The sequence below is a fragment of the Alcanivorax sp. IL3 genome (assembly GCF_047495465.1).
GTDB lineage: Bacteria > Pseudomonadota > Gammaproteobacteria > Pseudomonadales > Alcanivoracaceae > Alcanivorax > Alcanivorax jadensis.
Genome location: NZ_CP179931.1, coordinates 3,374,418 through 3,486,927 on the forward strand (window position 1 = coordinate 3,374,418; position 112,510 = coordinate 3,486,927).

The window sequence follows — 112,510 nt, forward strand, 5'->3', positions numbered from 1 at the left end:
GGTTCGGGTTACTGAAGAAAAAGGGCGGAGAATCCGGGAAATAAAGATCGTTGAAGGTGGGTGCCTTGAAGGCCGTGCCATAGCTCACCCGTACCCGGTGAACCGTATCCAGCTTGTAGCCCAGGGTTGCAGCACCGGTCACCTTGCTGCCGTAGGCATCGTTATCGTCATGGCGCAGGCTGCCTTGGAGATCCAGCGCGCCAAAGTGCAACAAAGCCTGACTGAAAGCGGCCTTGTTGTCCCGGTCGGTCACATCGTACTCGTTGCTGCTAGTGATCTCGTCACGCAGGTATTCGCCACCCAGCACAAACTGATGGGCCCCGGCCGCGAACACATTCTGCCAATTGACGGTACGGGTGCGGGTATCGAAGACGCCGTTACTGACATGGTTGGCAAAGTCTTCGCTTTCGTCCTTGGCCTGACTGATCAGCACCTTGGTCTGCCAGCCATCGGTGAGCATTACCTCACCTTTCAACCCTGCCACCTCCAGCGCGTAGTCGATATTTCGGTCGTCTGCCGGCGTGCTGCCTTCAAATTCCGTATTGCCCTGGGTATGAAAACCGAACACACCGATTTCACCACGGTCGCCAAAGCGGTGGCTGATTTTGGCGATGCCGGCGGTGTTGTCGTAGCCGCGCTCTTCACTGTTTTCGCGCAGCTCGATGCCATTGGTGCGGAAGCGATTGATACCCAGGCTATAACGGGTGCCTCCCTGTTCACCGGAAACGCCGGCACCGGCATTCATGGTGCCGAAACTGCCTGCACCAAAATCCAGCCAGCTGCCATCATCACGAGTAAAGAGCTGCACCACACCGCCCACCGCATCAGCACCGTACAGGGAACCGCGAGGGCCACGAACCACTTCTACCCGCTCCAGCATGGCCGGTGGCAGATATTGCCAGGCCGGACTCCCGGCGGTGGCGGACCGCAACCTCACCCCGTCCACCAGCAGCAGGGTCGCATCACTGGATGCCCCCCGCACGAAGACGCTGGCAATCTTGCCGAAAGAACCATTACTGGCGGTATCCACACCGGGCTGGCCACGCAGAATATCGGCTATGTCCACCGGCTGCTGATCGCGAAGTTGTTGCTCGTCTACCACCGTGACAGACGACAGCGACGCCTCAGTGGTTCGGCTCACCAGGGCTGGGGTTACCACCACCGGATCCAGCATGGCGACCTGTTGTGATGAGGATGTATCGGCCTGAACCACCGACGGCAAGACAGACAAGGACAGAGCGGCAGGTGCCACCAAAAAACGCAAAGACATGAAGGAGATCCCCTGTTGCCGTGCCCACCCGCACGGCCTGGATTCAGCCGCGGAGACACAACAGGGATAACCGGCACCGGACGGCACCGTTACACCCCGCCATCGCCCACCGCGACGCCAAGTTTCACCTTCTGGCCGGTCTCCGGGCTGATGAGCGAGGTGGAATACCTCAGCGCGTTCGCCTTCCCATGCACCCTTTCGGGCTTTGGCACAGTGGCACTACGAAACGCGATTGACTCAATCACCGTTGCGGGGGCAGCGTCGGACTGACTTTGCGGAGATGGCAAAGCACACCGACTTCCCGTTTAACCCGTCTGTGTGTGAACAGGCGGGCACCGGAAGGTGGCGCGAAATTACCAACGGCGGCGGCAATAAGCAAACGGATACGTGTTGCTTGAGGAAAATTCAGGAGAAGTTGAGCACCACTAATAAATGCCATGCAGGCATGACTCCAACGGAGGCGATCAGCTCCGGAGGCTGCCAAGAGGTTTACTTGACAGCTTCGGACCAGGGGCAGAGGATTTGCCGCTTTCCGGCCCCTGTCCTTTTCGGGAGTGTTCCGTGCCCCAGCCTTTCCCTTGGCAAACAGCGATTCCTTCGCCCAGTCAGACGCAACGTGAAACTGCCCTGTCCCGACAAGGCCAGCTCACCAAACCCGCCGGCTCGCTGGGTCGTCTGGAAGCACTGGCGGTGGATCTGGCTGCACTGCAGCACACCGATACACCGGCTGCCGACCGCATCAGCATTGCGGTGTTTGCCGCCGATCACGGCGTCTGCGCGGAAGACATCTCCGCCTTCCCCCAGGCGGTTACCGGGCAGATGATTGCCAACTTCGTGGCCGGCGGGGCGGCCATCAGTGTCATGGCCCGGCATCTTCAGGCCCGGCTGGACGTGATCAACCTGGGTACCGCCAGCCCGGCGCCTGTCACCGACGGCGTGATTGATGACAGCATCGCCGCCGGCACCGCCAATCTCGCCCGCGAGTCGGCCATGTCGTCGGCACAACTGGAACAGGCCCTGGCCGCCGGTGATCGTGCCGCCCAACGCGCCGCAGACCAGAATGCCCAGCTTTTTATCGGTGGCGAAATGGGCATCGGCAACACCACCAGCGCCAGCGCCGTGGCCTGTGCCCTGCTGGCCGAGCCGGCATTGGCACTGGCCGGGCCCGGCACCGGCCTGGATGCGGATGGCGTCAGTCATAAAGCCACCGTGATCGAGCGGGCCCTGGCCCGCCACGGAGACAACCGGGAACCGCTGGCCGTCCTCGCTTCCCTGGGCGGTTTTGAAATTGCGGCGCTCACCGGTGCCATGATCGGCTGCGCCGCCCGAGGCATTCCCGTGCTGGTGGATGGCTTTATTGTCACCGTCGCCGCCCTGGCTGCCGTACGGTTACGGCCAGAGCTACGTGACTGGCTGTTGTTCGGCCATCACTCCCGGGAACCCGGCCACACCCGGCTGCTCGACGCCCTGAACGCAGAGCCGGTTCTCAACCTGTCCATGCGTTTGGGGGAAGGTAGCGGCGCGGCGGTGGCCGTGCCGGTAATTCGCAGCGCCTGCGCCCTGCATAACGGCATGGCGACTTTTGCCGATGCCGGCGTCAACAACGCGGAGTAGACCATGACCACCACCCTGTTTGATCTGATCCGCCACGGCGAACCCGCCGGCGGGCACATGTACCGCGGTCACAAGGACGATCCACTCAGCGACCTGGGCTGGCAGCAAATGCGCGATGCCATCCAGGCGGGGGATCAGTGGGATCACATCCTCACCTCGCCCTTGTTGCGCTGCCGGGAATTCGCCGCCGAATTGTCAGAGCAGCAGCATATTCCCTTCACCGTGGCCCACGACTTCAAGGAAATCAGCTTCGGCGACTGGGAAGGAAAAACCCGGGAACAGGTGGCGCAAGAGTACGGTGATCACCAGGCCAACTTCTGGCGCGATGCGGAAAACCACCCGCCGGTGAATGGCGAAACCATTCAGGATTTTCACCAGCGTATCGGCGACGCCTGGGCACTGTGGCAACAGGCGCTACAAGGTCAGAGGGTCTTGCTGGTCTGCCATGGCGGCGTTATCCGCATGGTGCTGAGTCATGTACTGGGGCTGAGCCCGGGCAAGGCCATGGCGGGATTTCAGGTCCCCTTCGCCTGCCGCTCCCAGGTGCGCATTGATGACACCGAGCATGGCACCTTGAGTTGTCTGGTGAGGCACGGGGACTAACCCGCCGTCATGCCGCTGTAGGAGCGCCGCTTGAGGCGCGAACCGAGCGTAGCGAGGCGACAAAATTTCACAGCAAGCCAGAACTATCCGAAGAAACCCGTCCAGTTCGACAAGCCATCATCGCCCAAGGGCGATTCCTGACCGGGTGAGATGCACGCCTCAAGCGGCGCCCCTACAAAAGAGCGTCCCCCTTCAACGTCTGCGCGATCCCCGCCACCGACATCACCACCCGATCACACTTTTTCGCCAGGGCCTGATTCAACCAGCCCAGCTCATCGGCAAAGCGTCGGGTGAGTGGGTCCATGCCGATCGTCCCCAGCCCCACTTCATTACTGACGATCACCACCGACCCGGGGTAGCCCGCCAACGCTGTCAGGAAACTGTCCTTTTCGCGCACAAACAGGGCATCGCCCGCATGCAGCAGATTACTCACCCACAGGCTCATGCAATCAATCAGCACGCAGGGCGATGGTGACAGGGTGGCCTGGCGACTCAAGAGGCTGCCCAGCTCCACCGGTTCTTCCACCAGCCCCCAGCTGGCAGGACGGCGTCGCTGATGACGACGAATACGCTCACTCATTTCACCATCCCCGGCGGTGGCCGTAGCCACGTACACCACCGGATCTGGGTGCTCCGACACCAACCGTTCCGCCAGCGAACTCTTACCGGAACGGATACCGCCGAGAATCAGGGAATGTGACATCAATTCTTTTTCACAAACTGGGTGAGGATGACAATCCGCTGGCCTTCCACCCGGCCTTCAATCTGCTCCGGGTTATCCTGCACCAGCGAGATATTGCGCACCGGTGTGCCACGCTTGGCGGTGAAGTTGGCGCCCTTCACATTGAGATCCTTGATCAGCGTGACGCTATCTCCGGCCTCCAGCACAGCACCGTTGCTGTCACGGTGCTCGATTTTATCTTCGTCGCTCTGCCCTTCGCCGGTGGCCTGGGCCCATGCCAGGGTCTCGTCATCCAGATAGAGCATATCCAGCAGATCCTGGGGCCAGCCTTCCGCCCGCAACCGGGTCAGCATACGCCAGGCCAATACCTGCACCGCCGGCTCCTGACTCCACATGCTGTCGTTCAGGCAACGCCAGTGGTTGATATCTTCATTGCCGGGATTGTCGATCTGAAAACTGCAGGTTTCACACAACAAGGCGCTCTGCGCCGCTGTGCCATCCCCTTCCGGCGGCACCGCATACACCGCCAAGGCCTCACCGGCACCGCACAATTCACAGGCCGAGTCGGCTCGCGCCAGCAGGGTGGATTCCAGGGTCATTCGTTTACTCCGTCAATGTACCAACCGTAGGGTGGATTAGCCGCAGGCGTAATCCACCGCTTGCCGTTTTTTGGTGGATTACGCTTGAAGCTAATCCACCCTACTTCTTACAAAAGCGCCGGGAACGGCCAGTATGCCAGCATGCTTCCCGGCGATACGGTTTCTCCCACCGGCACCACCGCCAGCCCGTCCGCCCACACCGCAGAGCTCAACATGCCAGAGCTCTGATTGGGGTGTTTTTCCAGCATCATATTGCCGTCCTTTGGCACGCAGCGAACGCGTAAATATTCCTGCCGCTTGCCGGCTTTTTTGACAGAAAAATCCGCCGGCAACCGGAACGGTGCCGGCAAGACATTTTCGGCACCACAGCCCCGGCGCAAGGTGGGCAACACCAGCATCAGGTAACAGACCAGCACGGCAGAGGGATTACCGGGCAGGCCGAAAAACGGAATGCCATCCACGCTGCCATAGGTGAACGGCTTACCCGGCTTGATGGCCAGGCGCCAGAAATCCAGCTGGCCCTGCTGTTCCAGCACCGCCCGTAGATGATCCTCTTCGCCCACGGACACGCCGCCGGTGGAAATAATCACGTCCGGGCGCTGCTGCGGGTCGATGAGAGCCCGGCTCAGGGTGGCGCGAATAATAGCCGGATCGTCGGGCAGATGCTCCCGTTGCACATCGGTAAAACCACTCTGAATCAGCAGCTGCTCCAGTTGCGGGCCATTGCTGTCGTAGATCCTGCCGGGCAACGGCGCTTCATCCGGGGCCTGCAGTTCATCCCCGCTGGTCAGCACCAGCACCCTGGGGGCATACACCCGCACCCGGGAGACGCCCACCGACGCAATCAGCCCCGCGGCCTGGGGAGTCAGGCGCTGGCCGGCGCGTATCACCACCTCATCCAACCGGGCATCCTGCCCCGCCGGGCGAATATTCTGCCCATCGGTGACCGACGCCTGTGCCGGCAGCCTTACCCGGCCGTCAGCAATTTCGCAGTCTTCCTGCATCAATACGGTATCCGCCCCGGCAGGCACTGGCGCGCCGGTGAAGATGCGCGCCACCTGCCCCGGCATCAGGGTACCCGGCGGATCGCCTGCAGCAACGCGCAGCGGCATGGGCAGGGTCAGGCCCGGCTCGTCCAGGTCTGCATAGCGCAGGGCCACGCCATCCACGGCGGCATTATCGAAGGCGGGCACATCCACACGGGACACCACCTCCTGGGCCAGGTACTGGCCACGGGCGTCACCAAGAGCGATCTCCTGCACACGGGCAAACGGCGCGGCGCTGTCCAGCAACCGGGCCAGGGCGTCCTCTACCGGCATCAAACTCATCGGAGCATCCTTTCATCCTTCATCATTGTCATCGTTCTCAACGCCGAATCTGCGCGACAAAGTTGCAGGGGCGATGACGGGCATCCAGCTGGTCGCGGATGATGCGATCCCACCCGGTAGCGCAGGCATTATTGGAACCGGGCAGGCAGAAGATCACCGTGCGATTGGCCAGCCCGGCCAGGCAACGGGACTGAATCGTGGACGAGCCGATGTCCTCCACACTGACCTGGCGAAACAGTTCGCCGAAGCCTTCGATGTGCTTGTCGAACAAAACCCCCAGGGCTTCCGGGGTGGAGTCGCGCCCGGAAAAGCCGGTGCCGCCAGTGGTAACAATGCCCTGAATACGCTCGTCGGCGATCCACTCGGACACCACCTTGCGCAGCTGGTAGATGTCATCCTTGACGATCTGGCGGGCCTGCAAGTGGTGGCCGGCTTCCTCCAGACGCTGGACCAGCAGGTCCCCGGACGTGTCGTTATCCGGGGTACGGGTATCGCTGACGGTCAATACCGCCAGGGCCAGGGGCTCGAAGGCTGCCGCGGGCTTGGACATAGATTTCTCCTTGATGATGGCGCCAATGCTAGCACGAGCCATGCCATGGTGGCTGGACAGCACATCCCGCATTGACCGCTGCCAACAGCCCCCTGTTCGCCACAGTATGCTCACAGTACATTGACGCTATACAACGTGTTTATCGGGAGAGCTGACAATGAGCAGCAGCATGGAAACCGCCCAGCAGGATGCCGCCCGTCTGCCGCGCCTGCCACAACGCAAGCTGGACAATATTCCGGGGGATTATGGTACGCCGTTACTGGGTGACACCATCGAGTTCCTCAAGGACTACCACAAGCTGGTCACCCGGCGGGCCGCAAAATACGGTCTGGTCTCCAAGGGATCGGTGCTGTTTCAACGCGGCGTCACTCTGCTTGGGCCAGAGGCAAACGAGTTTGTCCTCAAGGACCCGGATCACGTATTTTCCAGCCGCGCCGCCTGGAACCCGTTCCTGGAAAAGCTGTTCACCGACGGGCTCATGCTGCGCGACTTTGCCGACCATAAATTTCATCGCCGCATCATGCAGCAGGCATTCAAGAAGCCGGCACTGGCCAGCTACCTGGACCGCATGAACGCCCATATCAGCAGCCAGATACAGCCCTGGCAAACCGGCGAAACGCTCAGCTTCTTCGACCATATCAAGGCGCTGTTGCTGGATGTGGGCGCGCAGATTTTCTTCGGCCTGGACATGGGCCCGGAATCCGACAAGGTAAATAAATCCTTTATCGACTCCGCCGATGCCTCCCTGGCGGTATTACGCCTGCCGATTCCCGGCACCCTCTGGCACCGGGGCATGACAGGACGCCGCTACCTGGAAAAATTCGTCACCGACCTGATTCCGCAGAAACGGGCCAGCGAGACCCCGGATTTCTTCAGCGAGCTGTGCAAGGCCGCCGAAGAAGAAGGCGGCCTGAGCGATCAGGACGTGATGAACCACATGATCTTCCTGCTGTTCGCCGCCCACGACACCACCACCAGCACCCTCTGTTCCATCATCTACCTGCTGGCGCAGCACCCCCACTGGCAGGACCAGCTGGCCGACGAAATGGCCAGCTTGGACAAGGACAGCCTGGACTACGACGACCTGGCCAAACTGGAAAAGACCGGCTGGGTGTTCCGCGAAACCCTGCGCATGCGACCACCGCTGACCGCCTTCCCGCGCCGCACCGTGAAGGAAGTGACCTTCCAGGGCCACACCCTGCCGCGCAACACCCTGGTCAACCTCTCTCCCCTGTTCACCCATTACATGGAGGAATACTGGAGCAACCCGCACACCTTCGACCCGGAACGTTTCAACAACGAACGCGCCGAGCACAAAAAACACTTTTACCAGTGGATTCCCTTCGGCGGTGGCCACCACAAGTGCCTGGGCCTGAACTTTGCCGAGCTGCAAACCAAGACCTTCCTGTTCCACTTTCTGCAGCGCTACAAGGTCAGCCTGAAACCGGGCTACGAAATGCCGGTGCAGCAAGTGCCGCTGATCATGCCCAAGGATGGTTTGCCGGTGGTGCTGGAGAAACGGTAAAGCAGCACGGCTTCGCCTCCAGCGACGAGCTGCTAGGCGCTAGCTACAACGCCGCTGCGGGAGCGCCGCTGGCGGCGCAATCCGAGCCTTGGCGAGTGAGCCTTTCTGTAGGAGCTATGCTTGCATGGCGAACCGCGCTTGCCCGGAAATCGCCCGTAGGGCGATCAGGTATTTCAACACTCGACAGGTCTATCCAGACAGAACGGCGGATAGACCTTTACCTTTGCCGCCCATCTATGCTCGGTTCGCATGTCGCAGATCCCCCTTGGGGGGCAAGCATAGCTCCTACAAGCGGCTTCGTAGATATCCAAGAGTTTGAGGGAATTTTTAGCCTTCCCTATCCAACGAGCGTAGCTCGTAGCTCAGCTCTGCTGATACAGATGCACATCCCGCTGCGGATAAGGGATGGTAATGCCAGCCTTATCGAAGGCCAGTTTGACCTGCTCGAACAGGCCGAAATACACCGGCCAGTAATCCTCGGAATTTACCCAGACCCGGGTCAGCATATTGATACTGCTATCGGCGTGGGCGGAGACAAAAATATTGGGGTTGAACTTGTCGCCACTGAGGATACGGTCGTCGTTATCAATCACGGACTGTATCGCTACCCGGGCATCGGCGATGCTGTCGTCATAGCTGATGCCGAATTCGATATCCACCCGCCGCTGCGGTTCGCAAAAGACATTCTTGATGCAACCGTTAGACATGGGACCGTTGGGAATCACCACCCGCTGATTGTCATAGGTAATCAGAATAGTGTTAAAAATCTGAATGTCGTGGACCCTGCCCATATGCCCCTGGGCGTCGATGATATCCCCCAGCCGATACGGTTTGAAAAAGAGGATCAACACACCGCCGGCAAAGTTGCCCAGGCTACCCTGCAGGGCAAGGCCCACCGCCAGACCGATAGCACCCAGCATGGCGATAAAGGAAGTAGTCTGCACGCCAACCATGCCGGCCACTGCCACCAGCAACAGTAGCTTCAGCAATACCTCCACAAAACTGGTCATGAACTTCTGCAGGGTATCGTCCACCGCCTTGTGCCCCAGCACCCGGTTCAGCCCCTTGGTGATCCGCCCGATGATCCAGAACCCCACTATCAGGGTAATGATGGCCAGCACCACCTTGGGCAGGTAGCCCATGCCAAGCTCGATAGCCTTATCCAGATAAGGCTGCACCTGTTCCATTTCCATGGTTCCCTTTCCTTTGCGAGATAGATAAAGGCGCTAAAATAGCACCGCCTCCGTCCCCCGCCGCGGCAGCACGTCGGAATTTTCCATTATTTACGCTTTGCAGGGAATGAACCGGATTCCGGTTTGCGGCTATACTGCGGGCACATTTTTTACCCGATAGACAGCCATGAAGTACGCCATCCTGCCGGTCACGCCCTTCCAGCAAAACTGCTCCTTCCTGAAATGCGACACCACCGAGAAGGTGGCCATCGTCGATCCTGGCGGTGATCTGGACAAGATTCTGGAAGCCCTGAAGCAGGTCGGCGGCACGCCGGAAAAGATTCTCGTCACCCACGCCCACCTGGACCACATCGGCGCCGTGGCCGAGCTGGCAGAAAAACTGGACCTGCCCATCGAAGGGCCACACACCGACGACCAGTTCTGGATCGACATGCTGCCCCAGCAGGCGCAGATGATGGGCTTTCCCGCTTCGCGCCCGTTCACCCCGACCCGCTGGCTCGAGGAAGGCGACACCGTCACCGTGGGCGAAACCCGTCTCCAGGTGCGTCACTGCCCGGGCCACACCCCGGGGCATGTGGTGTTCTACCAGCCGGAAAGCAAACTGGTGGTGGTCGGCGATGTGCTGTTCAACGGTTCCATCGGTCGCACGGATTTCCCCAAGGGCGATTTCGACACCCTGGTCCAGGCCATCAAGGACAAGTTGCTGACCCTGGATGACGATGTATCCTTCATTCCCGGCCACGGCCCCATGTCCACTATCGGTCACGAGCGGGCCAACAATCCCTTCGTTTCCGGCAAGCACGGTTGAGGCAGAGATGGAATCCAGCGCAATGAAATGGAGCCTGACGGTTGCCGTTATCCTGGTGGCCTGGCTATTGTCCGTATTACTGCGAGGTGCCACCCGGCGCCTGGGCCGCCGTCGTGATTTCAGCCGGGCACGTATCTTCCAGACGGCAGTCGTGATCAACAGCGCCTGCGTGGTCCTGGCGCTGTTGTCCATCGGCATCCTCTGGGGCCTGAACGGCAGTGGGCTGATGGTCTTCGCCACGTCGATGATGGCCCTGCTGGGTGTGGCCCTGTTTGCCAGCTGGTCCATGCTCAGCAACACCACCGCCGCCATTATCCTGTTCTTCAGCGCCCCCTACCGGGTAGGCGATCGCATCCGCCTGCTCGATGGTGACAACACGGTCACCGGGCAGATCCGTTACATGGGCCTGATCTTCATCACCGTGCAGGACGAGCTGGGCCACCGCTACACCCTGCCCAACAACCTGCTGCTACAGAAAACCGTGATTCGCCTGCGCGGCGACACCCTGCCCAAAGACCAGAAACACTGCCGGGCTGACTAGCACACCCCCGACAGAGTAAAGTGACACCTTATTGAAAGGCCTTGCCGGTTTGGCAGGGCCGTTGCTGATCGACACAAGGACGACACCATGCGACTGTTATTTCCCCTGATCTTCATCACCCTGCTGGCCGGCTGTCAGAACGGTACCGAGGCTGGCAATACGCTGCCGGACGCCTGTTACCAGCCGCCGGAAACCGGCATGTGCAAGGCCGCTTTCCAGCGCTATTACTACGATCAGGAAAGCGACAGCTGCAAGAGCTTTACCTGGGGTGGCTGCAAGGGCAGCGTGCCCTTCGAAACACAGGACGCCTGCGTGCAGACCTGTAATGCCAGCAACAGCGAACCTGCCAGCCCGGCGAGAACCTATCGCAGCAAGGGAGACCCGCAATGAGCCAGACATCGTCCCTGGGCATGGCCCGGGCGGTTTATGTACTACACCTGGTGGGCCTGATCACCGGCGGGCTGACCGCCGTTGCCGGGGTTATCATTGCCCACCTGCACGCCGGGGATGCGCCGCCACCCCTGCGTGAGCACTTCCGCTTCCAGTACCGTACCTTCTGGATCGGCCTGCTCTACAGCGTCATTGCCGGCATCACCACCCTGGCCTTTATCGGCTGGCTGCTGATGGTAGTGATTACTATCTGGTGGATCGTGCGCTGTGCCCGCGGCCTGAGCACCCTGAATCGCAACGTGGCGCCTGCCCGGGTCGACACCTGGGGCTTCTGAGTTGTCACAATATTGTCACCACGGCCCGCCAGACTGGTGGGCCAATCAAGGAGATACCATGCTGTCCCTGCGCCTTATACCCCTCGTTCTCTGCGCCCTGTTTCTGTCCGCCTGCGCCCGCAGCCCGGTGGTCCAGCTCTATGATGGCCCCGCCAAATCCGACAGCCAGGTGCTGACCGTGCGCGTGCCCAGTGAAATCGAAGTGTTCACCATCAACGGCAAAGAAGTGGATGGCGTAAACACCTTCTTCGCCACCGACTTCAAGGAACTCAAGCTGACCCCAGGCCGCTACGAGATCCTCGCCTACTACAAGGAGCTGTGGCAGCTGGATGCGGACAATCACGATATCGTGAAAACCAACCCCGCCAACTTCATCGTCGATGGCAAGGCTGGCGAGAAATGGCAGCTGGATTACGACAAACCGGCCAACGTGGAAGAGGCCCGCGCCCTGGAAGACGCCTTTACCGGCCAGGCCATCAACACCACCACCGGTGAAAAAGTCGCGGCCACGGAATCCAACCTGATCCTCAAGCGTGGTTTCCTGGCCCCCATCACCGGCGAAGAAGTGAGCACCGCCGCCTCCGAAAGCGTTGCGCCACAGCAAGCCGCCGCCCCGGCGCCTGCGACCAGCGCCTCAGCTCCGGCTACTCAGGCAGCCCCCGCACCGGCCCCGACCGGCAGCTACCTGGATACCCTGAAAGCTCAGTGGAAACAGGCCACCCCGGAAGAACGCCGGGAGTTTCTGCAGTGGATCGCTGAATAGAGTTACAAGTCACGAGAAGCGAGTCGCGAAAGCCCCCTGAAATATGGGGTTCGCTTCTCGCAACTCGGTACTGACACACTTCTCCACGAAGCCGCTGTAAGAGCGCCCTTCCAGGGCGCGAACCTTGCGAAGCAAGGAATCGCCCAAAGGGCGATCAGGACTTGCCGGACGGCACTGGTCTTCCTAGATATGGCTGCCTATCGCTGAGATTTTTGTCGCCTCGCTGCGCTCGGTTCGCACCTCAAGAGGCGTTATTCGCTACGCTCACCCTTCGGGCCGACCTACGGTCGTTACTCCGCTACGCTACGTTCCTACAGCGGCCTTGTAGATGAATTAGTTGCAACGTCCGCCGCTCACTCCCCCTGAATCGTCACCACCACCCGTCTCGCACCACCATGATCCCGGTGCTCGCACAGATAAATCCCCTGCCAGGTCCCCAGCGCCAGTCGGCCATTGCTGATTGGCAGGCTCAGTGACGGACCGATCAATATGCTCTTGATATGGGCGGGCATGTCGTCCGGGCCTTCCAGGGTGTGTTCATAATAAGGCGCGTTTTCCGGCACCATCACATTAAGGTGCCGCTCCAGATCGCCACGCACATCCGGGTCGGCGTTTTCGTTGATGGTCAGCGACGCGGAGGTATGCTGGATAAACAGATGCAGCAAGCCCACCTTCACATCGGCCAGTCCTGGCAGACCATCGATTATATCTTGTGTTACCAGATGGCAGCCCCGCTTTCGAGCCGCCAGGCTGATAGTTGTCTGAAACCACATAATCAACTCACTGTCTGTATGTCGACAAACGCCCGCTGATGCAACTGTGCCAGATGGACACTATCGCAGTGGCGCCTGAAGTCTTGTACATAGAGATCCGTCTGGGAGCGAACCTTGGTAAAATGTTCACGCAAATAAGCCTCCAGAGAAAAGGGCAACGCTAATGGCGCCAGCCCCAAAATCATGCGATAAGGCCAGTAACCGAGAAGGCCCGCCGCACGCTTCATGGCTTTCTGTTCCTGTGGCGCTTCATTGGCCGCCAGCGCCTCGAGCAAGTCCTTTTGTGCGGCCACCAGTAACGCCAGCAACGTCCGGTCACTCCGGAGCTGTGCAAAACGCCAGTCGCTGGCATCAAGAGCACACAAAAACGTCATCAACACAGCATTGGGCAAGCGGGAACTGGCCAGTGCATTCGCAACGCTCTTGCTGTAAATACCGCTTCCGTTGAACAGCGACAAGACATCGTCGAGCCGTGCCTTGTCACCCGATAGCGGCATGGCAGTCGGAGGCAAAAACCAGGCTATCGACAGGGGCGTGGCGGATGCCACTGGCGTCTCCCCCGGCAAGGGATGGTAATAGCTGATCAGATTGATCATCCCCCTGACGACTTGTGATGCTGGCCAGAACCGCAACAGTAACCGGGAATCCTCCTCACTGGGTTGCAGCATGACCAGCGTTGCATCACAGATAGCCCGGTAAATGGAATCGAAAGGTAGCTGCCGCAGCGCATCCGAAGGAATCGCCAGCAACACCTGATCCCACTGCTGCTTTCCTACCGCCTGCCAGTCTGAAATCAGGGAAAAATCACTGAATTGGCTCACATTGTCACGCCATAAACGTCTCTTGCGGACAAGCGTCACCCCCTGATTCAATGTTGCCCGGTGCTTTTCCTTGATAAAAAACGTCACACTATGACCGGCCTGCTGAAAACAATGGCCGTACACTAATCCCACTGCCCCTGCCCCAACGATCAGGATATTCATACCGACACATCTCCAGCTTTATCGGTTAATAACGAGATAACATAGACCTGCATCCGCGATTCCACGGCAGCCCTGAAGCCTGAATATGGCGTATCAAGGCCTAGAGTAGAGCCTGTGAGATTGCATGCCACAGGCCGAACAGGACAATCCTCGCCCAGACGAGTAGAAAGGTTGAATCATGAAACTGAAAGGACAGACCATCGTACTGACCGGCGCCTCCAGTGGCATCGGTGCCGAGGCAGCGAAAATCATGGCGCGCCGGGGCGCCACCGTGTGTCTGGTAGCGAGGCGGGAAGAGCAGCTGCGGGAAGTCCAGGAACTCATCGAAGCGGATGGCGGCTGCGCCTTTATCTACCCCTGCGACTTGAGCGATAACGTGGCCATCGACGCCTGCGCCGCGCGCATTCTCGCCGAGCAGCCACGCATTGATGCGCTGGTAAACAACGCCGCCCATTCCATCCGCCGCCCCATTGAGCAGTCCCTGGATCGCCTGCACGATTATCAACGCACCGTACAGCTCAACTATATTGGTGCCGTGGCCATGACCCTGAAACTGTTGCCGCGTTTTCTCGAGCAGGGCCACGGCCATGTGGTGAATATTTCCAGCCTTTCCACCCAGGTGCCCATCCCCCTGTTTTCCGCCTACCTGGCCAGCAAGAGCGCACTGGAATCCTTCACCCGTTCCCTTGCAGGCGGAAATGGGCCACCAGGGCATCAGCACCACGGTGGTGTACTTCCCCATGGTGCGCACGCCCATGTCATCGCGCACCGCCATCTACAAATACATGCCGATGATGCACGTGAAAAAGGCCGCCGGCTGGATTGTGGAAGCCTGCGAAAAACGCCCGGCCCGCATCGCCCGCCCCATGGGCAAACTGGGCAGCGTACTGCTCGCCGCCCTCCCCGGCCCGGCCACAAAATTGCCGCAGCCATTGTTCAGAGGCATGGACAAACTGCTGGCCAGCCAGCTTAAAAAGAAAGGTTGAATCATTACCGTAGGAGCTATGCTTGCCCCTCAGGGGATCTGCGACATGCGAACCTGCTCGCGATTGCGGTTATTCGCCATGCAAGCATAGCTCCTACAACAACCTTCAATTCACCACGTTAATCGCACTGCCCGCCTGCCACTGACGAATGTTCTCCACCACCCCATCCAGCAGTCGTTGCCGACATTCCCTCGTACCCCAGGCGTTGTGCGGGGTAATGATCAGATTGGGGATATCCTCCGCCAGCAACGGGTGATCCGCCGGCGGCGGTTCGCTGCTGAGCACGTCCAGGCCGGCGCCGCCCAGGTGGCCAGAGCGCAGGGCATCGGCCAGGGCCGGTTCATCGATCAGGCCGCCCCGGGCGGTGTTGATCAGCAGGGCACCGGGTTTCATCTGGGCAAGAAACGACGCATTCACCAGCTTGTCGGTCTGGGGTGTCAGCGGGCAATGCAGGCTGAGCACATCCGCCTGCGGTAACAGTTCCGCCAATGACACACGCCCGGATTGGCCACCGTGACGCTGGAAGGATTCCGCCACCAGTACCTGCATGCCAAGCGCTTCGGCCAGTCGTGCCACTTCCCGGCCCAGATCCCCGTGGCCGATCAGCCCCAGGGTCTTGCCGGCCAGTTCCATGATCGGATGATTCAGCAGACAGAACTGCTCCGCCCGGCTCCAGGCCCCGGCCTTCACATCCCGATCGTAAAGCTGCCAGCGGGTGGCCAGTGACAACATCATAGTCAGGGTGTGCTGAGCCACCGATGCCCGCGCATAGCCGCTCACATTACACACCGTAATCCCCAGCTCCCGGGCCGCCTCCAGATCCACATTATTGGTACCGGTGGCACAAATGCAGATAAGCTTGAGAGACGGGCAGGCTTTCAGGGTGGCGGCATCCAGCACCACCTTGTTGGTGATGACCACCTGGGCACCGTCCAGACGCGCCAGCCGATCTTGCGGGCGGGTCAGCGGATGAAAGGTCCAGGGCATCAACGCCTCCAGGGCGGAGAAGTCCATCTCGTCGGGATTGAGGGTATCGGTGTCGAGAAAAACGCCCTGCATGTTCGGTCACCTTTATCGGGGAAGAAGGGAGGTGTTCCATGCTAACGGATTTGCTGGAAAAGATGGGCTTCACCCTGCCACAGCACGACTGGCAGAAACCGGTAGTGGGCGTCAGCGCCTGCCTGCTCGGCCAGAAGGTCCGCTACGACGGCGACCACAAACACAACGCCATCCTGGTGCATCAGCTCGGCCCCCTGCTACGTTTTCGCGACACCTGCCCGGAAGTGGCCATCGGCCTGCCGGTCCCGCGCCCACCGATTCAGGTCGTGCAGGTGGACGATGCCCTGCGCGTCAAAGGCGTGGAAAACCCGCAGCAGGATGTCACCGAAGCACTGGAGGACGTGGCCGCCGGCATGACTGAACCCCTCAGCGGCTTCGTACTCAAAGCCCGCTCACCCAGTTGCGGCCACCTGAGCACCCCGGTGCATAACGCCGGCGGCCAGCAGATCGGCATGGCCTCCGGCGCCTTCGCCCGCAAACTCCACGAACTGTTCCCGCGCATTCCCCTGGCCAACGACAGCGACCTGGAAAAGCCCGCCTTCCTGCAAAGTTTTCTGCTACAGGTGTACTGCTACCACCAGTGGCATCACAGCGACCATCAGGGCCAGTGGCTCAATGACATGCAGGCGCAAAGCGAACAGCTGGACGAACCGCTGCACAGTGGCCTGCGCCACTATCTGGATAAACTGGGGCAAGCGATGCATTGAAAGGCAATGAATAGTTAATAGCTGCCGCGATCCGTGCTTTTCATAATTTTTAACGCAAGAGGCCGCGCCCTGATTATGGGCGCGGCCTCTTTGCTTTATGGACCAAAGGTCTGTTTCTCGGCGTTATTAATTATTCATTATTAACTATTCATTCAGAAAATCAGCGTCAGCCCACCGGTGACAACGGCAAACAGGATGGACAACCCGATCAGGGTCTTCCAGGGGAAAGGCGGTGGCGGTGGTTCCACCTCAAGCTGCTCTTCCAGATAGTTCTTCAACAGTTTGGTATTGCGGGTATTGGCCTTATAGATGGCATCAAAAGCATCGCCCACCACCGGCAACAGGCCACCGAGAAAATCGATACCCATGTTACGCAGCATGCGCAGCTTCACACCCTTGCTGGCACCGGCCCGCTGCGCTTCGATCAGCACATAGCTGGACAGTACCAAACCGGCGGCATCACCCACCAGGGGCACCAGGCCGATAATGGCCTCGGCACCGATCTGGAACTTGGTAAAAGGAATGCCGATGCTGCTGTCGGTAAAACGGCTGAACTTTTCCAGCCGCTCAAGCGTTGCCCGTTGCTGGGCTTCTGTCCTTGCTGCCATTACATCTCCACAAACAGGTGGCCGTCCTCTTCCGTGACCGGCCAGGTCTCCAGGGCTTTCTCACCCCGCACCACATTCAACAACTGCACGCCGGGCGGAAAATTGGCCCACTCGCTCACTTCACCGGTACGGATATCAAACCGCGCACGGTGCAACGGACATTGCACACACTTGTCTTCAAGAATCTTGCCCTTACCCAGCGACGCAAACATATGCGTACAACGGGCCTGAGTGGCATAGAAACCATCACTCAGGTGATACACCACCAGCTTCTTCTCACCGGCTTCCAAAGCACGGCTTTTCCCCTGGGGAATATCCTGGCTGGCACAGAGTTCATAACGCATCTTGCTCTCCTTGCTGGCTTGGAAAAATCAGTTGTGAGCGACGAGCTGCTAACCGCTAGCTACAACGCCGCTGTAGGAGCCCATGCTTGCATGGCGAACCGAGCGTAGCGAGGCGACAGAGATTCAAGGGCCTGACAATTCCATGAATAAAATCTGTCGAGCGCTGAAAGATCTGATCGCCCTGCGGGCAATTCCGCGTAAACGCGGTTCGCCATGCAAGCATAGCTCCTACAGCGGCTTCGTATCTCGTAGCTACTCCAGATAGGTATACCCGGCTAATCCCTCGCGTACCAGCCCGATAAACGTTTCCTGCTCGCCGTCGCTCAAATGCGCCTGGCGACAATGCTGTTCCAGAGACGCCAGCAGCTTGTCGGTATCGTAGTTCACGTAGCGCAGCACAGTGCTCACCGTGTCGCCCTGGATGGCGTGGCTCAGCTTGATGGTGCCATCGGCTTCCACGTCCACATCCACGGAATCCGTGTCGCCGAACAGGTTGTGCATGTCGCCGAGGATTTCCTGGTAGGCGCCCACCATGAAAATCCCCAGGTGGCCGTTGAGCTGTTCCGGCAGCGGCAGGGTAGCTTCCACGCCTTCGCCATCCACGAACTGGTCGATGCGGCCATCGGAATCGCAGGTAATGTCCTGGATCACCGCCCGGCGGGTGGCGGGCTTGTCCAGGCCGGACAGCGGCAGCACCGGGAACACCTGGTTGATGCCCCACACATCCGGCACCGACTGGAACACGGAGAAATTCACGAACAGCTTGTCCGCCAGGGTTTCGTTGAGGCTGTCGAGCAACTCGCGCTGCTGCTTGCGCAACGGGTTCAGGCGACCGCGCAGAGCCAGCAGGCAGTTGATATACAGCTGCTCACCACGGGCGCGGGTGCTCAGGCCCAGGTCACCGGCGATATAACGCTGGTGAATGTCCTGCCAGGCACCGGTCACTTCCGAGAACCGCTCCAGCAGATTGCCCGGCTCGCCGGCCAGGGCCTGTTGCAGCTCCCACAGCTGATGCAGCTCGGCCACATCGTCCGCCGCCGGCGCGTCCACCGCCACCGACGCCATCTGCTCCTGGTCGGTGATATTCACCAGCAGCACCGCATGGTGGGCGGTCAGCGCCCGGCCGGATTCGGAAATGATGTTGGGCTCCGGCAAACCGTGCTGGGCGCACTGCTGCTGCAGGGTCTGCACGATATGGCGGGCATAATCGCCCACCCCGTAGTTCATGGAGCAGTAGGAACGGGAATGGGTGCCTTCATAGTCCACCCCCAGGCCACCGCCCACATCCACGGTTTCCACCGCCGCGCCCAGGGCGCGCATCTCGGTGTAGTAGCGGGCCGCTTCGCGCATGCCCGCCTTGATGTCCTGGATATTGGCCACCTGGGAGCCCAGGTGGAAATGCAGCAGCTTCACGCAGTCCAGCCGCCCGGCGGCACGGCAATGCTCGATGGCCGCCATCAGCTGCGGCGCACTCAGGCCGAACTTGGACTTCTCGCCACCGGTGTTCTGCCAGTTGCCCTTGCTGATACTCATCAGCCGCACCCGCAGGCCGATACGCGGCGACACGCCCAGCTCGTCCGCCAGCGACAGTAGCGCCGGCAGCTCGGACATCTTCTCCACCACGATGTGCACGTGAAAGCCCAGCTTCTCGCCCATCAGCGCCAGGCGCAGGTATTCCGCGTCCTTGTAGCCGTTGCAGACGATGGTATCGCCCGGGTTGGACAGCGCCAGCACGGCCAGCAGCTCCGGCTTGGAACCCGCCTCCAGGCCGATACGCTCGCCATCTTCCCGGGCCCGCAGGATCTCGTGCACCACCCGGCGCTGCTGGTTCACCTTGATCGGGTACACCGGCGTATAACCGCCCTGGTACTGGTTCGCCTCGATAGCCTCACGGAAGGCCCCGGCCAGCAGCTTCACCCGCTGGCGCAGAATCCCGGAAAAGCGCGCCAGCACCGGCGCCCGCAACCCGGCCGCCCGGCAGTTTTCCAGCACCGCTTCCAGCGTGGCCTGGCCGCCCTGCTCGCCATTGGGCCGCACACACAGCTGGCCCTGGTCGTCGATACGGAAGTAGCTGTCGCCCCAGCGATCCACGTTATAGATGTCGCTGGCGGGTACGGGAGATCTGTCGGTCATTACCTGTCCTGAATAAGGGTGTCGTCTGGGGGCATTATGCCTGCCGGGGCGCCGCACTCGCACCCCTTTTTCCTGCTTTGACAGGGGCACGATAGGACTTACAATCGCGACTATCGTTCACCCGTCGAACATCCCCATTTGCCTCCACCGGAACCGCCCATGAGCAGCACCAAAGACAACTGGTTTTACGAGCACTTCGACACCGCCGGCACCGCCTTCGGCCTGCGCCTCAAGCAGAAGCTGGAAGAAGTGCAGACCGAATATCAGCACATCGAGATGTGGGAAACCGACACCTTCGGCTACCTGATGACCATCGATGGCGCCACCATGCTCTCCACCCGCGACAACTTCCTCTACCACGAGATGATGTCGCACCCGGTGCTGTTCAGCCACGCCAACCCCAAGCGCGTCATCATCATCGGTGGCGGCGACTGCGGCACCCTGCGTGAAGTGCTGCGCCATCCCAGCGTGGAAAAAGCCACCCAGATCGACATCGACGAAATGGTCACCCGCTACTCCGAGAAATACTTCCCGGAACTGTGCGAGTCCAACAACGACAGCCGCGCCGAACTGTTATTCGAAGACGGCGTGCAATACATGCGCAACTGTGAAGACGGCAGCGTGGACGTGATCATCGTGGATTCCACCGACCCGGTGGGCCCGGCAGAAGGCCTGTTCAAGGCCGACTTCTTCCGTGATTGCTACCGCGTACTGGCCGAAGGCGGCATCATCGTTCAGCAGTCCGAATCCCCGCTGCTGCACAGCGATACCATCATCAAGGACCTGCACGCCAACATGCGCGAAGCGGGCTTCACCACCACCCAGACCCTGCCCTTCCCGCAGCCGGTCTACCCCAGCGGCTGGTGGAGCTGCACCCTGGCCGGCAAGAACACCGACGTGAGCGAATTCCGGGAAACGGACGCCACCGGCAAAGGCTTTGAGACGAAGTATTATTCAGCGGCGATTCATAAGGGGGCGTTGGTGATGCCGCCGTTTATGGAGAAGGCGATTAAGGGCTAGGAGCTGCAAGCTGCAAGCTGCAAGCTGCAAGAAAAAGAATGCCCTTGTCTTCGTTGGAAGCAAGGGCATTTTCGTTTAGATATACCGACCACCAGGAGCCAGAAGCGCACGGGGAAAGACCTGACCCTCGTTATCTCTCCCGGGAGAAAAAAGGGGTCTCTGAGGGTCGTCTTTGCGCTGGTGCGTGGCATGGCCCGTTTGCACCACTGGGGGTCATATCTTGCCTTGTGCTACCTGAGGCACGGGCAAGACCTGCCCTCATTCAGCAAACACCGGCCTGGTGAAGTTGTCTGATTTTTTGGGCACAAAAAAGATGACAGCCTTACCAAGCCCGAGTGCTTTGACTTGATACACGTTTTTTCAGAACGGCACATCATCATCGAACTCAGGTTCTGGTTGTTCTTGAGCAGGAATAGCGTCTACCTGAGAAAATACAGGCGGTCGATGCCGCCCTCTATATGATCTCAAAAAATCATCTCTATTGTTTACTTTCATCAGAACTGGGTTTTCACAGCTAGACCCTCTACCAAAGAAGACTGCATGACGCTCTTTTACTGAGGACAAAGATTGAGCGTAATCATTTCCGATATAATTACCTAGAAAGCCCTTCCCAGTATCATCAAATGTACGCATAGCAAATATAGTATTACATTGATTGAGGATAGTTTTCGTAACGTTTGCGGTCCTCTGCGTAATGAGCAAGCATCCAAGCCCAAACTTTCTTCCTTGAAGAATTGCTCTAGCTGTTCCACTAGTCGCGTGCTTATCACCTTCTGCAACAACAGAGTTCCATTCTGGAACAAGCGAATGGGCCTCTTCATAGACTAAACAAATTCTAGCACGGTCTGACATTTCGGCAGATAGAATATCAAGAACAGTCTCTGATACAATTTTGGTGATTTCTACAGGGGTAACACTAAATAGTGGAGCACCGCGCTGCCACTGCCCGCCAGCTTGAAAGTTCCCTGGCGCCCTTTCTTGGCGTGTCGCAACAAACTCTGCTGGGTTATAAATTTTTAGAAGGTGCCCATCTGTGTTGTTAATAAACCCATTTAAATCTTCGAAAAATGCATTCTTCAAATTAGGCAAGCTACCGCCTTGCTCCGGATTTTCCTGCCACGCATCTCGATCCTGATCAGTAGCAGCTCTTAGCCTTTGAAGACATGCCTCTTCATAAGGAGCGTTATAGTAGTCTGACAACTCCGAAGAATATTGATCCGTTAGATCTAGACATACAACTTTTATTCCCTCTGACATCATCCTCTCTAGCAACTCTATTGCGAGCATAGACTTTCCTACACCAAGAATTCCAAGGATCGCCGTATTATGAGTTACTAAATGATTTATATTTCCAATTTTTACTTGGTAGTTGCTATCAGGAAAGTGGCCTATAGTGTCTGGTTCGATAGCGTAGTTTTCTTGTGCCTCAAGATATACCGGCTCATTGATGTTGGGCAGCCAACTAAACTGAGTGAATTTTCTCTGCTCTTCGTTCCAAACACCGATCTGTTGAGCTTGTGCTCGCAAATAACCATAAGTATTTTTTTTATGTACAGCTTCTTCTCTGGTCAAACCGCCAACAATTTGGTAAAGAACCTTTTTCCCTTGTATATTTACGGATACAAGGCGCCCTTCTTCAATATCTGAATTATCAACGACTTCAAAGAATAACCTTTCAATTGAAGAATCGGGTGCGACAATACCAACAACGCTATCGCCGGATGCCAAATCTATGCTTTCTAATGCACAGATTTCTTGAAGATATTCATCTTCAATTGCCGCAGCCGAGTCATTTTCAACAACCGAATCTAGCTCTTTATATTGTCCAGATTGGAGGCGTCTAATTTCAACTGATCGAGTTAGAACACCATTATCCCGCCCGACTAAATCAAGTGTAAGAGCCAACTTAGAATTGGAATGTCTATCTTTTACGTAGACGATTTTCTTAAGCGGTAAATCGTTATCTTTAGCTTGACGAAGCAAAATAATATTTGGCTGCTGGTAAGCAGCAATTTCTGCAACGATAGATACGCTCCGACCTATATCAGTCGTTTTCCTAATCCTGTTGAATGTCTTAACTAAAAAATCACCAGCCGACATAGCTACTGTAAGCAATATAGCTATAGATATTAGTATTAACTCATGTGGCTCTCCTATGTGATAGGAATACATTGCAAATATAATAATTGGAGTGTAGATGACTTGAGGCTTTGCAAATACCTCAAGAAATATCCGAATTTTATTTGAGGCCTCTTGTAGCCTTTCATCACCCCAATTATTCAGAACTATAGCTAACAGGGAAAAGATTAAAACCAACCCAGACAATGATGATACCGAAAAAAATGCAACCTTAGTCTCGACAGGCCACTCAGTCCAACTATTAACAAGCATTAGTGATACAAATGCAGGGACTGAATATGAAATAGCATCAACAGGTTTTACATAAAACGGGGTTACTATTTTTGAACCAACTAGAACGCTGAGTAATGCAGCGTAAAACCAGAATCCACTATCCCCTACTGGTGGGTATAAGCTGCCAAATGCTATGGCGCAAATAATTAAAAGCAGAAAAAGATCTATCCCTAATGATACGACCCTTTCTTTTTGGGAAAGCTTATTCATCTATGAAATCCATTTTTTGGTTGATACTTCATGTAGTGACATAAATATAACGCCAGAGCGCGCCGGCGTACTTTAATACGTCCGAGTGACGCGACTTTTTATACTTTCTCCGCATCCAGCCGAGGTTTAATGAACTCATAAATTTCTTCAAATCCGGGTGACTGGGGTCAGGTCTTGCCCCGTGCGCCGAGCCAAAAAGGAGGGATAATCATAGAAGCCAGCCCAGGCCAGCATAAGGATAAACAGACAGGCATCCCTTCCCCCGATTCGCTTTCGCAGGCCATGCCACCCTGGCTGACCGATTTTTATTTGTGATCCAGTTCCGAATCTACACAATCTTGGCGGACAAGGAAACGCAGAGGGAAAGGCAATTGATAGTTGAGAATTGATAACGCAAAGGCAAAAACTCCAGCGACGCTGGTCGCCATTCAACTTTTACCACCACGCTTCCTTTCGATTAATGCCTGCACGTCATCCATGACCTGCTCATGAGTTTCAGAGGGGCGGGTATCCTCCATGGCTTCGCGGACTTTGGCCTTGAACCAGGCGTCGTAGGCATCCGGGTCAGCGGTCAGCCCGGCGGGCAAGGCGCCTTCCTTGACCACACGAGTCAGCAGAATACGCACTGCATCGGAAATCGACAGCCCCACGTTGCCGAGCTTTTCGGCGGCGTCTGCTTTCAGTTTGTCGTCGATGCGGACATGCAACATTGAAGTCTGGGTAGCCATATCGTTTTCCTCCTGACCTTAATGGTGTATCTCAATTGAGATACGGTCAAGTTTTGGGCGGCTTCCTGGCTGGCTATGGGAAGCGTTGGCCCTTCGCTTTGCGAGCAAAGCTCCAACGGATGATTGGGGTTGGTGATGGCCGGGCGGCTAGGTTTCGGGGATCACTGCCGGTTTATCCAGGAACAGGGCGGTGCGGATCAGGTCCACGTAGATCTGTTCCTTGCCGCCGTGACTGAGCAGGGACAGGGATTCCCCGTTGCGCAGGTTCAGCTGAATCTGGCTGTTTACGAAGCTGCGTTCGCCGGTGGTGAGTACCTGGTTGAGCTGGACGGATTCCACTTCATTGAACGCCAGGGTGCGGTTGTCGCCGGGCAGGGTGATGGTTTGTTGGCGGCGGTCCAGGCGGGCGTTGCTGGTGGTGGAGAACAGCACGAACAGACCGGCCAGGGTGAAGGAGATGGACAGCATCAGCGCCTGCATGGTGCCGCCCCACGTCATCTGCGCGAAGGGAATATGGGACACGAACAGGGCGTCGGCAATGTAGTAGAGCTCCACCGCCAGGCCACCCTGTGGGGCGATCAGAAAGGCCAGGCCCATGCCACTGAGTGCCCGGCTGCGGGTGATGCGTAACAAGTCGGCCTTGGCCGGTTTGATGCGGGCGGTGACGAAGTTGCTGCCGCCGCGAACGGGGGCCGCATTGTTGCGGTAGGCGCCGGGATCAAGCAGCAGGCCGGGGATGTCGCGGGGATTGCTTGCCAGCCACTGCTTCTCTTCGCGGGTAAGCGCCTTGCTGGGGCGCACCAGCAGGCAGACCCCCAGCACCACCATGGCAATACCCAGAAAGGCATACCCCACCCAGGTGCGCAGCAGCCCGCGATAGAGCTGGGCGGAATGGGTTTGCTGGCCGTCGACGACCTTTTCCAGGCCATCGAGGGTTTTCTGCAGGTGGGCGATCAGCCAGCGGTCGTGGTCGCTGAGGGAGGGCTTGGCCTGGGTGCGGGCAATGCGGTCGCGGATTTCATCGTACTTCTGCCGTTGTTTCTGCTGGCTTTCCTGCATCATGGTGACGGCACGCTGCTGGGCCTGCCAGGAATCTTTGGCCTTGCTGACCGCGCCGCCCACCACTATCGCGATAAACGCGGCAATCAATACACCGTAAACCCATTTCAGCATCAGCCCGCATCCGTCAGCGACAAAAGATCGGCGACGATAGCAAATAATTGCGTATTTTGCAGGCGAGGCATCGCAACGGGTGCGAGGGGACGGAGGAGTAAGGACGGGCCGCAAACGGCGATGAGCGCGTTGTTGCTTGCGGCCTTATTGAATCAGGGCAACACGCTGGCCTGGCCGGTTGGCTCCTGCGGCTCTTCCAGCTGGCCACGATAGCGGGGCAGGTACTGGGGAAAGCGTTTCTGGATAAAGGCGATCATGTCTTCGCGGATGGAACACCTGAGGTTCCACAGGGTGGTGGAATTTTTGGCGCTCATCAGGAAGCGGATCTGTATGGCTTTTTCCCCGGCTTCCACGACCTGAACGGTGCCGGTGGAACCATCCCACTCCGAGGCCTCTTCCAGCAGGCGATAGAATTCCTCACGTAACGGCTCGATGGGGATACCGTAATCTGCCCAGATCAGGGTGCTGCCGATCTGGTCGGCGGTATTGCGTGACCAGTTCTGGAAGGGGTTTTCGATAAACCATTGCAGCGGTACCACCAGACGGCGCAGGTCCCACACTCGCAGGACCACATAGGTGGCCGTGACTTCTTCCACCCAGCACCATTCGCCCTGCACAAACATGGCGTCATCGATGCGGAAGGGTTGGGTGAGTGCGATCTGCATGCCCGCCAGCAGGTTGCTGAGTACCGGGCGGGCGGCAAAGCCGAGGATAATGCCGCCGATACCGGCGGAGGCCAGCAGGCTGGTGCCGATCTGGCGGACGGAATCGAATGTCATCAGGGCGGCACCGGTGCCGACCAGTACAATGACGATATTCAGGCAGCGAACCAGAAAGCGGGTCTGGGTTTCCACCTTGCGTGCCCGCTTCCATTCGTTTTCGTAGGCCGGGTTCAGTTTGACGATGACGTCGCCAATGGCGGAGGTGAAACCCACGGCGGTCCAGGTAAGGGCAATGATCAGCAGCAGTGTGGTGCCGTGGCGGATCTGTGCCAGCCAGGGAAGCTCTTCGGGCACGGTATGCAGCACACTGCTCAGGGCGATAAGGGCTAACGACACACCAATGGCCCGCGCCGCCGCGTCAAAGAAGATGCGACCGACGGAGGCAGACTGGGCAAAACGGCCAATCAGGTAGACCAGCGCCTTATAGACAAGCAAACCGGCAATGATGGCAAGCAAGGCCAGCCCTGCAGCATCTACCCACGCAACCAGAGCATCCTGAATCATCTGCTGCATATGTCCCCCGCCAAGGCGTCACCGACTCCTTGGTAACTTAACAGGGGCAATGGGGGCAGGTCTTCCCCCGATTTACTTTCGAAGCCGACGCCGGTTCGCATGTCGCAGATCCCCTTGGGGGCAAGCATAGCTCCTACAGAGGCAAGCTACGTCCGCACCGGACATTCGACTCCTGTTTTTTGATTTTCACTATTAACTATTCACTGTTAACTATTAACTGCCTTTCAATTCTTCTTCCACAAAATCCAGCCGGTCCTGCCCGAAGAACATCTCATTGCCCACGAACAGGGTCGGCGCGCCAAACACGCCACGCTTTACGGCGGCTTCGGTGTTGGCTTTGAGCTGTTCTTTCACGTCATCGCTGGCGGCTTTTTCCAGCCAGGCTTGCGCATCCAGGCCGGCGGCGGTGAGCACGCGGATGATTTCTTCCGGCTCGGAGAGTTTGCAGGGCTCGCGCCACATGGCGTTGTAGAGTGCGGCGATCACGGCGTCCTGTTCCGGGGTGCCGATGGCGGCGGTGATGATGCGCATGGGGGTGATGGTGTTCACCGGAAAGTGCGGGTTCATGGTGAGTGGCACTTGGTAACGCGCGGAGTAGCGGGCCAGGTCGCGCATCATGTACATGCCTTTGGCGGGCACGGCACCGGGCGGGTTGTTGCCGGTAGCCTTGAAGATGCCGCCCAGCAGCACGGGCACATACACCAGCTCGGCACCGGTGCGCTCGCACAGGGCAGGCAGTTGGCTCCAGGCCAGGTAGGCGGTGGGGCTACCTACGTCGAAGAGGAATTCGATTTTTTGGGTCATGGGGTTTTCCTTTCAGGAATTTCCGTAGGAGCGTCGCTGGCGGCGCGATTCCAGACGTTGGGTTATCGCGCCGCGAGCGACGCTCCTACGGCAGGGGGTTGTGGGAGAGCATGCTTGCATGCCGAATTGCCGGGCAGAGCCCTTCGTGATGCAAGCATCACTTCCCACAAAAAACGTGTTGCTTGCAGCGTTAATCAAAACGTTTCCATCCACGGACGCAGGTCGATTTCGTGGGTCCAGGCGTCGCGGGGTTGTTGGTGGAGCATCCAGTAGGTGTCGGCGATGTGTTCCGGGTTGAGGATGCCGCCCTGCTCTTTCTGGGCATACTTGGCCGGGAAGTTGTCGCGGATAAAGGCGGTGTCGATGGCGCCGTCGATGATGGGGTGGACCACGTGGATGCCTTCCGGCCCCAGTTCCCGGGCCATGCTCTGGGCCAGGGCGCGCAGGGCAAACTTGGCGCTGGCGAAGGCGGAAAAGCCCTTTCCGCCGCGCAATGAGGCGGTGGCGCCGGTGAAGATGATGGTGCCCTTGTTGCGCGGCACCATCACACGGGCGGCTTCGCGGCCCGCCAGGAAGCCGGCGAAGGCGGCCATTTCCCAGACCTTGCGGTAGACCCGGGCGGTGGTCTCGCGGATGGAGAAGAACACGTTGGCGCCGATATTGAACACTACCACCTCCACCGGCCCGACCTCGTTCTCGATGGTGTCGAACAGCGCCACCATCTGCTCTTCGTCGCGGGCATCGCAGCCGAACAGGCGGGCCTTGCCACCGGCGGCTTCGATCTCCTGCACCAGGGGCGCCAGCGCCTCTTCAGTACGGCGGGTAACGCAGACGGTATAGCCTTCGCGGGCAAAGCGTTTGGCGATGGCACCGCCGGTGGCATCGCCGGCACCGATGATAACGGCAACAGATTCTGGCATGGAGCCTCCCGATTTCAGTGGACCAACAGTTGGTTCCTATTTGGAACTTATAGTCGGTTCTTTTTGAGAACCCGTCAACCCGGTATGATCAAAGCACGTTCACGGAGGTTTAGCATGCGCTGGCAAGACATCGATCAACAGCCCTGTTCCCTGGCCCGCACCCTGGCCATTATCGGCGACAACTGGACGCTGCTGGTGCTGCGCGACTGCTTTATGGGCGTGCGCCGCTTCGATGATTTCCAGCAACGCCTGGGCGTCACCCGCCATGTGCTCAGCGATCGCCTGCGCAAGCTCACCGAGGGCGGAGTGCTCGACAAGGTGGCCTACCAGGAACGCCCCCTGCGCCACGAATACCGGCTGACAGCCATGGGCAAGGAACTGTACCCGGTGATCGTGCACCTGGCCCAGTGGGGCGACAAGCACCTGGCCGGCGAACACGGCGCCCCCCTCACCCGCTACCACCGCCAATGCGGCGAACCCCTGGAAGCGCAACTGCAATGCAGCCATTGCGGCGACGTGGTGAAGCGCACGGATATTCGGGTGGAAGAAAACCCGTATTGGGCCGGGCAGATTTTAGTGAACAGTTAATAGTTAACAGTGAACAGCTCGCGGGGAAGGTTTTCTTTGCCTGCAACCATAGAGGCCGCGCCCATCGCTGGGACGCGGCCTCTATGCTTTGGGCAACACTGGCGCGATACCGCGCGCTGTTAACTATTCACTGTTAACTGTTAACTGCTCCTGCTGTTCCTTCAACAACCCCAACACCCTCTGCCGCAACCAGCTATGGGCCGGGTCGGCGCTTTGGTCGCGGTGCCAGTAGAGGTGCATTTCCAGGCCGGGCAGGTCGGCGGGGAAGGATTTGATCACCATGCCCTTGCGGGACAGGCGCCCGGCCAGGGTGGCCGGTAGGGTGAGCAGCAGGTTGGTGTGCTGCACGGTGCTGATGGCCGCCTGGTAGTGCTGGCAGCGCAGGCGGATATGGCGCCGGTAGCCCTGCCGGGCCAGGCCGAAATCTTCCAGCCCCGGCCCTTCGCGGCGGGACGACACCAGCACATGCTGGGCGGCCAGGTAGCTTGGCAGATCCATCTCTGCGGCCAGCTCGTGGCCCTCGCGCATCATCACCACCAGCGGCCCGCTGAGTACCGGCACATGCTCGATGGATTCCGGCAGGGCCAGCATCACGTCGCAGGCCAGATCCAGGCGGCCGCTGGCCAGCTCAGTGGCCATCTGCTTTCGGCTGATAGTAAGTGATTGCAAACGTACCCCGGGGGCGTCTTCCATCAGCTGCGCCATCAGCGACGGCAGCAGGCAGCCTTCCAGGCCATCGCGCAGGCCCAGCACGAAGGTGCGCTCCGCCTCGCTGGCATCGAAACCGCCTTCATCACTCAAGCAGCGCTGGAAGCCGCCCAGGGCATGGCGCACCGGGCTGACCATGGCCCGGGCCCGGGCGGTGGGCACCATGCGGCTGCCCTGGCGCACGAACAAGGGGTCATCCAGGCGGTCGCGCAGGCGCCCCAGGGCGTGGCTCACCGCCGGCTGGGTCAGGTTGAGCACCTTGGCGGCGCGGGTCAGGGAGCCCTCGGTGTAGATGGCATCGAAGACCACGAAAAGATTGAGATCGAACCGCGAAACATGCATGGCGTTTATCATTGATCATTGCGAGGATTCATTGGATTTATTGAAACGCCGTCACTAGCATCGGTCAATGGATAAGACCCCGGATCTCGGCGGGTCGACGCCTGACGCACAATCCGCGACCGAAACCACCATGACCACAGGACACACCATGAGCCAGACCCCACAACGCATCCTGATCACCGGCGGCGCCTCCGGGCTGGGGCGCGCCATGGCCGAGGCCTGGCTGCGCGATGGCGCCCGGGTACTGATCGGCGATGTGAATCAGGAGCGCGCCGCAGAGACCCTGGCGGCCCTGAAGGATCTGCCCGGCGAGCTGCAGTTCCAGTATCTGGATGTGCGCGACGCGGCCAGCTTCAACAATGCCCGCGAATGGCTGGAGCAGAACTGGGGTGGCGTGGATGTGCTGGTGAACAATGCCGGGGTGGCCGGTGCCGCCCGTATTGATCGCGGCGACATGGCCGACTGGGACTGGATTTTCGATATCAACGTGAAGGGCGTGGTGCGCGGCTGCAAGGTGTTCGTGCCGATGATGAAGCGCCAGGGTCACGGCCATATCGTCAATATCGCCTCCCTGGCCGGGCTGCTGCACGCGCCGGTGATGGGCAGCTATAACGTGACCAAGGCCGGGGTGATTTCCCTGTCCGAGACTCTGCGCTTCGAGCTGGCGCCTTACGGCATTCATACCACGGTGGTGTGCCCGGGCTTCTTCCGCACCAACCTGCACGAGTCCATGCGCACCCCGGAACCGGGCATGATCGAAACGGTGGACAAGCTGCTCTCCAGTGACGAGCTGACTGCCGACCAGATCGCCGAGATGATCAAGAAGGCGGTGGCCAAACAGCAGTTCTTCCTGCTGCCCCACAAGAGCGGTCGCCGGGCCTACTGGATGAAGCGCTTTCTGCCGTTTGTGTTCAACCGGGTGATGCTGAAAGGCGCCGAGCGACTGCAGGGCAAACTGGAAAAAGCGGAGAAAGCCTGATGCCGGTGATCTACCTGATCCGCCATGGCCAGGCCAGCTTCGGCAAGGAAGATTACGATCAGCTGTCCGATGTGGGCTGGGAGCAGAGCCGCATTCTCGGCCGTGCCCTGCAGAATCAGGATCTGGGGGTGCCCCGCGCCATCTGCGGCACCATGCGCCGCCATGTGGAGACGGCGGAAGCGACCCTGGGGGAACTGGGCCTGGCAAAGGAATGGCACACGGATACCGGCTTCAACGAATACAACCACAGCGAGCTGCTGGCCGTGGACTGGCCCCTGGCCACCGACCGGGCGGCACTGACACAGTGGCTGGCCGAGCAGGAACACCCACGCAAGGTATTCCAGGCCCGATTCGAGCAGGCCCTGCGTCGCTGGCAGACCGGTGACGGCGATTACAGCGAAAGCTGGCCCGCCTTTCGCGAGCGCGTGCTGGCCAGCACCTACAGCCTGGGCAACAGCCTGAGCAGCGGCGACAGCGCCCTGGTGTTCACCTCCGGCGGCGCCATCAGCGTGATCATCCAGCGCTTGATGGGCCTCACCGACGAGGCCCTGATAACCTGGAACCGCACCCTGATCAACACCAGTGTGACCCGCGTGCTTGTGAATGCCGGCAAGCCAAGGCTAGTCTCGGTGAACGAACATCTGCATCTGCCGAGCGAGCAGGTGACGTATCGATAGACGCGACCTGATAACCTCAACATTTCTACAACGCCTATGTAGGAGCACCGCTTGAGGTGCGAACCGCGCGCCAGCGCGGAAATCGTCCGCAGGACGATCAGGATCCCAGCGCTCGACAGGTTTCAGAAAACATCGGCGAGCGACACAAACGTTGTCGCCTCGCTTCGCGAGGTTCGCGCCTCAAGCGGCTGTATTCGCTACGCTCACCCTGCGGGCCGACTTACAGTCGTTACTACGCTACGCTTCGTTCCTACAGCAGCCATTAGCAAGGGGATAACAATGCCGACACGCAAGAATATTCTAATCACCGGTGCCAGCTCCGGGTTGGGCGAAGGGATGGCGCGATTGTTTGCGGCCATGGGGCGCAACCTGGCGTTGTGTGCCCGGCGCATGGACCGGCTGGAAACCTTGAAGGCCGAGCTGGAGGAAAAACATCCGGGCATTACCGTGCTGATCAAGCCGCTGGATGTGAACGATTACGATCAGGTGTTTGCGGTGTTCGATGCGTTCCGCACGGAAATGGCGGGTATTGATCGCGTCATCATCAACGCCGGCATGGGCAAGGGCCAGCCGCTGGGCACCGGCTACTTCTACGCCAACCGGCAGACCGCGGAAACCAACTTCGTAGCGGCGCTGGCGCAGACCGAAGCGGCCATGGAAATCTTCCGCGCCCAGAACAGCGGCCATCTGGTGATGATTTCCTCCATCAGCGCCATGCGCGGCATGAAGAAAAACCTCACCACCTACGCCGCCACCAAGGCCGGTGTGGCCATGCTGGCCGAAGGCCTGCAAGTGGAATTGCAGAATTCCCCGATCAAGGTGACCACTATCTTCCCCGGCTTCATCCGTTCCGAGATCAACGAGAAGGTGAAGAACACGCCTTTCCTGGTAGACACGGAAACCGGCTGCAAGGCACTGGTGAAAGCCATCGAAAAAGAGCCGAAGAATGCGTCGGTGCCAGGCTGGCCCTGGGGACCGCTGGGGTTTGCTATGCGGAATTTGCCGTTAAAGATGGTTGGGAAGATGATGTAGGCAGCAGCTCAAACCAGCGCCATCTATTAGGTCCCCTCTCCCTTGAGGGGAGAGGGACAGGGATAGGGTGAAACTACAACGTGCAGGAAGCACAAAAGGCAAAGTAATGGACTACCGTCACCGCTTCGCAAAGGATTTGCGAACCCGCATGACAGACGCCGAACGCTTGCTATGGAAACACTTGCGAGCCCATCGGCTAAATGGACAGAAATTCCGTCGCCAGCAGCCGGTAGGCCCTTATATCGTTGACTTCGTCCACCTCGGGGCGAGGCTAGTGATTGAGGCTGACGGAGGTCAGCACAATGATAATGCGGCGGATCAGGAACGTGATGACTGGCTAAACGCGGAAGGCTATCGCGTGATGCGATTCTGGAACAATGACATCCTGCAGAATACTGATGCGGTTCTGGAAGAAATCTTCAAGGCCGTCTCACCCTCTCCCTGTCCCTCTCCCCTCAAGGGAGAGGGGACCCTCCAGGAAGGCCCTAAAGGAAACGATTAACTCACCCACTTCGTTGCTATTCAGAATGAATCTTTACCGATAATCGCGGGCAAAACGTTTTCGTTTACCTACCCTATTGCCCGCGTTGCAACTTTAAACTTTAAACTTGTAACCCTTCAATCAATCGACCCAGGATTCTTCCGCTTCTTCACGGTCGCAAAGCCGCTATTGGTATCCGGCACTGCCGGCTTGTTAGTGCGCGAATTTTTCTTCGCTACCGGTTTCTTTCTGGCTGGCTTTTTGCCTTTTTTGGCATCTTCCTTTTTCTTCATTTTTTTCTTTTTACTGCCGGCGGCCTTGCCGTTGGACTTGAGGTTTTTCGGGCCCAGGAAGTTGCCTTTCAGGGCTTCGATCAGGCGGTATTCGAAGTTCTGCCGCAGGTAGCGCTGGATGCCTGCCATCAGGTTCCATTCGTGGGCGGCGATCAGGGAGATGGCGGTGCCATCGCCGCCCACCCGGCCGGTGCGGCCGATGCGGTGGACGTATTCGTCGCCACTGCGCGGCATGTCGAAGTTGATTACCAGGTCCAGGCCGTCCACGTGGATACCGCGAGCAGCCACGTCGGTGGCGACCAGCACTTTCACGGCACCGGCCTTGAGGCGGTCCATGGCCAGCTTGCGGTCTTTCTGATCTTTTTCACCGTGCAGCACGAACACTTTCAGGTTGGAGGCCACCAGCACGCCCCCCATACGGTCGGCCTGTTCGCGGGTGTTGGTGAACACCACGGCCTTGTCGTAGGTTTCATTGGCCAGCAGCCACTGCACCAGACGTTCCTTGTGTTTCACGTCGTCGGCGGTGATCACCTGCTGAACCACGGATTCGTTCAGGTCACGCACGGAATCCAGCATCAGGGACTTGGGATCGCGCAGGGTGGAGGCGACCATTTTCTCCATGGCATTGCCACCGCTGGTGGCGGAGAACAGCAGGGTCTGACGCTCGGCACGGCATTCTGCGGCCAGGCGCAGTACGTCGTCGCTGAAGCCCATGTCCAGCATGCGGTCGGATTCGTCCAGCACCAGCATTTCCAGATCCTGCAGGCGCAGGTTGCCGGCTTCCAGATGCTCGATCAGGCGCCCCGGGGTGCCGATGAGGATTTCCGGGTTCTTGCGCATCTTGGCGGCCTGCACCTTGAAGTCTTCACCACCGGTGACCAGCTCCGCCTTGATAAAGGTATAGCGCCCCAGCGCTTCCACCTGCTTGAGGGTCTGCTGGGCCAGCTCGCGGGTGGGGAGCAGGATCAGGGCGCGGGTGTCGGTACGCGGCCGCGAGTGCTGCATCAGCTGGTGCAGCATGGGCAGCATGAAGGCGGCGGTCTTGCCGCTGCCGGTGCGGGCGACCACACGCAGGTCGTGGCCGGCCAGGGCCTCGGGAATGGCTGAGGCCTGGACAGGCGTGGGGGTGGTGATTTCCAGTTCACCGAGTGCCCGGATCAGGCGCTCGTGCAAATTGAGGTCGGCAAAAGTGGTCATGCAATGGGCTCCGCTATCGAGGGGCCATTGTAACGACTATCTTGGCGAATGACTGCCTTATTGCTGTAGGAGCTATGCTTGCATGGCGAGAAAGGTTCTGTTTCCTGCAAACGCATTGTGAACCTGACAGCCATTCGCCATGCAAGCATAGCTCCAACGGGGACGGGGAGGGCTAATCGCCCACCCGGGCGAAGCGCGGCTGGACCTTGCCGTCGCGCTCCACGGTTTCGGTGAACATGGCCAGGGGGCGTACCCACAGGGCCTGGTCGCCGTAGAGCGGACGATAGACCACCAGGGTGTCGCCGGTTTCGGAATGGGTGGCGGTGCCGATAACCTGGTATTCGTTGCCCTTGAAGTGCCGGTAGCGGCCCGGTTGCAGATCACTCATTGCCGGTCTCCGGGCAGCGGGCCAGGCGCTCGGCAATGGCCGCCAGCACCTGGGGATTCCAGGGCAGGCCCACATGGGTGCCCTGCACTTCCACATTATCGGTAAGCGGCCCCTCTTCTTCCTGGCTGCATTGCCAGGACACGATGCCGTCTTGTTTGGTGAAAATGGCGGTACAGGGCACCGGCGGCGCCGGAATACGGGCCTCGAAAGCCTCACGATCCGGTGGCGGGCGCCTGGGGTTGAAGAGGTTGAACAGGGAGGTGACGTTGTTGGCTTCCGGGTCACCATTGATGGGACTGCCCAGGGTGAACACTTGGCTGACCCGCTCCGGGTAGGCCCGCGCCAGTTCGCGGGCAAACACGCCGCCCAGGCTCCAGCCGATCAGCGCCACGGGCTGGCCGTGACGGGTATGGATCGCCTGCAGCTGACTGACCAGCATGGCCTTGCGCTTGCTGTTCATGCCCAGGTTGGTGCCCTGGGCCCAGCCGTAAACGCTGTAACCCAGCCGGCTCAGGCCCCGACGCAGCGGCCGGGTACTCACATCGCTGGCGCCAAACCCGGGCAGCACCAGCACAGGCTGGCCACGGCCGGCGGGCAGCTGACGATGCCCCAGGCCTCGCAGCAGGTAACGGCCATAGGCCAGCATGGCCCGGCTTTCTCCCAGCAACAGCCCCAGGGAGGGCGCGGATGGCTTGTCTGTCATCGCAAATTCCTCATTTCTCTCTGCCCCCATCGTAACCGGCGTGGCGGTGACCACCTTGGTCATGACGCGAGCAGAAGGCGCGCGCGGGTCATGGCGCTTCGGCTTTGTTTATCGTCGGTAACGGTGTGCTGGCAATGCGCAACAGCTGTGGCCGGGTCTGAGTCCTTACGCCATGATGGTGATAACCAGGGAGGTGCACAATGAGCAAAAATAAGAATGCTACCCGGGCAGACCACCAGGTAATTGTGGTGGGCGCCGGGTTCTCCGGACTGTGTATGGCGATTCAGCTCAAGGAAGCCGGGTACGATGATTTCGTGGTGCTGGAAAAAGCCGCGGATATCGGTGGTACCTGGCGGGACAATATCTACCCGGGCTGCGCCTGCGATGTGCCCTCCCATCTGTACTCCTACTCCTTTGCCCCCAACCCGCGCTGGTCGCGGATGTTTGCCCCCCAGCAGGAAATCTGGGATTACCTGAAACGCTGCGCCGACAAGTTCGGGGTCACCCCGCACATGCGCTTCAACTGCGAGGTGGAGCGGGCGGTCTACGACGAACAGAAGCAGATCTGGCATGTGACCACCCATGACGGCACCGAGCTGACCACCTGGATTTTTGTTTCCGGCATCGGCGCGCTGAGCATCCCCGCTTATCCAAAGCTACCCGGGGTGGAGAACTTCCAAGGCGAGGCCTTTCACTCCGCCCGCTGGAACCATGATTACGATCTCACCGGCAAACGTGTGGCGGCGGTCGGCACCGGCGCCAGTGCCATCCAGTTTGTGCCGCGCATTGCCCCCGAGGTGGAGCAGCTGGATCTTTACCAGCGCACCCCGCCCTGGGTGCTGAGCAAGCCGGACAGGCGCATGACGAAAATTGAAAAGCTGCTGTTCAAGACCCTGCCGGTGACACAGAAACTGTTTCGGGGCGGCATCTACTGGTGGATGGAAAGCCGGGTGCTGGGCCTGGCAGTGGACCCGCGCGCCATGAAGCTGGCCGAGCTGTATGGCCGCCACTTTATCCGGCGCAACATCAAGGACAAGGAACTGCGCAAGAAAGTCACCCCGGATTACACCATCGGCTGCAAGCGCATTCTCATGTCCGATGAATATTACCCGTCACTGAATCGCGACAATGTGGCGGTGCTCACCGACGGCATTCAGGAAGTGAAGGCCCACAGCATTGTTGATGGTCAGGGCGTGGAGCGCGAGGTGGATTGCATTATCTACGGCACCGGCTTCAAGGTCTCCGACCCCATCGGCCCCATGCAGATCATCGGCAAGGGCGGCGAGGAAATTCGCGACACCTGGGACGAGACCGGCATGGAAGCCTACCTGGGCATCTCGGTGAGCGGCTTTCCCAATTTCTTCATGCTGCTGGGACCCAATACCGGGCTGGGGCATACCTCCATCGTGTTCATGATCGAGGCACAGGTGAACTACGTGATGCAGGCGGTGAAAAAACTGCTTGGTGAGGGCGGCGGCTCTTTGGACGTGAAACCGGAGGTGCAGGCAGGATTCAACCGGCGCCTGCAGGCGCAACTGGATGATGCGGTATGGTCTTCCGGTGGCTGTGAGAGCTGGTACCTGGACGAATTCGGCAAGAACCGTACCCTGTGGCCCAGCTTCACCTTCCAGTACTGGATGCGCACCCGCAAGTTCGAGCCGGACAAGTACCAGTTCGAGCCCGAATCGGTCTGATCGGGACACCCGGGGAACCCGGCGGCAGGCATCCTGTCCTAACGAAGACCCGAATCATCAAGGAGATGCCATGCCTCGCCTGACACTTGCCCTGTTCCCCGCCCTGCTACTGCTGGCCGGCCAGACCTTCGGCGCCGATCGCCCGGTATTCGGCTGGGTGGAAAAGACCACTATCGAGCCTTGGGGGGTGGAGCTGAAGGCGAAGCTGGACAGCGGCGCCCTGACCTCATCCCTGCACGCCACGGATGTGGAAGTATTTGAAAAAGAGGGCGACGACTGGGTGCGCTTTACCGTGGGTGTGCGCGATGAAGCCAGCGGTAAAAAGATGGAAAAAACCTTCGAGAAGCCCCGTTACCGCAAGGTGCTGATCCGCGGTGCCGGTGGAGTTGATCGTCGCCCGGTGGTGTTGATGAATCTGTGCATGGGCAACACCATCTATGAAGAGCAATTCACCCTGAACGACCGCTCGGACATGATCTACCCGGTACTGCTGGGTCGCCGCACACTGTCCCACCTAGGGTACCTGGATGTGACACAGACCTTCACCCATTCCCCGGACTGCGATGAAGGCTCCATCGTCAAACTGGACAAGGACCAGGAAGACGACAAGGATATTGATGACTGATGTCACCCTCCTCTTGTAGGAACCGAGCTCGCGAAGGTAACAGCCGCAGGCTGGCCCGAAGGGTGAGCGCAGCGAATAACGCCGCTTGAGGCGCGAACCGAGCGAAGCGAGGAAGGCTTTCGCAAGTACGTTCGCGCCTCAAGCGGCGCTCCTACAGGGGAAAGTTGAGCCGCTTTCCGGTTACGCCGGATTCACCTCGAAATAACCGAACAGCCCATCCAGCGCCTCGCGCAGCACATTGCCCTGCAGGCTGATGCGCGCCTGCAGTTCTGCCACCGCATCGTCCGCATCCATGGCGTCGATATTTTCCTGTAGAAGATCCAGCGCCTTGATGCGCTTGATCTCCAGCTTGTCGTTGATATCCAGCTCCAGGGAATCCTGCCAGGCCAGGTTGATGCGGGTGGCCACCATGCCGGTTTCCAGGTGGGCGAGGATTTCTTCCTGGCCCAGGTCCACGGCGGTGAATTTCACGGCGGCGCCTTCGTCCTTGGTGCCTTTCAGCTCGCAACGATCACCCAGGGTGAAGCCTTCCGGCAACAGCTTGGTGTCTTTCAGCCAGTTGCTGAAGCTGGTGTAGGGGGCGGAGTTGGGGGCCGGATACGCTACCGGCAGAGTGCCGATGGCCTTGCGCAGACAAGCCACCACTTCTTCGGCACGGCTGGCGGACGAGGCATCCACCATCACCCGCTTGCGCTCAGTATCGATCAGCAAAGAAGTACGGCGGGAGCGAGTGAAGGCGCGGGGCATCAGCTCGAAGGTGATCTGCTCTTTCAGATCCGCCTTTTCCTTGCGACCCACCTTGCGGCCTTCCTCGTCCTGGATGTGCTCCACTTTCTCGTCGAGCAGCTCCTTGATCACCGGCCCGGGCAGCAGGCGCGAGGTTTCCTGGTAGGTGCAGTAGATAAAGCCGTCCACCGCATAGACCATGGGGTCCTGCCCTTTCAGGGGCGGCACAAAACCTTCCGTGCGCAGGGTCTGGGAGCCACAGGGCTGGCAGCGGTTCTGGTCCAGGGTTTCATCGAGCTCGGCCACGGAGGAAGGAAAGGCCTCTTCGCCCACAAACACAACCAGATTCTTGATCCACATAAACAGGTTCCAAGCAGGGGGCGACGAGAAAAGGCGCCGCCGAAATAGAAGGGTTGGCCACAGTAGCGAAATGGCCCAAGCGGCTCAAGCGCTCATTCCGGAGAATCGGACAGCAATCCGGCAGGAACTGCGGCGCCTGTTAAGGGTCACTGTCATTAGGCTATTTCCGGCTGCCAAAAGCGACCGGGACTATCACACAGCATCTACAGGAGCAGGTGATGAAAACACTGACATTCCCCAACGGCGACACCATGCCGCAACTGGGCCTGGGTACCTGGAAATCCCAGCCCGGCGAGGTCTACGAGGCCGTGAAGGCGGCCATCGAGATGGGTTACCGGCACATCGATTGTGCCCATATTTACGGCAACGAGGACGAAATCGGCCAGGCACTGCAGGATGTGTTCGCCGCCGGCACAGTGCAGCGCGAGGACCTGTGGATCACCTCCAAGCTGTGGAACAGCGACCATGCGCCGGAGGATGTGCAGCCGGCCCTGGAAACCACCCTGAACAATCTGAAGCTGGATTATCTCGACCTGTATCTGATGCACTGGCCGGTGGCCCTGAAGAAAGGTGTGCCCTTTCCCCAGTCCGGCGATGACATGGTGTCCTTGAACGACCTTCCCGTGGCGACCACCTGGGCAGCGATGGAAGCGCTGGTGGATAACAACCTGACCCGGCAGATCGGTGTCTCCAATTTCAGCGTGAAAAAGCTGGAAGACCTGGTCGGCAAGGCGCGGTTGAAACCGGCCATGAACCAGATCGAGTTGCACCCCTATCTACAGCAGACCGTCATGCTGCGCTTCTGCCAGCAACAGGGCATCCACCTGACTGCCTACTCACCGCTGGGCTCCTCCGATCGCCCGGACGGCCTCAAGGCCGTGGACGAACCGGTGCTGCTGGAAGACCCGATCATTCATGACATCGCCGGCAACCACAGCGCCAGCCCGGCACAGGTGCTGATCGCCTGGGCCTTGCAGCGCGGCACCGCGGTGATCCCGAAATCGGTGAATCCACAACGGCTGCAACAGAACCTGGCCGCCGCGGATCTGACTCTCAGCGAGGACGACATGAACGCCATCGCCGAGCTGGATCGCCACCGCCGCTACGTCGACGGCGGCTTCTGGGCACAGCCGGGCAGTGATTACAGCCTGGAAGGTCTCTGGGACGAGTAAACTCCCAACCCTGGCAAAACCGTAGGGTGCCACTGAGCCTAAGGCGAACTGCACCGTAACCACCGTGGACATGGTGCAGTTCGCCTTAGGCTCAGTGCACCCTACGCAAACGCCGCCCCTTCTCATTCCTTCACGCCCTTTGGCCCGGGAAGACATGGTCATCAGCGGTCGGGAACGGCCATCCTTGGGACTTCATTTTCATCAGGATGCCCCATGGATTTTCTGCGCACCCCGGATTCGCGTTTCGAACGACTGCTGGACTACCCTTTCGAGCCCAACTACACGGACGTGGGTGGCCTGCGCATGCATTATCTGGATGAAGGCCCGGCGGATGCCAGGCCGGTGCTGATGATGCATGGTGAGCCGTCCTGGTCGTACCTGTATCGGCACATGATTCCGATCTGCGCCGCCGCCGGCCACCGGGTGGTCGCCCCGGACCTGATCGGTTTCGGTAAATCCGACAAGCCCACCGACATCAACGCCTACAGCTACCAGAGCCACATGGACTGGATGCAATCCTGGCTGGAGCAACTGGACCTGCATGACATTACCCTGGTCTGCCAGGACTGGGGCTCACTGCTGGGGTTGCGCCTGGCGGCGGAAAACCCGGAGCGCTTCCGGGCCATCGTGGTGGGTAACGGCATGCTGCCCACCGGCGATCTGAAAGTCCCCAAAGCCTTTACACTGTGGAAAAATTTCGCGCTCTACAGCCCGGTATTCCCCATCGCCCGCATCATCGGCAGTGGCACCTTCAAGAAGCTGGGGCCTGATGAGCGACGGGCCTACGATGCGCCCTTCCCGGGCAAAAAGTACAAGGCCGGCGCCCGGGCGTTTCCCAAGCTGGTGCCGGTGACCCCGGATGATCCGGCCAGCGATGCCAACCGCAAGGCCTGGAAGGTGCTGGAGCAATGGGACAAACCGTTCCTGACCACCTTCAGCAATGGCGACCCGATCACCCGAGGTGGCGACAAGTACATGCAGGAACGCATCCCCGGCGCCAAGGGACAGCCTCACCGGACCCTGGTGGGCGGTCACTTTCTTCAGGAGGATTCGCCGGTGCAGTTTGCCCGGGCCGTGAATGCGTTGATTGCCGGGCTGGAGTCGTAGCTTGTTGGAGCCTTGCTCGCAAGGCGAAGGGGTATCTGGTCGCTTCGCCTTGCAAGCAAGGCTCCAACGAATACCTACCGCTATCTCTCAGGCTGTCGCCGCTTGCTGCGGCAAAGACCAGAATGCCATCCGGTTGCGGCCCGCTTCTTTGGCCTGATAGAGCGCCTGATCCGCCCGGGTGAAGAGCTGCTCCTCACCCAGGGTGGCGCCAGTGCCGGAACAGGTAACACCAAAGCTGGCGCTGACATGGAACGGCGCCTGCCCCTCCACCTCTACCGGTGTATCGCAGAGCCTTTGTCGGCAACGCTCAATCACCTTGGCGGCACCCTGCTGATCCGTTTCCGGCATCAGCAACATGAATTCCTCGCCACCGATGCGGCCAATACGATCGGTTTCGCGCAGACACTCACGTAACACCCGGGCCACCATCAATAGCACCTTGTCCCCGGTAGCGTGCCCGTAGCGATCATTAATCTGTTTGAAATGATCCAGATCCATCACGCAGACCGACACCGGGCTGCCGCTGCGGCGACTGCGGGCCAGCTCGTAGCTGAATTGGTCGAACAGGGCGCGGCGATTGTCGAGGCCGGTGAGCGGGTCGGTCACCGCCAGGGCCCGGATCTGCTTTTCACGAATCTGCCAGCGCCGCAGCAACACATAGGTGAAGCCGAACACCATGGCCAGAAACGGCGTGGCAAAGGCGATCATGCTGTTGACCCAGTACACGGAGACCAGATCCTTGGTCACTGGGTCCGCCTTGAGCATAGGGGCGTACTGTAATTTTCCCTGCACGATCAGCGCATAGATGGCCAGTACCATCACGGTGTGAATCACCAGGCTGCAGGTGACCCGCTTGAAATCAAAAAGAATAAAGCCGGTGAGCGGCGAGCCCACCAGCACCAGGCCCACGATCGGGTTATACAACCCCATTACATAACCAATGCCGAGAAAGGAAAAACCGAAGAAATGGATGCACACATTGGGGTAGGCCACCGAGTGACGCTTGGTCTTGTGCAGGGCCATTCCCCAACAGCTCAGCAACAACCAGCCGATCACGTTGAAAAGGAAAATATCCCGGGCCAGCCCGGCCCCTTCCACAGACAGGAATTGCTCACCGAAACGGGTGTAGTTCACCGTGAACAGCAGCCAACCGAGAAACCCTAGCATCAGCAGGCCGGTGAGCACCGACAGCAACAGGCTCTTGTCCCGATCGCTCCAGTCGAGCAGATCGGTGATGGGCAGCGGATTGCGGTCAACCGCTGGCATGGCATGAGTTCTCATTCATACCGGAATTATGTCACAGGGCCGATCCCGCTGAGTGAAATCTGATCAACGCTGGTGCCCCGGCTGCCACCAGTGGTCGGAAATACTGCACGGCATTTTCACTGTTCTGGTGCAGACCGGGACGCAGGCAAGCCTCATCATAGAGTGTGATTGCATCGGCACCAGGTGGGGCTCAGCAATCAGGGGCGAGTACGGGTCATCAGCAGGGCCGGCCCGTCCGGTGTCTTCACCACCTGGCGGGCAACAAAACCGGCGTTGCGAAAACAGTGGATGGCGCGAAGGTTATCCGGCGCCGGATCGGCGATGACTTCTGTTACCTGGGGATCATCAAACAGCCGATCCACAAAGGCACTCACCGCCGAGCTGCCCAGGCCATGATCCAGGTGGCTCTCGCTGGCGAGAAACACATCCACCCCACGCACACCCGGGTCATCAATTTCCAGCCACCAGCCTTCATGGTGATGCTCGATGGGCGCATAACGCTGAATGAACCCCAGCGGCTCGTCATCCAGGCGGATAAAGAAAAACATGGCGCCACCAAAGCAGCGCTGGGCCGGATGGTAATCGCGAATCACCTCTTCAAGACTGCGCTGCGGCCCCCACCAGCGGCTGACATGCTCGCGACCCAGCCAGTCATGCAACACCGGCAGGCTCGCGTCGGTGAGCGGCGTAAAGGTGAGCCTGTCCGTTGCCACTGAGACTTTCATAACGTTACGTCACTGCCTCCCTGCCTGCCCCCTGTATAGAAATATCTATACGCCTCCCACAAGAGTAGCCAGCATCCATGTTGGTAACTGCCATCGGTTTATCGTTTTCATTCATTCGACACAAAGGTCGATATGGTTAATTAAATAGCGAATTTCACTCTTTACATCAACCTGAGTTGAGGTTTTATGCTTGACTCTCCTTTTTCCGACAGGGACCCATACCATGGCGCTGGATATTGATGCCTACCTGCAGCGAATCGGCTACCAGGGAGACAAGACGCCTACCCTGAATACCCTCAAGGCCCTGCAACGCTTACACCTGCAGGCCATCGCCTTCGAGAACCTGAACCCGCTGCTGGGGCTCCCTGTGACACTGGACAGCCAGGTCCTGATGGACAAGCTGGTTGTTCAGCGGCGAGGCGGATACTGTTTCGAGAATAACCTGCTGTTTCTGGAAATCCTGACTGGGCTGGGATTTCAGGCACGCGGCATCACCGGGCGGGTCTACTGGAACCAGCCCGACGATGCCTGGCCACCACGCTCGCATATGCTGCTACTGGTGACGATTGACGGCGAAGAGTATCTCAGCGATGTGGGGTTCGGCGGCATGACTCCGACGGCCCCGTTGAAGCTCCATGCCCGTCATCCACAAAGCACACCGCTGGAGCCTTTTCGGGTGGAGGCGCATCAGGATCATTACAGCCTGTGGGTACAGCTCGGGGAACAGTGGCGATTGCTTTATCGTTTCGACCTGATGCAACAGGGTGCCGTGGATTTCGAGATGGCCAACTGGTATGTGGCCTGCCACCCACAATCCAAATTCGTGAACAATCTGATTGCGGTGCGCACTGGCGAAGACCGCCGCCACACACTGCTGAACGATCTTTATACAGTTCGCTTTCCGGATGGCAGCAGTGAAAAGCAGACGCTGGGTTCGGCAGCTGAGTTATGGGAATTACTGGAAGGGGTATTTGCCATCAATATGGCGGGGATTGACAGGAAGAAACTGGAAAAAGCCCTGAAAGAGAAATCACTTTTCCAGCAATGAAACAAGAATCAAACGCTTCGCCTTGCAAGCAAGGCTCCAACGACATAACTCACCGCTGTTGGAGCCTTGCTCGCAAGGCGAATCGCTACTCGTAACTCAGATGAGTCGCTTTGCCCCGGAACACCCGATAGATAAAGATCGTGTAGCCCAGAATCATCGGCAAGGCGATGATGGCACCCCAAAAAGTAAACAGCAGGGACTCCGTGGCCGACGCTGCTTCCCAAATGGAAATCTGCCCCAACACGATATCAGGGAACAGGCTGTAGGCCAGTCCGATACTCGCCAGCACGCTCACTACCATCAAGGCGACAAACGCCAGCCAGCCATAGCCATTGTGCAGGATCTGTTTACTGTTGAAGATCCAGACCAGCGCCACATAGGCCAGCGCTGTGGTGATCGGAATAGGCATCAGACCGATGGCGTTAGGCAGGGTGAACCATTTGTCAGCGATGGCGCTGCTTACCAACGGGGTAGCGATGGAAATCAGCAGCAGAAAACCGCCCATGGGCCATACCGCCATTCGCCCCCAGCGTACCGCCTTGTTGAACAGCTCACCCTCGGTCTTGATCAGCAGCCAGGCGGCGCCAAGCATGATGTACAGGGATGGCAACGCCACCGCGATCAGTGCAGCGAACAGGGTGCTGGTGGCATCACCGGTGAGCCCGGTGACAAAGGCGCCCAGCATCCAGCCCTGACAGACCGATGCGACCAGGGAACCGAACGCAAACAGACGGTTCCATTTCGCCTTGTGCTTGTCGCCGGCCTTGACCCGGAAATCGAACGATACCCCGCGCAGAATCAGCCCCATCAGCATCAGTGTCACCGGCAGGTACAAGGAGGTGAGCACGATGGAATGCGCCTGCGGGAAGGCAATCAGCAAGATACCCACGCCCAGTACGATCCAGGTTTCATTGGCATCCCAGAACGGCCCGATGGCCGCCACCATCACATCCTTTTCGTCATCGCTGGCGAAGGGCAGCAACATGCCGATGCCCAGATCGTAGCCATCGAGAACCACATAGATAAGCAGTGCCAGCCCCATGGCGCCAGCAAAGAACAACGGAAGCCAGTATCCCAGATCCATCACGCTTCTCCTTCGGCAGTTTCCGCGTCGTTCATGGCCCGTTGCTGAGGCGTCAGCGTCAGGGAACGTGCCGGCTTGGTGGCCATATAACGCAGGGTGGCGATGTAGGACACCAGCAAGAACAGGTACAGCAATACATAGCCGAACAGTGTGCCTGCAACAGTGGCACTACTGTGATCCGCCACCACATCGGCGGTTCGTAGCAGCCCATCCACCACCCAGGGCTGACGGCCGATTTCGGTGACATACCAACCCGCCAGCACCGCGATCCAGCCAGAGAATGTCATCACCGACAGGGCACGCAACAGCCAGGTCTGTGTCTCGCGACTTTCATCCCGGTTGCGGAATAACCGCCAGGCGGACCACCAGCCCACTAACACCATCAGCATGCCAATGCCGACCATCACCCGGAACGCCCAGAACACCGGCGCCACCGGTGGGGTTTCCCCCTCGAACTCATTCAGACCGAGCACTTCGCCGTCCCACTCATGGGTGAGGATGAGGCTGGCCAGGTTGGGCACTTTGATGGCCATGTGCGTGGTCTTTTCTTCCTCATCGGGAAAGCCGAACAGCGTCAGGGGGGCCCCTTTTTCCGTTTCCCAGATACCTTCCATGGCGGCGATCTTGGCGGGCTGGTGCTCCAGGGTGTTGAGCCCGTGCAAGTCACCGATAAATACCTGCAGCGGCGCCAGCACTGCAGCCATCAGCGCACCGGTGCGCATCACCTTCCAGGTGGCCGGGCCATCCACGCCGCGCATGGCCCGCCAGGCGCTGATACCCATGATCAGGAAAGCCGCAGTCAACAGCGACGCCGTGAACATATGAGCGAAGCGATAGGGGAAAGACGGGTTGAAGATGACTTCCCACCAGCTTTCCACGAAGAACACGCCGTCTTCAATGCGATAGCCTGTCGGCGTCTGCATCCAGGAATTGAGGCTGAGGATCCAGAATGCAGAGAACGAAGTTCCCACGGCCACCAGGGCGGTGGCAATCAGGTGGGTACGATTGGATACCCGGTCCTTGCCGAACAGCATAATGCCCAGAAAAGAGGCCTCCAGGAAAAAGGCAGTGAGCACTTCATACCCCAGCAACGGCCCGGCGATATTGCCGGCACGCTCCATAAACCCGGGCCAGTTGGTGCCGAACTGGAAACTCATGGTGATACCGGACACCACCCCCAGCGCGAAACTCAGAGCAAAGATCTTTACCCAGAAGAAGTAGGCATACTCCCAGGCCTTGTCACCAGAAAAGGTGTAGCGCAACCGGAAATAGAACAGCACCCAGCACAGGCCGATGGTGATGGTGGGAAACAGGATATGGAAACTGATATTGGCCGCGAACTGCAGCCGGGCAAGCAAGAACGGATCGAACTCCACGGGCGCAACCTCCACATGACAGGCCTGCGAACAGGATTCATAATTTTCTCTAGGCTAGCACATCAGTATTACGGCGGCGTGTGACAAATTGCCCTAGGTCAACCGCCTGCTAAATAACAGCCTGGGGAACGGTGTTCCCCCTGACAATACGCCAACAAACGCTGAAACCCAGCATTATCCCCAGACGCAGCAGAATAGCGCGAACCCCGTCATTTGATGGAACAGGCCCCATAAGGCTGTAAAACCGTCATGCCATCAACACCACGACCCCTCTCTCGTTCAACGGCAGTTACCGCACAGCAATTGAACGCACTGGCAAAGCTGAGTAGCTTATTGTCTGTAATCCCTGCATCGTTTTTGCGCGATGCTGACAATAACCTGACCTGCAGCGAGCCATGGCCCTGACTTCCGCGGATGTCCGCAACGCCGAAACCCTAAAAAAAGACTACAAGCTCCGGGACGACAAGGGGCTTTACCTGCTGGTAGAGACCAATGGCAGCCGTACCTGGAAATTCAGCTATCGGTTCGATGGCCGCAGCAAAGTCATCACCCTGGGCCCCTGCCCCGAGGTCACCCTGGCCTTTGCCCGCCAGCTTCGTGACGAAGCCCGGGAGCTGATCGCCGACGGCACTGATCCGCTCACCCGTTGCGAAAAACGCGAAGTGTTCAGCCCCTCGGTGGAAACCTTCGAGGCGGTGGCGCGGGACTGGCTGGAACGGGTCTACCGCTTTGAGGTCTCGGAAGAACAGTTCCGTCGCACCAAGCGACAGATGGAAAACTACCTGATTTCCAGCATTGGCAAGCGGGTGGTCAGCGAAGTGACCCCGGAGGATCTGAAATCCCTGGCGGCCGCCCTGGGCGCCGAAGGCCATCTGGACAAGGGCAAGCGGGTACTGGGTATCGCCAAACGGGTCTACGGCCATGCCCGCGATACCGGCGTGGCCGGCTTCCAGCAGACCGGTGCCCTGCGGCGCCGACTTACCGGTTCCGGCACCGAGCCGGAATTCCTGCTCAGCACCCGTGAGCAACTCTTCAATCTGGCCAGTGGCGTGCTCGGACAGTGGAGCCGCACCACCACCACCGCGGCGCTCAAGCTGACTGTCTGGCTGCTGGCCCGACCCAGCGAGATCGTCAACGCACGCTGGTCGGACATGGATCTGGATGCCGGCGAATGGCGCATCCGCCGCAAAAATCCGGACAGCCCGGACGGCAACAAGATCATTACCGTGCCCCTGCCCCGCCAGGCGGTGGAGCTATTGCGGGAGATGGAACCGATCACCGGCCGCCAGGAATATATCTTCCCCGGCACCCGCGATCGCAAGAAGCACCTGGGCGCCAGCACTCTCACCGGCGCCCTGAAAAAAGTGACCCGCACGACACCGGTCTCCACCGACAACCTGCGCACCCTGGCTGCCACTGCGCTGGGCGAGCTGGGCTACCAGGCGGAACAGATCCAGTCACAGTTGCTCAACCAGACCGGCGACGAACAGAGCGACCGTCAGCTCTATCAGGAAAAACGCCGGGAAATGCTGCAGGCCTGGGCGGACTATCTGGATAACACTGTCATCGGCAAGGTAACACGTCGCTAAGCGTTACAAAGAACCATGCCGACGCTGGCATCCAATAGCTCGGAGCCGCCACCATGGAACCGTTTGATAATCACCAAAACCTGATCCAGACGGTCCTCACTCTCTCCGAGGAGAATGTGCGTCACGGCCTTGGCGGGCCCTTTGCTGCACTGGTGGTCAAAAATGGCGCCATCATTGGTCAGGGCTGCAATCGGGTAACGGACCAGCATGACCCCACCGCCCACGCGGAAATGGAAGCCATTCGCGCCGCCTGCCGCCAGCTGGGTAGCCACCAGCTGCATGGCTGTGTGATCTACAGCAGTTGCGAGCCCTGCCCCATGTGTCTGGGCGCCATCTACTGGGCCCGGCCGGACAAGCTGTTCTATCTCAACAGCCAGGCCGATGCGGCTCGTATCGGTTTTGATGATCAGTTCATCTACCAGGAGCTGGCTCGACCGGTCGCGCAACGCCAGCTGACCACCGAACAACTTGATCACCCGCGCCGGCTGGCCGCCTTCGAGTTATGGCAGGCCAGCAGCGACCGGGAAGACTACTAGGCAGTCTCTGTTCGATTGTGGGAATGCTGGCGGTTTTTCAGGAAGTGCCTGGCCACCAATACAGCACACCGAATGACCCCGCCCGATCCCTCCTGTTAACCTGTACGCCCATGGTTTGCAGAGCGCCCACAATGACCCGCCCCGACGGTTTCCAGTTCGACAACAGCTACACCCACCTGCCGGAAGACCTGTTTTCCCGCTGCCCCCTGCAGCCAGTGAAGGCGCCACAGATGGTGTTGTTCAACCGGGCTCTGGCCGGGGAACTGGGGCTAGACGGCGAGGCACTGGACAGCCCGGCCGGGGCTGCGATTCTGGCAGGTAATGAGCAGATCGACGGCAGCGACCCGATCGCCCAGGCCTACGCGGGCCACCAGTTCGGCAACCTGACCATGCTGGGCGATGGCCGCGCCATTCTGCTCGGTGAGCAGCTCACCCCGGACGGCGCGCGCCGGGACATCCAGCTCAAGGGCGGCGGCCGCACGGTGTTTTCCCGGGGCGGCGATGGCCGCGCGGCACTCGGGCCCATGTTGCGCGAATACATCATCAGCGAGGCCATGCATGGCCTGGGTATTCCCACCACCCGCAGCCTGGCGGTGGTAGCCACCGGTGAGTCGGTATTACGGGAAACCGCCTTGCCCGGCGCCATTCTCACCCGGGTAGCGGCATCGCACCTGCGGGTGGGCACCTTCCAGTACGCCGCCGGCCGACAAAACCCGGCGCTGCTGGAAGCACTGGTGGATTACACCCTGAACCGCCACTACCCGGATCGACAACCCGCCGACAACCCGGCCCTGACCCTGCTGGATGCGGTCATGGACAGCCAGGTGGATCTGATCGTCCACTGGATGCGGGTGGGTTTTATTCACGGCGTACTCAATACCGACAACGTGACCCTCAGTGGCGAGAGCATCGATTACGGTCCCTGTGCTTTCATGGACAGTTTTGACCCGGACACCGTATTCAGCTCCATCGACCACCAGGGCCGCTACGCCTACGGCAACCAGCCCACCATCACCCAGTGGAACCTGAGCCGCTTCGCGGAAACCCTGCTACCGATGATCGACGAGGATGTGGACAGCGCCATCGAAAAAGCCACCGCCATCATCAAGTCTTTCAGCGAACGCTACAGCGAAAAATGGCTGGCAATGATGAAGAAAAAGCTGGGGTTGTTCGGTGATGACCCGGTGGATGAAAAACTGATTACCGATCTGCTTGAATGGATGAAGGTGAACCAGGCGGATTACACCAATACCTTCCGCGATATCACCGGCGAACACTTTCCCGCCGGTGGTTTTTACCAGGATGACGCCTTCATCAATTGGCACCAGCGCTGGCAAGCCCGCCTGGGTCGCAACTCCAAACCCCTCAAGTCGTCCCTGTGCCTGATGCGCAATCACAACCCGGCGGTGATCCCCCGCAACCATCGCGTGGCAGAAGCCTTAACGGCGGCGGAACAGGGTGACCTGGCTGTCACCACAGCACTGCTGAACGCACTGGCCGACCCCTATGCCGATCGCGACCCGGACGACAGCTATCGACAGCCGCCGGCCCCGGAGGAGCGGGTCTGCCAGACTTTTTGCGGAACCTGATAACCGGCTGACCCAACCATGGATTGCCCCGCCCCGCAAAAGACTCCGCAGGAGCGACGCTATTCGCTGCGGGCCGGTCTGCGGTCTTTGCTACGCACCCAGGGCAATACTTGAGTCACCACCTCAGCTCAGGAAACCGATGAGACATTCACGGCGAAACCACTGCGCTGCCATAGCCATGCCACCCTCAGGGTATGCAGATTGATCAACACCGCCAGAGCCCATTCAAAGCCGTCATCCATGGTGTCGTAGTGCTCGGGCCAGATCACCCCCAGTATCAGCGACGCTATTCCCACCAACAGGGTAAAACCCCATAACCGCAGCAGCGAGTTCCCCGCTGCTGACATCGGACTGTGCCGCAGGGACACGCTCAGCCCCAGCTGGGCCAGAAACGTGAGGCCGAAAAATCCCACCACGCCGATCCGGCGCAGCAGGTAAGGGGTATCTCCCGCATGGCCAAGGACCACCGTATAGAGCGCCAGCGGCAGCGCCGCCAGCATCCCCAGCCACCACCAGATTTTTGGCTCCACCTGCATGTGGCGCAGCCAGTGACGGTTGGCCCACCAGAACAGCATCATGCAGACGCAGGCCGGCAACATGCCGGCCTTGAAAACGAAATAGGCGGTACCGGAACGGGACGCCCGGGAAATACTGGTGCAGCCCTCGAACCAGGGCAGACACCAGGGCACCAGCTGCTCACTGGCAGACAACAAATAACAGACATGCATAGTCGCCAGCGGCAACAAGGCGGTGGCCCAGGCCAGGGGGGACAAGCGAACCGGCGTCGATGGCATCGTCATGGCGCCAGCGTAGCGCAAGACAACGCACCCTCACACCTTGCGCACAGCCCCCAACCGCAACGCCCTGCGTAGGGTGCACTGAGCCCAGGCGAACTGCACCATCCAGCACGCAAGCGGTGCACGCCACCAAGTCTCTCCCCCCTGCTCAACAGGCAACTTGTACGACTCACCGGGCAGGTAGACAGGGAAACAATTCCATTACAAAACATCGCAGTAAATGGCTATAAAAACGTTTTCTTAAGAACAGAATAAAACCAGTCATAAAAACACAGTTAGGCAGTGGCAACCTCCCTACAGTCACCCATCAGCATCGCGATAACGCGCTCTCTGTTCGCTATGCCCTGTGACATCTCAAGCCCCTGACAGGCGGGCTCTTCTTCAGCCATGAAAGAGACACATGGCACATCCGGTTGCCCCGTCGCTGTCACCCATAGGCGGACAATAATGATGAAAAAACAGTACGCATCCATCGCCAGCCTGGCACTGCTTGTTACCGCCTGCGGTGGCGGCGGCAGCTCTGGTAGCGTGTCGCAGACGCCTGGCTCGACCCCGCAATCCCCCACCCCCAATCAGCCCGTGCCACCGCCCGACATGCCGGTGGACTGCCAGCGGAACAGCTGGGTGGCAGGCACCACAGAACTGTGCGACGGCACACTCATTTACCGTGACTATGTCTATGATGACTACGGCGCGGATACCGGCCTGGTGGGCCTGTCGCCCCTGACCGTGATGAATCTGCTGTCACGGGGTGGCGGCGTGTTCAATCCGATTGCCAACACCCCCGGGCTGCTGTCTCCCACTGCGGGCGATCAACGCTACCCTGCCGGCATGGAAAACACCGCTGACCTGGTTTCGCTGGCACTGGCTCTGGATGGCGATGAACTGTCTGTTCGCTTCGAGCTGAATACACTTTATGGCAGTGATGACAGCCTCGCCGTCATCGCCATTGATACTGACAATGACAGCAGTACCGGTGGTGGCGTCTGGCCGGGCCTGGGCATTCGCAGTGACGGCTGGGATGAGATCTATACCTTCGCTGAAGGCGACCCGATCAATAACATTATTGCTGGTCGAATTCCTGCGCCAGAAACCGAACAGTGGCGCATTCAGGCTGTGGTGGCGCAGCACGACGGCACGGTGATGAATGTGGCTTTCCGTGGCCCCGATGAATCCGCCCGTGCGGCTTCTATCCCGGAACAGATTCTTCCAGACGCGGGCAATTTCTGGGAAGACAAACAGTCCCAGGCGCTCGGCAGCGGCGACATTTCCGTTTTCGGGGACGTGGTTTCACGCAGTGATCTGGAAAACCGCATCACCCGCCCTGCGGAGTCCGTCACCGGTTTTCAGCAGCGCGTTTACACCTCCCAATACACGCTTCCTCCCGGTGAAGGGGTCTCGCTGCGGGGCGTCCCCGGCCGCCAGGGTGATACCGGCCTGCCCTGCGACCAGTATTTTCATTACCTGGGGAAATACCAGCCCTACGGTTTTTATGTGCCGGAGCAGGACGGCCCCCACGAGCTGCAGCTGGTACTGCACGGCTGCGAAGCCAACCACGCCAGCCAGATCAACCAGAGCAATTTCCAGACCTCTTTCGCCGATGCCAACAACCGCATTCTGGCCGCCCCCCTGGGCCGCGGGCCGCGGGGTTTCTATACCGGGCTCTCGGAGCGTGATGTGCTGGATGTTCGCGCGGACGTGGAAGAACACTACCCGATCGACAGCCGCAAGGTGCTGGTGAGCGGCTACTCCATGGGCGGCTATGGCACGCTGAGAATGGCGGCACTGTATCCACAGGATTACGCTGCCGGTGTGAACTGGGTGGGCTTTACCGGCAGCCTGCTGAACCTGCCATTGGAAAGAACATTACTCGACTCTTTGACGGATCTCACCGGCATTGAGCTACTGGATGCCCCCTTGTCTGTATTCCAGGAACTGCAGCAGGAGTTCAGCATTGGTGCGGAAGACAACGTGCTGGATTACCTGGGAAATCTGGAGCATATCCCGGTGGCCAATGCCTACAGTGCGGCCGATGAAATCGTGCATGTCACTACGGCTCTGGCACTACAGGAAAAATATGTCGCCGGAAATTCAGACTATGTGTTCTACCTCCATCTACCTGCGGAGCACCTGACCTATATCCTGCTGGATGAATGGCAGAAGATGGCCAATTACAGCGCCAACCGTGTGGCCGTTAGCCGGCCGAGCACGGTCAGTTACTACTACGATCCGGCACAGGCCTACCCGGAATATGCCATTGATCACAATCACGCTTACTGGGTCAGCAACATTCTCAATCGCTCCACCGAGCCCAGCCAGATTTCACTGCAAAGCGATGGCTGCGGCACACCGCAGATGGATCGCCAGTTCACCTCAGGAGCTGGCACTTACCCGATACCCTGGGTAAGCACGCAACGGACATTGAGCAGCGATTCCTTGCTACCAGGCGGCAACACCCTGTCCGGATCGCTGGAGAACATTCATCACATGACCATTGATGTTACCGATAGCTGCCTTTCAGGCGCCATCAATCTGGACATCGACAGTGACGGTAGCAGCACCCTGGCATTCAGCGATGGCAGAGAGGTAGACCTGGTTCAGGGACGCAACCAGCTTTTCGTGAACCCGCTATAAACTGATGAAACCGAAAGCCCCGGCGACGGGGCTTTCGCCATGCCTGGCATGGCCCGGTTATTGATTCGCTTGCAGTTTATCCAGCGTACGCAATTCGAAGTCGCTGGCGTCATGCCGCTCCCACAGTTGGCTGGAAGGATCACCCCAGGCCCGGTTGACTTTACGGCCACGTTCCACCGCTGGGCGCTTGCTGATCTGCTCGGTCCAGCGCAGCACATTCTTGTAGGTGTGCGCCTCAATAAATTCCGCCGCTTCATACACCTTGTTGGTCACCAGGGCGCCATACCAGGGCCAGATGGCCATGTCGGCAATGGTGTACTCGTCGCCAGCGATGTAGTCGTTTTCCGCCAGCTGACGATCCAGTACATCCAGCTGCCGTTTGATCTCCATGGTGTAGCGATTGATCGGGTATTCGTACTTTTCCGGGGCGTAGGCATAGAAATGACCGAAGCCGCCACCCAGCAGCGGCGCACTGCCCATTTGCCAGAACAGCCAGCTGAGCGCTTCGGTACGTTTGCCCGGGTCCGTGGGCAGGAATTCGCCAAACTTTTCTGCCAGGTAAAGCAGGATATTGCCGGACTCGAACACCCGGCGTGGCGGGGTAACGCTGTGATCCATCAAGGCGGGAATTTTAGAGTTGGGATTCACCTCCACAAAGCCGCTGCCAAACTGGTCGCCATTCTGGATATTGATCAGCCAGGCATCGTATTCCGCATCCTTGTGGCCTTTCTCAAGAAGCTCTTCGAGCATCACCGTGACCTTTACCCCGTTGGGGGTGGCCAGGGAGTAAAGCTGCAGGGGATGCTTGCCCACTTGCAGGGCCTTGTCATGGGTGGGCCCGGCGATAGGGCGGTTGATATTGGCAAAGGCGCCGCCATTGGCCTGGTCCCACTTCCAGACACGGGGTGGGGTGTAGGTGGGGTCAGACATAGTTGCTCCCGATCGATGACAGGCATGGCCTGTGCACGTTGAATGTTGCCTCATCATGGCCAGCCCGGGCGCCGGGAACAAGCTGAAAAAAATGAACAAACGCTTCAGATTAATCGATCGATCGACCCACTCTCATGCTGCTGCACTTCCCACAGGTGCGCATACAAACCGCCCCGGCCCAGCAACTCAGCATGGCTGCCCTGCTCTGCCACCTGGCCGTTGTCCAGCACGATGATGCGATCCGCATCCATGATGGTGGACAGGCGGTGGGCAATCACCAGGGTGGTCTGCTGGTGAGAGATGTCGCTAATTGCCTTGAGGATGATCTTTTCCGAGTGGCTGTCCAGGGATGATGTGGCTTCGTCGAACACCATGATCGGCGGATGCTTGAGCAATGCCCGGGCGATGGACACCCGCTGCTTTTCGCCGCCGGAAAGTTTCAGGCCCCGCTCGCCCACCACGGTGTTTTCTCCCTTCGGCAGTGAAGCGATGAAGTCGGACAGATAGGCCAGACGAATCGCCTCGCGCACCTCCTCGTCGCTGGCATCAATGCGACCGTAGCGGACATTCTCGAAGATGCTGGTGTTGAACAGCACGGTATCCTGGGGCACCACGCCAATCTGCTGACGCAGGGAGGTCTGGCTGACCTGACGAATCGACTGGCCATCGATGGTGATATCGCCACTACTGACGTCATAGAACCGGAACAGCAGCTTGAACAAGGTGGATTTACCCGCCCCGCTGCTGCCCACAATCGCCACCTTCTGTCTGGATGGCACGGTAAAGCTGACGCCACGAATAATCTTCCGGGTATCGCCATAACCGAAGTGCACATCATGAAAGCGGATCTCGCCATCGCCCACGGCCAGTTCGGTAGCGCCTTCGCGATCCACCACACCGGGCTCTACGTCCATCACCGCAAACATGTTTTCAATGTTGGTCATGGCACCCTTCATTTCCCGGTAAACAAAGCCGAGAAAATTCAGCGGCATGAACACCTGCATCATGAAGGCATTGATCAGCACGAAATCACCCAGAGTCATTACCTTGTCGGTAACCTGCACCGCAGCCATTATCATCGCGGCTGTGACAGCGGCAGCAATAATCAAAGACTGACCGGCATTGAGAGCAAACAGTGACAGCCGGTTTTTACCCCGTGCCAGCTCCCAGCGCTCCAGGTTCTCGTCATAGTGGCGGGCTTCAAATTCTTCGTTGGTGAAATATTTCACCGTTTCATAGTTAAGCAGGCTGTCGATGGCGCGGGTGCTGCTGGACGATTCCGCCTGATTGGCCTCACGAATAAAGGCCAACCGCCATTCGGTGGCAAAAATGGAGAATCCCACATAGGCCACCACCGCTACCGCCACGATCAGTGCGAACCAGGCATCGTAATTCCACAGCAACAACCCGATCACCATGCCGATTTCCAACAGGGTGGGCAGAATGTTGAACACCATGAAACGCAGCAGAAAGCTGATGCCGTTGGTGCCCCGCTCAATATCACGGGACAGCCCGCCGGTGCGGCGATTGAGATGAAAATCCAGATCCAGGGCATGCAGATGCCGAAATACCTTCAGACCGATTCGTCGCATGGCCCGCTCGGTGACACGACCGAACAGGGTGTCGCGCAGCTCACCGAACAGGACATTGGAGAAACGCACCACCCCATAGGCCAGCAACAGACCCAGCGGCAGGGTAATCAACTCACTGGCGTCGTTGGCATCCAGCCCGTCAACGATGTGCTTGAGAATAAACGGCAACCCCACGCTGGCCAGCTTGGCCAGCACCAGGCAGACCACCGCCAGGGCAATGCGGGTACGGAATTCCAGCAGATAGGGAAACAGGGTTTTCAGCACAGACCAGTCGATGGGCTTGGGGGTAACGTCCTGGCTCATACCGCGCATAAAAAGGCCTGTCTTGAAGAAAAGAGCCCGCAGTATAACAACATGGCGGGCAATCATCGGATGACCGAAAACCTGAGAAGCCGATTACCGTTAAAGATACTGAATCGCGGGCCAGCCTTTCTGTAGGAGCTTAGCGTAGCGGAGCAACGGTCGCAGACCGACCCGCAGGGTGAGCGAAGCGAATAACGTCGCTGGTGGCGCGATTGCTGGCTTCGTGCACCCTGGCGGTTGTTACCTTCACTTGGTTCCGGTTCGCGCAGCCAGCGACGCTCCTACAAGCAATGTGAGGCGACCTATGCAGCCATGCATACCGGCTTTCATCGCCGGGACTGCATCCACACCGCCAGGCCCTGGCTGTTGAGCTGGATATCCAGCCCCAGCACCGCCTCCAGCTGCTCGTCTGACATCTCGCAGCCGTGTTCACGGGCGCAGCCAAACAAGTACTCACTCATGGCCGCCATCAACGCCTTTTCCAGCGCATCACCGTCGGCGGTTGCCGCCACGGTTTCCGCCAGCGCCACATAGTCGTCCACCATTGTCAGCAAGCGCTCGCCCAGCGGTTGCGGGTTTTCCACCATGCTGTAATGGGTGAGATAGATCCGTTTCGGCTCTAGCGCCAGCAGCTTGCGGATGGAGGCCTTCAATGCCGGCGGATCAAACTGCACCGGCGTGGTGGTCGGGCAGATAAAGGGCCCCTTGGCGGTGGTCAGCGGCGGATAGGACAAGCCAAAGGTGTCGCCGGTGAAAATGCCACGGGACCTGGGGTCATACACGCAAAAATGATGGCGGGCATGCCCGGGGGTATCGATGAAAACCAGCTTTCGATCGCCCACGGTGGCCTCATCGCCGTCGTCCATGGTGCGCACCCGGCGCTCATCCACGGGAATGATATCGCCGTAGATCTCGGCAAACTGGGCCTCACCGTATACCGCTGTGGCACCGGCCTTGAGCTTTGCCGGATCAATCATGTGGCGGGCGCCACGGGGATGGACCAGCAGGGTCGCCGCGGGCAGCGCCTGCATCAGGCCACCGACGCCACCGGCGTGATCCAGATGCACATGCGTCGGAATCACGTATTTCACCTTTGCCAGATCAATCTTGCGCTCTTTGAGCAGCGCAAGAATGGTCGGCACGGTGTTGTGGGTACCGGTTTCGATAATGGCGTATTCATCACCGCCGCCCAGCAGATAACAGGCCGCCAGCCCTTCGTGCACCATGGCCGTATCGATACGGGTAATGTGCTGGCCGAGGTCGTCAAAAGTCTGGAACGTCATGCGTGGCTCCTGAGGTCGCTGAGTCCAACGACTATAGGCCACGCAACCGGGGGCAGCCACCCGACCTTTGGTCAGACAGCCTGCCGTTTCAAGCGGGGACACGCTCCCTCTTTGAGTGCTGATTGGAGACAGGCAAGCAGACCCTGACGTTGCTGGTGGCAGCGGGAAACGCCGGGCTTCACGTCCTCTTGCCCTGCCACTGACCACGCTGAGGGTTTATGCGCTAAAAGGGCCCACCCATGACCGGAATGACTGCACTACTGATTTACATCGTCTGGACGCTGATTCTGGCACTGAGCTACGCCACCTATCGGCTGCCACTGGTACTCACCGGCAAGAAGGCCGCGAATCATTGGGAGCGAGGCAAGGCGGTTGATGACCCGGCCATCCTGGTTCGTGCCAAGGCGGCACATCTCAATTGCCTGGAGAACCTGCCGCTGTTTGCGGCCCTGGTGTTGGTGGCAGCGGCCACCGGCCAGAGCGATACAGTCAACGCACTAGCAGGCTTTATTGTGGCGGCACGCATCGGACAAAGCCTGGTGCATCTGATCGGCACAAGCTTCCCGCTGGTATTCATTCGCGCCAGCCTGTTCCTGGCCCAGGTGGCCCTGATGCTGTATCTGGCCTTCGCCTTGATGTAACCCCTTCAATCGGGGACACGCACAAATCGACTCAATCCATGCGTGTCCCTGATTGCTGTGTTCTTCCCTGCAAACAAAAACAGCGGCCCAGGCCGCTGTTTTTGTATCAGCACAACGTGCGTCGAACTTAGTCGGCGTTGCCGGCAAGAAAGGCATCCAGCAACAAGGCGCTGTTGGCCTGCACGGCAGTCGTAATTGCCAGGCCCGGATTTTCGATGCGGAATTTCGGGTTGTGATTGAGTGGCGGCAGTTCGCCGGTGCTCATGTACTTCTTCATCACATCCGGGGCGCCGCCCCCCACTTCCACAAACAGTGTCTCGGCATCTTCAATGCCTGCTACCAGCATGGGGAAATCCTCGGAACCCATCACCGGCGGAATGCCCGGCATGATCCGTTTTTTCCCCAGAGCCCCTACCAGGGTGGCATTGGCTTTCTCCGCCAGGGCCGGTTCGTTGATCACCGGTTCTGCATATCCCAGCATGGTGATGGTGGGCTTGCGCTCCTCCGGCACACCCGCTGCCACGGCAATGCCCTGGGTTTCGCGCTCGATGGCATCCAGCATGGTCTGACGCACGCCTTTGTCGAACCAGCGCAGGTTCAGCTTCAAGGTGCCGGTTTCCGGAATCACGTTATGGGTTTCACCCACCTGCATGGCGCCCACCGTCAGCACTGCCGGATCCTGGGCCGGGATATTGCGGCTGACAATAGTCTGGTAGGCCATCACCGCCCGCGCGCCCATGACCACCGGATCAATGGTGCCTTCCGGGCGAGAGCCGTGGCCACCGATACCGGTAAGATGTACATCCAGCTGATCACTACCGGCCATGCGACGGCCCGCTTTCACCGCCACCGTGCCCGCCGGCCACACCGGGTACACGTGGGCGGAAATCAGCAGGGAGGGCTTGGGCACCTTGTCATAGAGGCCGTCATCCACCATGGCCTGAGCGCCGGCGATCAGCTCTTCCGCCGGCTGGCCCACCAGCACCAGAGTGCCGGACCAGGCATCGCGGGTTTCCATCATCACCTTGGCGATGCCCAGTAACCAGGCGGTATGGGAATCGTGGCCACAGGCATGGGACACATAGCGGGTGCTGCCGTCATCCAGCTCCACCTGCTTCTTGCTGGCATAGGACAGGCCGCTCTCCTCTTTCACCGGCAAGGCATCCATGTCACTGCGGAACATGATCACCGGGCCATCACCGTTTTTCAGCACCGCCGCCAGGCCGGTTTCCGCAATGCCGGTATGCACCTGGTAACCCAGTTTCTTCAGACGCTTGGCCACCAGCGCAGAGGTATCGTGCAGGTCGAAGGCCAGCTCCGGGTTGGCGTGCAACTGACGGAACACCTTTTCCAGTTCCGGCTGCTGGTCTGCAGCCAGCTTGCCTACCTTTTCGCTCAGCGACGTGGGAATAGCGGCCTGTGCCAGGCCGCAGGCCATCACTGCGCCAGCCAGAAGGCTGCTGCGCAGCCCATTGATGAATGACATGTGCCCTCCCGTTATTTTTTTGGAATTAAGTTCCATTAATTGATCACAGGATGGGGGAACGGGTCAAGCACAGACTCCTCAGGCCTGTTCATGGCTGTTCGCTTTGCCAACAAAGTTGCAATGGTGTGGCTGGATCGCTTGGCGCAATCAATGGGCTGCAGCCCCTGTCGCGATCAGCCCAGTAGCGGGGCCGGTAACTGCATTGGCAACGGCCTGGCATCCTGGATCGGCCCATGAAAATACATGGACCCCAGATCCGCCAGGGAACCTACGCACAACATACATTCACCTGCGGCTGACGCAGAACTTTCCACATAACGCACCCGGTGGCTCGCCTGCCCCCGGTTGCTGGAATACTGCAGCCTCCGATTGGCACGCTTTGTTTCTTTATCGTCCGGCTTCATCGTCAATTAATCCACGTAAGCGCGACATCTGTGTCGCCCTGGTTCCAGAAAAGCCACAAGATCACCCACTACCGCCTCTGGCCTGTGGATAGCCAAACTTATCTTCCACTCACAGTCCAGTCGGTGCCACGCACAATGTTTGCTGACAAGGGAGCGCAACGCGCTCAGTGGCCAATCTGGCGCTTGCGCCATTCCCTGGGAGACAGGCCCGTCCACGCCTTGAAGGCGCGGGTGAAATTGGCAGGGTCGCCATAGCCAAGTGCCTCACCAATGCGGCCGATTTCCAAGTCAGGGTCGGCCAGCATCTGACAGCTGTCCCGGCGCCGAGCGGCTTCCAGCAGCTGCTGATAACTGTAGCCCTGTTCCTGCAGGCGCCGCCGCAGGGTGCGGGGCGTCAGGTGCAGGCTATCGGCCAGAGCCTCCGGAGATGGGTACCCGTCAGCGCCCAGTACCAGAGCGGCACGAGCACGGCGCAAGGTGTCATCGGCGTCATCCACCAGCGCACTTTCCCGTTCACACTGGGCCAGCGCCAGAGTAAGGGCCTCCGGGTTGGCGGTGGGTAGGGGCTGATCCAGCAACGCGATATCTCCCGCCAGGGAAATACCGGCCTGCGGCATCCCGAAACGCACTGTCGGCAGCCGACTTCGCCAGCGATCAAACCCCGACGGCTCCTCGCCATACAGCCAGATTTGCCGTTGCTCGGGCAGCTGCGGTATCAGAAACTCTATGCCGCGATACATGCTGGTCAGCATGGAGCTCATCAGCATGTCGCGCAGGGCATCCGGGGCGGAAAGCTCCAGCACCAACTCCATGAACAGGCGATCCTCGCTCTCGCTCACCATCAACTGCGCCCCGCGCCCGCGCAGATGCCAGAAGCGCTCCAGAATGGCGATGGCCTCCCGAGGAGTACCGGCACACATCAGCGCATACCCCAGGTTGCCATGGGCGGTGAGGGGCATGCGGTCGCCGGAGGCAAATCCCAGACTGCCATTACCACTGAGTGATAGTGCCGCCGCCCCCAGCTTCCAGGTATCGTGCAACGACAACCGCCCGGCCGGATCGTCGATCTGGCCGGGAGTAATACCGGCAACCTGCAACAACTGCTCCCGCGAGGCGCCACTGTCTATCGCCGCCTCCATAAAGGCACGTGGATAGGTAGCGGCCTGATTGCGTTGTCGTACCCAGGCCGGAAACGATGCCAGTTGTTGTGTGGTTGCTGTCAGAAGTCCGCTTTGCGGCATTTGGCCACCGATGACAAGTACAATGTCCGTGCAGAATCTCACGCCCCCTGCCCGTTCACCAGTACCGTATGAGCCATATTGAACAAATACCTCAACGAGGAGTTCTGACATGAATGCTGTGGTCCCTGTTCGCTCGGGCAAGGCTAAGGCTCGCAAAGGCCTCAACGGCTCCCTGCGCACCCTGGCCGGCAAAAGCCCCAAGGACATGATTCCCAAGGTTCGCCGTCCCCAGTTCGCCTTCAGCGAGGCGCAAGACATACCGCGCTACTGGTGGGACAACGATCCGGTGAAAACCCTGCTGCTGGCTGCCATGTCCGCCAGTTTCCCGCCCGGTGAGCGCTTTTTCATTGATTCGGTGCGTCACTACCAGGATCAGATTACCGACCCGGAACTGAAGAAAGCCATCAAGGGCTTTATCGGCCAGGAAGCGCACCACTCCCGCGAGCATGAATTGATGAACGGCTTCCTGCAGGAACGCGGCGTGGATCTGGCACGGCTGGAGCAGGAAATCCTGGGTTTCATGAATCTGCTGCGCAAACATCTGAGCCCGGAACGTCAACTCGCCCACACCGTCGCGGTGGAACATTTCACTGCGTTGATGGCTGAAGAATTCCTGCTCAAGTACGACGCTCTGGAACAGATGGATCCACGCATTGCCCCTGTCTGGGCCTGGCATGCCATCGAGGAATCCGAGCACAAGGCGGTGGCCTTTGACGTTTACAAAGCCATAGGCGGCAGCGAATTCACCCGCGTCACCGAAATGATGATCGTCAGCGTGCTGTTCCCGGTATTCTCTGCCGTGCACCTGGTGCAACTGATGAAAGAAGACGGCCAGCTGGGCAACATGAAATCCTGGCTCGGCGCCGTGAACTACATGTGGGGCCGCCCCGGGGTGTTCCGCAAGCTGCTGCCCTCCTACTTCAAGTTCTACAGCCCCAACTTCCACCCGTGGGATCACGACGCCCGCGGCCTGGTGGAGAAAGCGAAAAAGAAATGGCTGGGCGACTGGGGCTGATTATTCAGCAAGTGAAAACAGAAAGCCCCGCTCAAACGGGGCTTTCTTTTTCAGGGGGAGCAAGCATACGGCGCCTCTGTGTTTTCTATTGCTCCCTCTAGAGTCAGGCCGAGCTAGGCGGGTAATGCGCTCTCGGTAAACCACTGCAGGATGGCCTCGCGCTGGCGCTCACTGTGCGGATGGGCCAGCAACCCCTCCACCAGAAAGGTACCCACTGTCGCCAGCATGGCCGCGCGTTCCTTGGCGACACCATCCGCTTGCAGGGTATGGATCACCGCCGCCTCCACAAAGCGGTGAAACTGGTCATGCCATTCCCGGATCACCTCGGACTGTTCCAGCCGGGCATGCACCGTGGCCACCAACTCGCGACTCTGATCGAACTCCCGCAACGCCCAGGCCATCTTCTCCTTCAAGGGTTTGTCCACGATGGTCGGCAGGCGGACCAGGGTCTGTGACATCTGCCGGTTGAGCACACCCACCAACAGTTCGTCCTTACTGGCGTAGTACCAGTACAGGGTATTCGGGGCGACTCCCAGCTCCCGGGCAATCCGGTTCATGGATGTACCATCGTAGCCCAGTGACAGGAAAAGCCGGGATGCTGTGCTCTCCAGCTCATCCCGCTTTACCTTGAGATCAATATCGCGCTTGTTCTTGGCCAAGGGGCCCTCTCCCATAGTCTGTCCGGTCATCTTGTATGGTATTCAAGAATGCTACGCTTTGCTCTTGAATGTCATACAAGACGACCGGAGCCTAACCATGGACACCCTGCGACACAGCCCCCGAGACCTGACCTGCAACAGCCAGCGAACCGGCTTTTACTCAGGCGGAACCTGGTGTGCGGCTACCCTGCACCGGCCTGCCAGGGCTGCGGCAGAGAGACTGCCGGCCATCCTCATGCTGCACGGCTGGGGCGGGATTCAGGATGCGTTAACGGTGTCCTACTACGAGGAATTTACCCGTGCGGGTTACGCGGTGATGACTTTTGATTATCGCGGCTGGGGCGACAGTGCCGGTATGCCGCGACACGTGATATCCGCCCGCCAACGGGTAGCCGATGGCGACGCCGCCCTGGCCTTCCTGAAAAGCCAACCGGGCATCGACCCCCGTCGCATCGTGCTGTGGGGGTCGTCCTTTGGTGGCGGCCATGCGGTGGAGCTGGCCGCCGAACATCCGGAACTGGCCGGGGCCATTGCCCAGGTCCCCATGCTCGATGGCATGGCCGCGGTGCGCGCCGTCCCCCTGCCACGACTGCTGCGCTTTGGGCTCTACGCCATGGCCGACCTGCTCAAGCCGGGCCAGCCGATCTACCTGCCCGTGGTCAGTGAACCCGGGGCGTTTTCCTCCATGGACCGGGACGATGCCGGCAAGGCACTACAACTGGCCGAAACCAGCATCGGGCGTCGCTACGACAACCGCGTAGCGGCCCGCTCCATGATGACCATGGGCCCCTACCGTCCTTTCAAGCGCCTCAAGGACATCCGCATCCCGACTCTGCTGCTCGGTGCCAGCCAGGATTCCGTCGCCCCCTTTACGGAAAGTACCCTTCGCAAGGTAAACAACCCCAACCTGACCATCACCAGCATTGAAGCCAATCACTTCGAACCCTATTTCGAACCGGCATTCAGCGGCGTGATACGCCAGCAACTGATGTTTCTGGAAGGACTGGACGGCTTTGCGCAGGAGGCAGATCAAAGGCAGAGTGCCTGACAGTGAAACGTTGAGCCGCTGACGCCACTCTCGTGGCGTCATACCCGTCCAGGTCGATCTGCACGCTTGCCGGCTCTTTGTTTTCCCTTTTTATATGTCCTGACTGCCTCGTTGTTTCTCCACTTTCATCCGTGCCGACGCAATGTTCATCAAACGCCGGAACTGTACGCATTCAAGGTGACTGGGCGCCGGGCATTTTGCCGCATGGCGCAGGCCGTCACGCATGGCAGACAGTTTGCGGATGGTGTCATCCAGCGCATCGGCTTTTGCCGACAAGGCATGCCGGTCGATGCTGGGCTCGCCGCCGGCATCGAACATTTCGCCAATTTCATCCAGCGTGAATCCCGCTGCCCGCCCCAGGGCGATCAAAGCCAGCTGATCCAGCACTCGCGGGGCAAATATCCGCTTTAGCCCTCTGCGACCGGTGGAGAGGATCAGCCCTTTCTCTTCGTAATATCGCAGCGCCGACGCCGGCACGCCGGACCGGCGCACCACTTCGGTAATATCCAACACGACCTTGACCTCAAGCCAGCTTCAAGTTGCAGATTATCATCAAAGTCATCTTGAGGAAGCCCCATGGATAACGTCACTGAGTTCCTGAGCAGCATCATTGTCATCGGGATTTGCGCCACCCTGGTCATGGACGCCTGGAGCTGGCTACGCCAGCCCATACTGGGAGTCGCTCCACCCAACTACGCCATGGTTGGCCGCTGGTTGCTGCATATGCGCCACGGGCAATTCCGCCACACCGCCATTGCCACCTCTCCCGCCATGCCCGGTGAAAAGGCCACAGGCTGGCTGGCCCATTATCTTACCGGCCTGGCCTTCGCGGGGATTCTGCTGGGTATAGGAGGGCAAAGCTGGATCGACCAGCCCACCCTGGTGCCGGCGTTGCTGGTTGGCATCGGCACTGTTGCCGCGCCGTTTCTGTTGATGCAGCCGGGCATGGGCGCCGGCATTGCGGCCTCCCGCATGCCGGCCCCCAACGCTGCCCGCCTGCAAAGTCTGCTGACCCATGCCGTATTCGGCCTGGGCCTGTATCTGGGTGGCTGGGTGTCACAGGGGATACTGGGTTGATGATCACGCTGACATGACACCCGGCGATAGTAACCATTGGCCTGTGCAGCCATGTATCCTGTACCAACCTCTGCACCTTGTCCGTGTCTCGCGGGCAGGCCTGGACACATCATCAGGAGCGCCATGACCACCTTACTGCTGAATCTGCGCCGGGTTCCGGACGACGAGGCCGATGAAGTTCGCGCCTTGCTGGAACAGCACCAGATCCTGTTCTATGAGACCGCCCCGAGCATGTGGGGGATCTCCTCCGGCGGCATCTGGCTGACCCAGCCCGATGACCGGGAGCGAGCCAAGGCATTACTGGCCGACTATCAGCAGGAACGCGCCCGGCGTCAGCGAGAGGCCTATGAGGAGGCACAACGGGAAGGGACGGCCCCGACACTGGCAGGGCGACTGCGTGAACAGCCGCTTCGCGTGGCAGGATTGTTCGTGGTGGTGCTGGTGCTGTTACTGGTAACGCTGCTGCCGTTCCTGACTCTGGGTTAGGGACACTCTGGGGAATTCCCTCTCTACCCTGCCCCCGGTCTTGTTGCTCAGTGCTTGCGTGCACCCAGCACTTTGCGCCAGAGCGGGCGCGTCTGCTCCTTGCGCTCTTCATCCATGCGGGAAAGCATCCCGGTAATGGCATCCGAGACCTGTTCGCGCAATTGCCAGAGCACTGCGGGATCTTTTTCCTGGCCTTGCAGGTGAGCCGTCGGAATGGGCTTGCCGATGGCAAAGCGGAAAGGCTCGGCTTTGGGCAGCAAGGTAGGGCCGATGCCTTTCACTAACGGCATGAACAGATCACCGCCGCGCATCAGCGAGTTGATCTTGTCGTTGCCCAGCAACCGCTTGCCGAGCCAACCGTTGGCAAAATCGTCACCGTCATAAACGATGTCGTAGGCCTCATCACAGCCCAGTGAGGCAAAGGGGATAATGTCGAACCCCTGCTCAATGGCCATGTAGACGAAGCCGGTTCGTTTCTTCCACACCAGCTGGTTGATCTCGTCCCGACGCTTGGCTACCTCGCGGGCGCCGCCCGGAAAAACCAGCACATGCTGGCCGCTTTCCATCAGTCGGCGACAGTTTTCACGGGTACCCGGCACGGCGCCAAAACGGGTCACCAGCTTGCCCCACACCGGCGTCGGGAAGTGGAAGTGATCCCCCAGGGAGCGTGGGAACACCCCGGTCTGCCGATACAGTTCGTAGACGAACAGCGGGGAGTCCAGCACGCCCATCAGCGCGTGATTCCCCACAAACAGGCCCGGTCGCTGCGGGTCCACATTCTCCGCGCCTTCCAGCGTCGCGTCGAAATAGCGGCGCTGCATGGCCGTCACACCGGCCATGGTGCGCAGGGACGGCGGGCGGAAATCTTCAATGGGGATCTCGATATCGGACACGGTTACCTCGGTCTGTCTTCGCTGGTGTCAGCGCCAGGGAGGGCAAGACTAGCATTATACAGGCTGGATACCATGGCAGGGCCGCCGCTGACGGCCAGTCGACAAGGGCTTGAAATCGGCGACCAGAAGGGTTCCCGTCCGGAAGTGCCCGGGGTAATCACTCTGATGTATCGGCTTGTGCCAATTGCAGCAGGTCGCGGGCGTAGGCATTCACGTCAAAGGGCGTTTCTTCATTCATGCTGACAGCAATATGCGCCGCCAGCACATCCGCCATTTTTTCCAGTGCTTCTTCACGACCCACCCCCTGGCCGATCAGGTCCATGATCACCAGCCCCGCCTCACGGGGGTGGCCATCGGCAATCTGGTTTTCCACCGCGTCCACCAGAGCCTTCTGTGCAAAATCGTCTTCTGCCTGTTCCATTTCCTGCATGATACGTCCCGTTCTTTATTCACTTAGCGTCGTGCACAGGATATCACCTGGTGTTCCATCCCATAACAACAGACAAGCCATCCTCGGCCCTTTCACCGCCAAACCACCACCGGGTAAAGGACGGCTCTCCATAAATGTATATACATTGACTATCTATATGATAGCCGATAGGGTTATTGAGTGCCGCGCTTAAACCGGCGAACATGCTGCCCTATTTTCTTAATGACGGTTATCGATATGTCGAAGACCAAAACGCCAAAGAAAAATAGCCAGCTGATCATTCGCATTAATGATGAAGAGCGTGCTCGGTTTGTCTCACTCTGTGAGGAGCTAGATACCAGTGCTGCACGTGAGGTACGCCGGTTTATTCGCAGCTTTATCAAGGACCAGGAAAAGCAGTCCGGCAATTAGCCGTATTTCCCCGGCCCGCTACAACTATCCAGAAAAGGAAACTGCGATCATGTCCAAGCGTAAAAAACTGAAGAAAGCGATCAAGAACAGCAAATCCAAAATCTCCAAGCAGGAAAGCACGCTGAAGAAGTTGAAGAAGAAGCTCAAGAAGCTGTAAGCGCTTCCAGAATCAAGGGCCAGTTCCGCTGGCCCTTCTTGCCCTGATCCAGATCAGACCTTCCCGCCCCGCCTCAATCCTGAATCAACCAGGCAGTCAACTTTGACGCCAATATATCCAGCACGGCCTCCTGATCCATCCCGGACGGAGCCATCAATACCAGATGCAGCAAACTGCCGGCGGTTGAGGTAGCCATCAGGTAGAGCGAGTAAGGATGCACGTTTACCCGATACTGCTGACGGGTTTTCTGCAAGCCGGTCTGCAAAACTTCCTGCAATTCTTTCTGCAGTTGCCGGGTCGCAGGTAGCCGGTGCAGATACGGCACCTGAAATACCAGCACCCGCAACAGCTTGCGATGCCTGCGCATCAGCGAATACAGCGCGCCCAGAAAATGGCGCATGGCCACATGCAGGTCGTTACGGTTATCGGTCTGATCCAGGCGGTTTTGCAGCAGGGACGTGGTTTCCGACAACAGCTCTTCCGTAAGGCGGGCCACCACGGCTTCCTTGCCCGGGAAATACTCATACACCGAACCGATGCTGACTCCGGCCACCTCGGCGATGGCATTGGTGCTCAGCCCCGTATAACCATGACGTTCCAGAATCCGAGCACAGGCGCCCACCATGGCAGCCACCGACGCCTTCGAGCGCGCCTGCTTGGGTTCTTTTTTCATTTTGAAATCAGCAGCTTGCCACTTTTCTGTGCGCATGATTCAAAGGCCTGTTCCAGTCAGCAAATCCGAGTTTTTCCGAGTATATGCTCAGATTACAATGGCTGCACGAATACTCCTTACCGCAAGTTATGAGACCCGTATGGCCAACGATATCCAGTTCAGACGCCCTAGAATCGGCCCCTATATCAGCCGCTTTCGTAATCATTGGGCCTGGAATGCCAAAAGCCTGCTGACGCCCCGGCAGGCCCTGCACGACCGCGTGCAAGGCAAGGTGGTATTACTCACCGGTGCCAGTTCCGGCATTGGCGAAGGCGTGGCTGAGAAACTGGCCGATGCCGGCGCCACCCTGTTGCTGGTGGCGCGCAATGCAGAAAAACTGGAAGCCATTGCCAGCAAAATAAAAAAACGTGGCGGCAAGGCCTGCATTTATCCCGGCGACCTGACCGACCTGGAAGAGTGCGACCGCATCTGCCAGCAGGCTCTGGCGGATCACGGGCGGGTGGATATTCTGATCAACAATGCCGGCCGCTCCATTCGCCGCTCGATCAAATTTACCGTGAACCGTTTCCACGATTACGAGCGCACCATGCAGCTCAACTATTTTGCCGCGCTGCGCCTGGCCGTGAACCTGTTACCGGGTATGGAAGCCCGCGATGAAGGCCATATCATCAATGTATCCACCGTGGGCGTGCAGGCCAACCCGGCCCGCTTTTCCGCCTACCTGGGTTCCAAGTGGGCACTGGAAGGCTGGACCTGGGTCGCGGCCAATGAATATGCCCATACCAACCTGCGCTTTTCTTCCATCAACTATCCGCTGGTGCGCACGCCAATGATTGCGCCCACCAAAATCTATGACTACCTGCCAGTGATGTCTCCGGAAACGGCGGTGAACTGGCTACTGGATGTGGTCATCACCCAGAACAAACGCAAGCTCGGCATTTTCGGCAAGGGAGCCCTGGCCATGTATTACCTGCTGCCGAAGACCTCTGAGTCCATCGTTAACCTTAGCTACCAGAGCCTGTTTGAAACCCCGCCGGCAGATTATGTGTCGCGCAAGGATCGCTTTGTAGGCGACGATGGCATAGCAGACAGGGACAACGACAGAAAGGTGGCACCGTTTCGTGCCAGAGAGAACAAGCACCGGGCCTAGCTGGCCCGTCTGCTCAGTGAACACCCCAGCGGGCCGGGAGCCGGCCTGGACCGGAATACACACTCAGTGCCGTCACCGCCACCAGTATCAATATAATGCCAACAACCTGAGAACCAGCCAGGCTTTCATGCAATATCAACACACCAAATAATGACGCGGTCACCGGCTCAACCATGGCCACGATGGAGGCCACGGCCGGAGCCACATTCCTGAGGCCGACCACATAAAGCACAAACGACAGCCCTGCGCCCAGAACACCCAGCCCGACAAACAGCGGCCAATCCGATGACTTGGCGGCCGCCATAATCTGACCAATATCCGCCGGCCACACCAGCATCATGACCAACACCGAAAATGCGATGAACAGAATCGCCTGGGGACTGCCATGGGGTGCGGCGTATTTGAATCCGAAAATGAATACGGCATAGCAGACCCCGGCCAGCATACCGGCAGTAACGCCGATCACCGTCACCCCTTGCGCCCCCATGTCATACACGCGGGTCAGCAAAACGATACCCAGCATCACCACCGCAATGGCGGCCCACTTCAAAACAGATGGCTGCTCAAGTCTCAAGGCAAACGACACCAGGTAAACGAACACCGGTGCGCAGTACATCAGCGTGGCCGCCACCGCCACACTGCCCTGGGAAATACTGAGAAAATAGAACGCGAAATTACCGGCTACACCCAGGCCGGCAATCACAGACCAACCCCATAAGCGCTGACTCGTCAGGCCATGCCCACCCGGCTGCAGCATCAGCCAGACCAGCACCAGGAGCAGACCAATCGCGCCCCGGTAGAACGACACCAGGTATGCACTCCAGCCTTCGGCCATCAACATACCGCCGATGCCGCCTGACAGTCCCCAGCACAGGGCCGCCACAATCACCAACGCTGTGCTCACGCGCGCCATCTGCACTCCCGCCTCCCTGGCACCCTGCAAGGCGCGCCAAGCGACAACGAACGAACCAACACGCAAGCCGCATTTTCATGGGCTCTCATCTGTCACTGAAACGCAGATTTTTTCTGTATGCAACATCCGCGGAAAGCACCGCAGGCAGGTCAGAAGCAGTCAGTCGTGGTCGTCACAGGGCCACGGGAACGTGATCACCGGTGAGAAAAGGGAAGGTCATGAACGCCGGCTGACACCATGGTCATGCAGACCATGATGTCAGCCCTGAAGGAACAGGCGGGAACAATCAGGCGGAGGCAGCCGCTTCCTGCTCAGCCAGGAAACTGTCGATCTGCAGCAGCAACTCACGGTTATCGTGATCCCAGGGATGGAAACCCGGGCGGAAGTAATCCAGGTAGTTGCCAATCTGCTTACGCAGCATGCCGATATCGCCGAAGGTGTAGTGGAAAAACTTCTGCCAGCCCTTCCAGTCTGTCAGCTTGCCCTGCTCGCGCAACACTTCAAGAAAGACCGGAATCACCAGCCCCCAGAACACCACCGTTGCCAGACCCAGTCCGAAACAACGCAGCCCATAGGCGCCAACACCTTTACCCATGACCGCCGTCCAGACATCAAAGGCCACCGCCTTGTGCTCGGTTTCTTCCAGTGCATGCCAGCGCCACAACGCGGCATAGGCCGGGTCGGCGCCTTCAACAACGCGAGGATCACTCAACACACTATCCGCGAGCAGTCCGGTGAAATGTTCCAGGGCAATGGTGCCGCTCAGGGACACCGGGGCACTGTACTTGTTGAAGGTCTTGAGCACGCCCTCCACCAGACGCTCGAATTTGGGCGCCACCGAGGAAACCGCAAACAGGGCATCGTTATATTCTTCATGCTCCCGGCCATGCATGGCTTCCTGACCGATGAACGCGGTCACCGCCTTCTTCAGCTCGGGGTCGGTAATCTGATCCCGGTAGGCACGCACACTGTCGATAAAGAAGCGCTCACCCACAGGCAGGATGGTGGAGAAGGTGTTCAGAAACGCCGTCAGCACGGGCCCGCCCGGAGTGTGCCAGTCTGAAATCCGTTTGGGGTCCACGTTGAAGCGAATACTCCTGCGCGTCGGCACCAGCATGGGCTTGGCGCGGGTATTATCTGTTACCAGACGTAGCGCTGCAGACAGCTTTCTCATTGTAATCTCCAGTCATCATAATGCCCTCAGGCACACTGATAGCATGCCGGGAAAAACAAGGGCCTCATCTAAACATACGCAGGGACCCTTGGCACGATGCTAAAACTTGCATCGCACAAGCCATTATTCATAAGGCACCAGCCGCCGTTAAAGCCACGTGAGCCCTGATTCAGCATACCGCAAAGCGCGATGGGAAATGGCCTTATCAGGGCGACTTTTCCCTGTCTGCGGTTTGTATGGAAAAGGTCTCAGGAGCGCCCTGCCGGTCACACAAACAGTACTTACCACCACAAAAACCCGGTGATAATCTGTTTCCCTGACGTTGTGATGGATATCGGTACCCGCCCCCACCAGCGAATGCTGGCCGGAACAGATGCCTCTGTCGAGCCGCACCGTAAATAACAGACAAGAAAGGGATGCAGCCATGGAAAACGACTTTGACTATCTCATCATTGGTGGGGGATCTTCAGGGTGCGCCCTGGCCGGGCGATTGAGCGAGGACCCTGACACCCACGTCTGTCTACTCGAAGCCGGGGGCCAGGGTGACGGGCTGCTGGTCAACGTGCCGTCCGGCGCCGTGGCCATGCTCTCCAAGCCCATCAATAACTGGGTCATGGAAACAGTCCCGCAGAAAGGCCTGAATGGTCGCCAGGGTTTCCAGCCCCGCGGCAAGTGCCTGGGCGGCTCCTCCGCCATCAATGCCATGGTCTATATCCGTGGCCACCGCGAAGACTACGACCACTGGGCCGCACTGGGCAATGACGGCTGGTCCTACGATGATGTGCTGCCCTACTTCCGCCTTAATGAACACAACGAGCGTCTCGATAACGAATACCACGGCACCGACGGCCCGCTCTGGGTCAGCGACAGCCGCACCGGCAACCCGTTTCAGGATTACTTCCTGGATGCCGCCCGAGAGTGCGACATCCCCATTACCGATGACTTCAACGGCGCCGAGCAGGAAGGTGCCGGGGTCTTTCAGGTCACCCAGAAGGATGGCGAGCGCTGGAGCAGCGCGCGGGCTTACCTGTTTCCCCACCTGGATCGGAAGAACCTGCAGGTGGAAACCCTGGCCCAGGTCCAGCGTATCCTGTTCGACGGTAAGCGCGCTGTGGGTGTGGAATTCAAGCAGGGCAAACAGCTGCGTACTCTCCGCGTCCGCAAGGAAGTGCTGCTGTCTGCCGGGGCCTTCCAGTCTCCCCAGCTGCTGATGCTGTCCGGGGTGGGCGATATGGAGGAACTGAAAAAGCACAACATCCCTGTGGTGCATCATCTGCCCGGCGTGGGCAAGAACCTGCAGGATCATCCGGATTTCATTTTCGGCTACACCACCGACAATCCGGCTACCTTCGGCCTGTCACCGGGCGGCATGTGGCGGGCGCTAATGGCCATGGCAACCTATCGCAAGGAACGTCGCGGGCTGTGGACCTCCAACTTTGCCGAAGCCGGCGCCTTCCTGAAAACCCGGCCGGAACTGTCCGCCCCGGATCTACAACTGCACATGGTCACCGCCCTGGTGGATGATCACGGTCGCAAGATGCACTTCACCCAGGGCTACTCCTGTCATGTCTGCCTGCTGCGCCCGCGCAGCCGGGGCAGCGTGCAACTGGCCAGCGCCAACCCGGACGACCTGCCCCTGATCGACCCGGCCTTCCTGGACGATCCCCAGGATCTGGAAGACATGCTGGAAGGCTACAAGATCACGCAGAAAATCATGGAAGCGCCGTCACTAAAGCGCTGGATGAAGAAGGACATGTTCACCGAAAATGTGAAAACTGACGACGACATCCGCGACGTGATCCGCCAACGCACTGACACCGTTTACCACCCGGTGGGTTCCTGCAAGATGGGCACCGATGAACACGCCGTGGTCGACCCGCAATTACGCGTTCACGGCATCGAAGGGCTGCGCGTCATCGATGCCTCCATCATGCCCACCCTGATCGGCGGCAACACCAACGCGCCGGCAATGATGATTGCGGAAAAAGCAGTGGATATGATTCGGGGCAACAGCCGGGTGGCTTAGGCTTAGCCCCGATCAAACCGACAAGGCAGCCGCATTCTCATGCCACCGAGATACCCGCTCATGAATGAGCGGGCATATGCCTGCCAAGCAGCATTTTCCGGACATCCCCGTTTGTCTGCACACTGAGCACCAGCAGATAGCAGGAGAGGAACAGAGCGCCCCCGAAAAACGCGCACAGCGCCAGCCCGATCCCGGAAAGGGATATTCCCTGCCGCCACAGCACCCAGAGTGCCGAAAGCGCCAGCATGAACATGAAATCCAGGTTGAATTGGCCTGGCCACTCTATCGCCGCCATATCGGCGAAGAAGACCGTCAGCAAATTCATTCCGTGATTCCCAACCACAACCGCGGTGTACGCGGACAGAATCACGAGCATGGCGACAAGCAAACTGCGAAAAAAAATCATGAACCTCACCTCCCAGACGCCGAGAAAACGATGATTTTATCGGTTTTACGCTGGTATACCATTACCTGTGAGGTAATGGCACAGATTGCTTGCCCCCTGCCCTATGGCCTATGGCCTATGGCCTATGGAAGGCAGTAACGGATCGTGGCCCTCGCTGGTGATTCACAGTTGGCCCGGATCAATCAGGATCTTGGCGTGCTGCTCCGGATTACCCAACGCGGCAAAGGCGTCGTCCACTCCGGACAATCCCACCGTGCCGGTAATCATCGGCCCCACATTCACTTTGCCTTCGGCAATCATGTGTAACGCATCGCGGAATTCGATGGGCATGTAGCCCAGGGTAAAACGCAGATCAATTTCCTTGTTGATGGCATTCACCGGGAAAAAGTGATCCCGTTTCATGCAGACGCCCACCACCACAATGCAGGAGCGCAACGGCGCATCCGCGACGATGCTCTCGATCATTCCCGGAATGCCAACGCACTCGAAAATCACCGGCCGTTTCGGGTTGGTCACCCCGGCCACTTCCGCCGCCCGCCACAACGGCTCCCAGGGCAACGGCGTCATGCGCAGCATGGCCATGCCATCCAGGGCCATGTCGAACAGCTGCGGCGCATCTACCACAAACCCGCGTTTCTCAAGGCCTTCATAAGGACTACCTTGTGACGGGTCTACCACCACATGAGCACCCATGGCCTTGGCCAGATTGCGCCGCGTCGGCGAGTAATCGCTGGCGACGATATGGCGCACACCCTTGGCCTTGAGCATGGCAATCACGCCCAGACCGATCGGCCCACAACCGATCACAATCGCCGTGTCACGACGGCGGATCTCGGACCGATTCACCGCATGCAGAGACACCGCCATGGGTTCAGTCAAAGCAGCGTGGTCATCAGAAATTCCGTTGGTTACCGGAAAGGCCAGCGACTCTTCCACCAGAACACGTTCGGCATAGGCGCCAGGCGCCTGAGTGGACAAACCTGTCAGGTGTGCCACCCCGTTATTGCGACGCATGGGCATGGCCACAACACGTTTTCCTGGCTTCCAGCGACGGTGCGTTTTTGCACCGTAGTCTGCAATCTCACCCACAAACTCATGCCCCAGCACCACATGCTCATGACTGCGCATAATATGGGGGTACCCGACACGCTCCGTGGCCTCCGCCAGTTCATCCGCATGATGCCGGGCATGCAGGTCCGACCCACAAATACCACAGCGCAACACATTCAGCAGAATTTGGCCCTTGCCGGGCTCTGGCTCAGCCACATCCTGAACCTCAAAGTCACCGTGGTGGCAAACAACAGCTTTCATGGTTATTTTCTCTCACAAAGCGGGCTTCATTGACCCAGTTATAGTGTCGCGCAAAAACATGACTAAACAGGTCGTATGGAGCCAAATGGTTCATTACCAGCAAGCAAAGAGAAGTCTGGGAAGCAAAGTCCGGATCGAGGTCCGGGACACGCATAGATTTATAGCGATGGGATTCACAGTAGCAAGCGGGGATTGTTCTTATTAGAGAGCAGTTTCGGAAAGGTGCTATAAGTTGGGCGAATGAATAGGACTCGTTGAGCTCGGCTCAAACGCACGGGGCAAGACCTGACCCCGATGCTCGACCCCGATGTTCCCGCGGTTGTAACGAACTCCGCTTACAGACATCAAAGCGCAAACCTAAACCATAGGGATTCTCTTATGCGCGCGCCGCTTAGTCTGTTTCTTTTTCTTTTGTCTGCAATGCTGCAGGCCGGCAGCACGCCGCTGACATTCAGCAGTGGCGAACAACAAGTCTCTTTGATTGAGCTTTACACTTCCGAGGATTGCAGCAGATGCCCACCGGCAGACCGGTTCCTGCAATCGCTGGGAAAGCAAGAAGGGCTATTTTCAACGTTTATCCCATTGTGTTTTCACGTGGATTACTGGGATTACATCGGTTGGGCAGACCCTTATGCCAGCCCGGCCTTTAGTGACCGGCAACGTCGCTACGCTCAGATTCACGACTCAAATCGCGTATACACCCCTGGTTTTTTCATCAACGGCAATGAGTGGCGCGGCTTTTTTCAACGTGATCGTAACTGGCGGGGTTCCCTATCACGGAAAAAGGTTGGTGTTCTTTCGGTTACCTACCAACACCCGACATTGCAGGCCACGTTCGAGGGCAAGCTTCCCGATAGCGCACGGCTCAATACCGCATGGATCGGCCTCGGCCTGGAGTCCTCAATACAACGTGGAGAGAACCGCGGCAAAACCTTACAGCACGATTTCGTTGTTTTGCAGTGGAAAAATCAACCCATGCCGTCTTCTACCGTGACCCTCACGCTACCTTCTCCACCCGACAACGGACAACAACGCACCGGGCTGGTGGCCTGGATAAGCCAGAGCAGCGACCCCAGACCCGTACAAGCCGCGGGCAGTCTCCTGCCGTCAAAAACCACAATTCATTAAAGTCTACGGAGACTCCATGTTTGCCAACAAATACTCTTCGGCATGTATTCGTAACGTCGCCGCCAGCCTTCTTTTTCTTTCCTCTTCACTGGCCGTGGCAGCCCCGACCGCTATCAACACGCCGCTTTCTCGGGCTCCCCTGGATGACACCAGCCACTTCGGTATCGGCGTCACAACGTCAATCACCGAACGGCCTTTTGTCGGTGTCGATAAACAAAACGAAGGGCTCCCCTATTTTTCCATCCGCTATAAACGCTTCAGCCTGGAAGGCCTTGATGTCGGCCTGGATCTCTTTAAAAAAGACAATAGCGTATTGGGGCTGGTCGTCACGCCTCGCTTCTATGAAGTCACCTCAGGCTTTGCTGACAATGGTGAACTTAACGGCATAGAGACAACACACCGCACCGTCTTTGCCGGGCTGTCTTATGACTATCAGCATTCCATGTATCAAATATCTGCCAACCTATTGAAAGATATAGGCAATGAGAGCGACGGCCTGGAAACGAGCATTACTGTCAGCCGCGGGGTTAACTGGGGAGATTTCACCATCGCGCCATCTCTGGGACTGGTTTGGCAGGACGGTCGATTAGTCGAGCATTTCTACGGGGTGGACGCCGATGAAACTGCGCCCGGCCGACCCGCCTATGGTGAACATAGCTCACTCAATTATCAGGCCGCCTTGACCGCTATCTGGACGCCGGGAAAACACTGGCACTTTCTTGCTGTCGTCAAAGAGGATTATCTTGGAGAGGGAATTTCCGATAGCCCTATCATTAATGAACGGTCGCTTACCTCCGTCGCGATAGGCGGAATATTTTATTTCTGGTGATATGCCAGGAACGATCGCCGTTTTAAAACGGACAATTTAAAACGATAAAACGGGCATTTCATTCATCAAATCTGCTATCGCTGATTTTTATTATTTCTACCTGATCTATTGCCCTGGATCAACGACCGGCCCATCTTTTTGGCAACATCCGCTGATCTATGCCACCCTTTTCAATGTGAAATCTAGTGATGCAATCACTGACTCGGAATAAGGAGAAATGCCATGTACCGGAAGATACTCGTTCCCATCGACCTGGCACACACCGACAAAATGCCGAAGACTCTCAGCACAGCTATCGACATTGCCAAACACTATAGCTCTACGCTGTGCTACGTCAGCGTGACCAGCAGCGCCCCGTCTTCTGCAGCGCACAGCCCGGAAGAGCTGGCGGAGAAGCTCAGTGCCTTTGCCAAGGAACAAGGTCTGGCTCACGGCATCGACACCGACAGCAAGGTCATATCGACACCTGACACCGCCGTGGAACTGGATGACCGGCTCTTGGAAGCCATCAAGGACACGGGCGCTGACCTGGTTATCATGGCTTCGCACACCCCGGGCATTGCCGACAAACTTCACATTCTTCGTTCCAATGGCGCAAACATCGTCAAACACAGCGATATATCGGTTTTCATCGTGCGTTAGGCATGCGGCAAGCCGGGCCTTTCATATCTGGCGAAATGGGTGGCCAGACGACGCCATCCATGTCCTACCTTGTTTCTCAAAGAGAGGGGCACGCATAAATTCAGTCATTGCCGGGGCCCCTTATTCGCCTGCTGACTCTAGCCACCTAGTAGGCCTTCCAGCAACTCATCAATTTCCGCTTTGAGTTCTTTGTCCTCAATCTTGTTAGCGCTGACTTTTGCTTCTTCCAGTTTCTTGATTGCCGCATCGGTTTGGCCTAGATCAACATGCAATTTCGCCATGGAGAATGCGATAGATGAGAGGTGGTCTTTGGAGTTGATCTTCTCGGCCTTCGCCAGGGCTTTTTCGTAGCCCTTCAGTGCCTCTTCCAGATCTTCGGTAAAGTCGGCCAGGGTCTCCCATTGCTCCGGGTGGTCCTTGTCGGTGCTTTCATTCTCGGTACAAATGGCCTGTAGCTGCGCATAAAGAGAATCAAACTCGCCTATATTGCCTTTTCTGTCAGCCTCCATCAGCTGTTCAGCCAGCCCATAAACTGCCTTGTATATCTTGGTGTTAATCATTTTCGCTCTACTGCCAGTGTGTGGGTACTGCCGATTAATGTTTATAGTTTGGCATGCTGCTCAGGGCTACCCAAGCGGGGGAACGCATCAATCAAGTCGCCACGTAAAATCCGGCTAATGCGTATTAGCGGCGACGGCGCCCGGTAATCATGGACAAGGGAAGGTTTTCCTTGAGGCGATAGCTTTCATACAACGCCCCCAGGATGTGGAGAACAACCAACCCCAGCAATGTCGTAGCGAAGCCCCAGTGCAGGTCTTTCACCCATTCAACCCCCCAGAACATGTCGGTTTCTTCCATCATATATCCGGTAGCGGCGAGTCCTGCCAGACACGACATCATGAGGATCATCACCACGGCACCAAGTGGTGTATGCCCTAGCCGACGGTAACCATCGCCACGCAGCAAGCTGCTCCAGTGTGCAACCAGCCGTGACGGTGTAGGGAAGAAATCAGACCAGCGTGCAGCACCATGGCTCACAAACCCCCAGAAAAACCGCAGCACCAACATACCCGCTGCGGTATAACCCAGAATAATGTGGAGATCGCCACCTTTTTCATTGAAAAAATAGTTGGCGACAAAGACAACAGCAACCGTCCAGTGAAAAATCCGGATCAGCGGATCCCAGACCTGAACAGTAGCCATTTGAATCAGTCCTTGATCTCGGTCTTCAGTGTTTCACCGGTGACTGGATCATAGTAAATCTCAACTTTCTTGCCTTCCTCATTCCAGCCATACAGCTCGTAACAATCGCCATCAGTGATCTTGAACACCTTGACCTTGTAGCCATCGTCAACCAGCTTCTGCTCGAAAGCATCCTTATCCATCCATTTTGTACGATCTTTCTCCTGGCACTCAGGACCCGCAACGGCTGCGGCGCTCAGGGCAAGCAATGACGAAACAAGAACAATACGCATGTTTTTTCCTCTTCGGGGTTGAAAACAAGGAGGCTGTACCGACCAGCATTCAACGGCACGGCCAGCAAGTTTGCCATATCTTTTCAGTCAAGTAACACGCCGCAAAGTTCCTTGGCAGCTCATCCTGTCCGAGGCAAGCCTTCCTTGGCCCGCACCGTAGGGCACATTCACAAACTGTTCACAACGATGTTGGAAATTTTCCAATTAATGAGTATCACCTACTGCGCCGCACCCCGCAATTGGACAAGGCTCCGCTGCGTTATCGAGACACAGCCACCCTTATCGTCTGTCAAACCAAACGATGCACCGGCACGTTTTGTCTATCCCCCCAAAAAAGATCGGCCCTCAGCAATTCCTGGAAGCGTTGACCGCGACGCTTATCCCGGCAGACACTAGCACCCTCAAGATTTTTAAAAGAGCGCACCATGGCCACCTTACTCAATGCAAATTTCGATCAACGCGTGGTCATTCGTCCCACGGATTACCGATGGGTCACCTCACCCATGCCCGGCGTTGAGCGCATGATGCTGGATCGCATCGGCGACGAGGTAGCACGGGCGACCTCCATCGTGCGGTATGCCCCGCATAGTGCGTTCTCGTCCCACACCCATGATGGCGGCGAAGAGTTTCTGGTGTTGGAGGGGGTGTTCTCGGATGAACATCAGGACTACCCAGCGGGCACCTACGTGCGCAACCCTATTGGCACCACTCACACGCCTCGCATCGGCAAGGAAGGCGCAACGATCCTGGTGAAACTGCATCAATTTGATCAGGACGACACCGAGCCAAAAGTGATCGACACCTTGAACACTGCCTGGCGACCGGGACTCGTCGAGGGACTGACGATGATGCCCCTGCACGATTTCAAAGGTGAGCACGTGGCGTTAGTGAAATGGGCGCCCCATACCCAATTCCAATCGCACCAGCATTGGGGCGGGGAAGAAATCTTTGTCCTGGACGGCACTTTTTATGACGAGCATGGCAGCTACCCCAAAGGCAGCTGGCTGCGCAGCCCTCACCTGAGTCGGCATACGCCGTTCACGAAAGAGGACGGGGCGTTGATTTATGTGAAGGTGGGACATTTGTAGGAACGAGATACGCTTATGAGAAATGGGAGGCCTGACCCCGTAGTTATTTTTTTAGTGTCTTGATCAACAGTCATGTTGTGCCTTGTAACGCCCGGCGCATCGGGCAAATTGGAGCGAGGAACGAGCGGAAATTTGATCCGCCTGCCGCCGCTTGTTATGAGAAGCCTCCAACTAGATATATAACGCACCATGCAATGAAACCCGACATTACCATTAATAATGCTAGAGCTAGCAGCCGAACCACCGGGAAGTAATACGTTATACCCTGGCGTTGTTTCGCCTTCTTCATTGCGTAGAACTTAGTATTGAAGGCAACTTTAATCCCTACCATTAGGAAACTTACGCATATTATCGCGAACAAAAACTCCGCTCTCCCTGAGATGGCCGCCAGAATAGCTAACACCCAGAAGCCCGCGACAGCGTAAAGCTTTATTCTCTTTTCTCGTTACTTAACCACTTCGAACTCATCCAAACCCGGAAAACTCATAACAGCGTATTCAATTGCAGATGCGATATATCACTTTGCAATATATCCCCGGTCCCAACTTCTCCTGGATCTACCCGAAAAATTCAGCCAATCAATGCTTTAACCACAACCCAGGAATCATTCTCAGCTGACTTTTCTTGTGCTTGCGTGTTGAACGGGAAATTTTGCCCGGACTTTTCTTACATCGAAAAATCTTAAGATTCACTTTATCTCAGCAACTTACAAAAATATGTAAGCCATGTCCTACATATTCAAATTGCGCGCTGGTGAAAAACGGGAAATTCTCCCCGGCTGCTAAGGTCGGGGAGACAGCCTTATCGCTTCAATTCGGCCTCTTTCCCCCTCGAAAACACCCCATAAAGACTAGGCAACACCAACAACGTCAACGCCGTCGCCGACACCAGCCCACCCACAATCACCACCGCCAGTGGCCGCTGCACTTCACTGCCCACCCCGGTCGCCAGCAGCATAGGAATCAGCCCCAGCATTGAAGTGAGCGCGGTCATCAATACCGGGCGCAGGCGGGATACGGCGCCTTCGAAGATCGCGGTCTCCAGCGCTTCGCCATCACGAAGCCGATGATTGATGGCTTCTACCATGACCACACCATTGAGCACCGCCACCCCGAACAGTGTGATAAAGCCCACGGAGCTGGGCACGGACAGGTATTGGCCGCTGATCGCCAGGGCGAGGATGCCGCCGATGAGGGCCAGGGGCACATTGACCAGAATGAGAGCCGCCTGGGCCACGGAACCGAAGGCGAAGTAGAGCAGCAGGGCAATCAGGCCCACGGCCACGGGCACCACCATGGCCAGGCGTTGCTGGGCACGCTGCTGGTTTTCGTATTGGCCGCCGATGTCCACGCTGTAGCCGGCGGGCAGGTCGACGTCGCTGTCGATGGCCTGCTGGATGTCGGCCACTACGGAGCCCATGTCGCGACCAGCCACATTGGCCTGGATAACCACGCGGCGTTGCACGTCATCGCGGCTGATCTGTGGCGGGCCGGAGACCAGGGATACGTCTGCCACATCCATGAGGCGCACCCAGGCACCGTCCGCCGCTTTGAGGCGCAGGTTGCGGATGGCTTCGGCATCCTTGCGGGCGTCTTGCTCCAGGCGCACATAGATGTCGTAGCGCTCGTTGCCATTGATCACCTGCCCGGCGCTGCCGCCGCCCAAGCCGTTGCTGACCAGATCCATGACCTGATCCACGCTCAGGCCGTAGCGGCTGAGGGCGTTGCGGTCCGGGGTGACCACCAGCTGGGCTTCCCCGGCGATCTGTTCCAGTTGCACGTCGGTGGCACCCTCCACTTCCTTGACGGCCTGGGTGATGGCTTCGCCTTTCTCCTGCAGCACGTCGAGATCCGGGCCGAACAGTTTGATGGCGAGCTGGGCCTTTACGCCGGAGAGCAGTTCGTCCACGCGCATGGCGATGGGCTGGGAAAAGTTGAGCAGCAGGCCGGGGTGTTTTTCCAGTTTCTGCTGAATCTTTTCCTGTAGCTCAAGGCGATTGCTGGCGCTCTCCCATTCATCTACAGGCTTGAGACCGATATAGATTTCCACGTTGCTCACCGGTTCCGGGTCGCCACCGATTTCGGCACGCCCTACCCGGCTGAGCGCGTAGGTGACTTCCGGGAAGGCCATGATTTCCTTCTCCAGTTTTTTCCCCACGTCCAACGCAGTATCAAGGCTGGAGGACGGCGCCAGCGTCACACGTAACGCCAACGTCCCCTCTTCCAGTACGGGCACGAATTCAGTGCCAATAAACGGCGTGGTAGCCAGCGCCAGGGCAAACAAACCCACCGCTCCACCGACCACCACTTTACGGGCCTGCATGGCTTTGCCCAGCAGGGTGCGATAGCGGGCTTCCAGCCACTGCATCAGTTTGTTGGGTTTTTCTTCCACGCCATTACGGAACAGGAACCCGGCCAGTGCCGGCACCACGATCAGCGCCACCAGTACGGCGGCGGTCATGGCAAGCATGATGCTGATAGCCATGGGCACGAACATCTTCGCTTCCACCCCCTCGAAGGCGAACAGGGGCAGGAACACCACCAGGATAATGCTGGCGGCAAAGAACACCGGCCGCGCCACTTCCTGGGCGGCGTCTTTGACTCTCAAGGCAATGCCGCCCTGTGAGTCGTGACTGCCCTCTTTCTGACTCAGGTGTTTAAAGATGTTTTCGACCATCACCACGGAGCCATCCACCAGCATGCCGATGGCCACGGCCAGGCCACCCAGCGACATCAGGTTGGCGGACATGCCCAGGCTTGCCATCGCCAACAAGGCCAGGCCGATGGAGAGCGGAATGGACAGCAGCACCAACGCGGTGGCGCGCAGGTTCATCAGGAAAAGAGCCAGCACGATGACGATAAACACGAAGGCCAGCAGCAAGGCGGTGACCACGGTGCTCACCGCTTTTTCCACCAGATCCGCCTGATCGTAGAACACCTCGAACTGCACACCGTCCGGCAGGGCCTGCTGGATGCGCGCTTCGCGGGCCTTGATGCCATCGATGGTGGCCTTGGTATTGGCGCCCATGCGCTTGAGCACGATGCCGGCCACCACTTCGCCCAGGGCTTCCGGTTCGCCGTTGGCATCGCGGCGGGTCATGGTGAGGGCGCCCTGACGAATCTCGCCGCCGAACTCCACCTTGGCCACATCTCTGACGCGCACCTGGGTGCCGTCCACTTCCTTGAGGGGAATGGCGGCGATATCACCGAGCCCTTGCTCACCGCTGCCTACCCAGCCCATGCCACGAATTACCAATTGCTCGGCGCCGCGATCCAGATACCAGCCACCGGCGTTGCGGTTGTTGGCGGCGATGGCGTCCATGACCTGTTGCAGTGACAAGTCGTAGGCCAGCAAACGGGTGGGGTTAACGTTGACCTGATACTGGCGCACTTCACCGCCATAGCTGAGCACATCGGTGACGCCGCCCACCGGCATCAGCAACAGTTTCACCACCCAGTCGTTGAGGCTGCGCAACTGCATGGCATCCACATTGGAGCCCGGCTCGGCGGTGAGCAGGTATTGATACACTTGGCCCAGGCCGGAAGTGTTGGGGCCCATTTCCGGGGTACCGACGCCGTCGGGGATATCTTCCCGTGCCGCCTGCAAGCGTTCGAACACCAGCTGGCGGGCGAAGTAGATATCCGTGCCTTCCTCGAACACCACGGTAACGATGGACAGGCCGGTCTTGGAGATGGAGCGCACCTCGGCCACCTGGGGCAACGCGTACATGACCGCCTCGATGGGATAGGTGATCAGTTGCTCCACTTCTTCCGCAGCCAGGCCTTCGGCTTCGGTGTTCACCTGTACCTGGACGTTGGTCACGTCCGGGAAGGCATCCAGTTTCAGGTTGGGGAGTTGCCAGCCGATCACGCCGATGGTGATGATCAGTAGTAGCAAGACAATGAGGCGGTTGTTCACCGCCCAATCGACAAGTCGATTAAACATGACGGTGATCCTCAGTGATTGTGAATATCGAAACCGGACTTGGCCATTTCACTGGCCAGGAAAAAGGCACCACGGGTGACCACGCGTGTGCCCGGTTTCATGCCAGTGACGATGCGGCGGTTTTCCAGTTGGCCGTTGAGTTGGATTTCCACGGGTTTGTAGTAACCCGGCTCTTCTTCCACGAACAGTTGCCAGTCGCCATCGGCGCTTCGAGTGAGCGCCTCTTCGGGCACGGTGAGCGCATTGTTGGGAGCAGCCAACGACAACGCCACATCGGCGAACATGCCCGGGTGCAACAGGTGGCCGGCATTGGGGATGGCCACGCGTACGGACAGGGTGCGGGTGACCGGGTTCAGGCGGTGGCCGGATTGGATCACTTGGCCGTCCACGGTGGTGTCACCCACAATGACCCGCGCCGGGGTGCCGGTGGCGATCTGCAGACCCGGCGTGGGAGGCAGCGCCGCTTCTGCCCACAGTTCGGATTCATCCACCAGGGTCACCAGGGCGCTGCCGGCGGTGAGCCACTGGCCTTGCTGAAAAGCATCTTCCAGCACCAGGCCGTCATCCGGGGCGGTGAGAGTGTAGACGCCCTTTTCGCTTTTGCCGGCTTCGATGGCAGCGATGGCTTCGTTATCCAGGCCATAGCCTTTAGCGCGGGCGCGCAGGGCCTGATAGTCGCCACGGGCATCCAGGTAACGCTGGTTGCCCACGGTGCGACGGCCCAGATTGTTGACCCGCCGCCAGGCATCGGCGGCCACCTGCAAATCACTTTGCAATTGCGCCATGGCCGGGCTGAACAGGGTGGCGATGGGCTCGCCCTTTTCCATGTGCTGACCCAGGGTAGCGCTGCGCGATTGCACCTGGGAGTCGATGCGTACCGGTACTACCCAGGTGCGATACTGGTTGCTGATAATTTCTGCCGGGACGGTCAGGGTCCGGGTGGCGTTGGGTTCCGGCTGCAGGGTGATGACCTGCAGGTTCAGCATGTTCTGCTGTTCGGTGGTTAGCTCCAGGACCGTTTCTTCCTCATGGGTATCTTCGGAGGCATCACCGTGGTCATGGCTATCGTGGCCGGCATTGTCGTCCGGTGCCAGTTGCTGGGCATGCTGCTGTGTTTCGTTGCTTTCGTTGTGGGCATGGGCGTGGTTTTCTTCGCCCCAGGCGGGGAGAGATAACGTCGCCAGCAGCGCTATCGCCAATGGCTTTTTCTGAAGTTTCATTTTGATTTTCATAAAATTTCCAATTTTTTTGTAGGAGCGCCGTTAAGGGCGCGAAGAAGTTGGCACCGCTTGTCGCAGAAACCATTCGCGCCTCAAGTGGCGCTCCTACAGCAATTGTTAAGGTCAGTCGTAACCTGATGGATTAGTTCGCCAGCTGATTCAGCCAGTCGTTGAGCTGGGCACTTTCCCGGAGCCATCGGACCCAAGCCTGTTGCATGGCTTCGCGCAGGGCGATACCGGACAGGCGGGTATCGAGACGCTGGTTAAGGGCCTGCAGGTAGTTCTGGGTGGTGAGCTCGCCTTGTTGCCAGACCCTTTCCAGCAGTGCGTCGCTGCGGGCCAGGGTGTCGCCGGTCAGTTGCTGCCAGGTTTGCCAGCGCTCACGACGCTGCTGGTAATCGCGCAGGGCACCGTCCAGGCGGGCGGCGATATCGGCGCGGGTTTTCTCCAGCAGGGCACGGCGGGCGTCGCTGTCGGCCAAGGCGGCCTGGTAGCCGGCTTTGCCGGTATTGAACAGTTTCAGGGGCAGGCTGATGTCCACGCCCCACAGGTTATCGTCGCCTTCCTTGCCGACACTGACACCCAGGGTGGGATCGGCCCGGCGCTGCCGGCCCGCCACGGTGGCGTCCTGCTCGGCCAGCGCCAGCTGCTGCTGGGCCAGACGCAGATCGAAGCTGGCCGGCAAGCGTTGTGAGGCATCGGTACTGACGGCAACCGCCTGCCAATGGCGAGCCGCCGGTAGAGGTTGGCCCGGCTGGGCACTGGCCAACACCTGCCGCAGCCGGGTGGCGGCAGCGGTGGCGTCACTTTCCGCTTGCGCCAGGGTCTGCTGGGCCTGGGCCAGCGATAGCCAGGCCAGCTGTGCATCCACCTGCCCCAGGTCACCGGCCTGTTCGCGGCGGCGTATCAGCTCGCTGAGTGCAGACAGCTGCTGTTCCTGTTGTCGGGTGGCCGCCAGGCGGGTACGGGCGGCATCGAATGCCACCAGGGCATTGAGGCTGTCGGCCAGCAGGCTGGCGCGGGCCTTATCGGCGCGCAGTTGTGCCAGGGTGTCGCGTACCACTACCGCATCGCGGCGGGCGCGGGCCTTGCCGGACCAGTCCAGGGTCTGGCTGAGGCCCACGGTTCTGGTGGTGTCGGCACTGTCTTCATAGCCGATGTTCAGTTCCGGGTTATAGAGCGGCTGGGCCGCATCGCGGTTTTCCGCCATCCAGCGCTCCTGCTCGGCATTGATGGCCCGACTGGCGGGCAGGCGGTTGAGTTGTTGCTGCAGCCAGCCGGCCCACTGGCCGGGGGTGTTTCTGCCTGCGCGCCGGTGGCGCATAGCAGCAGTAGCAGTGCGCAACGGCGCACTACTGCGGACAGACTTTCCATGGGAAAGCTCCTGATCGATTATCCGAAATCTGTCGCGCTCAGGCGCGACACGGGGTCGGGAAAACGATCAGGCGATGGGAGGGCGGAACGGATTGTCAGCCGGGGCATCCGGCAAGGGAGGGCGCAGCGCCAGCACCCGGGCCGGCGGTGCGGGCAACCGTGCGGGGGCGCAATCCGCGCTGGCCATGAAACCATGGCACTGGCAGCAGTGATCACCACCGGCATCGAGCACATCCAGCTGAGCGGGAGCGGCGTCGAGCTGCTCCATGGCCACGTCGGCATCGTGCTCATGATGCATGGCATCAAGCACCAGCACGTGTGTGCAGATGATCAGCAACAATGTCCAGACCAGTGCTTTCATGGTGCCAGCCGTGGGTTAAGGGGGTTCTACTCTGCTAATAGTGAAGACCCCGGTCAAGGGATTTAGTTTCATTCGGTCATTCACAGCCCGCATCGCACGAGGCAGAGTAATAGCCCCCTTTACCTGACGAGAGAGACCATGAGCCGCCTGGAAGAAGTCCATGATTCCGTTCTTGCCCACCCCCTGCATAGCGCCTGCGAGCTGGAATTGCTGAGCGCCGGCGAAGGCCGCAGCGAGGTGCGTTTTGCGGTGAACGATTTCACTGCCAATCCCATGGGCGCCCTTCACGGCGGCATTGTCTATGCACTGATGGACGTGGCCTGTTTTTTTGCGGTGGTGCCGTCGCTGTCCGAAGATCAGCAGCCAGTCACCGTCGAAACGCACAGCAGCGTCCTGCGTGCCGCCATGAAGGGCGAAAGTGTGGTCATCCGCGCCCGGCTGGATCGACTGGGCCGCACCCTGGCAGCCATGCGCGCGGAAGCCCTGGCGGTGAATGCCAGCGGCGAAGAGCGGCTGATTGCCACCGGCTCGGTGACCAAGGCCATTACCACTGTCCGCTAGCGACGATTTTCCGAAATCGGGACATCCCTGACCAACGGCAGAACAGGCAGCATGACTGGGACACAGCACGGCCTGCCATCAATTGTCAGCACCGACACCGGCGAGTATCGTCAAAGATGACGGCCCGGCGCAGCCTCCCCCAATGCATTATTTAGCACTGCGCCCACAAGGCCAAGGATGAGGATCGCGATATGTATCAGGTCATGCTTGTCGATGATGAGGATTACATCCTCAAGGCCCTGAAGCGCACCATCAACGCGTACACCGACTGGGACGTGGAAACCTACCAGGATCCACGAGAAGCCTTACGTCGGGCACGCACTACCGTTTTTGACGCGGTCATTACCGATTACATGATGCCGGAGATCAACGGCCTGGAGCTGTTGCAGGAACTGCGCGATATCCAGCCGGATACCATCCGCATCCTGCTCACTGGCGTGATTGATATTGAAACCGTCATGTCCGCTATCAACAAGGCCGGCGCATTCCGTTTTATTCCCAAACCCTGGGATGACGAACAACTACTCGACAATATTCGTGAAGGACTGAAGTTCCGGGATATTCTTCTGGAAAATCGCATCCTGGCGGAAACCGTTCGCGAACAGAAAAAAACCCTGCGCAGTCTTGGCTATGAAAGCTGATCACGGCTAGCCAAATACGGGAAGGCGTTTTCCATGGAAAGCATCATGAACAAAACCGATATCGGTTTCGGCATGGAGGCACAAGGACTGTTCCTGGTCTCCTCCACTGTCATTCTCCTTATCATTATCTTCTTTCTCTATAAAACCTATCGCACTTCCATCAATGTGGAAGCCAAGCTGTCCGAGTTCGCCTCCCTGACAGACAACCGTTTCGGGCGCAAAATGCATCTGATCGAGGTCAATGCGGACGAATACAAGCTCAACAAAAGTTTGCTTGGGCCTCTGGCACGTATCATTGATGAATACTGTGTGCTGACCACAGACAGCCAGGGCACCATCACGTTTGCCAATGGCAAGTTCCTGTCACTCAGCGGCCATACCTTTTCCCATCTGGTCAGCAAAAACGAAAGCATCAATCATCCACAAGGCCATGACAGCTGCCTCCCCATCATGCAGTGCAAGCATGCGGAGAACGGTGTCTGGAATGGCGAGGTCTGCAATCAGCGCGCGGATGGCAGCCTTTACTGGATGAACATGTTCCTGTTCCCGCTTTCCTATATTTCGGATGAGGACGATGGCTACATTTACTTCGGCACGAACATTACCGATATCAAGACAGAGAACAATCAGCTGATCCAGGAGGTCAAGGAGAAGGACCAGAAACTAAGCCATGTGGAAACCATGCTACTGCACTCTGAAAAAATGGCATCCCTGGGCACTATCTCTGCGGGCATTGCTCATGAAATCAACAACCCGATTGCCATGCTGTCATCCAACCTGAATCGCTCTCGGGAATATATGGATGCCATGTCGAAAGTGATCAGCGGTCTGCAGAAACGCATCAGCGAAGAGAAATTCGAGCAGTTTCTTCAGGCTGAGACCAAACTGAAAATTGATCACAAGAAACTTCGCTTTATTCTGGAAGACCACCCCGCGCTGATTGATGAAACCAGCGAGGGCATTGAGCGCATCAAGCAGATCATCCGCGACTTGAAAAACTTCTCTCACAATCAGCCGGAATTCTTTTCACCTACCAACATTGCCACCTGCATCGCCACGTCGCTGAATCTGGCCAAGCACGAGCTGAAAAACCGTATCAATGTCACCCATACCAACCTGGAAACCCTGCCATTGATTCCTGGCTCGGAAAGCCAGCTTTCACAGGTTTTCATGAACCTGTTCGTGAATGCGGCACAGGCTATAGAGGGCAAAGGCACCATCACCATTACCGCGGACTATGACGATCAGTGGTGCACCTTGAAGGTGGCCGATGACGGGCCCGGCATAGCCAGCGAGACGCTGGAGCAGATCTTCGAGCCTTTCTACACCACCAAACCCATCGGCAAGGGAACCGGGCTGGGGCTGTCGATTTGTCATGACATCATTCGCCATCATGGCGGCGCCATGACCGTGGAAAGCCACCCCGGCACGGGCACGACGTTCTTTATCAAGCTGCCACTGAAACAGTCTGAAAAAGTTCATGCAGCCTGATTATGCGTACACCCTCACCACACCGGAAGGCGGGCAGCAACGCATTGCCATCGAGCTCGTCGATGACACCATTGCCATACCGGACAGTTTCACCCCGCCTGCATGGGCAGAGCTGACTTACCATCAGTGCAGCCACTGCCCGCTGGAAAAAGAGACGCATCGCTATTGCCCCATCGCGCTCAACCTGGCTTTTCTGCTGCCGGAGTCGGCGCTGGGTGACTCTTTTCAGCCGGTTTCCGTGCAGGTGGAGACGCCACAGCGGCAGTACAATCAGACCAGCACTCTACAGCGGGCGCTCAGCTCTCTGTTTGGTCTGATTTGCGGTCTCAGCGACTGCCCACACACGCGTTTTCTGCGCCCGATGGCCAGATTCCATCTACCGCTCAGCAATCAAACGGAGACCCTGGTGCGCACCGCCAGCTTGTATCTGCTACAGCAGTATATGAATGGCCATCAGGAGAACGACAAGTCACTGGCAGATCTCAACGCGCGCTACGCAGCGCTCAACGAGTTGAACCGTTGCTTTACCAAACGTTTGCGCGGCAAACGTCAGTCCGATGCGCCCATCAATGCCCTAATACTGCTACACGTGACGGCCCGGGAAATGCATTGGAATCTGGAGGAGGAACTGGCAAGCCTGGCGCCGCTGTTTGGTGATGACAGCGACGCCTGAAGCTTGTTAGTGACGGGGGCTCAGGACTACTGGTCTGCACCAAGATAACGATTCAGCACCAGCCGCCAGTCCTGAGAAGGCACGATATCAAGCATGGCCTGATCAATAGGTTCACGCAGCTGGCTGCCATTCGCCACCGCGAACGCATAGCTTTCCTCGCGTACCAGCTTGGGCAACACCAGCACCTGGGAGGTTTCCCGTTCGCGCAACATGTAGCGCATTACCGGGGCATCTGCCACGAGCGCGTCCACCTCACCAAGCACCACCGCACGCATGGCCTTTTCCAGGTTCGGGTATGGGCGGTAGTTGAGCCCTTCGCCCACCAGCCATTGCTCGCCACTGGTGTTTTCCACGACCGCAGTGTCCACCCGGGGCAGATCACCAGCCCCGGCCACCCGGGTCTGCAACTGGTTGACGGTGACGCTGGAGGCGATGGCGGCGGTGAAACCGGAAATGGTGATGATGCTGACGAACATCCACACCAGCCCGATAACGCGCCCGGCGGCACTGACCGGTGCCTTGTCACCATAGCCCACGGTGGTCATGGTCACTGCCGACCACCAGAAGCCGCTGCCGATACCCTGGCCCACGGAACCACCGAACTGTTCCGGGTTTTTCTTGCGTTCAAACAGCCACACCAGCAGCCCTACCAGCAGCAACACCAACCCCAGGGCGAGCACCGCGGAGAAGAACTTCCAGGAAAACAGACCTTGCAGGGTGGTCATCCAGCCGCTGGCTTCGGTGCGCGTGGCAATACCCAGGCCGCCCCGATACATGGGCTGGGTGAAGTCCAGCCGCCGCTCCCGGTCGGCGGTGACACTGATCGCGCCAATGGCCACATCCGCCTGGCCCAGCTCTACCGCTGCCAGCATGTCGGACACCGTCTTGTAGGGGCGGAAGCGGTATTCATAGCCGGCCTGCTCGGCGATCTGTTCCCACAGCTCAACGCTGACACCATCCCAGCGATCACCATTCTGGAAACTGAATGGCGGCGAGGCCTTCACTGCCACAGTGAGTGGTGCGGCACTGGCGCACGCCACCCACATGCACAGGCAAGCCATCAGCAAAACACGTATTCTTGTTCTCACAGAGATCCCTCCATTTCATACACGATGCCATGCCTGACCGACTGACATACCCTATTCTTTTGCTGCTGGCCGGCACGCTGTCTTTATCGCAGGGTAGCGGGGCCCATGGCTTTCTGCCAGACGAGATCCCCATGGCGGCGGGCACGGCACTGCGAAACCCGGTGGATTTACCTATCCTGGCGGCGAGTTTTTACAATTCCTGGACGCCAGCCCGCCTCGAGATCCCGCATCAACACAGTGTGCGGTTAAGCCTGACAAACCTCAGTGATGATTGGCACCTGTTTGCTCTGGGAGATGACACTGCCCTGCGCGATCAGGATCTGATCCACAAGCTGATGCCCGATCTGCGCAAGGATTACCCCAACACGCGCCTGAGCGAGCCGGGCACGACGGTAACCTTGCCATGGCGATTTGACCGGGCAGGAACCTTCACCCTCCGTTGTGTGAGGGCGGCACATCAGGTTCGGAGCGAGGCGCTGACTATCGAGGTTGCACCGTGATAACCCAGTTGCGAGAGATGAGGAGCGAGGAGCGAAAACCTGACTTCGCAACTTGCAGATTTTGACTTTCGAAACTCGCTTCTCGTGACTCGCCACCGTTGGGTGATCGCGCCGCGAGCGGCGCTCCTACAGGGGTGAACCCTGACTGATTGCGTAGGGTGCACTGAGCCTAAGGCGAACTGCACCGTTCGGGCGTTTGATGGTGCAGTTCGCCCTAGGCTCAGTGCACCCTACCTTTTGAAAAACCGTGGGCATTTGCGCCACAAAAAAAAGCCCCGGAAGAACCGGGGCAAGGGGAAGCCGGTGATGACCGGCATTTCATCAGCGTTCGTTGTGTGTAACAGGGGCGTGCTCTTCCTTGACGCGGAACCAGGCGGCATAGAGTGCCGGCAGAAACAGCAGGGTCAATGCTGTTGCCACGATCAGCCCACCCATGATGGCTACTGCCATGGGGCCGAAGAAAACGCTGCGTGACAGCGGAATCATGGCCAGTACAGCGGTCAGGGCAGTCAGCACGATAGGACGGAAGCGGCGGACGGTGGATTCGATGATGGCATCCCAGGTGCTGAGCCCCTGGTCCATGTCCTGGCCAATCTGGTCCACCAGAATCACCGCATTGCGCATGATCATGCCAGCCAACGCAATGGTGCCGAGCATGGCCACAAAACCGAACGGCTTCTGGAAAATCAGCAGGAAGAAGGTCACCCCGATCAACCCCAGCGGTGCGGTGATAAACACCATTAGCGATAACGGCATGCTGCGCAGTTGCAGCATCAGCAAAGTGATCACCACAAGGATGAATAACGGCATACCGGCATTCACTGATTTCTGCCCGCGAGCGGATTCCTCCACGGTGCCGCCCACTTCCAGCAGGTAGCCCGGTGGCAGATCGGCACGTACCCCTTCCAGTTGCGGCATGATCTGGCTGACCAGGGTGGCCGGCAGGGCATCGTCCTTCACGTCGGCGAGAATGGTCACCGTCGGGAGACGGTCGCGATGCCAGATAATGCCTTCCTCGAAACCGTACTCCAGGGTGGCAATCTGGTTCAGCGGTACGCTGCGGCCGCTGTCGGTCTGTACCGCCAGGTTGCCGAGCAGTCCCAGGGCATGGCGTTCGTGGCTGTCGCCGCGCACTTCCACATTGATCAGCTCGTTATCTTCCCGGTACTGACTCACTGCCACACCCGACAGGGAAGCCTGCAGGGCAGTGGAGAGCTCTGCAGTCGTGATGCCCAGCGTTCGTGCACGATTCTGGTCCACGTTCAGGCGCACCACCTTGCTGGGTTCTTCCCAATCCAGATGCACGTTCTGGGTGTGAGGATTATCGCGGACATGTTCTGCCACCCGCCGGGCCAGTTCACGAACCTGGGGAATGTGCTCCCCGGAGACCCGGAACTGCAATGGATAGCCCACCGGAGGCCCGTTTTCCAGCCGCGCCACACGGGTACGGACCATGGGGAAATCCCGGTTAAGGATCTCTTCCAACCAATCCATTACCTGTTCCCGCTCCTCGATATTGCGCGTCAGAATAACGAACTGGGCCACCGAAGCCGCCGGCAGTTTCTGGTCCAGGGACAGGTAATAACGGGGGGAACCACTGCCCATGTAACCCACGTAGTTTTCTATCAACTCGTTCTCAGCAAGCATGGCTTCCAGACGCAAGGCTTGCTCCTGGGTGGCGGTGAGCGAGGCACCCTCCTCCAGCTTCATGTCTACCATCAGTTCCAGCCGACTGGACGACGGGAAGAATTGCTGGGGCACCAGGCTGAACAACAGTAGGGAAAACACGAAGATCCCCACGGTCAGACCGATAACGGTTTTGCGGTAGCGCACGCACCACTCCACCACGTTACGAAAGCGCTGGTAGAAGGGTTTCTGATAAGGGTCGTGCACGTCGCCACTGGCATCGCGTTTTGCCAGGTTCGGCAGCAGCTTCTCACCCAGATAGGGCACAAATACCACCGCCGTAATCCAGGAAGCCAGCAGCGCAATGGTCACCACCTGAAAAATCGAGCGGGTGTATTCCCCGGTGCTGGATTGTGCGGTGGCAATAGGCAGAAAGCCGGCAGCGGTAATCAGGGTGCCGGTGAGCATGGGAAAGGCGGTACTTTTCCAGGCAAAACCAGCGGCCTTGATACGGCTGAAGCCCTGCTCCATTTTAATCGCCATCATTTCCACGGCGATGATGGCGTCATCCACCATCAGGCCCAGCGCCAACACCAACGCGCCCAGAGAAATCTTGTGCAGGCCGATGTCGAAATACTTCATCGACACGAACGTCATGGCCAACACCAGCGGGATGGACAGGGCCACTACCATGCCGGTACGCCACCCTAGCGAGAAAAAACTCACCAGCAGCACGATCACCAACGCTTCTATCAGTACCTGAACAAATTCACCGACGCCGGCTTCCACCGCCGCCGGCTGGTCGGAGACCTTGCGAAGCTCCATACCCAGCGGCAACGATAGCTGTAGTTCCCGGAAAGCCTGGTCCAGATTTTCGCCGAGGGCGAGTATGTCGCCGCCTTCTTTCATGGACACGGCAATACCAATGGCATTCTCGCCCATGAATCGCATGCGCGGCTGGGGCGGATCGCTGAAACCACGATAAACGGAGGCAATATCACCCAGTTTGATGGTGCGGTTGTCCACCTGGATGGGGAAGTGACGAATGTCTTCCACGCTGGTGAATTCTCCAGACACCCGCAGGCGCACCCGACTGCTTGGGGTTTCAAAGAAACCCGCGTCGGCCACCGCATTCTGCGACTGCAACGCCTGCTGCACGGTGACCAGGGGAATGCCCAGGGACGCCAGCTTGGTGTTGGAAATTTCCACCCAGATCTTTTCGTCCTGCAGGCCGACCAGCTCCACCTTGCCCACATCGTCCACCCGCTGCAGGGCCAGCTGCAGGCGGTCGGCGTAGTCTTTCATGATGGCGTAGTCGAAACCCGGGCCGGTGAGGGCGTAAATATTGCCGAAGGTGGTGCCGAATTCGTCGTTAAAGAAAGGCCCGCGCGCATCCTGGGGCAGGGTATGGCGAATATCACCCACCTTCTTGCGCACCTGGTACCACAGGTCCTTGATCTCCTTGGAGCGCATTTCGTCACGAGCCATAAACATGACCAGCGACTCACCCGGGCGGGAGTAGGACGTGATGCGCTCGAAGTCACCGGTTTCCATCAACTTCTTTTCGATACGCTCAGTGATCTGCCGGGAGACTTCTTCAGCGCTGGCGCCGGGCCACTGGGTATTGATGGTCATCAGCTTGAAGGTGAACGGCGGGTCTTCGCTCTGCCCCAGGCTGGCATAGGAGATCGCTCCCATGACGCCGAGAAGAAGCATGGCGTAGAGCACCAGAGCGCGGTTCTTCAGCGCCCATTCCGAGAGATTGAATGACATGGTGGTACTCCCCTATTCGCTCTCGGTCTCGGCGTCGACATCCGTTTCCGGGCCAGCCGAGTCAGCACTCGCCAGCTCGATCTGTCGGTTCTGGCGATCCACGGGGATCACCGTTTGCCCTTCACGCAACAGATGGGTGCCTGCCGCTACCACCCAGGCATCCGCCGACAAGCCGGACAGTACCGGTACGGTTTCCGCGCTATAGGGGCCGGTTTCCACGGGGGTTTTCACCAGCGAGGTGTCATCGGGATTCACCACCCACACATAGCGCTGGTCCCCTTCCGCAGTGACGGCCGGCAGGGGGAGGGTGAGCACGCCATTACCGGCAACACCACTTGCCACCACCCGTGCCGACTGGCCCAGGTCTGCGCCCACATCATCGTTGTCGAAGGCCACCCGGGCTTCAAAGGTCCGCGAACGCGGGTCCGCCGACGGGGACAGCTCCCGCAGGGTGCCGGGGAACACCTTGCCCTTGCGTGACCACAGCTCGATAGCCACCGGCATGCCGATCACGAAACGACCTACGTCCTGCTCCGGCAGGTCGATACGCACTTCCCGGTCTCCATCGACCGCCAGCACAAACACTGGCTGCCCGGCAGCGACCACCTGGCCGGCTTCCGCCCGGCGCTGGGCGATCACCCCATCCTGGGGCGCTTGCAAGGTGGCGTAGTCAGTCTGGTTGCGGGCCACATTCAGGTTGGCGCGGGCCTGGCGCAACTGAGCCTGGGCTGCATCGAAACGACTCTCTACCGCATCGTACTGGGAGCGGCTGATGACCTGGCGTTCCAGCAGCGCCTGATGGCGATCCAGCTCGGTGCGGGCCAGCTTGTGGTCCGCCTGGGCGGAGGCAAAACGGGCACGGGCCGCATCCAGCTGCAGGTTCACATCATCGGTATCGAGGGTGGCCAGCACATCGCCCTTGCTGACGCGATCGCCCACATCCACCTTGCGCTGGCTGATCTTGCCGGCAATACGAAAGCCCAGCTCCGGCTCGTAGCGGGCGCGGACTTCGCCGGGGAAAACATCCTGACTGGCCCCGGCGGTCAGCGGCTGGACCACCAGCGCCGGACGCGGCGCTTCGGTTTTCCCTGACTCTGCATCGGAGCAACCCTGCAGGCCGAGAGCCCCCACGGCTCCGACAATCAGCCCCGATATCAACAATGAACGAAACATGGCAGCTACCCTCTAGCCTTGCTAACCCGTGTATACCTCGAAAGCCACCGACGGCGACCTTTCCAGTATGCTATACTGTCCGGTATAGTAATTTTATTAAACTGAACCGTCCAGTATTGAAATATGACCGAGATGACAGACACCTCAGCCCCTGCCGCCCGTGGCCGCCCCAAGGATCCAGCCAAGCGTGCTGCCATTCTGAATTCCGCCAAGAAACTCTTTGTTTCCCAGGGGTTTGCCGGCACAAGCATGGATGCGGTGGCCAAGGAGGCCCAAGTCTCCAAACTGACGGTTTATAGCCATTTCAGCGACAAGGAAACGTTATTTTCCGCGGCTATCGAAGCGAAATGCCAGAATATGCTGCCGGTGCCGATCTTTGAGCTGGACGAAAACCAGCCTCTACGCACTACCCTCACCAAGATCGGCCTGGCTTTTCTCGAGCTGATCCACAGCCCGGATGTCGTGGCGCTGCAACGGCTGATGAACAGTCAGGCTACCCAGGACCCGGAAATGTCCCGGTTGTTTTTCGAGGCGGGCCCGCTACGCACCCTCACCGCCATGGAAAATCTGATCCGCAGCGCCAATGCCTCCGGTCAGCTTGACGTCAGTGACCCCAAGCAGGCATCGGAAAACTTCTTTGCCCTGTTGCAGGGCTGCCAGCACATGCGGGTGATGATCGGCTATCAGCCGCCGATGACTGCCAGCGAAGCTCAGCCCCATGCGGAACAGGTGGTGAGTTTGTTTTTGCAGGCGTACGGGACAGGCAGTTAAGAGTTAGTAGTTCGCGGAATGGTCCCTGCTGGCACTGAAAACAAAGAGGCCGCGTTCCTGGATGGAGCGCGGCCTCTTTTTTAAAACCAAAAAGACACTCGATCACTAAACTGGTGAAATAAAATTATCCGTTGAATGATAAAGATAGAAGTATTTTTCCTGGAGCAAGAAGAAAAACGGGATCCGAAAGCGGATCCCGGGTCAGGATGATCAGAAGGATTTCCTTACACCAATGGAGAAGTGATCGTAATCCACGTCAACCTTGGTATTGCCAACCTCGGCTTCGTGACTCGCATCCACATAACCCAGCACCAGTTCAGGCGCATCCGGTGCAAATGCAATAGCCACATCCAGACCTAGCAATTCCGGATCAATATCAACACTACCCGGCCCCACGCTAGCATCAGTATCGGTATCGCCCATATTGTACCAAAGGGATGCTGTCACCATATCAAAGTTGGCCCGAGCACCCACTTCAAAGCCGAACCCTTCGCCTGCAAAACTTGTCAGAGTGGGGCGACTAAAGCCTACTGCGCCATAGAGATCCACCACATCGGCAAGCGGAAAATGTGCGCCCACGCCAATAAATGTCATGTCATTTAGCGCAGTATTCTCAACACCGGTAAGACCGGCGCCCTGATCATCGTCATAGTCCAGCGACAGATGTCGCCCCAGGACCATGACATAATCACCCACTTCAAAACCGCCTTGCAGCCCAAAACCCTGCTGAAGGTCTAATGAGTCCGACAATCCTCCACTGCTAACTTCCGAGTCACCGGATACAACATAGTCGAACTGCACGTAATTGAAAGAAGGCGCTTCAGCCATGGCAGTCTGGCTGATGGCACCGGCAAGCGCGGCAATCGCAAACACTGAAATTTTCTTATTCATGACTTTCTCCCTGATTAATAAAAGTGAACCAAGGCCATCCTGAGCCCGTTCATGGACTCCCTTGGTCCGCGTTAAGTAGTAACCCAATTGTAAAAAAACCGCAATATTCACAAGATTGCCTTTGGATCGGCGTTGATTAATGGATTCCTCGTTATCAAAAGGGCCCAACAGGCCTATGCAAACCACAACCTTGAGAGTGATTGAGTGCTTTCAGCATTTCCCTGCCGCGTCTGCGTGCGCCCAGCTGCCACCAGATAAGGCCCAGCCACAACAACGCATCCCTGTCCTCAACATTACTGGCCAAGGCCTGCTGGGACAGGCGCAGAGCCCGTTCCAGCAAGCCGCGGCGAAGAGCGGGGAAACGTCGGCTGGCACGCAGTAAGCGTGCAATGCGGCTACTGCTCATGCCGATCATCCTGGTCGCTTTTTGCTTTCGCCATGGCCTTGCCGGGGACGGCAAAGGCATACCAGTCAAGGTTTCGGGTAACGACCATAACCAGGGTCAGGGCAGCAAACAGCAACAGGGCACCGAGTAACAGGGCATAGTCTTCCGCCATCAGGATGCCGTAGATCAGGCCCTGCACCAGCAGCAAACTGATGGCAAAGATCCAGCCTGCTTTCGGTGATCGCAGTACGGCCATCAGGTAGACGCCGATCAGGGCACAGCAGGATAGCGCCGCCACCAGGTAGGCCAGGGCAAAATCAATATGCTCGCTTAACGCCACCAGCAACAGATAGAACATGGCCAGCGCCAGCCCCACCAACAGGTACTGCATGGCGTGTAACGGGTAGCGGCGCAATATTTCGAACAGGAAAAAGGCAGCAAACGTCAGCCCGACAATCAGGTAGCTGTACTTCAAGGCCCGCTCGCTCGACAGCAAACCGGTTACCGGCTGCACCAGTCTTACCCGGAGTGCCTGACTGGCATCACCGCAGGCACCGTCACCCCGGGCACAGAGAATGGCACTGGCCGCTGCCAGGCTGTTGGTGCGCCACTGGCTGGTGAAGCCGTCCGCATTGATCTCTCTTTCTACCGGTAATACCAGCCCTTCGAAGCTGGGATGCGGCCAGTCTGCGCGCAAGCCGATGCGGGTTTCCTTGGCCAGCGGCAAGGCAGCCAAGGATTCCGTACCGTTCAGGTTCAGGCGCACCTTGACGGTAAAGGCACCGGCCAGTTCATCGGGCAATTGCACTGCCACCGCGTTCGCGCCCAGCCCCGACGGCAACTGTTCGGTTTCCACCAATGGCAGAGGCACATCGTTAACCAGAATTTGCGGACGCTCCACCAGACCACGCAGATCACTGATCTGCAGCACCAGCAACGATGGCCGCGACGCCAAGACTTGCTCCGGCTGTTTGATTTTCTGCCAATTGGCCGGAAACACCGCTTCCAGATGTAACAGGCTGCGATAGACCGGCGTTCCGTAGATGCCCCGGTAACGCATCTGCGTCTGTAGCTGGCCATCCACATTCAGCACATCGGGAATCTGGCTTTCCAGTACGGTGCGTTTTTCCACCACGGTACAGCTGTCGCCGCGACGACAGTCCGCCTTCTCCACCAGTTGTTTGCGAACCCGCTGGGTCACAATCACCGGGCCACTGATCTGCTGCTCGCCACTGACCTGCCGGGCGATTTGTTGTTTTACCTGCCAGGCTTCCTGGCTGCGGTCGATAACCTTGTCCTGGATCATCAACAGGGGGATCACCAGCACCAGGAGCAGGCCGGCAATGGTGAGCATCTTCAATAACAGGTTGGGTCGCATGGTTCCTCTCCCTCATATGGAGAGGCCAGTGTGCGAAGTCAGCTTGGGGGTTTTGTGGGGATTGTGTGGGGGAAGATAGCTACAAGCTTCAAACTGCGAGCCACAAAGAGAATCAAATCCAGACCTGGCCGTAGGAGCCCCTCTTGAGGGGCCAAATAGAATGCAATGGAAGCGCCAAGCAGGTGCCCGTCTATTCTGTGAAGAGCTGTCGAGCGATAAAAGCGCCTGATCGTCCTGCGGGCGATTTCCGCACAAGCGCGGTTCGCGGCTCAAGCGCCGCTCCTACGAATATCCCCTGTAGGAGTCTACTTGCAGACGAATCGGGTGTTCTCTGCGATCAAAGTGGTTCGCTTGCAAGCAAGCCCCTAGAGGAGGTTAGTGCTCCTGTTGGGGGATGGTCAGGGTGGAGCGGACGCCGTTGTCGGTGTTGGCCAGTGCCAGACTGCCGCCGTGCAGGCTGGCGATTTCGTTCACCATGGCCAGGCCCAGGCCGGAGCTTTTGTCGTGGCCTGGGGCGGGCAGGGAGTAAAAGCGTTCGGTAACGCGGTCCAGGGCGTAGTCGGGGATGGCCGGGCCGATGTTTTCCACGGTCAGGGCGTTGCCTTCAACGTGTACTGTGAGTGTGGTTTCCGCATTGGCAAAACGCAGGGCGTTGTCCAGCAGGTTGAACAACGCTAACGTCAGCGTTTCCTCTTCCGCTTGCAGAGTGCCGTCGTTGACACTGACGTGCAGATGTTTGTCCGCTAACAACGCATAGCGGCTGCGCCGCCACTCTTCCACCAGCGTGGCGATATTGACGCGACGCTTGCGGGCCGGCAGGCTTTCCAGTTTTTCCAGCCTGGCCATGGCCAACAACCGATCGAGTAGATCACAAAGCCGCTGACTTTCATGGATCACGTTATCGGTGAAACGCGTCAGTGACGGGTCGCTGATTTCATCGTGGAGAATTTCCCCGGCACCGCGAATGGCCGCCAGCGGGCTTTTCATTTCATGGGTCAGCAGGCTCACGTTATCTTCCAATCGCGCCCGCTCTTCCAGGCGACGCCGCATGGCGGTAACCGCATGCGCCAGATCACGGATTTCATCGCTACCCCGAAACACTGGCGGCGCCGGGCGTTCGTTGTTGGCCACCGCCTCCGCATAACGGCGCAAGCGATTGACCCGACGGCTTAGCCACCAGGCCAGCAGCACACCTACCACCAGACAGCCGAACAGGGCCAGACCGCCATACAGTATCAGATGACGCTCTGCCTGCTGCACAAAAGGCTCGATGGCCCGGCCCGGTTTGCCCAGGCTGATCACGCCGACCAGGCTGCCGCCATCGCGGATCGGCGCGGCCACATACATCACCGAGGTGGATGGGTCCTCAGGGTCCGTGCGGGTGGTGCGCGCTCCGTAGCGCCCCTGCAGGGTCAGGTGCACATCGTTCCAGCGGGAAAAATCCTCGCCTTCATCTTTTCCTCTGGAGTCGAACAGCACCACACCGGTGGGGCCTGTGATATAGATATGGGTATGAATGCGATCTTTTTTCAGACCCCAGATATCCGCATCCGGGGTACGGCCGGCATAACGATTGAGTGCCTGGCGCAGGGACGGGGTAATCACGATCTCGCCGTTATCCGCATCCTCAGCAACGATTTCCGCCAGCAGGTTGGCCGCGTCCACCAGGGTTTCTTCGGCGGACTGGCGCACCAGCGGCTTGGCCTGGCCGAACACCAGATCCAGCACGAACCAGCCCACCAGCCCGAGAATCAGGAAGTAGAACACCAGTAAGCGCTGCCCGAGTTTCATCTGTTTTTAACTCTCAAGGTAGTAGCCGATACCGCGACGGGTGGCGATAAGACTCTCGCCGTCCAGCGGCCGTAATTTCGCGCGCAGGGTCTTGATATGGGTATCCACACTGCGCTCGAAGCTGTCTTCATCGCTGTCGCAGATATCCAGTAACTGCGCGCGGGTGAATACCTGCCCGGGGTGTTTCAGCAGGGCGGAAAGAATACGAAATTCGGAACGGGTCAACGTCAGCGCAGCACCCCGGAACAGGATCCTCGCTGCGGCCTCATCCAGTTGCCACAGACTGGTAGAACTATCATCGGCGCGCGGGGAAAGCCGCTTAAGGATGGCACGGATACGTGCCACCACTTCGCGAGGGCTGAAAGGCTTGATCACGTAATCATCGCCGCCCAGTTCCAGGCCGAGGATACGATCCACTTCATCCTGACGGGCGGTGAGAAACAATACCGGTACCTGGCTGGTTTGCCGCAATTGCTTGAGCACCTCGAAGCCGTTCAGGTCTGGCAGGCCCACGTCAAGCACCACCAGATCAAAGACCTGAGTGACCAGACAATCCAGCGCCTCCTGACCAAGCAGCACATGGTCCACCGCGAAATGTTCGCGCTCCAGCGCAAACATCAATGGCTCCGCGATGCGTGGTTCATCGTCCACAATCAAGATTCGACTCACAGCCACCCCCTCCCAAGACCATCGCATCATAACCACAGAGGACAGTCAGCCCAAGGAAAGGGCGCATGGATCATCACAATGGCGTCATCAGGAGGCCTGTCGGACGGCCAGTTTCAATGCCTCCAGCAGATCCTTGCCGGCACTATGCAGCTCGCGGATATCCTTCAGGAAAAAAGTCTTCTTCGCTTCCGTCTGCACCACCAACACCCCGTAAAGCCGACCGTCTTGTTCCAGGGGAATACCCAAATAACTCTGAAAGCGCTCCTCATCGGAGCCGGTCACATAGTGATATTCAGCGTGGGCCTTGATGTCACGGGCCACCACCGGCCCTCGGCTGCGGGCCACCTTGCCAGTAAGCCCCTGCTGGAAAGAGAGCATGGCGCCCCGCGCTTTCTGGTTGAGGCCACTGGTGGCAACTATCACCAGAATTTCCCGGATCTCATCCGCCTGGTAGAGACTACATACCGGCACATCCAGACGGTTCTTTACCGCATCCACGCGGGCCTGCATAAAATCCGGAGGTAACGACACAAGCGCCCCTTGTATGGCATTGGGAGTTCTCAGTTATCCATTCAATTTGTGTGCCGGTTTCGGTTGCAGGGCGCAGTTCGTTTACACTGTAAGCCCAAACCCCGGCACCGGAGCTCCAGCTTGGCGAAGAAGCCCAAAACCGACGAAGAAATTGCCGCTTTCCGCGACAAGGTCTGTGATGTGGCCACCCGGCTGTTTATCGAGCGGGGGCCGCAGAATGTGACCATGCGTCAGATCGCCAGCACCCTCGGGGTCAGCCCGATGACTCCCTACCGCTATTTCCAGGACAAGGACGAGATCCTTGCCACCGTGCGCGCAGAAGCCTTCCATCGCTTTTCCGCCAACCTGGAACAGGCGGTGCAGCAGGCCCCGGATGCCCGCGCCAAGGCCCGGGCGGTGGGCGATGCCTATGTGGCCTTTGCCAAAACCTACCCGGCGGCCTATCAGCTGATTTTCTCGTTCACCCAACCCGACGAAGAGCGTTACCCGGAGCTGCGTCAGGCCAATCTCCGTGCCCAGGAAACCATGGTGGCCTACGTGCGCGAAATGATTGACGCCGGGCTGCTGGAAGGGGACGCCCAGCTGATCGGCTATATGTTCTGGGCCACCCTGCACGGCATCGTGGTGCTGGAGCTGGCCAGCGGCCTGCGCGGCATGGATGGTGACACCCTGCGCGAGAAAATCATGCGCACCTTGTATGCGGGTATGCGCGTTAATCCCCCTACCCTGGAGCATTGACCGATTCGCTCAGCGGCCTGGGCCGGCAAGACTTGACCTTTAACTTATACAGTGTAAATTTTACAGGGTAAATCAATTATTGGAGGACCCATCATGTCCCTGCCCGCTTCCATTGCTGACCGCCTGCGCCTGCCCGTGATGGGCTCACCCCTGTTCATTATTTCCAACCCGGATCTGGTGCTGGCCCAGTGCAAGGCCGGCATCATCGGCTCCTTCCCTTCCCTGAATGCCCGTCCTTTATCGCAACTGGACGAGTGGCTGCACCGCATTACCGAGGAGCTAGCCGCCTGGGACCGGGATCACCCTGACCAACCCGCGGCCCCCTTTGCGGTCAACCAGATCGTGCATCGCTCCAACGACCGCCTGGAGAAAGATCTGGAGCTGTGTGAGAAGTACAAGGTGCCGATGGTGATCACCTCACTGGGCGCCCGCGTGGAAGTGAACCAGGCAGTGCACGGTTGGGGCGGCCTGGTGATGCACGATGTGATCAACGATCGCTTCGGTCGCAAGGCCGTCGAAAAAGGGGCCGACGGCCTCATCGCGGTCGCCGCTGGCGCCGGTGGCCATGCCGGCACCCAGTCCCCCTTTGCCCTGATTCAGGAACTGCGCACCTGGTTTGATGGCCCGCTGGCCCTGTCCGGGTCCATCGCCAATGGTCGCAGCGTGCTGGCCGCCCAGGCCATGGGTGCCGACCTGGCTTATATCGGCTCCATGTTCATTGCCACCGAAGAAGCCAATGCGGCCCAGGGCTACAAGCAGATGATCGTGGACAGTCGTGCGGACGATATCGTCTACAGCAACCTGTTCACCGGAGTGCATGGTAACTACCTGGCACCCTCCATCATCAACGCGGGCATGGACCCCAACGACCTGCCGGAAAGCGACCCGTCTGCGATGAACTTCGGTTCCGGCGGCGATTCCGACAAGAAAGCCTGGAAAGATATCTGGGGCTGCGGCCAGGGCATCGGGGCAGTGGACGCTATCCAGGGTGCCGGCGACGCCATCGCCCGGCTGGCAGACGAATACGAGCAGGCCCGCCGCGCACTGAATGCAGCCTGAAGGAGATAACCCATGGCGAATATTGATGCCTGGCACGCAGTGGTGAAAACCCGCGATCCGCAATTACTCAGTGATCTGATTGCCGACGAAGCCGTGTTCCACTCTCCGCTGGTACATACCCCGCAAGCCGGCAAGGTACTGACCACCGCCTATCTGACCGCGGCCCTGCACGTACTGCTGAACGACAGCTTCCGTTACGTGCGTGAAGTGCATGACGGCGAGCATTCGGTGCTGGAGTTCGCCCTGGAACTGGACGGCATCGCCGTCAACGGGGTGGACATGATCCAGTGGGACGCAGACGGAAAAATTCTGGACTTCAAGGTGATGATCCGTCCCTACAAAGCCATTGAGGTGGTGCGTACCCGCATGGCGGCCATGCTGGAAACTCTGAAATAGCGACACCTTTCACGACGCAAGCGCCTGATCCAATGTGGGAGCGGCGCTTCGACCGTGATTAGCGGATATGGCCATGGCTGGATACACTGAATGGACCATTCCGCAACCTGGACACCGTCACTTCCCATCGCATGGAGCGCCGCCCCGTGACTCTCTTTATTGTCGTTCTGCTGGCCAGCCTTGCGGTGGCGTATTACCTGAAAACCGCCGCGCGCAAACCGCAGCTTGTCTACCGCGATACCGGCTTTAACCGGAATATGCTGGCTCGACTGCCGCAGCTGTCGCAACGGTTTTTCCCCACACCCTGGCTGTTCAATACACATCTGCAGCTGATAGTGCTCGGGCTGAAAAAAGCCTTTTCTCCGGCACTGGATTATTCCCACACCGATATTCTCACCATGCGCGACGGCGGCACCACCTCGCTGGATTGGGTCGGCCTGGATACCCCCACCGACACCCCCACCTTGCTGGTCCTGCATACCATTACCGGTTCACCGAAAAGCATGCGCGAGTTGGTAAGGGATCTGCATCAGCAAACGGGCTGGCGGGTGGTAGTCTGCACCCGGCGCGGCCACGGCGATCTGCCATTGACTGCACCGCGCATCAACACCATGGGCGACACCGATGACTTGCGCGAACAGATCGCCGTCATCCAGCAACGCTATCCGCAGTCTCCTTTGTACGCCGTTGGCATTTCGGCGGGTTCCGGGCTACTGGTCCGCTACCTGGGTGAAGAAGGAGAAAGCGCCCCGTTTCGCGGCGCCATGGCCTATTGCCCCGGCTACAACATTGAGGTGGCCTTCCGCCGTGCCCGGCAACCCTACAACCGCATGATGGCCCGCAAACTGGCGCGCACCTTTGTCACCGCCAATGCCGAGGCATTCAGAAAACTGCAAAGCTATGACGCCTGTGCCAGCGCCCCGGACCTGCATGCGTTCCATGCCAACCTCCATGAAATGGCCGGTTACCATAGCCACGCCGATTTTCTGGAAGCCAGCAATCCCATGATGGTCATGAAGCGAATCAGCATCCCTTTGCTGGTGCTGAACGCGGAAGACGATCCGGTGTGTGTGATCGGCAATGTGCGCGAATACGAATCGCTGGTGCGCGAACTGCCTCGCACCCTGCTGGTGATTACCCGCAGGGGAAGTCACTGCGCCTACTTTGAAGGCTTGCGGCCACGAAGCTGGGCCAACCGGTTGATCGCGAATTTCTTGCTGAATCTGGAGAAGAATCCCGGCCTGAATCCGTGATGGCGAAGCATCAGACCAGGACTTCTTCTATTCGTAAAAACCCGCCGTATTCCAGGACGCAGGGTGCACTGAGCCTAAGGCGAACTGCACCATCAAACGCCGGATCGGTGCAGTTCGCCTTAGGCTCAGTGCACCCTACGCAATCTGTGGTGGCGGTGAGGAATTCAGATTTGCGATTTGGTCACCCGGAAGGATGGCCCCGGGGCAAGCCGCCTCACGCCTCACCCGGGAACAGATCGATTCCGTTTTCGCTAATCCGCAATAGTTTTCAGGCTACAGGGAGAAGTTTATCCGGCAGAACCAGCTTTTCAGATAGGACGTTTCCGTAATGGCCGGGTGTACCGGATGGTCCGGCCCCTGCCCTTGATAACCGATCACCTGCACGCTGCGGTCGATGTGTCGGGCGCTGCTGTGGATCACGTCCAGCAAACGGTCCGCCGGCATATGCATGGAGCAGGACGCGGAGATCAGATAACCGCCCGGCTTGATCAACCGCAGGGCCAGCTCGTTGATAGCGTGATAACCGGCCAGGCCGTTCTTGAAATCCTTTTTGCGTTTCACGAACGCCGGCGGATCCAGCACCACCAGATCATACTTTTCGCCATCGGCGATCAGCTGCTTCATGGCGGCAAAGGCATCGCCCTGGATGCTGCCTACCTTGTCCGCGACCCCGTTTAGCTTGGCATTGCGATGCACATAGTCGATGGCGGTTTCCGAGGCATCCACGCAGGTGACCGATTCCGCGCCGGCCATTGCTGCCTGCACACCCCAGCCACCGCAATAGGAAAACACGTCCAGCACCCGCGCCCCTTTGGCCAGTGGCACCATGGCCTGGCGGGCACTGCGGTGGTCGTAGAACCAGCCTGTTTTCTGCCCTTCAGCCAGCGGCGCCACAAAGCGGGCGCCGTTTTCGGTGAGTGACACCTCGTCGACCAGATCGCCTTTCAACGCCTTGGTATAGCGCTCCATACCCTCGATTTCCCGGGCCGCCGCTTCGTTCTTGGCAATGATATGGGTCGGATTAAGTACCGCATCCAGGGCACTGACGATAGTGTCCAGGTGCGCTTCCATGGCTCCTGAACCGGTCTGCACCACCAGCACATCACCGAAACGGTCCACCACCAGCCCGGGCAGGCCGTCGGCTTCGCCGAAGATCAACCGGTAGCTGTGTTCATCGAACAAAGTCTCGCGCAGGACCAATGCCTGCTCGATGCGTTTCTTGAAGAAACTGCGCGACAGCTCCTGCTTCACGTCGCGACTATAGAGACGGGCCGCAATCAACGAGTGAGGGCTTAGAAGAGCCCGGCCCAGCGGCTTGCCCTGACTGTTCTCCACAATGCAGGCGGCACCAGCAGGCAGATCCTTGAGCGGGGTCTGGCGGGTATCAATTTCGTTGGCGTAGACCCACAGGTGGCCGGCCTTGAGGCGGCGTTCTTCGTTCTTACGCAGGCGGATAACAGTGGTTTCGCTCATGGTGCTCACAGACAGCTGGCGGGAAAGGCCGCATGATAACACAGGGGTATGGCACCACTGATCCTGCAACGATGGCGAATGACGAGAGGCGAGAAACGACAACATGGCTTTCCCGAACGCCGGGTTTTGCTTTTCGTGACTCGGTCCTCGTAACTGGTATCACGCAATCGATCTATCGCACCGGCATTGGCAACCCTGCAAACGCCCAGCGACCCTGTTTGTGAAAACAAAAAAAGGGCGCCCGAAGGCGCCCTGTCATTTCAAGGAAATCGTTGTGAAGGATTAACCTTTCACGAATTCCGGGTAGGCTTCCATACCGCAGTCAGCCATATCCATGCCTTCGTACTCATCTTCTTCTGCAACCCGGATGCCCATGACGGCTTTCAGGATGCCCCAGACGATCAGGCTGGCCACGAATACCCAGATGAAGATGGTAGCTGCACCGATGATCTGGCCGGAGAAGGACACATCAGCGTTGGTAACCGGTACCAGCAGCAGACCCAGCAGACCAACCACACCGTGTACGGAGATGGCACCGACCGGATCGTCGATCTTCAGCTTGTCCAGAGTCAGGATGCTGAACACTACCAGCACACCACCAGCGGCACCGAACAGAGTAGCCAGCAGCGGAGTCGGAGTAGACGGCTCGGCAGTGATGGCAACCAGACCCGCCAGGGCACCGTTGAGCAGCATGGTCAGGTCAGCCTTGCCGAACAGGATGCGGCCAACGATCAGGGCAGCAACAGCACCACCAGCGGCAGCAGCGTTGGTGTTCAGGAACACCATGGCAACAGAGTGTGCGCTTGCAGCATCGCCCAGCTTCAGTACAGACCCGCCGTTAAAGCCGAACCAGCCCATCCACAGGATGAAGGTACCCAGAGTCGCCAGGGGCAGGTTGGCACCCGGGATAGCGTGCACTTCACCGTTAGGACCGTATTTGCCTTTACGAGCACCCAGCAGCAGCACACCAGCCAGAGCAGCAGCAGCACCAGCCATGTGAACGATGCCGGAACCAGCAAAGTCAGAGAAGCCCAGGTCGCCCAGGTTGTACATGCCAAACACGTCAGCACCACCCCAGGTCCAGGAACCTTCCAGCGGGTAGATCACACCGGTCATGAATACCGCGAAGACCAGGAAGGCCCACAGCTTCATACGCTCGGCAACCGCACCGGAGACGATGGACATGGCGGTAGCCACGAACACCACCTGGAAGAAGAAGTCAGACGCACCAGAGTAGACGGAATCACCATCGAATCCGTTCTCGGTAGATGCGCTCAGCACACCGGCCAGATCGAAGGCTTCGATACCGTCCAGGAAGATGCCGCCGCCGTACATGATGGCGTAACCACACACCAAGTACATGATGCAGCTAATGGCAAACAGCGCCACGTTCTTGGTGAGAATTTCGGTGGTGTTTTTCGCACGCACCAGACCGGCTTCCAGCATGGCAAAACCGGCAGCCATCCACATTACCAATGCGCCACACACCAGAAAGTAAAAGGTGTCCATGGCGTACTGAAGTTCAAAAATTTGATTTTCCACAATGCAACCCTCCGAAAATGGAAGCGTGTTCTCTAAACCCTGGCATGGGTCGATTTACAACACGGTAAAACTTAAATCGCGTCCTCACCGGTCTCACCGGTACGGATACGAATCGCTTGCTCCAGGGAAGTGACGAAGATCTTACCGTCACCAATCTTGCCGGTATTGGCAGCTTTCGCGATGGCTTCAATCACCTGATCCAGAGAGGACTCAGCGATGGCCACCTCGATTTTTACCTTGGGCAGAAAATCCACCACGTACTCGGCACCCCGGTACAGCTCGGTGTGACCTTTCTGGCGTCCAAAGCCTTTCACCTCGGTAACGGTGATGCCTTGCACGCCGATCTCGGAGAGTGCTTCACGCACGTCATCCAATTTGAACGGCTTAATTACGGCAGTAACCAGTTTCATTTCATTCTCCTCAGCTTTCACCGCGTCCGGTGTCGTCCGTTTCACTTCGAGCCCCGTTATGGTTCCCGATCCACAGTTTGCTCGAACGCTCTGACCCAATAAGTGCACGACCCATGCCAGGTTTAGAAAATCATGCATTTTCAGCGGGTTATATCCCGATCCCGATTCAAGGAACGGGTTCGGCGCGCCATTATAGCGCACCACCTTGGGGCGGGTTCCAACTTGGTGCAGAGCGGTTGCCCTGCACCGCCGGTGCCGCGCCAGCGAACACCGTGCTACCATCCGCCCATCAATACAAGCACCGCCGCCACAGACCGCATTACTGGCGGCCCGGGCCAGCCATTACCCCTGGTCCTCGATGGAGATTCAAGATGCCTGATCAACCCTTTATCGACCGCCTGATGGCCGACATCAGTGGGCGCCTACCCACCGATCTGGGCGGCCTGCGCAACGAAGTGGAGCGCAATGTGCGCAGCGTACTGGCGGAAGCGGTCAGCCGCCTGGATCTGATCACCCGGGAAGAGTTCGATATTCAGCAACAGGTATTGATGCGCACCCGGGAAAAACTGGAGGCGCTGGAGAAGCAGGTAGCGGAGCTGGAGAAAACGACGGACGCCTGACGCCCGGTATTTCCCGTAGGAGCTAGGCTTGCATGGCGAACAACCGCAATCGCGAGCAAGTTCGCCATGCAAGCCTAGCTCCTACGAAAGTCTGATTTCCTACATCTACCGCCGACAACCTCGCACACGTAGCACGCTCCCCTCCCCGTACACTGCCTCGCACACACTGAATTCTGCGAGAACACGTGACGCATGCATTGCTCTACAGCCGGGCACCACTGGGCATCCAGGCCCGGGAAGTGCGGGTGGAAACCCATCTGGCACCGGGCCTGCCTGCCTTCACCATTGTCGGCATGGGCGACACCGCCGTGCGAGAAAGCCGGGACCGGGTGCGCTCGGCGCTGGTCAACAGCGGCTTCGAGTTTCCCCAGCGGCGCATCACCGTGAGCCTGGCCCCGGCGGATCTACCCAAGGATGGCGGCCGTTTTGATCTGCCCATTGCCCTGGGCATCCTGCTGGCCAGCGGGCAGCTCGGAAAACTGGACAGCAACCAGTACGAATTTATCGGCGAGCTGGCATTGAATGGCGCCCTGAGCCCGGTTCCCGGCATGTTGCCCTGCGCCCTGGCCTGCCAGCCCACCGGCCGCACCTTGATCGTTCCCCGTGACAACGCAGATGAAGCCGCACTGGCAGGTGCCAGCACCGTGGCCGGCGACCAACTCGCCCAGGTGGCAGCCCACCTGGTGGGCCAGTCCCCGCTGCCACTGCACGATCACCCGGCCCCGGACACCACCACCTATGAAGGAGGCTGCCTCTCGGAAATCCGCGGCCAGGCAGCCGCCAAGCGGGTACTGGAGATTGCCGCCGCCGGGGGGCATTCGCTGCTGCTCAGTGGCCCGCCCGGTGCCGGTAAAAGCATGCTGGCCTCGCGCCTGCCGGGGCTGGTGCCTCCACTGCATCCGAAGCAGGCTCTGGAAGTGGCGGCCATTCATTCCCTGAAGCAGCCGCGTCCGGCGCGCCTGTTCCACCAGCGCCCCTACCGGGCGCCCCACCATACCGCCTCGGCCACCGCTCTGGTTGGCGGCGGCAGCCATCCTCGGCCCGGGGAAATTTCCCTGGCCCACCACGGCATCCTGTTTCTCGATGAGTTACCGGAGTTCGACCGGCGAGTACTGGAGGTATTACGTGAACCGCTGGAAACCGGTGAGGTGAGCATCGCCCGGGCTGCCCAAGAGCTCACCTTCCCGGCCCGCTTTCAATTGATCGCCGCCATGAACCCCTGCCCCTGCGGTTACCTGGGCGACCCGGAGAAGGGCTGCGGCTATCGTTGCGACAAGGCCAAGCGCTACCAGAA

The 112,510-nt window shown here is 58.8% G+C and carries 110 protein-coding genes and 1 riboswitch (2 of these 111 only partly in view); of the genes, 49 read left to right on the forward strand and 61 right to left on the reverse strand.

Annotated elements, in window-relative coordinates:
- Window positions 1-1,270, reverse strand: partial view of a TonB-dependent receptor domain-containing protein gene (locus ACMG4M_RS15700; RefSeq protein WP_414430375.1) — the 5' portion only. 560 nt of this gene lie to the left of the window's left edge; the window shows 1,270 of its 1,830 coding nt (coding positions 1-1,270); its start codon is at window positions 1,268-1,270; its stop codon lies off the left edge, out of view.
- Between the two features lie 115 nt (window positions 1,271-1,385).
- A riboswitch (cobalamin riboswitch) is annotated at window positions 1,386-1,625 on the reverse strand.
- A 206-nt stretch (window positions 1,626-1,831) separates the two neighbouring features.
- Between ACMG4M_RS15700 and cobT the strand changes: the two genes are divergently transcribed.
- Together cobT and ACMG4M_RS15710 are read left to right on the forward strand one after the other, a co-directional pair.
- Window positions 1,832-2,884 carry a nicotinate-nucleotide--dimethylbenzimidazole phosphoribosyltransferase gene (gene cobT / locus ACMG4M_RS15705; protein ID WP_414430376.1) on the forward strand — a complete coding sequence of 351 codons (1,053 nt, stop codon included), beginning with the start codon at window positions 1,832-1,834 and terminating at the stop codon, window positions 2,882-2,884.
- 3 nt (window positions 2,885-2,887) lie between these two features.
- Window positions 2,888-3,487: a histidine phosphatase family protein gene (locus tag ACMG4M_RS15710; protein WP_414430377.1), complete on the forward strand. Its 600-nt coding sequence runs from the start codon at window positions 2,888-2,890 to the stop codon at window positions 3,485-3,487.
- A 172-nt stretch (window positions 3,488-3,659) separates the two neighbouring features.
- On the opposite strand, the gene cobU is transcribed toward ACMG4M_RS15710, so the two are convergent.
- The 4 genes from cobU to moaB form a co-directional block, all read right to left on the reverse strand.
- Complete coding sequence (gene cobU, locus ACMG4M_RS15715; RefSeq protein ID WP_414430378.1) at window positions 3,660-4,190, reverse strand: bifunctional adenosylcobinamide kinase/adenosylcobinamide-phosphate guanylyltransferase; 531 nt, start codon at window positions 4,188-4,190, stop codon at window positions 3,660-3,662.
- On the reverse strand, window positions 4,190-4,768 hold the full coding sequence (locus tag ACMG4M_RS15720; protein WP_272975437.1) for a PhnA domain-containing protein: 579 nt from the start codon (window positions 4,766-4,768) through the stop codon (window positions 4,190-4,192). The genes cobU and ACMG4M_RS15720 overlap by 1 nt, the downstream gene beginning before the upstream one ends.
- A 107-nt stretch (window positions 4,769-4,875) precedes the next feature.
- Window positions 4,876-6,096, reverse strand: coding sequence for a gephyrin-like molybdotransferase Glp (gene glp / locus ACMG4M_RS15725; protein WP_414430379.1), 1,221 nt, complete (start codon window positions 6,094-6,096; stop codon window positions 4,876-4,878).
- A gap of 37 nt (window positions 6,097-6,133) precedes the next feature.
- The gene (moaB, locus tag ACMG4M_RS15730) at window positions 6,134-6,646 is read right to left on the reverse strand and encodes a molybdenum cofactor biosynthesis protein B (protein WP_335626890.1); all 513 of its coding nucleotides are present in this window, start codon (window positions 6,644-6,646) and stop codon (window positions 6,134-6,136) included.
- 157 nt (window positions 6,647-6,803) lie between these two features.
- Here moaB and ACMG4M_RS15735 point away from each other — a divergent pair, with 157 nt between their 5' ends.
- Window positions 6,804-8,171: a cytochrome P450 gene (locus ACMG4M_RS15735; RefSeq protein WP_414430380.1), complete on the forward strand. Its 1,368-nt coding sequence runs from the start codon at window positions 6,804-6,806 to the stop codon at window positions 8,169-8,171.
- Between the two features lie 362 nt (window positions 8,172-8,533).
- Here the strand turns inward: ACMG4M_RS15735 and ACMG4M_RS15740 are convergent, their stop codons facing one another.
- Window positions 8,534-9,364: a mechanosensitive ion channel family protein gene (locus ACMG4M_RS15740; RefSeq protein ID WP_272979995.1), complete on the reverse strand. Its 831-nt coding sequence runs from the start codon at window positions 9,362-9,364 to the stop codon at window positions 8,534-8,536.
- A gap of 166 nt (window positions 9,365-9,530) precedes the next feature.
- Here ACMG4M_RS15740 and ACMG4M_RS15745 point away from each other — a divergent pair, with 166 nt between their 5' ends.
- The 5 genes from ACMG4M_RS15745 to ACMG4M_RS15765 all read left to right on the forward strand — a co-directional run bounded on the left by ACMG4M_RS15745 (window position 9,531) and on the right by ACMG4M_RS15765 (window position 12,201).
- Window positions 9,531-10,172 carry an MBL fold metallo-hydrolase gene (locus tag ACMG4M_RS15745; RefSeq protein ID WP_414430381.1) on the forward strand — a complete coding sequence of 214 codons (642 nt, stop codon included), beginning with the start codon at window positions 9,531-9,533 and terminating at the stop codon, window positions 10,170-10,172.
- 7 nt (window positions 10,173-10,179) lie between these two features.
- Window positions 10,180-10,713: a mechanosensitive ion channel domain-containing protein gene (locus tag ACMG4M_RS15750; RefSeq protein WP_414430382.1), complete on the forward strand. Its 534-nt coding sequence runs from the start codon at window positions 10,180-10,182 to the stop codon at window positions 10,711-10,713.
- Window positions 10,714-10,800: 87 nt separating this feature from the next.
- Window positions 10,801-11,103, forward strand: a complete 303-nt coding sequence (locus ACMG4M_RS15755) for a BPTI/Kunitz domain-containing protein (protein WP_297765023.1) — start codon at window positions 10,801-10,803, stop codon at window positions 11,101-11,103.
- Window positions 11,100-11,438, forward strand: a complete 339-nt coding sequence (locus tag ACMG4M_RS15760; protein ID WP_272997683.1) for a DUF4870 family protein — start codon at window positions 11,100-11,102, stop codon at window positions 11,436-11,438. The genes ACMG4M_RS15755 and ACMG4M_RS15760 overlap by 4 nt, the downstream gene beginning before the upstream one ends.
- 58 nt (window positions 11,439-11,496) lie before the next feature.
- On the forward strand, window positions 11,497-12,201 hold the full coding sequence (locus ACMG4M_RS15765; protein ID WP_414430383.1) for a DUF2057 family protein: 705 nt from the start codon (window positions 11,497-11,499) through the stop codon (window positions 12,199-12,201).
- Between the two features lie 353 nt (window positions 12,202-12,554).
- Here the strand turns inward: ACMG4M_RS15765 and ACMG4M_RS15770 are convergent, their stop codons facing one another.
- Together ACMG4M_RS15770 and ACMG4M_RS15775 are read right to left on the reverse strand one after the other, a co-directional pair.
- The gene (locus tag ACMG4M_RS15770; protein WP_414430384.1) at window positions 12,555-12,974 is read right to left on the reverse strand and encodes a secondary thiamine-phosphate synthase enzyme YjbQ; all 420 of its coding nucleotides are present in this window, start codon (window positions 12,972-12,974) and stop codon (window positions 12,555-12,557) included.
- Window positions 12,975-12,976: 2 nt separating this feature from the next.
- Complete coding sequence (locus ACMG4M_RS15775; protein ID WP_035245359.1) at window positions 12,977-13,957, reverse strand: ketopantoate reductase family protein; 981 nt, start codon at window positions 13,955-13,957, stop codon at window positions 12,977-12,979.
- Window positions 13,958-14,135: 178 nt separating this feature from the next.
- On the opposite strand from ACMG4M_RS15775, the gene ACMG4M_RS15780 reads away from it, so the two are divergent.
- Window positions 14,136-14,930, forward strand: coding sequence for an SDR family NAD(P)-dependent oxidoreductase (locus ACMG4M_RS15780; RefSeq protein ID WP_414430386.1), 795 nt, complete (start codon window positions 14,136-14,138; stop codon window positions 14,928-14,930).
- 118 nt (window positions 14,931-15,048) lie between these two features.
- On the opposite strand, the gene ACMG4M_RS15785 is transcribed toward ACMG4M_RS15780, so the two are convergent.
- Complete coding sequence (locus tag ACMG4M_RS15785) at window positions 15,049-16,002, reverse strand: 2-hydroxyacid dehydrogenase (RefSeq protein ID WP_414430387.1); 954 nt, start codon at window positions 16,000-16,002, stop codon at window positions 15,049-15,051.
- 38 nt (window positions 16,003-16,040) lie between these two features.
- Between ACMG4M_RS15785 and ACMG4M_RS15790 the strand changes: the two genes are divergently transcribed.
- Entirely contained in the window at window positions 16,041-16,709 is a 669-nt protein-coding gene (locus ACMG4M_RS15790) for a DUF523 domain-containing protein (RefSeq protein ID WP_272997691.1), read from the forward strand.
- A 152-nt stretch (window positions 16,710-16,861) separates the two neighbouring features.
- Here the strand turns inward: ACMG4M_RS15790 and ACMG4M_RS15795 are convergent, their stop codons facing one another.
- From ACMG4M_RS15795 to speA, 3 genes are all read right to left on the reverse strand, one after another.
- Window positions 16,862-17,317: a DUF4112 domain-containing protein gene (locus ACMG4M_RS15795; RefSeq protein WP_272997693.1), complete on the reverse strand. Its 456-nt coding sequence runs from the start codon at window positions 17,315-17,317 to the stop codon at window positions 16,862-16,864.
- Window positions 17,317-17,661 (reverse strand): Rieske (2Fe-2S) protein, encoded by a 345-nt coding sequence (locus ACMG4M_RS15800; RefSeq protein WP_297764998.1) that lies wholly within the window; start codon window positions 17,659-17,661, stop codon window positions 17,317-17,319. Before ACMG4M_RS15800 ends, ACMG4M_RS15795 begins: the two co-directional genes overlap by 1 nt.
- Before the next feature lie 252 nt (window positions 17,662-17,913).
- A complete protein-coding gene (gene speA, locus ACMG4M_RS15805; protein ID WP_414430388.1) occupies window positions 17,914-19,794 on the reverse strand; it encodes a biosynthetic arginine decarboxylase in 1,881 nt (626 codons plus the stop codon).
- Between the two features lie 159 nt (window positions 19,795-19,953).
- Between speA and speE the strand changes: the two genes are divergently transcribed.
- Window positions 19,954-20,814, forward strand: coding sequence for a polyamine aminopropyltransferase (gene speE, locus ACMG4M_RS15810; protein ID WP_414430389.1), 861 nt, complete (start codon window positions 19,954-19,956; stop codon window positions 20,812-20,814).
- 360 nt (window positions 20,815-21,174) lie between these two features.
- Here the strand turns inward: speE and ACMG4M_RS15815 are convergent, their stop codons facing one another.
- The 6 genes from ACMG4M_RS15815 to ACMG4M_RS15840 all read right to left on the reverse strand — a co-directional run bounded on the left by ACMG4M_RS15815 (window position 21,175) and on the right by ACMG4M_RS15840 (window position 28,296).
- Window positions 21,175-23,436: a helicase HerA domain-containing protein gene (locus ACMG4M_RS15815; protein WP_414430390.1), complete on the reverse strand. Its 2,262-nt coding sequence runs from the start codon at window positions 23,434-23,436 to the stop codon at window positions 21,175-21,177.
- A 428-nt stretch (window positions 23,437-23,864) separates the two neighbouring features.
- Window positions 23,865-24,164, reverse strand: a complete 300-nt coding sequence (locus ACMG4M_RS15820; RefSeq protein WP_414430391.1) for a type II toxin-antitoxin system RelB/DinJ family antitoxin — start codon at window positions 24,162-24,164, stop codon at window positions 23,865-23,867.
- A 147-nt stretch (window positions 24,165-24,311) separates the two neighbouring features.
- Window positions 24,312-25,337 (reverse strand): hypothetical protein, encoded by a 1,026-nt coding sequence (locus tag ACMG4M_RS15825; RefSeq protein ID WP_414430392.1) that lies wholly within the window; start codon window positions 25,335-25,337, stop codon window positions 24,312-24,314.
- Between the two features lie 152 nt (window positions 25,338-25,489).
- Window positions 25,490-26,572, reverse strand: coding sequence for a mechanosensitive ion channel family protein (locus tag ACMG4M_RS15830; protein ID WP_414430393.1), 1,083 nt, complete (start codon window positions 26,570-26,572; stop codon window positions 25,490-25,492).
- A 213-nt stretch (window positions 26,573-26,785) separates the two neighbouring features.
- The gene (locus tag ACMG4M_RS15835; protein WP_414430394.1) at window positions 26,786-27,376 is read right to left on the reverse strand and encodes a 2-hydroxychromene-2-carboxylate isomerase; all 591 of its coding nucleotides are present in this window, start codon (window positions 27,374-27,376) and stop codon (window positions 26,786-26,788) included.
- A gap of 194 nt (window positions 27,377-27,570) precedes the next feature.
- Window positions 27,571-28,296, reverse strand: a complete 726-nt coding sequence (locus ACMG4M_RS15840) for an SDR family oxidoreductase (RefSeq protein ID WP_414430395.1) — start codon at window positions 28,294-28,296, stop codon at window positions 27,571-27,573.
- 114 nt (window positions 28,297-28,410) lie between these two features.
- Here ACMG4M_RS15840 and ACMG4M_RS15845 point away from each other — a divergent pair, with 114 nt between their 5' ends.
- Window positions 28,411-28,884, forward strand: coding sequence for a winged helix-turn-helix transcriptional regulator (locus tag ACMG4M_RS15845; RefSeq protein ID WP_414430396.1), 474 nt, complete (start codon window positions 28,411-28,413; stop codon window positions 28,882-28,884).
- Between the two features lie 123 nt (window positions 28,885-29,007).
- Here the strand turns inward: ACMG4M_RS15845 and ACMG4M_RS15850 are convergent, their stop codons facing one another.
- Window positions 29,008-29,934: a LysR family transcriptional regulator gene (locus ACMG4M_RS15850; protein WP_414430397.1), complete on the reverse strand. Its 927-nt coding sequence runs from the start codon at window positions 29,932-29,934 to the stop codon at window positions 29,008-29,010.
- A gap of 130 nt (window positions 29,935-30,064) precedes the next feature.
- Here ACMG4M_RS15850 and ACMG4M_RS15855 point away from each other — a divergent pair, with 130 nt between their 5' ends.
- From ACMG4M_RS15855 to ACMG4M_RS15870, 4 genes are all read left to right on the forward strand, one after another.
- Window positions 30,065-30,913 carry an SDR family oxidoreductase gene (locus tag ACMG4M_RS15855; protein ID WP_084573397.1) on the forward strand — a complete coding sequence of 283 codons (849 nt, stop codon included), beginning with the start codon at window positions 30,065-30,067 and terminating at the stop codon, window positions 30,911-30,913.
- On the forward strand, window positions 30,913-31,590 hold the full coding sequence (locus tag ACMG4M_RS15860) for a histidine phosphatase family protein (protein WP_414430398.1): 678 nt from the start codon (window positions 30,913-30,915) through the stop codon (window positions 31,588-31,590). The genes ACMG4M_RS15855 and ACMG4M_RS15860 overlap by 1 nt, the downstream gene beginning before the upstream one ends.
- Before the next feature lie 279 nt (window positions 31,591-31,869).
- Entirely contained in the window at window positions 31,870-32,622 is a 753-nt protein-coding gene (locus ACMG4M_RS15865; RefSeq protein ID WP_272997104.1) for an SDR family oxidoreductase, read from the forward strand.
- Between the two features lie 106 nt (window positions 32,623-32,728).
- Entirely contained in the window at window positions 32,729-33,124 is a 396-nt protein-coding gene (locus ACMG4M_RS15870) for an endonuclease domain-containing protein (protein ID WP_414430399.1), read from the forward strand.
- Between the two features lie 116 nt (window positions 33,125-33,240).
- On the opposite strand, the gene ACMG4M_RS15875 is transcribed toward ACMG4M_RS15870, so the two are convergent.
- The 3 genes from ACMG4M_RS15875 to ACMG4M_RS15885 all read right to left on the reverse strand — a co-directional run bounded on the left by ACMG4M_RS15875 (window position 33,241) and on the right by ACMG4M_RS15885 (window position 35,684).
- Window positions 33,241-34,593 carry a DEAD/DEAH box helicase gene (locus ACMG4M_RS15875; RefSeq protein ID WP_272963438.1) on the reverse strand — a complete coding sequence of 451 codons (1,353 nt, stop codon included), beginning with the start codon at window positions 34,591-34,593 and terminating at the stop codon, window positions 33,241-33,243.
- Window positions 34,594-34,765: 172 nt separating this feature from the next.
- Window positions 34,766-34,981: a DUF1653 domain-containing protein gene (locus ACMG4M_RS15880; protein WP_035245397.1), complete on the reverse strand. Its 216-nt coding sequence runs from the start codon at window positions 34,979-34,981 to the stop codon at window positions 34,766-34,768.
- A complete protein-coding gene (locus ACMG4M_RS15885; RefSeq protein WP_414430400.1) occupies window positions 34,974-35,684 on the reverse strand; it encodes an esterase/lipase family protein in 711 nt (236 codons plus the stop codon). Before ACMG4M_RS15885 ends, ACMG4M_RS15880 begins: the two co-directional genes overlap by 8 nt.
- 200 nt (window positions 35,685-35,884) lie before the next feature.
- Between ACMG4M_RS15885 and ACMG4M_RS15890 the strand changes: the two genes are divergently transcribed.
- Complete coding sequence (locus ACMG4M_RS15890) at window positions 35,885-37,378, forward strand: flavin-containing monooxygenase (RefSeq protein ID WP_414430401.1); 1,494 nt, start codon at window positions 35,885-35,887, stop codon at window positions 37,376-37,378.
- Between the two features lie 70 nt (window positions 37,379-37,448).
- The gene (locus tag ACMG4M_RS15895) at window positions 37,449-38,003 is read left to right on the forward strand and encodes an ATP-dependent zinc protease (RefSeq protein ID WP_272963435.1); all 555 of its coding nucleotides are present in this window, start codon (window positions 37,449-37,451) and stop codon (window positions 38,001-38,003) included.
- 180 nt (window positions 38,004-38,183) lie between these two features.
- On the opposite strand, the gene ACMG4M_RS15900 is transcribed toward ACMG4M_RS15895, so the two are convergent.
- Entirely contained in the window at window positions 38,184-39,089 is a 906-nt protein-coding gene (locus ACMG4M_RS15900) for a recombination-associated protein RdgC (RefSeq protein ID WP_035245402.1), read from the reverse strand.
- 218 nt (window positions 39,090-39,307) lie between these two features.
- Here ACMG4M_RS15900 and ACMG4M_RS15905 point away from each other — a divergent pair, with 218 nt between their 5' ends.
- Both ACMG4M_RS15905 and ACMG4M_RS15910 read left to right on the forward strand, forming a co-directional pair.
- The gene (locus ACMG4M_RS15905; RefSeq protein WP_414430402.1) at window positions 39,308-40,261 is read left to right on the forward strand and encodes an aldo/keto reductase; all 954 of its coding nucleotides are present in this window, start codon (window positions 39,308-39,310) and stop codon (window positions 40,259-40,261) included.
- Between the two features lie 213 nt (window positions 40,262-40,474).
- The gene (locus ACMG4M_RS15910; protein ID WP_414430403.1) at window positions 40,475-41,368 is read left to right on the forward strand and encodes a haloalkane dehalogenase; all 894 of its coding nucleotides are present in this window, start codon (window positions 40,475-40,477) and stop codon (window positions 41,366-41,368) included.
- An 87-nt stretch (window positions 41,369-41,455) separates the two neighbouring features.
- Here ACMG4M_RS15910 and ACMG4M_RS15915 read toward each other — a convergent pair whose 3' ends face one another.
- Together ACMG4M_RS15915 and ACMG4M_RS15920 are read right to left on the reverse strand one after the other, a co-directional pair.
- On the reverse strand, window positions 41,456-42,634 hold the full coding sequence (locus tag ACMG4M_RS15915) for a GGDEF domain-containing protein (protein WP_414430404.1): 1,179 nt from the start codon (window positions 42,632-42,634) through the stop codon (window positions 41,456-41,458).
- Window positions 42,635-42,831: 197 nt separating this feature from the next.
- On the reverse strand, window positions 42,832-43,347 hold the full coding sequence (locus ACMG4M_RS15920) for a GNAT family N-acetyltransferase (protein WP_414430405.1): 516 nt from the start codon (window positions 43,345-43,347) through the stop codon (window positions 42,832-42,834).
- 235 nt (window positions 43,348-43,582) lie between these two features.
- Here ACMG4M_RS15920 and ACMG4M_RS15925 point away from each other — a divergent pair, with 235 nt between their 5' ends.
- Window positions 43,583-44,407, forward strand: coding sequence for an arylamine N-acetyltransferase family protein (locus ACMG4M_RS15925; protein ID WP_414430406.1), 825 nt, complete (start codon window positions 43,583-43,585; stop codon window positions 44,405-44,407).
- A gap of 85 nt (window positions 44,408-44,492) precedes the next feature.
- Here ACMG4M_RS15925 and ACMG4M_RS15930 read toward each other — a convergent pair whose 3' ends face one another.
- Window positions 44,493-45,491 (reverse strand): cytochrome d ubiquinol oxidase subunit II, encoded by a 999-nt coding sequence (locus tag ACMG4M_RS15930; RefSeq protein ID WP_035245414.1) that lies wholly within the window; start codon window positions 45,489-45,491, stop codon window positions 44,493-44,495.
- The gene (locus ACMG4M_RS15935) at window positions 45,491-46,867 is read right to left on the reverse strand and encodes a cytochrome ubiquinol oxidase subunit I (RefSeq protein ID WP_035245560.1); all 1,377 of its coding nucleotides are present in this window, start codon (window positions 46,865-46,867) and stop codon (window positions 45,491-45,493) included. Before ACMG4M_RS15935 ends, ACMG4M_RS15930 begins: the two co-directional genes overlap by 1 nt.
- Window positions 46,868-47,262: 395 nt before the next feature.
- Between ACMG4M_RS15935 and ACMG4M_RS15940 the strand changes: the two genes are divergently transcribed.
- The 3 genes from ACMG4M_RS15940 to ACMG4M_RS15950 all read left to right on the forward strand — a co-directional run bounded on the left by ACMG4M_RS15940 (window position 47,263) and on the right by ACMG4M_RS15950 (window position 50,581).
- On the forward strand, window positions 47,263-48,456 hold the full coding sequence (locus ACMG4M_RS15940) for a tyrosine-type recombinase/integrase (protein WP_035245417.1): 1,194 nt from the start codon (window positions 47,263-47,265) through the stop codon (window positions 48,454-48,456).
- Window positions 48,457-48,509: 53 nt separating this feature from the next.
- Window positions 48,510-48,992: a nucleoside deaminase gene (locus tag ACMG4M_RS15945; RefSeq protein ID WP_272963429.1), complete on the forward strand. Its 483-nt coding sequence runs from the start codon at window positions 48,510-48,512 to the stop codon at window positions 48,990-48,992.
- Window positions 48,993-49,123: 131 nt separating this feature from the next.
- Window positions 49,124-50,581, forward strand: a complete 1,458-nt coding sequence (locus tag ACMG4M_RS15950; protein ID WP_414430407.1) for a protein adenylyltransferase SelO — start codon at window positions 49,124-49,126, stop codon at window positions 50,579-50,581.
- Between the two features lie 128 nt (window positions 50,582-50,709).
- Here the strand turns inward: ACMG4M_RS15950 and ACMG4M_RS15955 are convergent, their stop codons facing one another.
- The gene (locus ACMG4M_RS15955; protein WP_414430408.1) at window positions 50,710-51,381 is read right to left on the reverse strand and encodes a hypothetical protein; all 672 of its coding nucleotides are present in this window, start codon (window positions 51,379-51,381) and stop codon (window positions 50,710-50,712) included.
- A 444-nt stretch (window positions 51,382-51,825) separates the two neighbouring features.
- Between ACMG4M_RS15955 and ACMG4M_RS15960 the strand changes: the two genes are divergently transcribed.
- On the forward strand, window positions 51,826-54,012 hold the full coding sequence (locus ACMG4M_RS15960) for a hypothetical protein (RefSeq protein WP_414430409.1): 2,187 nt from the start codon (window positions 51,826-51,828) through the stop codon (window positions 54,010-54,012).
- 57 nt (window positions 54,013-54,069) lie between these two features.
- Here the strand turns inward: ACMG4M_RS15960 and yghU are convergent, their stop codons facing one another.
- The 3 genes from yghU to ACMG4M_RS15975 form a co-directional block, all read right to left on the reverse strand.
- On the reverse strand, window positions 54,070-54,942 hold the full coding sequence (gene yghU / locus ACMG4M_RS15965; RefSeq protein ID WP_273010188.1) for a glutathione-dependent disulfide-bond oxidoreductase: 873 nt from the start codon (window positions 54,940-54,942) through the stop codon (window positions 54,070-54,072).
- A gap of 104 nt (window positions 54,943-55,046) precedes the next feature.
- Complete coding sequence (locus ACMG4M_RS15970; protein ID WP_414430410.1) at window positions 55,047-56,837, reverse strand: ABCB family ABC transporter ATP-binding protein/permease; 1,791 nt, start codon at window positions 56,835-56,837, stop codon at window positions 55,047-55,049.
- Window positions 56,838-57,163: 326 nt separating this feature from the next.
- Window positions 57,164-58,120 (reverse strand): MBL fold metallo-hydrolase, encoded by a 957-nt coding sequence (locus tag ACMG4M_RS15975; RefSeq protein ID WP_414430411.1) that lies wholly within the window; start codon window positions 58,118-58,120, stop codon window positions 57,164-57,166.
- Window positions 58,121-58,359: 239 nt separating this feature from the next.
- Between ACMG4M_RS15975 and ACMG4M_RS15980 the strand changes: the two genes are divergently transcribed.
- Entirely contained in the window at window positions 58,360-58,761 is a 402-nt protein-coding gene (locus ACMG4M_RS15980) for an MAPEG family protein (RefSeq protein ID WP_035245434.1), read from the forward strand.
- A 127-nt stretch (window positions 58,762-58,888) separates the two neighbouring features.
- Here ACMG4M_RS15980 and ACMG4M_RS15985 read toward each other — a convergent pair whose 3' ends face one another.
- Window positions 58,889-60,247 carry an amidohydrolase gene (locus tag ACMG4M_RS15985; RefSeq protein ID WP_414430412.1) on the reverse strand — a complete coding sequence of 453 codons (1,359 nt, stop codon included), beginning with the start codon at window positions 60,245-60,247 and terminating at the stop codon, window positions 58,889-58,891.
- Between the two features lie 568 nt (window positions 60,248-60,815).
- Window positions 60,816-61,892, reverse strand: a complete 1,077-nt coding sequence (locus tag ACMG4M_RS15990) for an AraC family transcriptional regulator (RefSeq protein WP_272961627.1) — start codon at window positions 61,890-61,892, stop codon at window positions 60,816-60,818.
- Between the two features lie 109 nt (window positions 61,893-62,001).
- Here ACMG4M_RS15990 and ACMG4M_RS15995 point away from each other — a divergent pair, with 109 nt between their 5' ends.
- Window positions 62,002-62,907, forward strand: a complete 906-nt coding sequence (locus ACMG4M_RS15995; protein WP_084573393.1) for a metal-dependent hydrolase — start codon at window positions 62,002-62,004, stop codon at window positions 62,905-62,907.
- A 113-nt stretch (window positions 62,908-63,020) separates the two neighbouring features.
- Here the strand turns inward: ACMG4M_RS15995 and ACMG4M_RS16000 are convergent, their stop codons facing one another.
- Window positions 63,021-63,566, reverse strand: coding sequence for a TetR/AcrR family transcriptional regulator (locus ACMG4M_RS16000; RefSeq protein WP_414430413.1), 546 nt, complete (start codon window positions 63,564-63,566; stop codon window positions 63,021-63,023).
- Window positions 63,567-63,663: 97 nt separating this feature from the next.
- Here ACMG4M_RS16000 and ACMG4M_RS16005 point away from each other — a divergent pair, with 97 nt between their 5' ends.
- Complete coding sequence (locus ACMG4M_RS16005; RefSeq protein ID WP_414430414.1) at window positions 63,664-64,614, forward strand: alpha/beta hydrolase; 951 nt, start codon at window positions 63,664-63,666, stop codon at window positions 64,612-64,614.
- 90 nt (window positions 64,615-64,704) lie between these two features.
- Here ACMG4M_RS16005 and ACMG4M_RS16010 read toward each other — a convergent pair whose 3' ends face one another.
- Entirely contained in the window at window positions 64,705-65,127 is a 423-nt protein-coding gene (locus ACMG4M_RS16010; RefSeq protein WP_414430415.1) for a helix-turn-helix domain-containing protein, read from the reverse strand.
- A 63-nt stretch (window positions 65,128-65,190) separates the two neighbouring features.
- Here ACMG4M_RS16010 and ACMG4M_RS16015 point away from each other — a divergent pair, with 63 nt between their 5' ends.
- Complete coding sequence (locus ACMG4M_RS16015; protein WP_414430416.1) at window positions 65,191-65,691, forward strand: DUF2938 domain-containing protein; 501 nt, start codon at window positions 65,191-65,193, stop codon at window positions 65,689-65,691.
- 123 nt (window positions 65,692-65,814) lie between these two features.
- Window positions 65,815-66,177: a DUF6164 family protein gene (locus ACMG4M_RS16020; RefSeq protein WP_035245447.1), complete on the forward strand. Its 363-nt coding sequence runs from the start codon at window positions 65,815-65,817 to the stop codon at window positions 66,175-66,177.
- A gap of 47 nt (window positions 66,178-66,224) precedes the next feature.
- On the opposite strand, the gene ACMG4M_RS16025 is transcribed toward ACMG4M_RS16020, so the two are convergent.
- Both ACMG4M_RS16025 and ACMG4M_RS16030 read right to left on the reverse strand, forming a co-directional pair.
- A complete protein-coding gene (locus tag ACMG4M_RS16025; RefSeq protein WP_414430417.1) occupies window positions 66,225-67,070 on the reverse strand; it encodes a lysophospholipid acyltransferase family protein in 846 nt (281 codons plus the stop codon).
- 157 nt (window positions 67,071-67,227) lie between these two features.
- A complete protein-coding gene (locus ACMG4M_RS16030) occupies window positions 67,228-67,500 on the reverse strand; it encodes a hypothetical protein (protein ID WP_052042477.1) in 273 nt (90 codons plus the stop codon).
- Window positions 67,501-67,737: 237 nt separating this feature from the next.
- Between ACMG4M_RS16030 and ACMG4M_RS16035 the strand changes: the two genes are divergently transcribed.
- The gene (locus ACMG4M_RS16035) at window positions 67,738-67,911 is read left to right on the forward strand and encodes a hypothetical protein (protein WP_198030612.1); all 174 of its coding nucleotides are present in this window, start codon (window positions 67,738-67,740) and stop codon (window positions 67,909-67,911) included.
- Window positions 67,912-68,141: 230 nt separating this feature from the next.
- Here ACMG4M_RS16035 and ACMG4M_RS16040 read toward each other — a convergent pair whose 3' ends face one another.
- Window positions 68,142-68,741 carry a TetR/AcrR family transcriptional regulator gene (locus tag ACMG4M_RS16040; protein WP_232222005.1) on the reverse strand — a complete coding sequence of 200 codons (600 nt, stop codon included), beginning with the start codon at window positions 68,739-68,741 and terminating at the stop codon, window positions 68,142-68,144.
- Window positions 68,742-68,880: 139 nt separating this feature from the next.
- Here ACMG4M_RS16040 and ACMG4M_RS16045 point away from each other — a divergent pair, with 139 nt between their 5' ends.
- Entirely contained in the window at window positions 68,881-69,891 is a 1,011-nt protein-coding gene (locus ACMG4M_RS16045; RefSeq protein ID WP_414430418.1) for an SDR family NAD(P)-dependent oxidoreductase, read from the forward strand.
- Between the two features lie 13 nt (window positions 69,892-69,904).
- Here ACMG4M_RS16045 and ACMG4M_RS16050 read toward each other — a convergent pair whose 3' ends face one another.
- A complete protein-coding gene (locus ACMG4M_RS16050) occupies window positions 69,905-70,804 on the reverse strand; it encodes an EamA family transporter (RefSeq protein WP_272961633.1) in 900 nt (299 codons plus the stop codon).
- Between the two features lie 286 nt (window positions 70,805-71,090).
- A complete protein-coding gene (locus tag ACMG4M_RS16055; RefSeq protein WP_052042478.1) occupies window positions 71,091-71,978 on the reverse strand; it encodes a metal-dependent hydrolase in 888 nt (295 codons plus the stop codon).
- 424 nt (window positions 71,979-72,402) lie between these two features.
- Between ACMG4M_RS16055 and ACMG4M_RS16060 the strand changes: the two genes are divergently transcribed.
- Window positions 72,403-74,004 (forward strand): GMC family oxidoreductase, encoded by a 1,602-nt coding sequence (locus ACMG4M_RS16060; RefSeq protein ID WP_414430419.1) that lies wholly within the window; start codon window positions 72,403-72,405, stop codon window positions 74,002-74,004.
- A gap of 58 nt (window positions 74,005-74,062) precedes the next feature.
- Here ACMG4M_RS16060 and ACMG4M_RS16065 read toward each other — a convergent pair whose 3' ends face one another.
- Together ACMG4M_RS16065 and ACMG4M_RS16070 are read right to left on the reverse strand one after the other, a co-directional pair.
- Window positions 74,063-74,410: a hypothetical protein gene (locus ACMG4M_RS16065; protein WP_035245456.1), complete on the reverse strand. Its 348-nt coding sequence runs from the start codon at window positions 74,408-74,410 to the stop codon at window positions 74,063-74,065.
- 162 nt (window positions 74,411-74,572) lie between these two features.
- Window positions 74,573-75,721 carry a zinc-binding dehydrogenase gene (locus tag ACMG4M_RS16070; protein ID WP_272961636.1) on the reverse strand — a complete coding sequence of 383 codons (1,149 nt, stop codon included), beginning with the start codon at window positions 75,719-75,721 and terminating at the stop codon, window positions 74,573-74,575.
- 378 nt (window positions 75,722-76,099) lie between these two features.
- Here ACMG4M_RS16070 and ACMG4M_RS16075 point away from each other — a divergent pair, with 378 nt between their 5' ends.
- The 3 genes from ACMG4M_RS16075 (at window position 76,100) to ACMG4M_RS16085 (ending at window position 78,320) form a co-directional block, all read left to right on the forward strand.
- On the forward strand, window positions 76,100-76,849 hold the full coding sequence (locus ACMG4M_RS16075; protein WP_414430420.1) for a DUF1223 domain-containing protein: 750 nt from the start codon (window positions 76,100-76,102) through the stop codon (window positions 76,847-76,849).
- Between the two features lie 16 nt (window positions 76,850-76,865).
- On the forward strand, window positions 76,866-77,678 hold the full coding sequence (locus ACMG4M_RS16080) for a MipA/OmpV family protein (RefSeq protein ID WP_272961638.1): 813 nt from the start codon (window positions 76,866-76,868) through the stop codon (window positions 77,676-77,678).
- A 222-nt stretch (window positions 77,679-77,900) separates the two neighbouring features.
- The gene (locus tag ACMG4M_RS16085; protein ID WP_035245466.1) at window positions 77,901-78,320 is read left to right on the forward strand and encodes a universal stress protein; all 420 of its coding nucleotides are present in this window, start codon (window positions 77,901-77,903) and stop codon (window positions 78,318-78,320) included.
- 137 nt (window positions 78,321-78,457) lie between these two features.
- On the opposite strand, the gene ACMG4M_RS16090 is transcribed toward ACMG4M_RS16085, so the two are convergent.
- From ACMG4M_RS16090 to ACMG4M_RS16100, 3 genes are all read right to left on the reverse strand, one after another.
- Entirely contained in the window at window positions 78,458-78,880 is a 423-nt protein-coding gene (locus ACMG4M_RS16090) for a tetratricopeptide repeat protein (protein ID WP_414430421.1), read from the reverse strand.
- Window positions 78,881-79,004: 124 nt separating this feature from the next.
- Window positions 79,005-79,523 (reverse strand): cytochrome b/b6 domain-containing protein, encoded by a 519-nt coding sequence (locus ACMG4M_RS16095; protein WP_272998776.1) that lies wholly within the window; start codon window positions 79,521-79,523, stop codon window positions 79,005-79,007.
- A gap of 5 nt (window positions 79,524-79,528) precedes the next feature.
- Window positions 79,529-79,795 carry a PepSY domain-containing protein gene (locus tag ACMG4M_RS16100; RefSeq protein ID WP_035245471.1) on the reverse strand — a complete coding sequence of 89 codons (267 nt, stop codon included), beginning with the start codon at window positions 79,793-79,795 and terminating at the stop codon, window positions 79,529-79,531.
- Between the two features lie 425 nt (window positions 79,796-80,220).
- Here ACMG4M_RS16100 and ACMG4M_RS16105 point away from each other — a divergent pair, with 425 nt between their 5' ends.
- Window positions 80,221-80,883 (forward strand): cupin domain-containing protein, encoded by a 663-nt coding sequence (locus tag ACMG4M_RS16105; protein WP_414430422.1) that lies wholly within the window; start codon window positions 80,221-80,223, stop codon window positions 80,881-80,883.
- Window positions 80,884-81,684: 801 nt separating this feature from the next.
- Here the strand turns inward: ACMG4M_RS16105 and ACMG4M_RS16110 are convergent.
- From ACMG4M_RS16110 to ACMG4M_RS16125, 4 genes are all read right to left on the reverse strand, one after another.
- Window positions 81,685-84,828, reverse strand: a complete 3,144-nt coding sequence (locus tag ACMG4M_RS16110; protein WP_414430423.1) for an efflux RND transporter permease subunit — start codon at window positions 84,826-84,828, stop codon at window positions 81,685-81,687.
- A gap of 11 nt (window positions 84,829-84,839) precedes the next feature.
- Window positions 84,840-86,048, reverse strand: coding sequence for an efflux RND transporter periplasmic adaptor subunit (locus ACMG4M_RS16115; RefSeq protein ID WP_232222153.1), 1,209 nt, complete (start codon window positions 86,046-86,048; stop codon window positions 84,840-84,842).
- A gap of 142 nt (window positions 86,049-86,190) precedes the next feature.
- On the reverse strand, window positions 86,191-87,372 hold the full coding sequence (locus ACMG4M_RS16120) for a TolC family protein (RefSeq protein WP_414430424.1): 1,182 nt from the start codon (window positions 87,370-87,372) through the stop codon (window positions 86,191-86,193).
- 117 nt (window positions 87,373-87,489) lie between these two features.
- Entirely contained in the window at window positions 87,490-87,783 is a 294-nt protein-coding gene (locus ACMG4M_RS16125; RefSeq protein WP_035250560.1) for a hypothetical protein, read from the reverse strand.
- Between the two features lie 138 nt (window positions 87,784-87,921).
- Here ACMG4M_RS16125 and ACMG4M_RS16130 point away from each other — a divergent pair, with 138 nt between their 5' ends.
- The 4 genes from ACMG4M_RS16130 (at window position 87,922) to ACMG4M_RS16145 (ending at window position 91,149) form a co-directional block, all read left to right on the forward strand.
- A complete protein-coding gene (locus tag ACMG4M_RS16130) occupies window positions 87,922-88,344 on the forward strand; it encodes a PaaI family thioesterase (protein WP_035250562.1) in 423 nt (140 codons plus the stop codon).
- 191 nt (window positions 88,345-88,535) lie between these two features.
- A complete protein-coding gene (locus tag ACMG4M_RS16135; protein ID WP_035250564.1) occupies window positions 88,536-88,985 on the forward strand; it encodes a response regulator in 450 nt (149 codons plus the stop codon).
- Window positions 88,986-89,030: 45 nt separating this feature from the next.
- On the forward strand, window positions 89,031-90,476 hold the full coding sequence (locus ACMG4M_RS16140) for an ATP-binding protein (RefSeq protein WP_349380415.1): 1,446 nt from the start codon (window positions 89,031-89,033) through the stop codon (window positions 90,474-90,476).
- Window positions 90,466-91,149, forward strand: a complete 684-nt coding sequence (locus tag ACMG4M_RS16145; protein WP_035250567.1) for a DUF6901 family protein — start codon at window positions 90,466-90,468, stop codon at window positions 91,147-91,149. Before ACMG4M_RS16140 ends, ACMG4M_RS16145 begins: the two co-directional genes overlap by 11 nt.
- 26 nt (window positions 91,150-91,175) lie before the next feature.
- On the opposite strand, the gene ACMG4M_RS16150 is transcribed toward ACMG4M_RS16145, so the two are convergent.
- Window positions 91,176-92,237, reverse strand: coding sequence for a transporter substrate-binding domain-containing protein (locus tag ACMG4M_RS16150; protein WP_232222155.1), 1,062 nt, complete (start codon window positions 92,235-92,237; stop codon window positions 91,176-91,178).
- Between the two features lie 131 nt (window positions 92,238-92,368).
- On the opposite strand from ACMG4M_RS16150, the gene ACMG4M_RS16155 reads away from it, so the two are divergent.
- The gene (locus tag ACMG4M_RS16155; RefSeq protein WP_414430425.1) at window positions 92,369-92,737 is read left to right on the forward strand and encodes a hypothetical protein; all 369 of its coding nucleotides are present in this window, start codon (window positions 92,369-92,371) and stop codon (window positions 92,735-92,737) included.
- A gap of 321 nt (window positions 92,738-93,058) precedes the next feature.
- Here the strand turns inward: ACMG4M_RS16155 and ACMG4M_RS16160 are convergent, their stop codons facing one another.
- Together ACMG4M_RS16160 and ACMG4M_RS16165 are read right to left on the reverse strand one after the other, a co-directional pair.
- Window positions 93,059-96,136: an efflux RND transporter permease subunit gene (locus ACMG4M_RS16160; RefSeq protein WP_035250574.1), complete on the reverse strand. Its 3,078-nt coding sequence runs from the start codon at window positions 96,134-96,136 to the stop codon at window positions 93,059-93,061.
- A gap of 12 nt (window positions 96,137-96,148) precedes the next feature.
- Window positions 96,149-97,309: an efflux RND transporter periplasmic adaptor subunit gene (locus ACMG4M_RS16165; protein ID WP_035250576.1), complete on the reverse strand. Its 1,161-nt coding sequence runs from the start codon at window positions 97,307-97,309 to the stop codon at window positions 96,149-96,151.
- 123 nt (window positions 97,310-97,432) lie between these two features.
- Here ACMG4M_RS16165 and ACMG4M_RS16170 point away from each other — a divergent pair, with 123 nt between their 5' ends.
- Entirely contained in the window at window positions 97,433-98,080 is a 648-nt protein-coding gene (locus tag ACMG4M_RS16170; protein WP_035250578.1) for a TetR/AcrR family transcriptional regulator, read from the forward strand.
- A gap of 210 nt (window positions 98,081-98,290) precedes the next feature.
- Here the strand turns inward: ACMG4M_RS16170 and ACMG4M_RS16175 are convergent, their stop codons facing one another.
- The 6 genes from ACMG4M_RS16175 to ACMG4M_RS16200 form a co-directional block, all read right to left on the reverse strand.
- Window positions 98,291-98,971 (reverse strand): outer membrane beta-barrel protein, encoded by a 681-nt coding sequence (locus ACMG4M_RS16175; RefSeq protein WP_035250579.1) that lies wholly within the window; start codon window positions 98,969-98,971, stop codon window positions 98,291-98,293.
- A gap of 154 nt (window positions 98,972-99,125) precedes the next feature.
- On the reverse strand, window positions 99,126-99,377 hold the full coding sequence (locus ACMG4M_RS16180; protein WP_349380410.1) for a hypothetical protein: 252 nt from the start codon (window positions 99,375-99,377) through the stop codon (window positions 99,126-99,128).
- Window positions 99,367-100,734 (reverse strand): cell envelope integrity protein CreD, encoded by a 1,368-nt coding sequence (creD, locus tag ACMG4M_RS16185; protein ID WP_035250584.1) that lies wholly within the window; start codon window positions 100,732-100,734, stop codon window positions 99,367-99,369. The genes ACMG4M_RS16180 and creD overlap by 11 nt, the downstream gene beginning before the upstream one ends.
- Window positions 100,735-101,109: 375 nt before the next feature.
- Window positions 101,110-102,525: a two-component system sensor histidine kinase CreC gene (gene creC / locus ACMG4M_RS16190; RefSeq protein WP_349380409.1), complete on the reverse strand. Its 1,416-nt coding sequence runs from the start codon at window positions 102,523-102,525 to the stop codon at window positions 101,110-101,112.
- A gap of 6 nt (window positions 102,526-102,531) precedes the next feature.
- Window positions 102,532-103,194 carry a two-component system response regulator CreB gene (gene creB / locus ACMG4M_RS16195; protein ID WP_156964928.1) on the reverse strand — a complete coding sequence of 221 codons (663 nt, stop codon included), beginning with the start codon at window positions 103,192-103,194 and terminating at the stop codon, window positions 102,532-102,534.
- 87 nt (window positions 103,195-103,281) lie between these two features.
- Window positions 103,282-103,725 (reverse strand): GAF domain-containing protein, encoded by a 444-nt coding sequence (locus ACMG4M_RS16200; RefSeq protein WP_084573540.1) that lies wholly within the window; start codon window positions 103,723-103,725, stop codon window positions 103,282-103,284.
- Between the two features lie 120 nt (window positions 103,726-103,845).
- Here ACMG4M_RS16200 and ACMG4M_RS16205 point away from each other — a divergent pair, with 120 nt between their 5' ends.
- The 4 genes from ACMG4M_RS16205 to ACMG4M_RS16220 all read left to right on the forward strand — a co-directional run bounded on the left by ACMG4M_RS16205 (window position 103,846) and on the right by ACMG4M_RS16220 (window position 107,171).
- Window positions 103,846-104,463: a TetR/AcrR family transcriptional regulator gene (locus ACMG4M_RS16205; protein ID WP_035250594.1), complete on the forward strand. Its 618-nt coding sequence runs from the start codon at window positions 103,846-103,848 to the stop codon at window positions 104,461-104,463.
- 93 nt (window positions 104,464-104,556) lie between these two features.
- Complete coding sequence (locus ACMG4M_RS16210; protein WP_035250597.1) at window positions 104,557-105,522, forward strand: NAD(P)H-dependent flavin oxidoreductase; 966 nt, start codon at window positions 104,557-104,559, stop codon at window positions 105,520-105,522.
- A 12-nt stretch (window positions 105,523-105,534) separates the two neighbouring features.
- Window positions 105,535-105,918 (forward strand): nuclear transport factor 2 family protein, encoded by a 384-nt coding sequence (locus tag ACMG4M_RS16215; RefSeq protein ID WP_273010261.1) that lies wholly within the window; start codon window positions 105,535-105,537, stop codon window positions 105,916-105,918.
- A gap of 146 nt (window positions 105,919-106,064) precedes the next feature.
- The gene (locus tag ACMG4M_RS16220) at window positions 106,065-107,171 is read left to right on the forward strand and encodes a YheT family hydrolase (RefSeq protein WP_349380408.1); all 1,107 of its coding nucleotides are present in this window, start codon (window positions 106,065-106,067) and stop codon (window positions 107,169-107,171) included.
- A 273-nt stretch (window positions 107,172-107,444) separates the two neighbouring features.
- Here ACMG4M_RS16220 and ACMG4M_RS16225 read toward each other — a convergent pair whose 3' ends face one another.
- The 3 genes from ACMG4M_RS16225 to glnK all read right to left on the reverse strand — a co-directional run bounded on the left by ACMG4M_RS16225 (window position 107,445) and on the right by glnK (window position 110,596).
- Window positions 107,445-108,644, reverse strand: a complete 1,200-nt coding sequence (locus ACMG4M_RS16225) for a class I SAM-dependent rRNA methyltransferase (protein ID WP_414430426.1) — start codon at window positions 108,642-108,644, stop codon at window positions 107,445-107,447.
- Between the two features lie 282 nt (window positions 108,645-108,926).
- Complete coding sequence (locus ACMG4M_RS16230; protein WP_035250608.1) at window positions 108,927-110,186, reverse strand: ammonium transporter; 1,260 nt, start codon at window positions 110,184-110,186, stop codon at window positions 108,927-108,929.
- A gap of 71 nt (window positions 110,187-110,257) precedes the next feature.
- Window positions 110,258-110,596 (reverse strand): P-II family nitrogen regulator, encoded by a 339-nt coding sequence (glnK, locus tag ACMG4M_RS16235; protein ID WP_008930504.1) that lies wholly within the window; start codon window positions 110,594-110,596, stop codon window positions 110,258-110,260.
- A gap of 371 nt (window positions 110,597-110,967) precedes the next feature.
- Here glnK and ACMG4M_RS16240 point away from each other — a divergent pair, with 371 nt between their 5' ends.
- On the forward strand, window positions 110,968-111,216 hold the full coding sequence (locus ACMG4M_RS16240) for an accessory factor UbiK family protein (RefSeq protein WP_035250611.1): 249 nt from the start codon (window positions 110,968-110,970) through the stop codon (window positions 111,214-111,216).
- 185 nt (window positions 111,217-111,401) lie between these two features.
- A protein-coding gene (locus ACMG4M_RS16245; protein ID WP_414430427.1) for a YifB family Mg chelatase-like AAA ATPase crosses the window boundary here: on the forward strand, window positions 111,402-112,510 show its 5' portion. 382 nt of this gene lie beyond the right edge of the window; 1,109 of the gene's 1,491 nt are visible here — the first part of the coding sequence; its start codon is at window positions 111,402-111,404; its stop codon lies beyond the right edge, outside the window.

Bases quoted from the DNA above. Each gene is read 5' to 3' on its own strand.
- ACMG4M_RS16085 (WP_035245466.1), top strand. From the start codon at position 77,901: ATGTACCGGAAGATACTCGTTCCCATCGACCTGGCACACACCGACAAA.
- ACMG4M_RS16180 (WP_349380410.1), bottom strand. From the start codon at position 99,377: ATGAGCAGTAGCCGCATTGCACGCTTACTGCGTGCCAGCCGACGTTTC.
- ACMG4M_RS16005 (WP_414430414.1), top strand. From the start codon at position 63,664: ATGGACACCCTGCGACACAGCCCCCGAGACCTGACCTGCAACAGCCAG.
- yghU (WP_273010188.1), bottom strand. From the start codon at position 54,942: ATGTCTGACCCCACCTACACCCCACCCCGTGTCTGGAAGTGGGACCAG.
- ACMG4M_RS15745 (WP_414430381.1), top strand. From the start codon at position 9,531: ATGAAGTACGCCATCCTGCCGGTCACGCCCTTCCAGCAAAACTGCTCC.
- ACMG4M_RS16125 (WP_035250560.1), bottom strand. From the start codon at position 87,783: ATGAAAGCACTGGTCTGGACATTGTTGCTGATCATCTGCACACACGTG.
- speA (WP_414430388.1), bottom strand. From the start codon at position 19,794: ATGACCGACAGATCTCCCGTACCCGCCAGCGACATCTATAACGTGGAT.
- ACMG4M_RS15800 (WP_297764998.1), bottom strand. From the start codon at position 17,661: ATGCGTTATGAACTCTGTGCCAGCCAGGATATTCCCCAGGGGAAAAGC.
- ACMG4M_RS16155 (WP_414430425.1), top strand. From the start codon at position 92,369: ATGGCGGCGGGCACGGCACTGCGAAACCCGGTGGATTTACCTATCCTG.
- ACMG4M_RS15925 (WP_414430406.1), top strand. From the start codon at position 43,583: ATGGCGCTGGATATTGATGCCTACCTGCAGCGAATCGGCTACCAGGGA.
- ACMG4M_RS16115 (WP_232222153.1), bottom strand. From the start codon at position 86,048: ATGAAACTTCAGAAAAAGCCATTGGCGATAGCGCTGCTGGCGACGTTA.
- ACMG4M_RS15815 (WP_414430390.1), bottom strand. From the start codon at position 23,436: ATGAATAAGCTTTCCCAAAAAGAAAGGGTCGTATCATTAGGGATAGAT.
- ACMG4M_RS15975 (WP_414430411.1), bottom strand. From the start codon at position 58,120: ATGACGTTCCAGACTTTTGACGACCTCGGCCAGCACATTACCCGTATC.
- ACMG4M_RS16145 (WP_035250567.1), top strand. From the start codon at position 90,466: ATGCAGCCTGATTATGCGTACACCCTCACCACACCGGAAGGCGGGCAG.
- ACMG4M_RS16030 (WP_052042477.1), bottom strand. From the start codon at position 67,500: ATGCAGGAAATGGAACAGGCAGAAGACGATTTTGCACAGAAGGCTCTG.
- glnK (WP_008930504.1), bottom strand. From the start codon at position 110,596: ATGAAACTGGTTACTGCCGTAATTAAGCCGTTCAAATTGGATGACGTG.
- ACMG4M_RS15835 (WP_414430394.1), bottom strand. From the start codon at position 27,376: ATGACCCAAAAAATCGAATTCCTCTTCGACGTAGGTAGCCCCACCGCC.
- ACMG4M_RS15830 (WP_414430393.1), bottom strand. From the start codon at position 26,572: ATGCAGCAGATGATTCAGGATGCTCTGGTTGCGTGGGTAGATGCTGCA.
- ACMG4M_RS15735 (WP_414430380.1), top strand. From the start codon at position 6,804: ATGAGCAGCAGCATGGAAACCGCCCAGCAGGATGCCGCCCGTCTGCCG.
- ACMG4M_RS15850 (WP_414430397.1), bottom strand. From the start codon at position 29,934: ATGCATGTTTCGCGGTTCGATCTCAATCTTTTCGTGGTCTTCGATGCC.
- ACMG4M_RS15985 (WP_414430412.1), bottom strand. From the start codon at position 60,247: ATGTCATTCATCAATGGGCTGCGCAGCAGCCTTCTGGCTGGCGCAGTG.
- ACMG4M_RS16225 (WP_414430426.1), bottom strand. From the start codon at position 108,644: ATGAGCGAAACCACTGTTATCCGCCTGCGTAAGAACGAAGAACGCCGC.
- ACMG4M_RS15980 (WP_035245434.1), top strand. From the start codon at position 58,360: ATGACCGGAATGACTGCACTACTGATTTACATCGTCTGGACGCTGATT.
- ACMG4M_RS16095 (WP_272998776.1), bottom strand. From the start codon at position 79,523: ATGGCTACTGTTCAGGTCTGGGATCCGCTGATCCGGATTTTTCACTGG.
- ACMG4M_RS16175 (WP_035250579.1), bottom strand. From the start codon at position 98,971: ATGAATAAGAAAATTTCAGTGTTTGCGATTGCCGCGCTTGCCGGTGCC.
- moaB (WP_335626890.1), bottom strand. From the start codon at position 6,646: ATGTCCAAGCCCGCGGCAGCCTTCGAGCCCCTGGCCCTGGCGGTATTG.
- ACMG4M_RS15885 (WP_414430400.1), bottom strand. From the start codon at position 35,684: ATGACAGACAAGCCATCCGCGCCCTCCCTGGGGCTGTTGCTGGGAGAA.
- ACMG4M_RS15755 (WP_297765023.1), top strand. From the start codon at position 10,801: ATGCGACTGTTATTTCCCCTGATCTTCATCACCCTGCTGGCCGGCTGT.
- ACMG4M_RS15750 (WP_414430382.1), top strand. From the start codon at position 10,180: ATGGAATCCAGCGCAATGAAATGGAGCCTGACGGTTGCCGTTATCCTG.
- creC (WP_349380409.1), bottom strand. From the start codon at position 102,525: ATGAAACTCGGGCAGCGCTTACTGGTGTTCTACTTCCTGATTCTCGGG.
- ACMG4M_RS15910 (WP_414430403.1), top strand. From the start codon at position 40,475: ATGGATTTTCTGCGCACCCCGGATTCGCGTTTCGAACGACTGCTGGAC.
- ACMG4M_RS15790 (WP_272997691.1), top strand. From the start codon at position 16,041: ATGCTAACGGATTTGCTGGAAAAGATGGGCTTCACCCTGCCACAGCAC.
- ACMG4M_RS16055 (WP_052042478.1), bottom strand. From the start codon at position 71,978: ATGAGAAAGCTGTCTGCAGCGCTACGTCTGGTAACAGATAATACCCGC.
- speE (WP_414430389.1), top strand. From the start codon at position 19,954: ATGAGCAGCACCAAAGACAACTGGTTTTACGAGCACTTCGACACCGCC.
- ACMG4M_RS15950 (WP_414430407.1), top strand. From the start codon at position 49,124: ATGACCCGCCCCGACGGTTTCCAGTTCGACAACAGCTACACCCACCTG.
- ACMG4M_RS15775 (WP_035245359.1), bottom strand. From the start codon at position 13,957: ATGAATATCCTGATCGTTGGGGCAGGGGCAGTGGGATTAGTGTACGGC.
- ACMG4M_RS16160 (WP_035250574.1), bottom strand. From the start codon at position 96,136: ATGTCATTCAATCTCTCGGAATGGGCGCTGAAGAACCGCGCTCTGGTG.
- ACMG4M_RS16060 (WP_414430419.1), top strand. From the start codon at position 72,403: ATGGAAAACGACTTTGACTATCTCATCATTGGTGGGGGATCTTCAGGG.
- ACMG4M_RS16065 (WP_035245456.1), bottom strand. From the start codon at position 74,410: ATGATTTTTTTTCGCAGTTTGCTTGTCGCCATGCTCGTGATTCTGTCC.
- ACMG4M_RS15995 (WP_084573393.1), top strand. From the start codon at position 62,002: ATGAATGCTGTGGTCCCTGTTCGCTCGGGCAAGGCTAAGGCTCGCAAA.
- creD (WP_035250584.1), bottom strand. From the start codon at position 100,734: ATGCGACCCAACCTGTTATTGAAGATGCTCACCATTGCCGGCCTGCTC.
- ACMG4M_RS16035 (WP_198030612.1), top strand. From the start codon at position 67,738: ATGTCGAAGACCAAAACGCCAAAGAAAAATAGCCAGCTGATCATTCGC.
- ACMG4M_RS16090 (WP_414430421.1), bottom strand. From the start codon at position 78,880: ATGATTAACACCAAGATATACAAGGCAGTTTATGGGCTGGCTGAACAG.
- ACMG4M_RS15820 (WP_414430391.1), bottom strand. From the start codon at position 24,164: ATGGCTACCCAGACTTCAATGTTGCATGTCCGCATCGACGACAAACTG.
- cobU (WP_414430378.1), bottom strand. From the start codon at position 4,190: ATGTCACATTCCCTGATTCTCGGCGGTATCCGTTCCGGTAAGAGTTCG.
- ACMG4M_RS15840 (WP_414430395.1), bottom strand. From the start codon at position 28,296: ATGCCAGAATCTGTTGCCGTTATCATCGGTGCCGGCGATGCCACCGGC.
- ACMG4M_RS15795 (WP_272997693.1), bottom strand. From the start codon at position 17,317: ATGGCAGCAAGGACAGAAGCCCAGCAACGGGCAACGCTTGAGCGGCTG.
- ACMG4M_RS16165 (WP_035250576.1), bottom strand. From the start codon at position 97,309: ATGTTTCGTTCATTGTTGATATCGGGGCTGATTGTCGGAGCCGTGGGG.
- ACMG4M_RS16120 (WP_414430424.1), bottom strand. From the start codon at position 87,372: ATGCGCCACCGGCGCGCAGGCAGAAACACCCCCGGCCAGTGGGCCGGC.
- ACMG4M_RS16070 (WP_272961636.1), bottom strand. From the start codon at position 75,721: ATGAAAGCTGTTGTTTGCCACCACGGTGACTTTGAGGTTCAGGATGTG.
- ACMG4M_RS16020 (WP_035245447.1), top strand. From the start codon at position 65,815: ATGACCACCTTACTGCTGAATCTGCGCCGGGTTCCGGACGACGAGGCC.
- ACMG4M_RS15890 (WP_414430401.1), top strand. From the start codon at position 35,885: ATGAGCAAAAATAAGAATGCTACCCGGGCAGACCACCAGGTAATTGTG.
- ACMG4M_RS15720 (WP_272975437.1), bottom strand. From the start codon at position 4,768: ATGACCCTGGAATCCACCCTGCTGGCGCGAGCCGACTCGGCCTGTGAA.
- ACMG4M_RS15905 (WP_414430402.1), top strand. From the start codon at position 39,308: ATGAAAACACTGACATTCCCCAACGGCGACACCATGCCGCAACTGGGC.
- ACMG4M_RS15970 (WP_414430410.1), bottom strand. From the start codon at position 56,837: ATGAGCCAGGACGTTACCCCCAAGCCCATCGACTGGTCTGTGCTGAAA.
- ACMG4M_RS15915 (WP_414430404.1), bottom strand. From the start codon at position 42,634: ATGCCAGCGGTTGACCGCAATCCGCTGCCCATCACCGATCTGCTCGAC.
- ACMG4M_RS16135 (WP_035250564.1), top strand. From the start codon at position 88,536: ATGTATCAGGTCATGCTTGTCGATGATGAGGATTACATCCTCAAGGCC.
- ACMG4M_RS15860 (WP_414430398.1), top strand. From the start codon at position 30,913: ATGCCGGTGATCTACCTGATCCGCCATGGCCAGGCCAGCTTCGGCAAG.
- ACMG4M_RS15960 (WP_414430409.1), top strand. From the start codon at position 51,826: ATGATGAAAAAACAGTACGCATCCATCGCCAGCCTGGCACTGCTTGTT.
- ACMG4M_RS16075 (WP_414430420.1), top strand. From the start codon at position 76,100: ATGCGCGCGCCGCTTAGTCTGTTTCTTTTTCTTTTGTCTGCAATGCTG.
- ACMG4M_RS16170 (WP_035250578.1), top strand. From the start codon at position 97,433: ATGACCGAGATGACAGACACCTCAGCCCCTGCCGCCCGTGGCCGCCCC.
- ACMG4M_RS15740 (WP_272979995.1), bottom strand. From the start codon at position 9,364: ATGGAAATGGAACAGGTGCAGCCTTATCTGGATAAGGCTATCGAGCTT.
- ACMG4M_RS15855 (WP_084573397.1), top strand. From the start codon at position 30,065: ATGACCACAGGACACACCATGAGCCAGACCCCACAACGCATCCTGATC.
- ACMG4M_RS16215 (WP_273010261.1), top strand. From the start codon at position 105,535: ATGGCGAATATTGATGCCTGGCACGCAGTGGTGAAAACCCGCGATCCG.
- ACMG4M_RS15865 (WP_272997104.1), top strand. From the start codon at position 31,870: ATGCCGACACGCAAGAATATTCTAATCACCGGTGCCAGCTCCGGGTTG.
- ACMG4M_RS15875 (WP_272963438.1), bottom strand. From the start codon at position 34,593: ATGACCACTTTTGCCGACCTCAATTTGCACGAGCGCCTGATCCGGGCA.
- ACMG4M_RS16110 (WP_414430423.1), bottom strand. From the start codon at position 84,828: ATGTTTAATCGACTTGTCGATTGGGCGGTGAACAACCGCCTCATTGTC.
- ACMG4M_RS15770 (WP_414430384.1), bottom strand. From the start codon at position 12,974: ATGTGGTTTCAGACAACTATCAGCCTGGCGGCTCGAAAGCGGGGCTGC.
- ACMG4M_RS15940 (WP_035245417.1), top strand. From the start codon at position 47,263: ATGGCCCTGACTTCCGCGGATGTCCGCAACGCCGAAACCCTAAAAAAA.
- ACMG4M_RS15845 (WP_414430396.1), top strand. From the start codon at position 28,411: ATGCGCTGGCAAGACATCGATCAACAGCCCTGTTCCCTGGCCCGCACC.
- ACMG4M_RS16050 (WP_272961633.1), bottom strand. From the start codon at position 70,804: ATGGCGCGCGTGAGCACAGCGTTGGTGATTGTGGCGGCCCTGTGCTGG.
- ACMG4M_RS16040 (WP_232222005.1), bottom strand. From the start codon at position 68,741: ATGAAAAAAGAACCCAAGCAGGCGCGCTCGAAGGCGTCGGTGGCTGCC.
- ACMG4M_RS16080 (WP_272961638.1), top strand. From the start codon at position 76,866: ATGTTTGCCAACAAATACTCTTCGGCATGTATTCGTAACGTCGCCGCC.
- ACMG4M_RS16015 (WP_414430416.1), top strand. From the start codon at position 65,191: ATGGATAACGTCACTGAGTTCCTGAGCAGCATCATTGTCATCGGGATT.
- ACMG4M_RS15880 (WP_035245397.1), bottom strand. From the start codon at position 34,981: ATGAGTGATCTGCAACCGGGCCGCTACCGGCACTTCAAGGGCAACGAA.
- ACMG4M_RS15900 (WP_035245402.1), bottom strand. From the start codon at position 39,089: ATGTGGATCAAGAATCTGGTTGTGTTTGTGGGCGAAGAGGCCTTTCCT.
- ACMG4M_RS15955 (WP_414430408.1), bottom strand. From the start codon at position 51,381: ATGACGATGCCATCGACGCCGGTTCGCTTGTCCCCCCTGGCCTGGGCC.
- ACMG4M_RS15785 (WP_414430387.1), bottom strand. From the start codon at position 16,002: ATGCAGGGCGTTTTTCTCGACACCGATACCCTCAATCCCGACGAGATG.
- ACMG4M_RS16045 (WP_414430418.1), top strand. From the start codon at position 68,881: ATGGCCAACGATATCCAGTTCAGACGCCCTAGAATCGGCCCCTATATC.
- ACMG4M_RS15765 (WP_414430383.1), top strand. From the start codon at position 11,497: ATGCTGTCCCTGCGCCTTATACCCCTCGTTCTCTGCGCCCTGTTTCTG.
- ACMG4M_RS16240 (WP_035250611.1), top strand. From the start codon at position 110,968: ATGCCTGATCAACCCTTTATCGACCGCCTGATGGCCGACATCAGTGGG.
- ACMG4M_RS15710 (WP_414430377.1), top strand. From the start codon at position 2,888: ATGACCACCACCCTGTTTGATCTGATCCGCCACGGCGAACCCGCCGGC.
- ACMG4M_RS15945 (WP_272963429.1), top strand. From the start codon at position 48,510: ATGGAACCGTTTGATAATCACCAAAACCTGATCCAGACGGTCCTCACT.
- ACMG4M_RS16100 (WP_035245471.1), bottom strand. From the start codon at position 79,795: ATGCGTATTGTTCTTGTTTCGTCATTGCTTGCCCTGAGCGCCGCAGCC.
- ACMG4M_RS15760 (WP_272997683.1), top strand. From the start codon at position 11,100: ATGAGCCAGACATCGTCCCTGGGCATGGCCCGGGCGGTTTATGTACTA.
- ACMG4M_RS16105 (WP_414430422.1), top strand. From the start codon at position 80,221: ATGGCCACCTTACTCAATGCAAATTTCGATCAACGCGTGGTCATTCGT.
- ACMG4M_RS15870 (WP_414430399.1), top strand. From the start codon at position 32,729: ATGGACTACCGTCACCGCTTCGCAAAGGATTTGCGAACCCGCATGACA.
- ACMG4M_RS15930 (WP_035245414.1), bottom strand. From the start codon at position 45,491: ATGGATCTGGGATACTGGCTTCCGTTGTTCTTTGCTGGCGCCATGGGG.
- ACMG4M_RS15990 (WP_272961627.1), bottom strand. From the start codon at position 61,892: ATGCCGCAAAGCGGACTTCTGACAGCAACCACACAACAACTGGCATCG.
- ACMG4M_RS16130 (WP_035250562.1), top strand. From the start codon at position 87,922: ATGAGCCGCCTGGAAGAAGTCCATGATTCCGTTCTTGCCCACCCCCTG.
- ACMG4M_RS16140 (WP_349380415.1), top strand. From the start codon at position 89,031: ATGAACAAAACCGATATCGGTTTCGGCATGGAGGCACAAGGACTGTTC.
- ACMG4M_RS15780 (WP_414430386.1), top strand. From the start codon at position 14,136: ATGAAACTGAAAGGACAGACCATCGTACTGACCGGCGCCTCCAGTGGC.
- ACMG4M_RS16210 (WP_035250597.1), top strand. From the start codon at position 104,557: ATGTCCCTGCCCGCTTCCATTGCTGACCGCCTGCGCCTGCCCGTGATG.
- glp (WP_414430379.1), bottom strand. From the start codon at position 6,096: ATGAGTTTGATGCCGGTAGAGGACGCCCTGGCCCGGTTGCTGGACAGC.
- ACMG4M_RS15895 (WP_272963435.1), top strand. From the start codon at position 37,449: ATGCCTCGCCTGACACTTGCCCTGTTCCCCGCCCTGCTACTGCTGGCC.
- ACMG4M_RS15825 (WP_414430392.1), bottom strand. From the start codon at position 25,337: ATGCTGAAATGGGTTTACGGTGTATTGATTGCCGCGTTTATCGCGATA.